This is a genomic window from Pseudobutyrivibrio sp., assembly GCF_017471675.1.
Taxonomy (GTDB): domain Bacteria; phylum Bacillota; class Clostridia; order Lachnospirales; family Lachnospiraceae; genus Pseudobutyrivibrio.
Genome location: NZ_JAFUSK010000021.1, coordinates 1 through 81,363, shown reverse-complemented (window position 1 = coordinate 81,363; position 81,363 = coordinate 1). Strand labels below are relative to the sequence as shown.

Genomic DNA, 81,363 nt, shown 5'->3' with positions numbered 1-81,363 from the left:
TAATTACAAGGGCCGCTTTCGCTTCTTTGCTTGAGTTCAAAGCGAAAGCGGCCGCACATCTGAAACACCTTGTCAACCCCTTTATCGCAAAATAAAAAGACCCCTATACCATTTCTGGTATAGAGATCCTTTGGCTGCCATATAAACTTAATGACATTGCGTATTGTGCTGGAACATACTGGAGCGGATACATTGCCAACTTCTCTTTTTGTATGTGCAACAGGTGGTATGGTTGTATTATGTGGGGCAACATCATCATATAAGGCCACTATTGATTTGAGATTTTTATGGTTGAATCAGAAAAGAATTCAAGGATGTCATGCTGGTACAAAGGAAGATTACAAGGGATATATAAAAGCTGTTGAGGAATCAAATATTCATCCGTTAATTGGGAAAATATATAACTGGAATGAATTACCACGAGCGCATCAGGATTTATATGAGGGAAACATTGGTGGAGGAAAAATAATTATAGATATTGCTGGAGGGAAAAATAATGAATAAATATGCGATTGTTGGATATTCATTACGATTTCCAAAAGCAAAAAACGAAAAAGAATTTTGGGATAATTTAGTAAATGCAAAGGATTGCATACAACATAACAATAATATACCGGACAGACAATTTGTTGGATCATATGGGAAATTAGATGATATATATGATTTTGATGCAGATTTTTTTGGAATCAGTAAACGTGATGCAGTTAATATGGATCCACAGCAGAGATATCTGATTACATTATGCCAAGAGGCTCTTGAGCATGCTAATCACAAGATAAGTGATGAAAAAAATGTAGGATTGTTTGCAGGTATTGGTGATTTTTTTTATGTATGGAAAAATCTGTTTGAGGAATACCGTGATTTAGATGAAGCAAAGTTACTAAATACCGCATATATGGATGGAACAGCAACACTTAGAGCTTCATACACATTATGACTAACAGGTCCAAGTATTCCAGTAAAAAATGCATGTGCATCTAGTTTGATGGCAGTTCATTTAGCAATGGAAAGTTTGAGCAAGGGTGAATGTAAACTGGCATTGGCTGGTGGAGTTAGCATTCAAGAAAAGCAGGACGGCTATAAAACGGCAGAAGGAACTTTATCAAAAAGCGGAACTGTTAGACCATTTGATCAGTATGGTGATGGATTCGTTCCAGGTAATGGTGGTGGATTGATTGCAATCAAAACACTTGAGGCAGCGATTGAAGACGGTGATTATATTCATGCTGTTATAACTGGTTCTGGTATATCAACGGATGGAAAAGAAAAGAGTGGTTATTCTGCACCTAGTGTTATTGGTGAAAGTACGGCAATCCAAAGAGCAGTAACTAATTCTGGGTTATCGTATGGAGATATTAGTTATGTTGAATTGCATGGAACAGCTACACAATTAGGTGATGTCATTGAGGCTGAGACATTAAAATCTACATACGGACAGGCATATAGAAACAGCGAAAAAGCATTATATGTAGGTTCGGTAAAGTCTAATGTGGGACACTTGAATTATGCTGCAGGTATAGCAGGTATTATAAAAACAGTTTTAATGATTAAAAATCGCATGTTGGTTCCGACAGTTTATTTCCAACAGGATAATAAAAAACTAGGTATTAGTAAATTCAATATTTGTGTTAATAGGTTTACACGAAAATGGAATCGACAACATTTAGCAGCTGCTGTAAGCAGTTTCGGAATCGGTGGTGTCAATTGTCATTTGATTATTGAGGAATATAAAAGTCGAGAAATACTAAATGAAACTGTTCCGAAAGAAGAATTAAAAGCTGCGATTATACCGGTATCTGGGCCTACGAAGGAGCATATAAAGGGATATTTTGAAAAATTAGGTGCGTATCTTGATGATAAAAAAGATGTGAATATTAAAGACATAGCAAGGACACTTTGGAAAGGCAGGGATGCGAAAGAATATAGAAGTGTATTGTTGACAACAGGAACAAAAGATTTGTCACGACAACTAAAAGAAGCACAGGTGGTTAGAAAAAGCAAGGCTCCAAAGGATATCAAAACATTATTTATGTTTGGTGGGAGCAATTATTACAGTTTAGATAAAATAGCTCAATTAATGAATTATGACTATAGACTTAATGATCATTTCAATATGATTTTTGAGTGTGTGTGTGACTTATTTGGGTTAAATATTAAGAAAAAAATAGAAACAAACTCACTATCCGATTTGGAGAATTATTTACTACATTTCTGTGTGCAATATGCATTGGGAGAATACATATCTGATTTAGGAATAGAACCAAATGCAGTTGTTGGATATAGTGCAGGTGAATATATGGCAGCCTATTTTGCGGGAGTCTTATCACTAGAAGACACTCTAAAAATATGCGTAAAGAGATACCATTTATTTGAACAGATTCAAGAAGGCTCTATGGTCAGTGTTATGGCTGATGAAAAAAAGATTAGCAAATATATGCAGGGAAATTTAGAAATAGCTGCATATAATGCACCTGGAAGAATAATGGTAGCTGGTCCCAAGAACGAAATAGATAAATTTTGTGAGCTGTTATCCGAAAATCAAATTTACAATATTAAACTGCCATTGGATAGAGCGGGTCATTGCAAAATGGTTAAGCAGATTCTTCCTGATCTTGAAGAGTTCCTCGATACAATAGAGTTTTACGAGAGCGAAAAAGATTACTTCAGTACTAGTTTGGGAAGAAAAATAGATTCAAAAATACTTGCAACAAAAGAGTATTGGAAAAATCAGACATTGAATTCTGTAAAGTTTCAGCAAGCGGTGGAGGCAACTCAGGACATCGAAAATTTAATTGCAATTGAAATTGGTATAGGAGAACAGCTGTGTTCATTTTTTAATAAGAGTAAAAAGAATAAAGAGCAGTTAGCAGTGCCTGTAATAACAGAAAAGATTGATAGATGGGAGTATGCTTTACGATTTGGAATGGGCACACTGTGGACTATTGGATATGAAATCCCAGACTGGAGTATAGATGTTGAAAATGGACAATTGTTGGATTTGCCGGCTAGTTCTTTTCAAATGAAACAATACATTAAAGTTAATAGTAATTCGAAAAACGAAATACAACATAGAAATAATCTCGGTTGCGAAATAGTTAATGGATTTATGTCGCATAAACTTGAATTATGCAGAAAAATGCTAGACATGTCGGATGTTCAAATATTAACCATCGCTCAATCTAATATTGATATAAAACAAAATCAAAACAAATGGAAGCAATTAGAAATTGATTTAGTGGAGCATTCTGGAATTATGTGTATGGCACAAATGCCAGAATTATATCATGTCTATGATGAAATATGTGCACGAGTGGCAATTAAATATTTTGATGAGTATGGTTTATTTAGAATACCTGGAGAAACAATTTCTTATGAGACCATTATTGAAAAGACATCATGCATATCAGATTACAAAATTCTTTTAAAGAGACTTTTAGGATTTATGGAAAAAAGCGGACTAATTAAAGAAGAAGGAGAACGCTGGTTATGTTTGAAGAACATTTCTGAGGTATCTCAGCTTAAGTATTATATTAGTCACGCAATAGAATCTTTCCCTGATTTTAAATATTTTTTTGAATTAATTGAAAAATGTAGTGATAGCTATAATGAAGTCCTTTCTGGGAAGGTAATGGGAAAGGAAATATTATATCCAAATGGTTCATACGATTATGTTAGAAATGTATTTGAAAAGACTCCTACATATGGCAAAGCCAGATTGTATGCGGAAATTTTCTCGAATATGTTAGTTGACATGGCGAAATGTGCAAATAGAAAGCTAAGAATATTGGAACTGGGGGCTGGTTCTGGAATTGTAACTTGGCCTGCGATTGACAAGCTTAGAGATTACGACATTGAGTATTATTTTACAGATATAGGTCATAGTTTCATATACGATGCCAAACAAAAAGCAGAAGAGTTAGGCGTAAAGGATAAGATGAAATTTGCAAGAATAGATGTAAATAAAAGCTTGGTATCACAGAATATTCCGGAGGATTATTTTGACTTGGTTGTATCATGTGGAATGATTCAATCAGTACCTGATATGGAATTGGCTCTGGATAATATGCGACGAGGATTAGTTGCTGATGGTGTTTTGTGTCTTTTGCAACCAATAAATGTTCATGGAATTAGAGAATTATTTGGAGGATTAACAACTGAGTGGTGGAATTATGCAAAGGATCCTTTGCGTGAGTCAAATTATAATATTTTGGTCAAGGATTGGGAAAGACTATTTTTAAAACATGGATTTGATTCTTTTATTGCCTTTGATGGTTATGAAAATAATGTGACTGATTCTGCCATTATAATGGGTCAACTATCTTATAAGGAATATAAGAAAAATAGAACAAACATTATTGATGAGTACGGTGAAAGAATCCATGAAATTATAATTAACGAACCGCGTCAACCAATAGTAACACAGAAGAAATCTTTAGTAGATAATAGTTTGAACCAGAATGATGTTCAAAGAAAATTAGTTGATATTTTGCGAAATATTACTGAAGAAGAGGAAATAGATTTGTCCCATTCCCTTTTTGAACTAGATATTGATTCATTAACAGGTTTAATGATAGTGTCTCAAATTAACGAATTTTATGAAATTCAGTTAACACCGAAGGAATTGATTCTTTGCGATAATTTGTTGAAAGTGGCTGAGAAAATACAAGAGCTGATTAATGAAAAGGAGAATATATAAAATGGCTAGAGAAATTATATTTAAGGATGTTGAAAAAATTATACGTGAAACTTTATGTCTTGAAAGTGATGTTGAAATCAATGAGAGTCAGGGCTTTAAAACAGAATTAGGATGTGACTCTTTAGACATTATGGCGATTATTTCAGAGATTGAGGATTTTTATGCGACAACAATTCCTGAAGAGGAGATGAGTCAGCTTCATACAGTTGGTGAGGTGGTTGATAAAATCGAGAGTATTGTAGCATAGGAAGGACATTGTCTTATGGATATGCAGTTTGAATATGATTACGACACGGAGGGAATGCGTTTAGTTAAATATACTGGTCAAGATAACAGGGTTGTTATTCCAAATGAATATAACGGGGAAAAGGTGACTTCAATAGGTCCATATGTTTTTGTGGATATGAAAGATGCGGATATTGATGGACAGAACGTCATGATTCCTAAGCAACCCAATTTTAATGTGCAAGAGGTGATTTTACCTGAAGGTATTATTGAAATTTGTTACTGCACTTTTATGGAATGTAGGGGACTTACTTCTATTAATCTTCCAGATAATATTCAGTATATAGGACCAAGTGCATTTTATCAGTGTCAAAGTATAAAAGAAATAACTATACCCAAATCACTAAGAATGATTTTAAGGGGCTGTTTTAGGAATTGCAGCGAATTAAAAAAAGTAAAAATGTCACATGTCAATGAGATAGAGTTTTCCGCCTTTGAAGGGTGTAAAAAGTTAGAAGAAATAGATTTTGGAAACGAACTATATTGGGTGGGAAAACGAGCCTTTGAAAACTGTGAGAAAATAGCAGATTTAATTCCTGATACAGTAATTAATTAATGACAAACAAAAGGAAAAAGAAAATGTTAAATAAATGGATTGTGTATGAGAATAAGACAGTGAAACCGCAATATAGAATTTTCTTATTTCATCATGCGGGAGGAGCAGCATCGTTTTATAGAGATTGGAAAAAATATTTTGGAGATGAAGTGCAAATATGTCCAGTGCAATTTCCAATGAGAGAAAATAGACTTGCTGAGCAATCGCCTAATAATATAGAGAATATTGTAGAAGAATTTATACATGATAATCGCGATTTATTTGATGTTCCTTATATTTTGTTTGGCCATAGTATGGGTGGAATTACTGCATATGAAGTCGCAAGTGGTATAGAAAAGAAAGGAATAAAGCCTCCTGTTGCAGTATATGTATCATCTGCTAATGAGCCTAACAGCGATATTGAGGAGTTCACAGATGATTTTAGTGACAGTAATTTAAAAAAATTATTGGCGGCATATGGTCTTATGGAAGATAGCATTATTTCAAACGAAGATTTTATGAGGCTATATTTACCAATAGCTAGAAATGATTTCATGCTTTGTAGTAGATACCATATGATGAAGGAAAAAAAACGTAGTATAAACTCTCCGATTTATGTGATATGGGGGAAATCAGATCGATTTGTAGAAGATACATCTGTTTTGAAGTGGAAAGATTATTCAAGAGGGATATTTCATGCTCAAACATTTTCTGGAGACCATTTTTATTTAAAAGATAATGTAGAAGAAATAAGTGGGATGATAAAAAAGAGCTTTGCAATGTATGAGAGTGGTTTGCTTGATTCAGGCAAATAATATTGGAAATTAAAATCAGTATTGTTGAGGATTGTTATGAAAGAGAATATAGAAAGAATTATAAGGGCAATATTAGGATTGGATGAAAACGTCACACTTGATAGAAGTTTTGTTGATTTAGGGGGACAATCAATTCTAGCTACACAGATTCAGATGAAAATCTATAAAGATACTAGAATTCGAGTAAAAGTTAGCGACTTCTATAAGTATGATAAAATGAGTGAATTTATTGATAGCATCGACGCAAAGGCTGCTAGTAAGCCAGCGCGAAAAAATAAAAAACAGGTAGAGATGGACAGTTTTAAACTAAAGGATATGCAACTTGCTTACCTTTTAGGAAGAAAAAAAGATATTGGTCTTGGTGGCGAGGCTACACATGCTTATTGCGAGATGGAAGTAAAAGATTATGATCATGAAAGATTTGAGAAAGCAGTCAATAAATTAATTCAAACTCATGAGGTGCTTAGATATCGTTTTTCTGAAGATGGAACACAAGAATTGGTAAAGGAGCCAGTTGAGGTAACTGTTCCATATACTGATATACAGAATATGTCTAAAGAACAAAAAGAAAAATATTTATCGTATAAGCGAACTGAAGTATTTAATCATACGTTCAAAATTGATACGCCACCTTTAGTATATTTTGAAGTAACTAAAGTAAGTGAAGACAATACTATTATTCATTTTTGCCATGATGGATTAGTGGTGGATGGTTGGAGTCATGAAAATATAGTAAAGGATTTGGATTATTATTATTCAAATCCGCATGCAGATATTAGAAATATTGATAGTAGTTATCGAAAATATTGCGAATATCTGGAGAATATGAAGAAGACTGATGTATATAACAGTAGCTATGAGTATTGGATGGATTGGGCAGATCGGATGCCTGACAATCCACAACTGCCTTTTATTAAGAATCCAGATGATGTTTTAGAAACTCATACTAGACAAGTCTTGAGAATCTTTAGTAAAAACGAATATCAGGATTTGGTAAAGTTAGCTAAGGAATGGGATGTTTCAGCATTTTCTATCTTATTAACTATTTATGGAAAATCTATTGCAAGATGTAGTCAGAATCAGCATTTTCTATTAAATGTACCAATAGCTTTACGCCCACCGATTTTCAATGATATATGGGATATGGTAGGCGAATGTTCAAACTTTATGCTGTTTGATTTTGATAACAGAAAAGATGAAAGTATTAAAGATTTAATAATTCGAAATAATAAACTTGTTTTGCAATTATTAGATCACAGTATGTACTCTGGTCTTGAATTGTTAAGTCAGCTTCAAAAGAAGAAAGGGCATAAGATAAATGCTCCAGTAGTATTTACGAGTACATTGGATGTGCCATATAGAAAATCGCAGGAGATTGTAAAAACATATACAAAGACACATACTAGCCAAGTTTGGATTGATGCGGTATTAATGCACAGACAGGATGACGTAATTTTCACAATGGATTGTGTTGAGGAAATTATTCCACAAGAAGTTGCAGAAGAAATTGCGGATATATTTATTTGTGGAATTCGTGACATTCTTAGAGATAGTAATAATTGGGCAGTAAAAACTGAATTAAGTTTGCCAGATAAATTGTTAAATACAATCGAAACTTGTATCGGAAATGATGAAATAAATAGTAAGAATACTGTAGGTGATTTATTAAGAAATAGTTTTCATAGTAATGGCGGAAGAATACATATCATTACAGAAAACGGTAGCTATAGCTATGAAGATACATTTAAGTTAATAAATCATATTAATGCAGATGCATTGGCAAATGGCATACAAGCAAGAGATACCATAGGAATTTATACAGCAAAGGGAATAGAGGGAATATTGGCTGAACTAGCATGTGCGTTAGCTAATATAGTATTCTTGCCATTTGATACTTTGCTTCCTAAAAAACAGCTTATTAATTCTATAAAGAATAATAATGTCAAAGCCATTTATACAGATCAAAGTCATTACGATGAAATAAAAGAGATATATGATGGTGTAATAGTTTTGATTCCTAGTAGTTTGGACAATGTACAGGGAACAAATGGAGAGATATATAATGCAGCAGATGGAAAAGACATTATATATACTATCAATACATCAGGAACCACAGGTTTACCTAAAAGTATAAGGATAAAAAATGATGGTTTTGCAGAATGTCTTTTATATACTAATGAAAAATTTAATGTGACTTCTGAGGATAGAGCTATTGCCATAACTAGTTTTTGCCATGATATGTCACTATATGATGTTTTTGGAATGACAATAGCGGGCGGCGGAATAGTTGTTCCTACAGATTCAAAGGCTAAGGATCCAAAGCATTGGAAGGAATTGATGGAAAAAAATTCTATAACAATATGGAATTCCGTGCCTGCTTTTATGGATATGTATGTGTCGTATGGTTTATCGGATACCTGTGGATTAGATAGTGTTAGATACATATTCTTAGGCGGAGATTGGGTAAAAACAGAACTGGTTAAGGAAATAAAAAAATATTTTGACAATGCTAAAGTGGTTAGTGTTGGCGGACCATCGGAGACCACTCTTTGGAATATCTTCCATGTAGTAACTGAAGAGGATATTCGTAAAGACGTTATTCCATATGGAATTCCAGTCCCTACAGCTTCGTATTATATTTTAAATGAGAATTATGAAATATGTCCGGTCCAAGTACCAGGAACAATGTATGTAAGTGGTATATGTGTAGCTGAGTGCTATGCAGGAAATCCCGAAGAAACAGAAAAAAAATTCCTTAGCTTGAATGGGAAAAGAATATACAACACAGGCGATAGAGGAATGTACAATGCTGATGGAGAAATTATTTTCCTTGGTAGAACAGATTCACAAGTTAAAATTAATGGAAAGAGAATTGAACTGTCGGCTATTGAAAATGAAATCGCAAGCATTGCAGGAATTCAAAAGTGCGTAGTTTTATACGATAGAGAAAAGCAGATTCTTAAGTCATTTTATACAACAGGTGATGAACTTGAGGAGCAGAAAGTACGCAAAGAGATAGAAAATTCTTTGCCTGCTTACATGATACCTGGAGTTATACAAAAAATAGATGAAATGCCATTAACTAATAATGGAAAAATAGATAAAAATGCATTGAATAACATGAGTATAGATGTTACTGATGAAGGTGAAGATAATAAATTCCAAAGTGACATCGAAGGATTCATGCAAGTATGTTATAAGGTTTTTGGTAGAAATGATATAGATGAAAAATCTAATTTTTACGCCATTGGAGGAAACTCCATTACTGCAATTAAATTGATAGCCGAGCTAAGAAAAGTATACGGAGTTGAACTATCAATTTATCATATAATGAATATTAATAATTTGGAGGAAATATTTAGCTGCATTAAAGAAGAAAAAAATAAATCTCAATGCGTTATTTCTGAAATTAAAGAGGAATCTACTTGTGATCTAACAAGGTTACAGGAAGACATATGGGTATATGATAATATAAACAACAATTCTAGATATGTAATTACAGCATATATGGATTTGTTAGATAAGAATAATGGCAAGATAGATTTTGAAAAACTTAGAACGGCAGTAGAGAAAGTTTATTTAAATAATCCTACTTTACAAAATGTATTTATACAAAATGAGGAGGGCTTGCCGTTACGAAGAAAATCAGCAAGTGCTTGTTGCATACAGTATGTAGAAATAGTTAATGAAGATAGTATAAGAGATTTTCAAAGGATTATTTCTGAAGAAAAAATGAATCTGTCAACGGGGCCTCTTTATCGTGTGACAATCATAAAACAATCAGATACTAAGGCAAGATTATTATTAACTATTCATCATATTTTGGCAGATGAACAATCATTTAGGCTTATATTTAATCAAATATTGAGGGAGTATTACAGTAAAGAAGTAGAGTATGAAACGCATAGTTTTGATGAGTATGTTTCATTGAAACAGCTCGAGGCAGAAACTGATAAGGATTTAAGTATTGATGAATTAAGAGCGTACAATAATTCTTTATGTGAATACGGAAATGGAAAACAAAATAAAGATGCTTCTGTATGCTGCAAGGCGCTGGCTAACGAAACTATTTCCAAAGCGAAAAAGAAGGCAAAACAGTGTAATACTTCACTTTTTACTACATTGTTATGGTCATATATGAAAGTTTTAGAAGAAAAGTACAAGACTAAAGTATATGTATCTGTACCAGCTTCGGATCGAGCAATCGGGGATTTTGAGAAAACAGTAGGTTTGTTTTTAGACAAAATATTCGTAACAAGCGCAAATGAGATAGATTTATTAAAAGAAAAAATGTTAAAAGCATATGAACAGATGCATGGTTCATATTATAAAAAGGTTAGAGATGAAAACTTATTTGAAAACTACAAGGCTATTCATAATGGATTCATTTTTAACATGATTGATAACACAATTGATAATGATTTTGTTGAAATGCACTATGTTATGAATGTGCAGGAAAATAGTAATTCTGATTTACAAATGCTTATAGAAAAAAGTGAGGAGGGGTATTATTGTAGATTATCTTCAGGTTGCGGAAGATATGATAATGCTGAGCTAGAAAAAATATTGAATGAATTTGTGGATGTTATAAATCGAGAGGATGAAGCCGTGGCTGAAAAGAATTCTAGCCCAAATACCTTAGTTGACATGTTTTTGGCTTCTTGTGCTAACAATCCGCAAGCAATTGCAGTAAAAGATAGTGAAGGTGAATTATCATATGCTGAGTTATACTATAATATTTTGAGATGCGCGGAAATACTTGTTAAGTCTGGAGTTCGTAAAGGCGATAATATTGCCATAAGATGTAATCAGAACAATGAGACAATAATATGGATATACGCAATTCTTTTTGCTGGAGGGGTATATGTACCGATAGATTGCTCACTTCCATATGGTAAGACAAAATTGATACTTACAAATTGTGGTGTGACATATTATATAACGGATGAATCGTGTGAATATGAGAATGTTACTATATTCCCTTTGCATACTTATGAGAAGTTTATTCCGTCTATTTCATTGTTAGATAATAAATGTACAGAGTCAACACAATTAGCGTATATTATGAATACTTCAGGGACCACAGGTAATCCAAAAGGGGTTCCAATTCAACAAGCGGGTATTGTTAATTTGATAAAATGGTATATCAAAGAAATGAACATTACGCAGGAATCAAAACTAATTTTGTTAAATAATTTTGGATTTGATGGATCTGTAAAGCATTTATTTGCGGCTCTAAGTTGTGGGGCAAGTTTGTGTCTAGTAAAAAATGAATTGTATGATATACCATATATTCTTAATGTTATATCTAAAGAACAAATAACTCATGCTGCCACAGTGCCTAGTTTGCTTAAGGAAATGGTAATAGAGGCATCGAAGAATAATTATTCTGATTTTGAATCTATAACGTATATGGTTTGTGGAGGTGAAAAGCTTTCGTGTGAAATGTTTCTTAGTTGGTTTAATTCGCCAAATTGTAATGCTAGATTTTATAATGTGTATGGCCCGGCAGAATGTAGTTGTGTAAGCTTATATCATGAAGTTACTAAAAAAGATATTGATTGCGGTAGGATTCCAATAGGAAAACCAATCCCAAACAAAATAGTATATCTCCTAAATAATGAAGGTAGAAAATGTCAAAGAGGGGAGAAAGGAGTTCTGCATATAGGTGGAATCGGAACCTTTGATGGATATGTTGGAAAGAGTGAAAAAGAGTCTAATATTATTGATACCACTGATATTTTTGGAGAGAAACTGTATAGAACTGGAGATGTGGCTATATTAAATGATAATAATGAGTATGAATTTTTAGGAAGAGAAGATTTTCAGATTAAGATTAACGGACAGAGAGTTGAAGTAGAGGAAATAGAGTCTGTTTTTCAAAAAATCAGTAAAGCATCGCAATGTGCTTTTAATATTGAAGAATGTGATGGTAAAAAGAAATATATCATGTATTATGTGTCACAATCTGACAATCCAAGTGATAGTAGTGGATTTTTTAGAACAAAGATGAGAGAGTTTCTTCCTGAGAGTTATTTGCCACATGAGTTTATTGCTTTAAAAGATATTCCGCTGAATTCAAACGGAAAAATTGACCGTAGTAAATTGGGACAATTAAAAGCAAAACGTACCATTTCATATGGAAGGCGCACAAAGCATGGTATTACGAATGATATTAATTCCAATAAAACTATATATAATCAGGTTGAAAGTGCCTGGGGAAAAATATTGGAAATGGATACAGTTCCTGGCAATAAAGGATTTCAAGAGTTAGGTGGTACATCTTTACAATATTTCAGGTTGCAGCGAGACTTTGAAATTTTCTCTGTAAATATGGAACTTCTATGATAATTTAGATTTGTGAGGGTGTAGCTAGATACTCTACATCCTTTTTTAGACTATACAGTTCTGTATACTGTAAGTCAATAAAAACTTGGATTTTTAATTTGTGGTGTAGTAATATCTTTAGCATAACAAATCGATAAATCGAGATTTGACGAGGTGACCAACTATGAATAATGGGAAAATCCCAGATCCAAATGTGATCCATCCGGTCGCAGGATATGACAAAGAGATATATGTGAAACCAACCATTACAAATCCGAATATCATCGTCGGGGATTTTACCTACATTGCAGACTCAGAATTTGAGAGTCATGTAACAAACTTTTATCCCTGGAGCAGGGATAAGCTTATCATCGGCAAGTTCTGTCAGATCGCAGCAGGTGTCGAGTTTGTGATGAATGATGCTAATCACCAGATGAACGCCGTCTCAACCTTCCCGTTTTATACGCTTGAAGGATGGGAAATGAACACTCCCGATCCGTCTGAAATGCCATTCAAAGGAAATACTGTGATTGGCAATGACGTGTGGATCGGGCAAAATGCGGTGGTTCTTCCTGGCGTTCATATCGGTGACGGAGCAATCATTGGAGCAAACAGCATTGTCGGAAGTGATGTCGATCCTTATACTATCGTTGTTGGAAATCCTGCAAAACCCTTGAGGAAACGCTTTGATGATGATCTTATCGGATTGCTGCTCAAATTCAAGTGGTGGGATAAAAGCATTGAAGAAATAAACAGTCTGATTCCAATCCTGACCTGCAGTGAATTGGAGAAGGTCAGGAATGAAATCGAGGCAAGACTATGATCATACTGATTACGGGTGCATCTCATACTGGAAAAACGCTTCTGGCTCAGAAGATGCTCGAAAAATACAAATATCCATATCTGTCGATTGATCACCTGAAAATGGGCCTGATCCGCAGTGGCAATACGGTATTGACACCGGAAGACGACGAGTCTCTGACAGGGTATCTGTGGCCAATTGTACGAGAGATCATGAAAACCGTGATTGAAAACCAGCAAAACCTTATCGTTGAGGGCTGTTATATACCTTTTGATTGGAGAGACAGTTTTGATGAGCAGTATCTTCAGTCGATAAGGTTCATCTGTCTTGCTATGTCAGATGAATATATAGACACGCATTTTGAAGAGATAAAGTCACATGGTTCAGATATTGAAACAAGACTAGATGATTCTTATTGCACAGTCGAACAGCTGAAGCAAGACAATCACCAGGTCATAGATGGTTACAAGTCTAATGGAGAAAAGATTACTCTGATCACCGAAAGCTATGAGGATTCTATAAAAGATGTTTTGGATTAACAACTTCCAGTTTACACAAATAACCACTATCCCATAATGAGATAGTGGTTTTGTTTATTAATCTGAAAGTCTGCCAGAATACATGATTGAAAGTTCTCCGCGAACTTTGCCCCAATTTCTGATTGGCATTGTCCATTTCTTGGTAGCCTCAAAGGTTGCCAAATATAAAGCTTTCATCAGAGCCTGTGAGCTTGGGAATACGCTTCTTTGCTTGTTTAATCTGCGGTAGCATGAATTTAAGCTCTCGATGGCATTAGTGGTATAAAATGCGGTTCTAACATCCATAGAGAACTTGAAAATTGGAGTAATTACATCCCAGTTATCACGCCAACGATTCATAGCATGAGGATAAAGTGGCTCCCATTTCTTGGTCACTTCGTCTAAACGCTTGAGAGCTGTCTTCTCATCTGGCGCAGTGTAGATTGTCTTAAGGTCTTTAGCAAAAGCCTTCATGTCTTTGTTAGCGACATACTTAAGGGTATTTCTAACCATGTGAACAATGCAGCGCTGATGTTCTGTGTTAGGGAAAGCCGCTTGGATGGCTTCTTTTAAGCCAGTAAGACCATCTGAGCAAAGGATTAAGATATCCTGAACTCCACGGTTTTTAAGGCTATTTAGAACACCTAGCCAATACTTACTACTTTCATTTTCACCAACTTCGATGGAAAGAACTTCCTTCATTCCATCCTCGTTGATTCCGAGAACAACATAAGCTGCAAGTTTGCTTACAATTCCATCATTACGTACTGAGAAATGAATAGCATCAATGAAAATGATTGGATATACTGCCGATAAAGGGCGATTTTGCCAATCTTCAATCTGTGGCATTAGCTTATCAGTGATATCAGAAACTAAGCCTTCGCTGATTTCAAATCCATAGATTGATTCAATCATTTCTGAAATCTGAGTCGTTGTCATTCCTTTGGCATACATAGCAATGACCTGTTCTTCGATACCAGAAATGTCTTTCTGTCTTTTCTTTACGATGGCTGGCTCAAATGTGCTATTTCGGTCTTGTGGTACATCAACTTCAAACTCACCATATTTACTCCTAACAGTCTTAGGCTTTGTTCCATTGCGGTAATTAGGCTCATCATCACGAGCATACTTCTCGTAGCCTAGATGCTCATTCATTTCAGATTCGAGCATGGATTGAATTGTCCCTGAAAGAAGATCCTTGAGAGCATCCTGAATGTCCTCAGCTGTCTGGATATCGTACTCATTGAGCAATCCTTGGATTACAGCCTTCTTTCCTTCTGTCATTGGTTTTGCCTTATAAACGTCGCGTCTCTTGTTTGCCATAAAAATGGGCCTCCTTGATAATTAAGAATTTTATCATAGAAGACCCAAGTCTTATATTAAATTTACAGAGATTTTTTCAAAGGCTCGTTGCAGCAGGAAATTAGTAAGCGTACAGGGAAAAATGTATCCATTAATATGATTCTTGCACATCCTACAATTGAGTCTATGACAAAGTATTTAGAAACAATTTAATTTATCTAATTAAAATCTCATACACTTTTTCTTTAAGTCGTGAATAGTGCCACAAAAATGACAACTAGCCGTTGCTAGTTGTCTACACTCTGAGCTCATTGCCTGTTGTGCAATGAGCTTATTTTTTGTATGATGATTGTATTGGGTGGGTGAATGTTATGCATAGCATTATTAGAAGATACAATGATCTTAAAATAGGCAAAAAGCTTATTATTATATTTTTACTAATATCTATAATACCTATTATTCTATTGCAGGTATTTCATTTTACTAGTGTCAGGGAAACTATGACTTCTCAGGTGGATGAAATCATCCAAAGTGATTTAATCCAGATTTCAGAGAGAACTAATCTCAGCTTAGAAAACTATACCAATTTAATGTATCAGATATATGTGGATGAGAATGTTATCGACCAGGTAATGATTCTGATGAACGGTACCCCTACAAGACGGGCGGCGGCTAAAAGCGATATTAGAGAGTTGCTTCATAGATACACCAGTGTGGTAGAAGGAGTGCGTTCTATCAGCCTGGTGTGTAAGAATGGGGAGTCGGTAACCTACGATTTTGCAACAGATTCATCTATGTATAATATCTGGAATCGATTTAAAGATATGAGAATAGCGCCACCATACCTGGATGCGGAAAGCAAATCAGGGATGGTTATTACTCCTAGTATGAAGTTCGATGAAAATGGAGTGAAAAAATACTATTTTCATATATCAAAGCGACTGTACAATTTTGACCAGTTGGAAAAAGGAAGTATAGCAACTGTCATAATGACTGTTGACGAAGAGGTCCTAAATACAATATGTAATTCATCTAAGGAGAGCAAAACAGGAATCAACTTCATCCTAGACGATGCTGGCAAGGTAATCTCATATCCTAGTGAAGCTTATGTAGCAATGAGCACTGGGGAAAACTTGGAAGCTTTCGTACGAGAAAGTGGATATTTACAAAGTAGCCATAATATAGGAATCAATAAATACAAGGATGAATCCACAGGGTGGACATTCGTAAATGCTTATGACACAGATGAGATGCTAAAGGATGTTAGAAGGATTCAAATAATAACAGTGTTAATAAGCTCTATCATTATTGTTGTAGTGGGATTGATTATTTTTTACACAACAAGGACCTTTAACAAATCCGTAAATACGATAGTGGAGGGAATGCAGACTGTTCAGGCAGGTGATTTGGACAAACGCATATCAGTAAAAAGTAAGGACGAATTCGGAACAATCGCAGCTAACTTCAACATAATGACAGCCAGGGTAAAGGAGCTGCTGCAGCAAATATCATCTGCCAAGGATAGGCAGCGCCATGCGGAACTAAAGGCATTAGAAGCCCAGATAAATCCACATTTTTTGTATAATACCCTGGATTCAATTAATTGGATGGCAATTGAGCATGGAGAAAATGAAATCAGTAAAGCACTTAGTAACCTGGGGTTGATATTAAGGCATTCAGTGAGCAAGGTGGAGGAAAAGACGCCTATAATTGCAGAATGCGATTTCCTTCAAAGATATTTGGAGTTACAGCAGATTAGATATGAGGGGGCATTCAGATATGAGATTAATATGCAGCCAGAAATAAAGAATTTTCATATTCACAAGCTGCTTATTCAGCCATTTGTAGAGAATGCTATATTACATGGATTTGAAGGAATAGAAGAAGGCGGGATGCTTTCTATAAATATGGACATATCAGAAGATAGCAGGTTCCTTCAAATAAGTATTGCAGATAATGGGAATGGAATTGAGGAAGAGCTTGTTAACAAAATGAATAATCGAGATGCTGTTATTAATGATGAGAGCATAGAAAAAGCGGGGTTAGGCCTGAAAAATGCATTTTCAAGGCTGGTAATGTATTACGGAGGAATGGCTCATTGGAATATTAATAGTGTGGAGAAAATCGGAACTGAGATTACATTATATATTCCAAAAAGTGAGTGTGAGTAGGTATGAATATAGTTATAGTTGAAGATGAAATCAAAATAAGAAATGGGTTATCCAGATTATTATCTAGCTATGGGGAACATGATGTAATTGCCAAGGCGAAGAATGGTAAAGAGGGGCTGGAAGCAATAATTACATTACATCCTGATTTGGTGTTTACAGATATTAAGATGCCGGAGATGGATGGATTACAGATGTTAGAAGAAATAAAAAATCGCCAGATAAAATGCCATAGCGTAATACTTACAGGCTATGCAGAATTCGATTATGCCAAGCGTGCTATCACCTGCGGAGCTGATGATTATTTGCTTAAGCCGATTACCGTGGATGCGGTAGACGGGGTGCTAAAATCCATCTCTGCCAAGATTAGTGCAGAAGCCACTAGAATAGACGCTGATCCTGCATCTTATATTAGAGCAATAGTTTCAGGAGCCCTTGAAAACAATGATGAAAACATAGGCAAGGCTGAGCGGATTTTTGAATTATCAAAAGGATATGAATTATGCTTTTTAAGAGGATATAGCACAAGAGGATGCTTTGACAAGACTACCGTTATGGAAAAGTTTAAGGAATATAAGGGCTTGTATGTATCTGAAGATAATAAGGATTTGTTCATGCTTTATGATAAGTCTACCGGCAAGTATTCATCTGATGAAGAGATAGTACACATGCTTGACCGCAGAATAGATGTTGTTGATTGCCTAAAGGATTCGGTATGGTATGTGGCAAGCTTGTCCAGCTTGAAGGAGCTAAAGGATATTGCTCTTCAATCTGATAAGAAATTTTTGTATGGGGAAATGTTAGATACCAGAATTGTAATAGAGGGTAACACAGATATCGTATATACGGATTATAAATATAGTAAAGATACTGAAAAAGAAATAGAAAAAATACTTGTGAATAATGATGAGGAAGGCTGGCAAAAATGGAGTGAAGGCTTTGCCAAAGGTTTCATAGGAAAAGCCTACGATCCATATTCTGTAAGAATTGCATATCAAACTCTTGCAGGTTTTATTTTGCAGCTGGCCATTAAAATATGGCCTGATAAAGGCAGGCAGCTTAGGGAATTAGATACAGTAGAAAAGATATCAAGGGCAAAGCTGTTATCTGAAATAAAGGGATGTTTAGACGAGGCAGCAGCAGTAGTGTTTGCTGGTGAAGCGACCCGTGATGATATTCACAACTATACTATATTAAAGGCTATTGCCTACATTAGAGAAAACTATGCTAACAAGATTTCCCAGGAAGAGGTAGCAAATTATTTGTCTATAACCCCAGAATATCTAAGCACACTTTTCCATAGAGAAATGAATAAGAATTTCTCTGCATTTGTAAATGAGTTTAGAGTAAGTCATGCTAAGCGCCTGCTTACAGGTAGCAATCTGAAAATATACGAGATTGCAGAACAGGTAGGTTTTACAGATACCAAATACTTTAATAGAGTATTTAAGGATATAGAGGGAGTATCGCCTAAGGAGTTTAGAGAAAGATGAAAAAAGGTCTGAAACTAATAACACTGGCTATGTGCATGGCAATTACAAATACAGCCTGTGGAAGAAGTACTTCTGATGTGGAAAACACACCTGATGAAAAAGAACAATTGTTGATATGGTCTTACTATGAAACAGAAGCACAGGCTAATGGGCTGGATAAGTTAACAGCCAGCTTTAACAAAAGCCAGGACAAATATCAGGTGTCATGGGAATATGTTCCAATGACAGAATTTGACAAGAAAATATCCAGGGCATATACAGAACAAGAGCTTCCAGATGTGGTAATTATTGATAATCCTGATATGAAAAAATTCATTCAGCTGGATATGTTTGAAGATATATCTGAGTATGCCAGTACCCTTAATCTAGATACAGATTATTATGAGGCATCTGTAGATACTATCAAATACAATGATAAATACTACGGAGTTCCGTTTAACAGCAACAATGTTTGTTTGATATATCGAAGTGATTTGTTAAAGGCGGCAGGTGTTACACCACCTAAAACCTGGGATGAGCTTAGTGAAACAGCAAAGCTATTATCAAAAGATGGTACCTATGGATTTTTGATGAGTGCCATGGATTCTGAGCAAGGCTCATTTCAGTTATTGTCATGGGTGATGGCTGCCTCTGATTCTGATACACAGCTTACCAGGGAAGCAATCAGTGAATCCTATGATTATTTAGCAGGACTTATAAAAGATGGCTGTATGCCGGCGGATTGTCTTAACTACAGCCAAACAGATATTGCAAGAAGATTTATAGAAGGGGATATAGCTATGATGGAAAACGGACCATGGGTTTTTCCTATGCTAGATGAAGCAGGAATTAGCTATGGCCTTTCACCTATGCCTATGAATAAAAGAAATGCAGTAATACTAGGTGGAGAAAATTTAGGAATAATCAAAGGTAAAAATGTAGAAGGCTCCATTGAGTTTATAAAATATTGCATGGAACAGGGCGGAACGGAAAGATTCTGCAGCGAAGCAAATCTGCTTCCATCCAGAATAAAATCTGCAAATAAGATAATAGTGGATAATCCTAAGCTGGAAATTATTAGTCAGCAAATGACTTATGCAATTCCTCGCACAGGAATAGAGGGATATTCCAGAATATCCAAGCAATTACCTAAGAACTTTGCAGATGTAGTGACTGGAGAGTTAACACCAGATGAAGCGGCAGGTAAAACCTTGAACTAAAATTAGGATGAATTTTTTCCACCTTTTTTAATTTATTAGAATTTTTTAAAATCAAAACCTCTCTTAGAATACTTATATAAACAAAGGAGATACAAAGTATCTCATGGTAAGTATTCGAAGGGAGGTTTTTTATGAGATTTAAGAAAGCCGTATCAATGGCATTAGCAGGTGCAATGGCAGCGTCACTTATGGTAGGCTGCGGCAGCTCAGGAAGTGGAACAGAAGCAACTGGTTCAGGGGAAGGAACACAGACAGCACAGGCAGGAGACAAGCAAGAGGTAGTTATTTGGGATTACTTTGAGACAGATGCTCAGAAAAAGATGATGGAATCACTTATTAATGGATTCAATTCATCACAGGATGAGTTCGTAGCAAGTCATACATATGTACCATTTGCTGATTATGAAAAACAGTTAACGCTTGGTATTGCATCTGGTGAGCTCCCAGACGTAGTTATTCTTGATGGATGCGACATGTCATCATTTATAGCAATGGATTTGTTTGGAGATATTTCAGATGCCAACATAGATTGGTCAGAATATCTTGAAGGTCCAATGAATTCTACAATGATGGACGGCAAACACTATGGCCTTCCATTTGCTACAAACTGTACAGCTCTTTTCTATAACAAGGATATTCTTGATGATGCAGGGGTTCCTTATCCAGATGAGAACACTACATGGGATGAATTCCATGAGATGGCTAAGAAGCTTACAGATTATGGCGTAACAGGCTTTGGTAATGCAGCAATCGGAACAGACGAGGGTACATTCCAGTGCCTACAGTGGTTATATACAGCTGGTGGTTCTTACACAGATATTGAAGGTGGCAAGGATGCATATCAGCTTATGCAGGATATGATTAACGACGGCTCTTGGTCTAAAGAGTGTGTAAACTGGGCTCAGACAGATGTATGTAATAACTGGAAAGCAGGAAACATTGCCATGATGCAGAATGGTCCATGGCAGATTCCTGGTATTGAAGCAGATGCTCCTGATATGAACTATGGGGTAACAGTTCTTCCTAAGAAGGATGCTTCAAGCGGCCAGGCTACATCTATCCTTGGTGGTGAAAACATGGGCGCTGTAAAGAAGGATAATATGGATGGTGCTAAGGCATTCCTTGAGTACTACAATCAGACAGATGTTATGGTAGATGCAATGAAGCAGTATGGTTCATTCCCACCTAAGACAGAGGCAGCTAAGGATAGCTATTGGACAGATGATCCTATTCAGGCACAGTTCATTACACAGCTTGAAACTTCTATTCCAAGAGGACCTTCACCAATTTGGCCTTCATACTCAAATGCAATTCAGACTGGTTTCCAGGAAGTACTTACACTTGCTAAGTCGCCAGATCAGGCTGCAAAGGATACACAGGCAGCAGTTGATGCCGTTAAGTAAGAATTAACATTTGGCGGGGAAGTAATTCCCCGCCATTTTTAGAAATAGTTATTTTGGAGGGATGTTATGATTTCTAGAAAAAAGAAGTTGAATGGACCAGGGAAAATGGGATTTTTGTTTTCTCTTCCAGCAGTAATCTATATGCTTATCTTTGTTGGATATCCCACAATTTCAAATATCATTCTTAGTTTAAAGAATGTTAATGTCTTTAATTTTTCAAGACCTGAGGCACAGGAATTTATAGGTCTTTCAAATTATGTAGAGTTATTTACAGACGCTAATTCTGTAATGAGCCGTGCTATTTTGAATACTTTAATATTTACTGTAGCTTCAATCTTTTTCCAGTTTATTATTGGATTTATACTTGCATTCTTATTTAGCAAAAAGTTCCCAGCATCAGCATTTTTCAGAGGTGCAACAATGATATCCTGGTTGCTTCCAGTTACTGTAGCAGGTCTTTTATTTAAGTTTATTTTTGCAAGCTCAGGAGGTATAGCAAACCAGCTATTAATGCAATTGCATATTATTAAAACACCTGTTGATTGGCTATTGAATGGCCCAACTGCTATGGTGGCTATTGTAGTTGCGAATATTTGGATTGGAATTCCTTTTAATATGATGTTACTGCTTACAGGTCTAACAACTGTACCGGCAGATATTTATGAAAGTGCAAAAATCGATGGGGCCAATAAGCTTCAGACTTTGTTTAAGATAACAATTCCAGTGATTAAGCCAGCTATTATGTCAGTGCTTACACTTGGATTCGTATATACGTTTAAGGTATTTGATTTGGTGTGGGTTATGACCAAGGGTGGACCAATCAATGCAACAGAATTGGCTTCAACATACGCTTACAAGCTGTCATTTGAACAGTTTGAATTTAGTAAGGGCGCAGCTTCTGCAAACATTCTATTTTTAATTCTATTTGTAGTAGGAATGTTCTACATCAAGCTAATAAACGCAGAAGAGGAGGTAATGTAGGATGAAAAGAGAAAGAAAAGAAAACACCATAAGCTTTATCATTGGAGTGGTGATATTCGTTATTCTTATGTTTCCTCTATATTGGATGATTGTTACAGCACTTAAAACTCAGGTGGAAATCTTCCAGGTTCCTACTCCACTGTGGCCTAAAAACCTTACACTAGAAGCTTTCCAAAGCCAGTTTTCTGAATCATCAGCAACAATGAAGGGCTTTAAGAATAGCTTTTTAATAGCGTTTTCTTCAATGATAATATCAACAGTATTATCTATACCAGCAGCATACGGACTAGCAAGATTTAGATTTAATTCAAAGAAGCTTCTCATACTGTTTTTCTTAATGATGCAGATGCTTCCATCAACACTTATATTAACACCACTTTATATTATGTTTTCAAAAGTGGGATTATTAAATAATTACTTAGCGCCAATCCTTGCAGATGCGACTTTGGGAATTCCCTTCTCAATCATCATTCTTCGTACTTATTTCCTTTCTATACCAAAGGAGCTAGACGAGGCAGCGGCAATAGATGGCTGCAATCCGGTAACATCATTTTTTAAAATAATGTTGCCGATTGCAAAGCCAGGTGTGATTGTAGCAGCGGTGTTCTCATTTGTGTATGCATGGGGCGATTTGATTTATGGAATCACATTCATGACAGATCCTAATATGAGACCTATCACATCAAACATATACAATTATGTGCAGCAGTATCAGACACTTTGGAACGCAACAATGGCATTTGGACTTGTAGCAATTTTCCCAATAGTATTGATATTCATATTCATGCAGAAGTATATTGTTAGTGGACTTACAAACGGAGCAGTAAAGGCATAGGGGGAACAAATGAAATTCAAAGCAAATTCTTCAATACCAATAAGTGATATCAAGATTACAGATGGTTTTTTCAACAAATATAGAGACTTAGTTGGTAATGTGATTATTCCATATCAGTGGGATGTGTTAAATGACAGGCTAGAGGATGTGGAAACCAGTCATTGTATCGAAAATTTCAAGATAGCAGCAGGTCTATCTAACGGCAAATTTGAAGGTGCAGTTTTTCAGGATACTGATTTAGCTAAATGGTTGGAGGCTGTAGGTTTTTATCTATCAGCATACGGCAGGGATGAGAAGCTAGAGGCTTTAGCAGACGAGGCTATAGATTTGATTGAAAAAGCGCAACAGCCGGACGGATATCTTGATACATATTTCATCATCAATGCACCTGATAAGAAATGGAAGAATCTTTGCGAGGGCCATGAATTATATACCGCAGGGCATTTTATGGAAGCCGCAGTTGCCTATTATGAAGCTACAGGCAAAAGAAAAATTATAGACGTAGTATGCCGCTTGGCAGATTTGTTGTGTAATGTCTTTGGTAAGGAAGAGGGCAATTGCCACGGATACCCTGGCCATCGAGAGGTAGTAGTAGGACTGATAAAGCTATACAGAACTACAGGTGTTAAAAAGTATCTTGATTTGGCAAAGCACTTTATTGATATAAGAGGTGTAGGAGATAACTATTTTCTTGAAGAAGAAAAGCAACCTGATTTTGAGAGAATCTTTTCTGAATTTGCTAATTACGACCCAAGCTATAGCCAGTCTCATCTTCCAGTTAGGGAGCAAAAGACTGCAGAAGGCCATGCTGTTAGAGCTGCATATTTGTACAGCGCAATGGCAGATGTAGCAGTAGAGACAAATGATAAGGAGCTCTTAGATGCATGCAAAACACTTTGGGATGATATGGTTCACAGAAGAATGTATGTAACAGGAAGCATTGGTTCATCAGGCTGGTTGGAAAGATTTACAACCGATTATGATCTGCCAAATGATTGTAATTATTCTGAGAGCTGCGCATCCATTGGACTGGCCATGTTTGGAAAAAGAATGGGTGAAATCACAGGGGAGGCAGCATATTTTGATGAGGTGGAAAGAGCTTTATACAACACAGTGTTGTCGGGCATTGCTATGGACGGCAAGGGATTTTTCTATGTAAATCCGCTGGAAGTATGGCCAGCTGCATGCATGGATCACACCTCGCGTCTTCATGTAAAAAGCGAGAGACAGAAATGGTTTGGCGTGGCCTGCTGCCCACCTAATATAGCTAGAACACTTGCATCTTTGGGACAGTATATAGCATATACATCTGATAATAAGATTTATTTGAATATGTATGTATCATCTCAGATAAAGGCAGAGGTTTCAGGCAAGGAAGTCAGACTGGATATAAAAAGTGAAATTCCTTGGAATGGTAAAGTATCAGTTCATGTAGAGTCAGATGAACAAATGGTAGGAATGCTTGCACTTAGAATTCCTTATTATGCAAAGAATCCAAAAATCAGCGTTAGTGGAGCAGGGCTTGATATGAAACAGGATAAAGGCTACATCAGTGTGTCCTTGTCTGGTACAAGTATGTATGTAAGCTTTGAGTTTGATATGCCTGCAAGATTTATACATTCCAACCCAAAGGTAAGAGCGGATGTGGGCAAGCTTGCAATCATGAAAGGACCATTAGTGTATGCCTTAGAACAGGTAGATAATGGGGAAAATCTAGCCAACATTTTTGTGTCCGGTAAAACAAAACTACAGGAAGAATTTGACAATAACATCTTAGGGGGAACAACTAGAATAACATTCAATGCTCAAAGGATAAAAGAAGAAGGATGGGATTCTGGTAAATTATATGGTGAAGTGGAAAGTGATTTTGAGGAGGTGAAATTAACAGCCATCCCTTATTGCTATTGGGGAAACAGAAAGAAGAACGAAGAAATGTTAGTTTGGATGAAGGAGAAGTTTTAATGTAGTAGAAAGGAGAATTAAGGGGGACAAATGTCAAACACGAGAATGAAGAAAAAGGTTCTGTCGCTTGCACTGGCTACGATTACAGCATTTACAACTTTGCCAGGGAGTATGGGGACAATCGATGTGCTGGCTAAGGAAGATAAGGCAACTAGTCAAACAAAGACCACAGAGGAAGCAGATGGAAGTTATACATTATCCAATGATTATTTCTCTGTAAACATAGGAAAATACGGCCAGATTAGAAAGCTGTATATAGTGGGAGATAAATATCCTACAAACTATGTGATGAACGAAGAAAATGCTCCTGCTCAGGGGGCTAGCAGCACCCACCAATGGATGGGTGAGCTGATGCTTGCAACTAAATTTGGTGATGGTGAATATAGGGAAGGATACACAAGCCAGTCCGACTCTGATAGAACCATCACTCTTAAGGATAACAAGGTAATAGTTACATACAGCGGGAATGCGACTGAAGCTAAAGGAATAAAAGACTATCAGGTAAAGGAAACCTATACTCTTGTTAATGACAGGATAAAGTGGGACATCGAAATAGAAAACAAGAACGATGAAGTTCTTACAGTAGGAGATTTAGGACTTCCTATTACATTTAACGAATACTGGTCTGGTGGAGATGAAATCTACGAAACAAGAGTAGTAGACCACAGCTTTGTGGGAAAGAATTCTTCATACATATATGCTACACGCCCTAGTGGACAGGGACAGTATGTATTATTTACTCCAGATGACGCAACGGATGCCAGCTTTGAGTATCAGGATCACTGGAGAGTTGAGGAAAGAGCAGCTAACGAAAAATCATGGTGTCAGGACCAGGATGGATGGGCAAGTGGTTTGAACGTCTTCTACATCCATTCAGATGTTATAAAGAAAACTAATCGTGGTTACCTTGATAACACATCATTAAAGCTAAAGAAGGGCGAGTCAAAGAAGTATTCTTTTGATTTTAGTCCAGTTGATAATGAAGAGGATATGAAGTCTACCCTTTATGAAGAGGGAATTGTAGATGCTGTGGCAGTTCCAGGCATGACCTTTGCTAAAAACATGCCAGCCAAAATGTATCTTCATACGAAATATGATGCCAAGGATTTGAAGGTAAGTATCAAATGTCCTCATGAGTTGAATCTATTTGATGATAATAAGAATAGTGTCAGCAACAATCTTCCATGTGAAAAAAGCGAAGCTGGCACTTATGCGAAGTACGAATCTACAAAGCTAATCGATGGAGAACAATATCATATATACGATATTGCCTTTGATGATTTAGGTCAGAATGATGTAGTGGTTTCCTATGACAATGGAACAAAGGAAACTGAGCTGCAGTTCTATATCATGGATGATGTAAGCAAGGCTTTGAACACTCACTCTCAGTTTATGGTAGATAAGACCCAGTGGGATGCTGAAGGCGAGCTATATGATAAGGTATTTGACGATTGGATGATGGACACCAAATCAAAGCGCGGTGTTTTCAATGGCTATTGGGGCTGGGGCGATGATTGGGGATTGACCCACGGTGAATATATCGCTGAAAAGAATGTTTACATCCCTGTAGCAAAGGAAATTACTGCTATTGATGAATACCTGGATACTGCTATATGGCATGGACTTATGCAGGAGCATCAGGAGGATTACCTTATCCACGATTTCCAAATGAAGGAGCCAAACGATACTCCTACATACCGTGGCTATGCATATCCTCACATCTACAACACCTACTATTCAATGTACAAGATTGCCAGCAAATATCCTGACATTGTAGAGTACATTGAAGATAAAGATACCTATCTACTTAGAGCATACAACATAATGAAGGCTCTGTATTCAGACGGCGTATATTACAACTGGTCAACAGGTGTAATGGGCGAGCTTACTACACCTGATATTATCGCCTCCTTAAAGGCAGAAGGATATACCGATGAGGCAGCCGAGATTGAAGATATTATGGCAAGAAAGTATAAGAATTTCTCTAGCACCAAATATCCTTATGGCTCAGAGTATTCTTATGACAATACTGGTGAGGAAGCTGTATATACTCTTGCTAAGCTAAATCTTGGAAGTGATGAAGCTAATGCCCTAAGCATGATGCAAAAGATTGATTTGAAAACAAGGGCATGTAGAGGACTTCAGCCAGTGTGGTATCACTACGCTAATCCTACCACTATCTGTGGCGAAAGCTGGTGGAACTTCCAGTATACAGCAGCTCTGGCAGGATACTGCATGGATGATTATTTGCGACTTGAAAATAATGGATTAAATTCAGTAGATTCTGCCGAGGCAGAAAGAGTTAATTATGCTGCAAAGCTTGCAAATCTTACATGCATCAATTCTGGTCAAATAGATGCAGATCCAGAGAATATAGGCACAGTTGCCTGGACTTATCAAAGCGAAATGGGAAATCTAGGCGGACAGGGAACTGGAGGTGGAAAGATTCACAACGGCTGGAGACAGATGGCTGGTGAAGCAGATTTGGGTCTCTTTGGAGCACTTCAGATTTTATCTGCAGATGTTGCTACAGACCCAGTATTTGGTTTATTTGGTTACGGCTGTAATGTGGTTGATAATGGAGACAGTTATTCTATAAAGCCTCTTGACGGATTGAACACCAGATTAAACCTGATAGATGATGGTTGCTATGTAGAGCTAGATAGAGACAGATACGTAAATGCGAAAATTGCTAAAGATTGCAGTGATGTAAAGCTTACTGTAACAAATCTTGAAAAAACAGCACATAATACAAGCATTGATTTAACAGGACTTGCAGATGGCAGCTACACAATCCTGGTTGATGGTAAAGCTCATGGAACATTTAAGGCAGCAAAGAATCAGACTGTGACAGTTTCTGTTCCTCTTGGAAAGAAAGATACATCAGAGGTTGAATTTAAGATTGGAGCAGCTGCAAAGAACACAGCTCCAATTGTAGATGCAGGTAATGATATTGAAACATATCTTCCAGAGGTAGATGGAATAGATGAGGCTACAATAGTCATTGACTTCAATCTTTCTGCAAATCAGGAGAATGGAACAAGACTTATCGAATTTGGTGATTTAGATGAAAACTACTTGTATGTAAGCTTCAAGGGAAACAATCAGCTTAGCCTTGCTGCTACAGATATGAAATCTAAAAAGCTAAATACTGTGGATACCGTATATGCGATATCTCCAGAATATGATAAGAAGCTTGTACTGACAAATGATAAGGGCGAGATTGTTGTTTATCTTGATGGAGACAAAATAGCTACATTGGATTCTGGATTCGTATTTTCGAAGATGGGAGATGCTCAGAGAAATTATCTGGGACGCTCTCACGAGGAATCTATTAGCTTTTTAAATGGAAAAATCAAAGGCTTTAGTATGTATTCAAAAGCATTTGATGAAGAAGAAGTTTCAAAGCTATTTGGTGATTTAGCAGATAGAGAAATAGTATCAATTAAGGATTCAGCAGTTGTTACTAAGATAAACGAAGCCCCTTCATTACCTAAAGAAGTTAGCGCCTTATATTCTGATGGTGTTTACAGAAATGTGGAAGTAAAATGGGATGAGGTTTCGGCAGAAGCTTATAGCTCCAAGGGCGTGTTTACTGTAGAAGGTTCAGTAGATAAATCTACTGTTAAGGCTATAGCTAATGTTGTTGTAGTTGACGGTAAAGAGGTGAATCTTGCAGCTTATGCTACTCCAACAGCTATTGTAGACACACCACAGGATTTAGGTGGTGTTGCAGGATTAAACGATGGATATGATCCATCGGCATCAAACGATACATCCCATGGTGTATGGCACAATTGGCTAGGGGGTGCACAGGGCGCACCAGCATGGGTAACATACACATGGGATGATGAGGTTATCATCACAGGTCAGGATGCATATTACTTCAAGGATAATGGTGGTAATTTCTCACCAGCAGCTGTTAAGCTAGAGTATCTTGAAGGCGGCCAATGGAAGGAATGCGAGATAGTGGAAGGTCTTGGAACAGAGCTTGATAAATACAACAGAACAACAATCAAGCCAATACAGACCACATCTCTTAGAATGACCATCAATCCTAAGACATTAGGCTGTGGCGTAATTGAGTGGAAAGTATACGGATTTAAGGAAGGCGCTGTTGATAAGTCTGGATTAAATAGTGCTATTTCAAGAGCTGAAAAGGTTGATTCCTTCTTTGTTAAATCAGGATATGCTGATATGAAGTCTATTTTGGCAGAGGCTAAGGAATTGGTTACAAAGATGGGTGTGTCTCAAAAAGAATTAGATGAGATGACCGACAGACTTAACGATGCCATTGCCGCGCTTGATATGGATATCAATTTGGCTTTAGATGCTTCAGTTTCAACAAGCTATGTTTCTAGCTGGGAAACATTAGGTGCAGTAAATGATGGCGTGTCATCCTCAGCATCCATGGAAAAGCCAACAACTGGTGCCTATGGTTCGTGGGGTAACACATCAGAATACGAGACCATTACATACACCTGGGATAAAAAAATAAGCATTAACAAATCGGCTATTTACTTCTGGAAGGATAATGATTCTGAGGAAGTAGTGGGAATTCAATTCCCTAAGAATTACACCATTAGTTACAAGGACGGTGATGATTGGAAAGAAGTAAAGGATGCATCGGGCTTTGGTCTGGAAGAGGATAAGTATAATGTAACATCATTCAAGCCAGTTATGACTGATGGATTAAGAATTCAGCTAAACAAAAAGGAAGCTAATAATTCTGGCGTAGGTGTAATTGAATGGGCAGTTCTAGGTGGTGAGCCAGTGGAAGAAGAGCTTGAAGAGCTAGAAAAGGAAGATGTGGAAGAATTGCTAGAAAAGGATGTGGAGTCAGAAGAAAAGAAAGAAGAGAAAGACTCTGATATCAAAGAAGCTAGTAAAGTACCTGATGAAGAAGCTACTGAAAAAGATGCTGAAACAACAGAGGAAAACACAGATGAAGTGGAATCAATTACAGCAGAGGATTCTAAGCTGAAAGTTACAACAGATGAAGTAGTGCTAGAGGAAAAGCTGACAGAATTAGAAGAAGCTAAAGGAACAAACTTACTTTTAGGTGCTATTGCAACTACAAGACTAAGAGCATCTGCTATTGATGATGGATATCCTAATTCTTCATTAGAATACAAGTGGACAGTAAAGAGCAAGCCAGATAATGCAGCAGTTGCTATCGATAAGGATAATCAGGCAATCACAGATGTAAGCTTTAACCAAGCTGGTAGCTACGTGCTTACACTCACAGTATCGGATGGAGAACTTTCATCATCTGATGATATCAAGATTAAGGTGGCAAACGCTGATAAGCTTCCAGAAAAGCTTTGCGAATATGATTTCACTGAAAAATCATTAGACAAGAAAGCTAGATTAGTAAAGGATATCAATGATACTGGTTACGATTCAAACTACAGCTACAATCCAAATCCTGTATTTGCAGCGGTGGATGGAATAAGCTTTGTTGACATGACAGGCGGCTTCTGCGGATATGTTAAGCTTACAGATGAGTTAACAAAGGGCAAGATAAAAGAGGCAAAAACAAAGGAGCCTATCATTAATCCTGTTAATCCTTTCAAGCCATCACAAGGCGGAAGCACAGGTACCACACCAGTTAATCATGAGGTAAACAAAGCTGCAAGCCCAGCAAAGGACATCACAGTAATTGATACTCCTAAGGTACCTGCTGCTGGAAACAATAAAGTTGCTAAAACAACTGATAAGGTAAAGGCAGCTAATAGCTCTAAGCAAAAGCCTGAAGCTGAAAGCAGTGTAGATGAGAAATTAGAAAATAGTGAAGATTCTACATTGGAAGATTCAGCTGAGAACACATTAGAAGAGAATAATGAGCTATCAGAAGAAATCATATCTGATGAAGAAACACCTACTACAGGCGAGAAAAAAGATAGTAATGCAATTCTGATATTAATACTCATTGCACTGGCACTAATTCTTGTAAGTGGCGGATATGTAGTTTTTACAAAAGCATTGAAAAAGGGCAATAAGTAATATAGAAAGACCTATTTGGGATAAATGCCAAATAGGTCTTTTCTTAGTAGTGTCATACTGATAGTATATTTAGATAATAAATCCTGTGGGTAGGATGGATATGCTAAATGTTAAGCGGGTTTTAGAAATCTCCCAAATCCACTTATCGCCTTCTGGAAAAAGTTAAGTGGATTTCTACAAAGTTCATAGAAAATGCACTTTTTCAGGTGGTTGTTAAGCAGATAAATGCCATTAAGTATACAACGATTGCAAACTTTTAGAATTGAATTTAGTATTCCAGAACAGTAATGGATTACGTGAAGCCTTTGGAAACGTGGAATAATTCACGATTCATACAAGAAAAAGACATACATTTGTGATTAAATATTAAAGTAGTATATCGGTAGCTTATATGTTTGAGGAGGTTGTTTTATGGAAGAAAAGAAATTTCAATTTTTTATGCCTGAAATGAATACTCAAGAGATTCAGGCGGCATGTGGTGGTAGTGCGGGTAGTTTTGGTGGCACTGCTTATATGAAAACTGAAGGAACTCCAGCGAAAGCTGGAGTTCCTTTAATGAGAGAGGAAAAAATAGCAGCATGAAAATATATGGGTTTGATGAAAAATTTTTGATGTTAAAAAACAATGAGGGTTTAAATATAATTTATAGCACATATTTGAATAAAATATTTGGTCTAGATAATAGGGGAGTTGATTTATTTTCAAAACTAATTACTAGATTAGAGGCGCATGATGGTGATGATTGCAATGTTGACTCGGACATGAAAGAATTACTTAGGGTATTGTTGCTTAACGAGATTTTATTTGATTCATTTGATAATTATAAAAAAGCTGATTTTAAAAACATATACCAGAATTATAGAAAGTTTATTCCACATAAAGCCTATATTCATTTGACCCAAAGATGTAATCTTAATTGTACATATTGTTATGATAAAGATAACATTGGAAAAACACGAGAGCTGACTACAAAACAATGGAAAGAAATAATAATATCGTTGAAGGAACATGGATTTGATTACTTGGTATTTACCGGTGGTGAAATAATGCTTCGAAATGATATAAGTGAGTTAGTTTTATTTGCAAATAAAAATGATTTTAAAGTTCATCTGATGACAAATTCTACAATTAAAATTGATAGTAAAATAGTAGAGGCTGCATATCATATTGACATTAGTTTGGATGCTATTGATGAAATCGAAAATGCTAAAACAAGAAAGAACTCGAAATCATTTAATATCTTGAATAATATTATGTCATATGAAGATAAATATAGAAAGAAGATTACTATTAAACCTGTTGTTAGCTGCGAGAATGAAAATTTATATGCAGATTTTAAAGAGTTTTTTATTTCTCAAGGCTTTCATTCGGTTGATCCTCTTCCGTTGCAACCTACAAAAAGGAATGAGAAATGTATGTACCCTACTAGTTATTTGCAAATGTCAAAACATTCATTTGATGCATATTTTAAAATTGCAAAATGTAACGCATGCTACGAAGTTATTGCAATTAACTCCGATGGTAATATTTTCCCTTGTCAAGCTATGATAAACGATGTGTACTGTTTGGGAAATATTTTTGATTCACAATGGTTTGAAAAAATTGAAAAAAATAAAATAACAAAATTGTTCATGGATAATGATGTAACAACTGATTCACATTGTGTATCATGTAGCTATAAATACATATGTGGTGGACCATGTAAAGCTGTTTGCTATAATAAAACTGGAGATATTTTGTCTATGGACGAGGATTATTGTAAATACGCTAAATTGGAATCTAAACATTATTTGGAAACAATAAATTTTGAAGAGAGATAAAAAATGAAAAAATATTCTATTGAACTTTTAAAGCAATATTATAAAGAATTATTTATCAATATAGTACTTTTGCTCGCTGTATGTGTTTTATCAATTGCTGGACCAGTAATATTAAAAAATGGATTAAATGATATTTATAATAGTACAAGCATTTTAAAGACATTATTTAAATATGCATGCGTATTATTTGGCTTATACTTATTTAAATTCATGCAAAATAGATTTAAATTTTGGTTTGGATTAAAATTTAAAAAAAATGAATTTCAAAAGCTATACAATGAATTCTTTCACATGAATTATGACGCGATTCAAGATAAGGAACCGACATATATAATGGAACGAATTGAAAATACTGTTCAAACTGTATTTAATTTTTTTTCTGCTTCTTTAACTGGTTTATTAGTTTCAGTGATAATAAGCATTACTGCACTATGCTTAATATTCACAATTAATAAAACATTATTTATTTTTTATTTAATTCAAATACCATTGCAATATATTGGGTTCAAAAAACTCTTGAACGGAGAAAAATCGAGGTTAACTCTGCTAAGCAAAGATTTGCAAACAAAGAGAGCTATTTGTAAGAAGAATCTAAAAGTAATAGTTTCAAGCCCAGAAAATATGAAACAATTAGCAGATAAGAAGGGAATCAAAGATTTAATAGTAAATAACTTTGATTGTGTATTAAATGCTGAAAAAAAAGGAAATCAATATGCAATGGATGTGTGTGTGATTTTGGATTTTATTGCATCTACCTTAAAAAATGCATCATACATTATTATTGTTATATATTTTGGAACAAAAATTATTTCTTTTGGTGATTTGGCATTTTTGATGTTGATTAATGATATGTACTATTCGTCACTTAGTGATATGCTTAATCTACAAATCGATATGCGAGAACTAGCTGGTGCACTAGATTTTGTAGATATAGATTTAAGATATAACTTAGAATCAAATGGTAATGTACGTATCGAGCATGTAAATGAAATAAAAATAGAATCTAAAAGTATTGGTTATGAAGATAATATTTTACTTGCCGATGTCTTTGCAAAATTTGATGTTGGGGATATCGTTTTTCTTACAGGCGAATCTGGGCGTGGGAAATCAACAATTGCAAAAATGATTGCGAAATTAAATCTAAATGATGGAGTAAAGATTAATAATTATGATATAAAAGATATAAACAATGAGGATGTAAGAAAAAAAATATTGTACATTTCACAAAAAACAGAATTACTACCAACCTCTATAATTAATAATATTACTTTAGGAGAGCACTACTCGGATGATGTTTTAGATAACTTATACGCAGAACCATTTATGGGTAAGATAATAGATTTAGGCTTAGATACTGAAATACAAGAAAACCGTGCTAACATTTCGGGGGGAGATGCTCAAAAAATAATTTTAGCTAGAACAATATTAATGGATCCTGATGTGTTGATTTTAGATGAATCTTTTAACTCTATTGATTTTGAAACTGGAAAAGATATAATGACCTATATAAGGGATAAATTCAATGGAAGAATTATTATCCTTATTTCACATTCACAAGAATACAGGTATTTATGCAATAAAGAATGTAAGATTATGGATAAGCATTTAATTATTAATGATATTTTATAGTTTACGGGGCCATATTCAGTGAATATACTAAGTTTCTTAGTATTTTTAAGTAAACTTATTGTGGGTGGTCAAAAAAACGCACTCGGGCAAATGCCTGAGTGCGTTTTTATGATAGATTAAAACTGTTTTAAATCATCAATTCGTATATCTTCGTGCAATCATTTTTATCAAGCTTTACAAATCCGTTGATATAGCCAGGACGTCCATTGCCATCGCATAAAGTATCAACAAGCTGTGGAATATCTTCTTTCTTTGCACCAAGCTCATCAAAATTCTTTGGCATGCCAATAGATATGTAGAAATTGCGCAGTGCCTCGATACCAGCTTTGGCAGTTGCCTCTGGGTTATCAAAATCCATCTGACATCCCCATACACGTGTGGCAACCTTGGCGAATCTCATTACATCATGCTTCATTACATAGGTAAAGATTGCTGGAAGGGTGACAGCTAAGCCAGCGCCATGGGCGCAATCATATTTGGCAGAAAGCTCATGCTCAATATCGTGGCTGTTCCAGTCTTGGCTGCGACCTACACCTACAGAGTTGTTGTGCGCCATCATACCAGCCCACATAATATTAGCTCGTGCTTCATAATTGTTAGGGTCTTCGATTACTCGTGGACCCTCATGAATCATCGTAAGAAGCAGTGCTTCGATAAGTCTATCAGTGACCTCTACTTCCTTTGTGTTGGTAAGATATCTTTCATACAAATGCGCCATAATATCAGTAATACCGCAGGCTGTCTGATATGGAGGCAGTGTCTGGGTAAGCTCAGGATTTAGAATACTAAATTTAGGTCTGATGGCATCTCCAGAAGCACCTCGCTTATACATGCCATCTTCATTTGTAATAACAGAATCAGGGCTACCCTCGCTACCAGCGGCAGCGATAGTTAGAATTGTTCCGATAGGTATAGCTTCTTCGATATATTTTCCTGAATAAAAGTCCCAAAAATCTCCATCATAGCAAGTGCCGGCTGCGATTGCTTTTGCAGAATCAATAACACTTCCACCGCCAACAGCTAGGACAAAATCTATATTTTCTTTTTTGCACAAATCAATACCCTTATATACCAGGCCGCTTCTAGGATTTGGTTGCACACCGCCTAGTTCAACAAAAGGCAGATTTTCTTCATCAAGAGATTTTTTTACTCTATCCAAAAGTCCTGAGCGCACCACGCTTCCACAACCGTAGTGGATAAGGATTTTTGTTGCCCCAAAGCGTTTTGCCAATTTACCTGCTTCATTTTCCATTCCCTTACCAAAGGAAAAGAATGTAGGTGAATAAAATGTAAAATTTTCCATTATAAGCCCTCCTCCTTATAAATAACTAAGGCAAGTATACACTAAAAATAAATTGCGCACAATCTATTTATAGCGAAAAACAAAAATCTAGGATTTATTGATTTTAGCATCAAACTAAAATAAACTATAAGACAGTGAAGATGTAATAAAGAGGTGCTGTATGCTGAAAATATTTTATGGAACAGTGGAAGAAAATCTTTATGGACCAGCTTGGTTTAATAATAACTATGAACAAGAATGGTTCGAAGATACATTTGTGCAGGATATGGTAAGAGATGTTGATAAAACATCCTATAAAGAAGGGGAAGTTTTTGAAAGCAGTGTTTTAGGGGCTATTCCGCCAGAAAAATTATCTGGTGGAGTTAAAACACTTATTTCAATATATAAGAATCCAACTCTTGTTTTCGATGCAACTAGTTGTGGAGATAATTGTGCAATATGGCTTCAAAAAATTGGTCAAAAAGAAGATATTACAGTTACCTTACGCTATGCTATGAGATTTGAAGAAATAAATGATTTTGAAATATGCCTTTTGAACACAAATAGCATATATAAAGATAAAAAAGAATTTACTCTTGCAGCATTAAATGTTATAGATGAGGTCTTATAATGATAGGAAGTCACCATATTATAGTAGAGACGAAAAAAATAAAATATGAGTTTGATATCAAAAGGAATATTACGGTTATTCGAGGTGATAGTGCAACAGGAAAGACCACATTGATTGATTTGCTTAGTCAATTTGCTAGATTCCAGGGGAGAACAGGTGTCAAAGTAGAGTCTGATGTTCCTTGTGTGGTATATGCTGATGGGTTAATTAGCTGGCAGGAAGCAATTAAATCTGTCTCAGACTCTATTATTTTCATTGATGAGGATTATGGTTTTATTAAAACGAAGGAGTTTGCCAGTGTAATAAAAAATACATCAAACTATTATGTGCTTATAACGCGTGATTATCTTAAATGTCTGCCATATAGTGTAAACGAAGTTTATGGTATAAGAAATTCTGGTAAGTACAATTTTCCGCAACGTGTATATAATGAATTTTATCCTTTGTATGATGATGTTGAAAATAAAAAAATATCGGCAAAGTGTTTAATAGTTGAAGATAGTAAATCAGGCTACCAGTTTTATTCAGTAGCTGTTCCCGACATTTCTTGCATAAGCGCAGATGGAAATGCGAACATTTATAAAAAAATATTGTCACTAGATACTAAAGATGGTTGTTATGTTATAGCAGATGGAGCTGCATTTGGAGCTTTTATAGATAAAATCCTTCAGCTTAGAGATATGGGATATAAAATAGGATTGATTTTACCAGAATCCTTTGAGTGGCTTATCTTGAAATCAAAAGTAGTAGATATTAATGATTTGCAAAAAATATTGGAAACACCAGAAGATTATATTGATTCTAGAATATATTTTAGTTGGGAGAGATTTTTTACAGAACTGTTGGAAAAAGGGACAAGCGGATCTATAGCGGAATACCATAAGGATGAGTTGTCTCAGTATTATTTAGAAGGAAAGAACAGGGAAGCAATCCTTAATACAGTAAAGCTTTTTTTGGAGGAATAAATTTATTTTATAGCAAAAAATAATATTTTCTATTGCATTAAAGGATAGCTAATCTTATACTGTAGGCGAGACAATTAATTAGACAAATGCAGAGTAGAATTTAAAGCGTTAAGTGCCGTTTGCACAGGGAGTTGGCAGATGGACGAAGGATGTTACCGCGGTTTTAAATTCGCATCCCGCTGCTACATAGTAAGGTAAGCTATATACACCTTCATTGTAGGAAAAGGAAACTGCAAAGGAGGTGTATTTTTTATGAAAAAATTAATGAACACAAAGACACTCACAGTTGCAGCTATGCTTACAGCAGTAGGCATCGTCCTAGGCTTCTTTAAGCTGCCTATCAATCAGTTGATTGAAATCAGATTCGGTTCTATTCCAATTGCCCTTGCTGGTATGATGTTTGGACCAGGTGTGGCAGGAGTGGTAGGTGCACTTACAGATATCGGAGGATATCTGGTTAAGCCTACAGGCCCATTTTTCCCAGGCTTTACTATCAGTGGAATCATGAGTGGTATCATCTTTGGCGTAATGCTTCATGGTAAGAAGTGTACACTACCTAGGATTTTTGCGGCTCAGGTAGTGCACACATTTATTGTAGGAACAATCATGAACAGCTACTGGCTAAGCCTTCTTTATCTAAAGAACGGTTATCTTGCAGCAATCGTCACACGCCTTCCAAAGGAGCTTATCATGATTCCTGTGTATACTGTGATTATGTATGCTGTGCTTAATTCACTTGAAAAGGTAGGAATAAAGAGATTAGCAGTATGATGAAATATAGCTATAAAGAGGCTGTGGATTTTTTCAAGAGTATGCCACATTTTACACCACCAGCTGATGGTGGTGTGAAGAAGGATTTCTTCTCATTAGATGCGGAGCTGGCACTTTTAGAAAAGCTTAACAGGCCTCAGGATAAACTTAAATATGTACATATAGCCGGAACTAATGGCAAGGGTTCCACCACTACATATTTGGCTAATATTTTAAATGAGGCATCCGTTGTTACGGGTGCCTTTACTTCACCTTTCTTGTATCGATATAACGAGATGTTTAGGGTGAACGGAAGGGATATTTCAGACGCAGATTTTGCAGAGGTGTTTTCTCAGGTAAAGCCAGCCTATGATGAGCTTGCTAATGAAGGGATTTTTGTCAGTGAGTATGAGTTTTTGACAGTGATGGCTTTTATTTATTTTATAAAAATGGGATGTGAACTGGTGCTGCTGGAGGTGAGTATGGGTGGCAGGATGGACACTACTAATGTGATCCCTGCACCACTTGTATCGGTTATCACTCCTATCAGTTACGACCACATGACTATTCTTGGAAACACACTTACTGAGATTGCTACAGAAAAAGCTGGGATAATAAAGTCAGGTACTACTGTAGTAAGTGCCAAGCAGGAGCCAGAGGTTGTACATGTGCTTGAAGAAGTATGCGCCAAACAATCAGTCAGCCTTGAAATTGTAAAAGCAAGCCAAATAATTAATAGAGATATACACGGACAGAGATTTATTACATCAGATGGCATGGATTATGAAACTACCATGCTTGGTACCTATCAGATAGATAATGCAGCTGTAGCTATTGCAGCAGCCCGTAAGCTTGGGGAAAAGGGCTATCCAATCACGGAAGAAGCCATTAGAAGAGGTATCGCAAATACGAAGTGGTTTGGAAGGTTTACCCTACTTTCAGACAACCCTCCTGTAATCATAGACGGAGGCCATAACAGACAAGGAGCCACAGTCCTTCGCCAGTCCTTAGAAGAATATTTCCCGGGCAAGAAGATTACATTCGTACTTGGCATCCTAGCCGACAAGGAAGTAGACATCATCCTAGACACACTGCTTCCTATTGCAGATAGATGCTACACGCTGGCAGTGCCAAACCCTCGAACCATGCCACCAGAAAAGCTAGCCGAGATGATTCGTACCAGAGGCATAGATGCAGCTGTGCTGTCAGATGATATAACACTTGATAACATCAAGGAAAAGGCAGAGGTTGTGTGCATAGCAGGGTCATTGTATTTGATATCCAATTGTTTTTAACATACATTGGTTGACATGCCTAACCTAAAAACTTAAAATTAAAGGAGTTTTAAGTTAGCAAAACAAGGAGATGAATATTATGTACAATGATGATTATAAGCGTTGGCTTGCAGCAGATTTGGATGATCCAGATTTAAAGCCTGAGCTTGCAAAGATTGAGGGTAACGATGACGAGATTAAGGACAGATTTGCAGTAGCACTTGCATTTGGTACTGCTGGTCTTCGTGGTGTCCTTGGTGCAGGTACTAACAGAATGAACGTATATGTTGTACGTCAGGCTACACAGGGACTTGCAAACTGGGTTAAGACACAGGGCGGCAACCAGACAGTTGCTATCAGCTATGATAGCCGTATCAAGAGCGATGTTTTTGCTAAGGCTGCAGCTGGTGTTCTCGCTGCTAATGGTATCAATGTTCGTATTTACGATGCACTTATGCCAGTTCCAGCACTTTCATTCGCTACTAGATACTATAAATGTAATGCAGGTATCATGGTTACAGCTTCACACAACCCTGCTAAATATAATGGATACAAGGCTTACGGTCCAGACGGATGCCAGATGACAGATGATGCAGCAGCTATCGTATATGCTGAGATTCAGAAGACAGATGTCCTCACAGGTGCAAAGGTTATGTCTTTCGCTGAGGGTGTTGAGAAGGGACTTATCAAGTTCGTTGGCGATGATTGCAAGAACGCATTCTACGCAGCAATCGAAGAGCGTCAGGTTCGTCCAGGTCTTTGCAAGACAGCTGGTCTTAAGCTTGTTTATAGCCCACTTAACGGTTCTGGTTTAGTTCCAGTTACACGTGTTCTTAACGATATTGGTATCACAGATATCACAATCGTTCCTGAGCAGGAATATCCAAACGGATACTTCACAACATGTAGCTATCCAAACCCAGAAATCTTCGAGGCACTTGAGCTTGGCCTTGAGCTTGCTAAGAAGGAGGGCGCAGATTTAATGCTTGCTACTGACCCAGATGCAGACCGTGTTGGTATCGCTATGAAGTGTCCAGACGGAAGCTATGAGCTTGTTTCTGGCAACGAGGTTGGTGTACTTCTTCTTGATTACATTGCAGCAGGACGTATCGAAAAGGGCACAATGCCAAAGAACCCTGTAGCAGTTAAGTCAATTGTTTCTACACCACTTGCAGATGCAGTTGCAGAGCACTACGGCGTAGAGCTTCGTTCAGTTCTTACAGGCTTCAAGTGGATTGGTGATCAGATTGCTGGTCTTGAGGCAGATGGAGAAGTAGATAGATTCATCTTCGGTTTCGAGGAGTCTTACGGATACCTTGCTGGTCCTTATGTACGTGATAAGGATGCAGTTATCGGTTCAATGCTTATCTGCGAGATGGCTGCTTACTATCGCAGCATCGGAAGCTCTATCAAGCAGCGTCTTGAGGAGATTTACGCTGAGTACGGCCGTTACCTTAACAAGGTAGATTCATTCGAATTCCCAGGCCTTTCAGGTATGGATACAATGGCAGGCATCATGAGCCAGCTTCGCGAGAACCCACCAAAGGATATCGCAGGCATCGCTGTAACAAAGGTTACAGATTACAAGAACACAGCTGAGACTGGTCTTCCATCAGCAAACGTACTTATATACGGTCTTGAGAATGGATGCACAGTTGTTGTTCGTCCTTCAGGTACAGAGCCAAAGATTAAGACTTACTTCACTACAAAGGGTAAGGATCTTGCTGAGGCACAGGCAATGAAAGACAAGCTTGCTGATGCTTTAAAGCCATTATTTAGCTAAGTAACACAACCACCCAGTCACGGCTACAAGCCTAATGATTTCTACGCTCAGCATAGAAAGCTTCGCTTAAGAAATATTAGAGCTTGTTGCCTACAGGGTGGTTTTTTAATAGCTTGTTAGCTACGCACTGGCTTATATATTATCAGCTACGAATTTACGGAGACAGTTATGAAAGAATTAGATGAGAGATACAGCACAGCGGAGGATGCCATCATAGGCGCCTTTTTCCTGCTGAGCAAGGAAAAGCAGTTTGAAAAAATTACAGTGTCTGATGTGGTGAAGAAATCAGGAATTGTTAGGAGTACATTTTATAATCACTATGAGAATGTGCCTGCACTGATAAGTGCTGCAGAGGACAAGACTATCAATGATATTTTTGAGTTGATGGAAAGCTTTCATCCCAAGGGAGACAGGCAACTGTGCCATTCCTATTTTCTTGCTATTTGCAATTACACCAAGGATAATCCGTTTTTGACCAGTATATTGCACAGTCCAAGAGGCGATAGCTTTCTTGAAAAAGCTATGCTTATGTTCCATCGCTATGTTGCTAAGGTAAGTGAGGTTGGTTCTGGAATAATCAAGGATAATCAGAGCTTTTCTTATTTTATAGCAGCTACCATAGGAATTAATCTTGGTGTGCTTCACAAATGGACAGCGGAGGATTGTAAAGCCCCCGCTGAAGAAATAGCTGATATTCTAACTACTGTATTTTTAAACGGCATCTTGCCCTTTATTGAGATTTAATGGATCATTTCTTTTGATTTTACCAGTAGTGCTTCTAATAAAAGGCTCAGTCCTGACTATAAGGCTTGTAATATGCCTGTAGCTTGGCTGGGCTTTGTTATATTCATCAACAAAACCCTGTAGCACATTGTTGATATCAAGAGGGTTAATGTTACGTGCCTTAGCATAATCCATATCAGGATAGATGTGGGCGGTAAGGCCTGTGTTGTTGCCTGATATAATCACTTCTGCAACCAGTGGGTTGAGAGAAATCTTGTTTTCTATCTCTTCCGGCGAAATGTTTTCCCCGTTAGACATAATGATTAGATTTTTGACACGTCCGTTGATGAATAAATAGCCATCTTCATCAATATAACCCTTGTCTCCAGTGTGAAGCCAACCATCTGTAAAGGCTGCCTCAGTTTCAGCAGGCATTTCAAAATAGCCTTTCATAACGCTTGTTCCACGGACTAGTATTTCATCATTTTCGATTTTTATTTCCACATTATCAAGAGGCTTTCCGATAGAGCCTGGCTTGTGATTATCAGGAGTGTTTGTAGTGATTACAGGGGAACACTCAGACATTCCATAGCCTTCTAAAATATCAACTCCATATTTGGCAAACTCTTCAATATAAAATGGGTCAAGGTGAGCGCCACCAGTGAAAATGATTCTAAGATTTCCACCAAATATTTTTTCTTTAATAACATCAACAGGCAAATCGGCATTAGCTGACAATCTTTTGTATATGGATTCAATCATCAGAGGCACCATCAGTATTACCTCTGGCTTAAAGATGCTCATGTTTTTCACCATGTGCATGAAGGAATCGTTGATGCATACTATAGACCCTAGTGAGAATCCCTTTAGCCAGTCCATAACAAGGCAGTAAGCGTGATGAATAGGAAGTACACTCATCATTACACAGCCTGGCGCCACCTCATATTGCACATTAGCCACATTGTCATATAGATTCTTTTGAGTAAGCATTACACCCTTGCTTTTGCCTGTGGTGCCAGATGTAAATATGATTGTGGCAAGGCTGGATGGCTTAGAAGCAATCACATCAATCTTATTATTACCAAGGTTCATTAGCTCTGGTAATGTACCAATTCTGGCGTTTTGGATGAACTGTTCGTAAGAATCGTTAAGCAGCCAAATCTGTTTCAGATTAGGGCATAGCTTAAGAGCCTGGTCTGCAAGGCTAATAAGCTTAGGACTCAAAAACAGTACCTTAGCATGAGAGCGATTTAATAAATCGATTAAATCCTCAGCGGGCAGTAGGGCATCAAGTGGTACAGCCACATTATCACCAGTTACTATGGCTAGATAGCTTGCTATCCACTGGACACTGGTTTCGCCGATGATAGCCACATGGGAAGCAGATATTCCAGTGCTGTATAGCCCACCGCGGATTAACCTAATCATTTTATCTAAACTATCGTAGGTAACCTCTTTTATTTCCTTTTTATGCAAATACCTGATGGCGGTAAGCTGTTTGTAGGAGCCGGCGGTTTTCTCCCAAAGAGTGCGCAGATTTTCCATTATGATGCCTCCTGTAAATCCTGAATCATTGAAAGTGCTTCCCCGATAGTGCGGATGTTTACTATGCGCTCCTGTTGAAGCTCAATATCGAATTCGTCCTCCAATTCTCCTAAAAAGGACATGAAATCAAGAGAACTAAAATCCAAATCCTCTCTGAATCGGCTATCACCCTTTAGCTCATCAGTTGAAGCCTGGCAGTACTGGGATACTAATTCCTTAAATTGTTTTTCAATTGACATAACTGTTCCTCCACTTCGTTTATACGATATTTATTATTTCACCTATTGATAGGTTTGGTTCCTCGATACCTCTAAATATGATTCGCATTAAATAATAGTTGAAAAGCTCTACCTGCTTTTCATTAAGCTCAGCCACCTGATAATGATATGAAAAATTCATGCCACCATCCTCAGTGTGAGATACAGTCAGATACATCTTTTTGGTGGCAGCGCCATTTGCAAACCACTTGCAGTATAGTGGAATATCCTTTAGGTATGGATTTTCCATCTTAACAGGAAGAGGCTGATAAGTCAGATAGCAGCTTTCGTAGGTAGTATTTTTAGGAGTGCCATACCTTCTTGCAATCTCTTCATAAATCAAATCTGGGTCGTAGTTGGAATGCATGTAGATTTGATTTTGCATATTTTGTATTTCATAGGCTGCATCTAAAAATTCTGTATCGGGGCTAATCACTGTCCTGCAAGGAAACATAATGGTTCTGCTTCCGCCAGAGGTCCATTCATCATGGGTGGACCTACGGGAAATGAAATTCTGGATTGAAATATCCTCCTGCCCATTGTTTTCCTTTGATAGATAGGTGCGTATTCCAAGGAGCAACAGGTTTGTCATGGAAAGCTGATGATTCTGGCAAAAATCAAATAGCTGCTTGGCTGCATCTGCCTCCAATTTGTAATCCTTCACTTCTACAAAAAGATTTTCAAGCTCAATATCTGCAGAATTTAGTTTAGGATTGTTATGTTTTTGGCGGGATGCTTCTAAGGTGGCAGGCCCTGCAATATCGCTGTAAACAGGCTCGCCCCATTTATCTAACATATCATCCCAGAATTTCTTATCCTTCAAGAATCGCTTCTCATTCGATGCCTTTTTCAAATCATTCTTAAGCACAGCTTCGTAGTCTGCCAAATCATCAGGAAGAGGGGCATCGAATCTGAAATGTGTGTACAGTGACATAATATCGTTAGTAAGAACGGTAACTCCACAGGAATCTATTAGCCTGTGATCCATGTGAAGAAAGAACCCATTGTAGCCGTCTGGAAGCTTCATAAGAAAGATTTCAAACATGGGAATATCATCTCCATCAATGGTGTTATATGCCCATGACTGCATTGTCTTATTAGCTTCACCCATGGTAAGCTTTGATAAATCCTTGAGGGGAATATCATATTCCTTATCCTCCACAATATACTGAAGGATTTCTCCATTCTTATCTGGCTTTGTAAACTGCACTCGCATACAGCCATAGCGCTTGATTTCAAGCTCTATACACTTCTTAAGAAGCTGAAAATCCAAATCAGCCTTAAGTGATGCCACGATGCTTAGGCCGGAAACCTGCTGTGTGCCATATCTGTTAATCCAATTGTTATGCATTCTTTGTGCTGCTGTAAGTTTGTATTTTTTCATAACAAAATCTCCACTTTTTTTTGTTACAATGAAAACTACCACATTAGAAAAATCAAAGCTAGAGTCTGAATCATTTAATGAACAAATGTTGAGAAAGTGTCCATAACATATCGGACAGTTTAAGAAGAAGTGTTTGATAGTAAAAGATTAAACCTATGTGACACTAGTGTGATAAACCCAGTGATATATTGAAAAAAAGAAAGAGGAAAGTGAAAAGGGGTTGAGAGCATGAAAAATCATATTAGGATTGCTAGTACATTACTTGCTATCACAATGGCAAGCCAGATTTTTACACCGATTGGTGCACGTGCAGTAGAACTAAATCAGGTGGGAAACAATAACAGCCAGGCTTCAGCTGTAGTTACTAACGAGGTGAGCTCTATCAATATAGTAGGTATTGATGAGCCTAAGCCTGGAGAAGTCCTTCCAATGAGCGCAAGAGCTATTGCAGACAATGGCGCTACATGGAAGATACCAGTAGTTTGGGTAGATGCAGACGGTAATATCTGCAAGATTGCTTCAAACAATATTAAAGCATACCCTGTATTTGCATTATATATTCCAAAGGAATACAAGCTTAAGGTAAATGTAAAGGGTGGAATAAAAGTAAATCTTCCTGAGTATATAAATAATCTGTTTGGTGGAGAAGAGCTTTTATTTATAGATGACCCAGCTACAGGAATTAATTTTATTACTGGAATAAATGGAGCTGGAAAAAATCTTACTGCTGAGCGTGTTGCAAATGTAGATTCTTTTATTAGACAGACAGCTCAGGCAGCAAGAAACGAAGAGCTTAATGCCCAGTCTGATGCACAGACTCAAGCACAGGTGCAGCCATCAGAATCTAAAAAAGATACGTCAGATAATAATCAGCCTAAAGAAGAACCAGGCGTTGACTTAGTGGCTATGCATTGTGATAAAAAGGCTGTTGAAACTATGGGCTACGACAAGCTTGCAGCTCTTACTGAGCTTGTAAGATATACGGTTCAGCCACAGGCGGTTAATCTGTTGGTTGAGAGCTTTCCAGCATTTACTCAGGCTGTGGCGGATAATGCCTTAGGAAAAGAGACAGGACTTTATATTTACTACAATGATGCTTTAATGCTAACTTATAACGAAAATACTCAGGCGTTTTCTGACATAAAATATGAAAATATGAAAAATGCGTTAGCTTATGTGAGTGCAGTTCATTATCCGGATAGTTATGAGACAGTGATTGATGAAAAAACTGGTAAAGAACAAGAAAGGGCCATTTATAAGGGCAATATAAAATATGTTGTGGCTGTAAATGCATCTTCGGTTGAGGACTCTTTTTATCAGGATGATGGTCTGTGGAAGCTAAAGACTGATAAGAGTATAGAATTAGGCAGCACAATTGTGCATGAGATGATGCATGGATTTATGTTTGATTATACTAGACCAGGAATGACTGGCTACGTATATTACGATAAAGAAAAGGAAGTAGATAGCTATTACGCAGATGAAGTGAGTTATCCAAATTGGTTTGAGGAAGGAATTGCAACTTGTGTAGAAAATGCATATCAGTATTGGGGTGCAAATTTTAAGGAATATTATGGATATTATGCAGGGGATGAAAATGGAAATACAAAAGGCTATTCTCTAGATGATCTGGTAGCAAACTACCAAAATAGTAAATATAAAATGCAACTTAAATATTGTAAAGATGAAAAAGATAACACTCTTAGTGCATATTGTTCAGGTTATCTTGCTTGTTTGTATCTTGCAGAGCTTGTTACCGAAAACCCAGAATATCGCGCTAAATATGGCATTGAGGGCCACGCAAGGTATGATGAGATTGGAGATGATGGAAAAAGCTACTATGTAATGAATAACGAAATATATAAAACCGGTCTTGATATTATTCTTAGAGAAATGCATGGATATTTAGATGAAGAGGATGAGACTCAATGGATTTGTAGTAATTTAAGCCAGATTATTACAAAGGTTTCTCCAAAAGATGAAAACGGGGAAAGCATATATAAATCCGCTGACGACTTTACAGACAAATTCATTACAGGGGATGAAGCTTCTGCAAAGTTCTGTGTTGCTACGTTAGATTATTTAGAGCATTTTTTTGATGAAAATGGTACTGTTAGTGGTTCAGTGTTACGCCCATTTGATTCAACAGACGGTGCTTTATTAAATGGTGAATCAGTAGATGGGAAAGCATACGTAATAAGAGATAATACATCAGGGGCACCAGTGGATTATGTTACCTCAACAGTAGACCCTTATATGGCATATCTACCTTATGGAAAAGATGCCCCTGTTAAGAAAGAGGATACTGAATCAGAGCAGGAACAGGAAGAATCTACTGGAGCGGGTCCGGAACAGGAAGAATCTACAGAACCAGAACAAGAGCAGGAAGAAACTATAACACAAACAGAAACACCAGAGGAAGAGGTGGAGGAAGACCCAGCCGCATAAAACAATTACCGCTACCATGGATGAATTGTCCAGGTAGCGGTTTTTTATGCAAAAAACTATAGATTCTTGAAAAACATCAGTTTTTCGGGAATCGTAAATACCATCAAAATAGATTTATCTATTTTGATGTCCTGCAAAGCAGGATTCTTGCTGATAATTTCCTTGTTCTGTCAGCAAGAAGTCATACTTTCTGAGCATGGTAAAATGCTGCTTTCAGGAAAAATGAGTATATTATAGAGCAAAAAATAAAAAGTCAAACTTTTATACTGATAGTAGCACCACAGATGTATGAAGGTGTGGCATAGAAAAGTATGACTTTGATAAAATTCACTCAGGAGATACTCAAACGGTGTATTAGGTTACCTCAGCGAGTATATTTTTGCAAAAATGCGCAAAAGTCATACTCAAAAAGAAAATATTGGTCTATGTCCGGTTCTTGTTTTTCTGATGAAAAACAAAAACCTATATTGATATTTGCGGGTAAAAAGATATACTTGTGTAAAGGTTTGTAACGGAGGATAAGAACATGAAAGCATATTTTGCAGGTGGATGTTTTTGGTGTGTGACACCAATTTACAAGATATACGGAGTGGACAAGGTGGTATGCGGCTACTCAGGTGGTGACGAGGTAAATCCTACTTATGAGCAAGTGAAAAGCCAGACCACAGGCCACAGGGAGACAATTGCGCTAGAGTACGATGAAAGCAATGTAACCTACGACAAGCTACTAGATATATATCTTGCAAATGTAGATCCATTTGATAAGGATGGTCAGTTTATTGATAAGGGATTCTCTTACACGCTTGCTATTTATTATCAGAATGAGAAAGAGCTTGCCCTGGCAAAAAGCAAGATTGAGGAACTGGAGAAAGCCTCAGGAAAGAAGGCATACATAGCCTTAGAGCCATTCAAATCCTTCTACGAAGCGGAAGAAGAGCATCAGGATTACTACCTGAAGAACCCGGAGACCTTCGAGAAGGAAATGGTGGAATCGGGGAGAAGAAAGTAATGGAATATAATGCATGTATAAATGGGTACGACATACAGGCTCATTACAGTGAGAAAAATATTGAAAAAATCTTTATCCCACTCTTGCATCGATTAACAAAAATGCAGGAGGAAAAAGGCCGCAGAATTTTAGTCATGTTAGCGGCGCCACCGGGAGCAGGTAAAAGTACATTGCTTGATTTCCTAGAGCATTTATCAAAGACTACAGATGGTATTAAAGCTATACAGACAATTGGCATGGATGGCTTTCATCATTATCAGGATTATCTGCTTAGCCATGACACAGTGAGAGATGGTAGGACTATTAAGCTGGTAGAAATAAAGGGTGCCCCAATCACATTTGATTTAGAGGCTTTGGAAGAAAGAATAAGGCTAGTGGCTAGTGGTGATAACTGTGGCTGGCCTACATACGATAGGAATCTGCATAATCCTGTGGAGAACGCTATTCAGGTAACATCAGACATTGTGCTGCTTGAGGGCAACTATTTGCTATTAGATGAGGATGGATGGCGCAGCTTATCAGATTATGCCGACTACACCATCTTTATATCAGCTAATGAAGACATGCTGCGCAGTAGGCTTGTGGAGAGAAAGGCAAAAAATACTCCTATAGAACAGGCAAAAGAGTTCGTAGAAAAATCAGATATGAGAAATGCAATAGAGGTTTTGCATAGTTCGAAGAAGGCCGATTTAAATCTACGGGTTAATAGTGATAGTGAATATGAAGTAATGAGCTAGGGATAGGGGTAAAAAAACACAAGTGAACAGTGTTGGAAATGCAACGTACAAATAGTATGTTGCATTTTTTTATCTAATTATGTTGACAGAAAACATAATTGGTGTTATGGTTAATTACACAAGTAATTAACCAATGAACTACGGGAGGTGAGTATGTGTTAGAGAATTTAGGGGAAGATAAATCTATCTACTTGCAGATTAGCGAAATGATAGAGGACGAAATATTAAGGGATATCTTAAGAGAGGAAGAGCAGGTGCCTAGCACCACGGAACTGTCAAAGTTTTATAAGATTAACCCAGCCACAGCGGCTAAGGGAATTAATCTACTGGTGGATAAGGACATATTATACAAGAAGAGAGGTATCGGTATGTTTGTGCAGGCAGGTGCAAAGGAAAAGATTATGGAAGCAAGAAAGAAGAGCTTCAAGGAGACTTATCTAAAAAAGCTTATTACCGAGGCTAAGCTTATCGGTATTACCAAGAATGATTTAAAGCGATTAATAGATGAGATAACAGATTAAACATCCCTATGGGAGATTAGGAGGATATATGAGTACATTATCTGGAAAAAATATTGTAAAGAAATATGGTAAAGATACAGTTCTAAAGAATGTAGACGTGGAAATTGAGGCTGGAAAGATTTACGGATTGATTGGAAGAAATGGTGCAGGCAAGACAACACTTCTTTCTATCCTGACAGCTCAAAACCCAGCTACAGAGGGAACTGTTACATTAGATGGCAAGCCAGTGTGGGAGAACGAGGAAGCACTGTCACACATTTGCTACTCAAGAGAGATTTCTCAGGTGACCATGTTTGGCCCTAACACACTTAAGGTAAAGGATTATCTTGGAACGGCTAAGGCCTTCTATGCAAACTGGGATGAGGAGTATGCTAAGGAGCTTATCAAGCTATTTAATATTAATCCTAAGAAGCGTATCAACAAGCTTTCAAAGGGTATGCTTTCAGCAGTGACAATCATCGTTGCCATGGCAAGCAAGGCAGACATCACCATATTAGATGAGCCAGTTGCAGGCCTTGATGTGGTTGCCAGAGAGCAGTTCTACAAGCTTGTTATTGATGAGTATGCAGCCACAGGCAGAACCTTCGTAATCAGTACACACATCATTGAAGAGGCAGCATCATTATTTGAAAAGGTTATAATCATTGATGACGGTCAGATTATGATTGAGGAAAACACTGAGGAGCTTCTTGCAAGAGCATATCGTGTCAGCGGAGAAGAGACAAATGTTGATGCAGCAGTTAGGAATTTCAAGACATATCATCCTGAATCCATTGGAAGAAACAAGGTGGTAACAGTACTTGCAGATGAGCCAGTAGATGGATTTGATGGGGATGTGCAGGTTGAGCCAGTGCCACTTCAGAATCTTTTCTATGCCATGTGTGTAGATGGCAGGAAGGAGGCTTAGTATGAGTAGTCTTGCAAAACGTTCAGCAAAGTATTATTTCAAGGAAGGGCTAAAAGTAGTAGGGTTAGTTCTGGGACTTGAGTGCTTGCTTGTAATTGAATGGTTTATCCTTGGGGCAGATGAGGAACACTTCGTGGATTATCTGTTTCGAATGATTATGAGTGTAGATTGCATTATCGTGGTTATGATTAATATGATGTATTCCTTCTATGGTCCTAATTGGTACGATAGTTTGGCTCTGTCGATGGGAGCCAGAAGAAAAGATATTTTCATAGGAGAATTAATAAAGCAGGCTACTTTAGTGGTAGGTAATTTAGCGGTATATATAATCCTAATAGCTATTTTTAATAAATATGAGTATTTATTATTAATGATACTCTCAAGTATAGTTAGCTTTGCCCTGGGTCCTGTGGGATTAGTTATTGGTCATAAGGTTCATAACCATGGAAAGGTGATTGTATTTATCATTGCGATGATTGCTGGTTGCGGTGGTGGATTTATTGGATTCTTTTCAGCCACGGGCGTATCAATTGGGATTGAATCAATTGGTGCTTATGTGATTATTGCTGTACTTATAATTGCAGTCATAATCTTTGCTCTCTTCGAGTTTTGGGCATATAAGCTAAACCAAAAGAGCATGGTTAGATAGGGGGATGTCATGGGTAGAAATAATATAAAAGCTATTTGGCAGCTTAAAAAGAATGGAGAAATCTGGAATCTATTCATAATAGTCCTTGCGATTGTAATAGGAATAACACTTCAATTGATTTTTAAAAAAGTAGGCATTGAGGATGAGGCGAGCTTTGGGGATATACTGGTTGCGGGGATAGCATACGGCTATATGATAATTAATTTGTTTATAAAAGTTTTCGTGTTGGCAGATGAAGTTCCTAGAGGTCTGAGCTTTGGAATGACACGAAAAGTATTGTTTTTGTATAGCAGGTTAGCGGATCTTGCGGAGATATTATTTATTGCAGTAATCGCAATGCTAATACCGACGTCGCTTACTCCAAATACAATTTTAAAAATTGCAATTGCAGTATATTGCCTATTCAATTGGATTGAAGCTACAGCAGGCAATGGAATGCTTAAGTTCGGTAAAGTAGTGTACTGGATTTATTATATCGTATTTTTAGTAATAATGATTGGCGGACCAAACTTCATCGAATCGGTATCTGGTGCAGCAGATGGCAGAGCATTAATAATCGATATGTTTATCAATCCATTCTACAATCAACTGTATGTATGGCTTGGCATACTTGCCTTTACACTGGCAGGCCTATTTGTAAACTGGCTTACATTTAGAAAGATACCAGTTAATTTTAGTCTTTAATTTTACAGGAACCAGGGAGATTTATCCCTGGTTTCTTTTATTCTAGGAATTGGTTATAATAAACGTATCTATATAATTTAGGAGGATACTATGGCAAACATTTTATGGCATGATAGAAAAAGATATTTTGGTCTTCCAATCAGCTTTACTAAATATAGCATGAGCGAGGATAGACTTTTTGTTGAGACAGGCTTGCTTAATCTTTCACAGGATGAGGTTAGGCTTTATAGAATCTTAGATTTGCAGCTTAAAAGAAGCCTTGGTCAGAGAATTTTTGGAGTGGGCTCAATTATTGTAAGTTCATCTGACAAGAGCCTTGGAACATTTGAGATTAAGAATATTAAGAATTCCGCTAATGTTAAGGAAATGCTTTCTGTTCAGGTTGAGCAGCAGCGTGAGGCTAAGAGAGTATACACAAGAGAAAACATGGTGGATGACGTAGATGATGTCCATGAAGGAGAATTTTAATTCATGAGTAAACAGGCAAAAAACGGACGGGTGGAGTTTTTACGTTTTATTTTTGCATTGGGGATTTTGTTCTTTCATATTCATAAGCGCTTTGCAGTAGATGGTAATATTAGCATCGGAATTAAAGGAATATATTTCTTTAATCACGGGTATATCGGTGTAGAGTTTTTCTTTTTGGTATCAGGCTATTTGCTTGCAGCAAGTGCTTATGCTAAGAGCAATATGCCTTGCCAGTATATCGGCACCGAGACAGCTAAGATGATGTGGAAAAAGATAAAGAATGTTTTCCCTTATCATCTGTTTGCAATTATCCTTACAGTCATTGTTAACGGGTATTTCTTGCACAACACAGCTAAGGGCAGGATTGCCTATGCTATTGATTCCTGGGCATCCCTTTTCTTTGTTCAGATTTTTGGATTTGATAGCTCCTGGGTAAATAAGCTTACATGGTATTTGGATGTATGGCTTGTAGTTACATTTATCTTCTGGTATTTCTTAAGAAAGCATTATGATGTTTTTGTAAAGATAGTATGTCCACTTATAGCACTTTTTGTTCTAGGATATATGTCCCATGAATATCATAGCCTAGCTGGAATCGATGGCTGGACAGGTCATTTCTACAAATGCTTCCTCAGAGGACTTGGAGAGATGGCACTGGGCTGTAGCGCATACAGCTTTACAAGACAGCTGAATAAGATTAATTTCACTATGGCAGGCAAGAGAATTTTGGCTGTGCTGGAGTTGGCTTGTTATTTGCTGGTTCTTAGATATGCAGTAACAGGAGTTGATCCAAAGTACAGCTTTGTAACATTGTTTATCATGTGCGTTGGATTGATTCTTACATTTTCAGATGTCAATCCTTGTCATAGGATTTTCGATAAGCCTGTATTTGGCTGGTGCGGCAAGATGAGTCTGCTCATTTACCTGAATCAGTTCTACAGTATCAGATTAATACAATCGCTACTGCCGGCTGCAAGCTTCCCTGTAAAGGTGGTGCTTTGCACACTCACTACATTTGTAGGAGCTTTAGTATGCGACAAGGTAGTTGCATTTTTCATTAAAACAAAACCTTTCACTAAGCTGATGATTGAAGGAGAGGGAGAATAATTTGGTTTTCAGCTCATTATTATTTTGCACAATTTTCCTGCCTATTTGCCTGCTTGCCTATTATGGCATTCCTAGGCTAATAGGCGGTGGGATTGACAGAAGAATACTAATATCTAATTACATATTGCTTGGATTTTCCTTATTGTTTTATGCATTTGGAGGGGCTAAGTATCTAATCCTGATTTCTCTGGTGATTTTTATTAACTGGGGGGCAGGATTTTTGTGCTCTAAGAAGAGGCATGATGATGAAGTTAGGCGTGTGGGGCTTATCTTTGCTATCGTGGCAGACTTAGGGCTACTTTTCTTTTTCAAGTATTTCAACCTATTTATAGCTACAATTGAAAATCTGTTTTTTGCACATGGTTTGAAGCTTGCTGAAAGAATGAATGGAATTTTCACAGGAAATGGTACAGGAGCCCTTGGCATTGGAAATATTGTACTGCCTGTTGGAATTTCATTTTTTACATTTCAGGCACTTTCCTACGTTATAGATGTTTACAAGGATGAGGTAGATATTCAGCCTAATGTATTGTATTTTGCTCTTTATATATCCTGCTTTCCACAGCTTATAGCAGGACCGATTGTCCATTACAAGGATATTTCCACTCAGCTTACAGACAGGGCAGCAGGTAGCTACCAGTTTGCGGAAGGAATTAAGCGCTTTTGCTTTGGCCTTGGTAAAAAGGTAATTATCGCAAATACGTTAGCACAGGTGGCAGATAACGTTTGGGATGGGAATATAGCAAGAATAGATGCGACAGTGGCATGGCTTGGAAGCATTTGCTATACATTCCAGATTTACTACGATTTCAGCGGATACTCAGACATGGCAATAGGCCTGGGAAAGATGTTCGGGTTCGATTTTAAGGAAAACTTCAATCATCCATACAGGGCAGAATCTATACAGGATTTTTGGCGAAGATGGCATATATCACTATCCACCTGGTTTAGGGATTATGTGTACATCCCACTTGGTGGAAGCAGATGCAGTCTTAAAAAGACCTGTATCAATATCTTTATAGTATTTATTCTTACAGGAATATGGCACGGGGCCAACTGGACTTTCCTAGTGTGGGGGCTTGTGTATGGCATTTTTATGATAGTTGAAAGAGTGTGGCTTGGTGCAATATTAAAGAAATGTCCTATTAAGTTTTTCAACCGCCTGCTTACATTTATTGTGGTGAATTTTCTTTGGGTAGTGTTTAGAGCAGACAATATAATGGATGCCGGGATTTTCATATCAAGGATGTTTGCAGGGGGAATCAGGATACTAAACCTGCTTACTTATCTGTCAGGAATGAGTGTATTAGCACTTATCTTTGCAGTAATCTTTGGTGGGTTTGTACAAGCTCATTTAAGTGTTAAGGCAGTGAAGGGAAATATGGCAGTAGCCTTGGGAATCCTGCTTGTCAGTCTTTTGTTTTTAGTGAATGGAACTTATAATCCATTTATTTATTATCAGTTTTAAACAGGGTATGTGATATGAATTTTACAAGATTTAAAAACAGAATTTTCATATTGATATTCATGGCAATCCTGGTGTTTCCCTGGATAGCTGGCGGCACAGTGCGCATTTTTAGTAAGAACACTTACGAAAAGCTTTCGGTGGTGGAAACTGAAAAGCGCAAGCTAGCCAAGATAGAATGGACCAATCTGCTTAACACAGGTGAGAGCATATCTAACTATGTGGATGACAGAATCCCATTTAGATATACTTTTATATCCTGGTACAATAAGCTGGATGGTGCCATCGAAGCTAAATATCAGCTGGTTGAATCAGCAATAGGTGCAAAGCTGTATAAGCCAGAAGAAAAACCTGCTACGCCTAAAAAGGAGGTGGCAGAAGTAAAAGAGGAAGTGGTGGAAGAGCCAGTAGAAGAGGTTTCACCTTACGAGCAATTCTTTCCTCTAAATGTTAATAATGATGTAATTATTGCTAGGGATGGCTGGCTGTTTTTGTATGGTGAAAACGAGATAGAATGTTACCAGGGCTCCAATGTTTTATCCCAGGAGGAAATGCAGGCCTGGGTAGATAAAATAAATAATCTGCAATCAATATGTGATGCAAAGGGTAAGGAGCTGTACATATACATTGCGCCAAACAAATCCTCGGTATATTACAAGTACATGCCTACGGTGGATATTGTCAACTCATGGCGCAGGATTCAGCAACTATATGAATACGTAAATACGAATTGCGCCACACCTTTCATTTATCCACTGGAAGAAGAGCTGGTTGCTACAGGTCGATATCAGGTGTACTACAAATACGACAGCCATTGGAATCACACAGGTGCACTGTTTGGTGTTAATGCATTGTATGAAAAAATGGGGGTACCATACCAGGATCCAAGTGTGTACATAGTAGGCCCTACCATGGCAGAGCGCTACGATTTGTATAGCTATATGGGAGTGCCGGATTCTGCCATCACTTATGATGATGCGGAAATGCTTATTGATTATAAACCGGATATTGTGGTGGATGGTCTTAACATACAGGCTAAAATCAACAGGACTACATCTAATGGTCAAATTGATAAAAAGCTGTGCTTCTTAGGAGATAGCTACAGGGAAGCTATGATGCCTTATATAGCGAAAGATTTTACACATTGCAGCTTTATCCATAGGGATTATATGAATAGTGCGAAGGATGATATTAAGAATGCGGATATCATAGTGATAGAGGCAGTGGAAAGATTTGATTACGAGGCACTTTCTAGTGTACAAAAAGTAATCAACACACTTTCAGAATAGATGAAGTTATTATTAAAAGATAGATTGGAGAAAAACATTGAAAAAGAAAATAGTAATTGGTCTTTGGATTTCATTAGTGGCGCTAATAATTGCATTTGGATTTATTGTGGTAGAGCAGAACAAAAAAGAAGCAGCAAGGCTGGCAGAAGAGGCAAAGATAGAGGCCAGGCAAGAGCATCTACGTGTGGAACAGGAAGAGGAAGAAGAAGCTAAGGAAAAAGAACTGGCTGAGGAAGGTAAAGCTGAGGAGTATACATTTACCGAAATGGAAACAACATTCTATGCTGTTTCAAAAGCTATAGTCAGGGAAAATCCTTACGATGCAGCTGAGGTAATCGGAACACTTTCCACTGATCAGATAGTATCAGTGGTGGCACAGTGTAATGAAACAGATTATTACAAGATGAAGATAAACGGTGACTATGGATACATTTCTCCGGATGATGTTTCTGAGGAATATATAGATATACCAATGCCTGGCATTTCTGGAGTACCATCTGCTACAAAGGACATATTGTTTATAGGAAATTCCATTACATTATATCCAGCTACAGCCGATTGGTGGGGCTCAGGCTGGGGCTGTGGAGCAACAGCACCAGAGAATGACTATGTGCATCAGACAGTAGCTGCCAAGGGATATTCATCTTACGATTATATGTCTCTTCGCTCTTGGGAATTCTCTAATACAAGAAATTATGAATTGGACGATCTGGACAAATACATCAGCAAGTATCAATATGGAACTATTGTTATCGAGCTGGGAGAAAATGTTAAAGGACATGAGAATCATTTCAAGGAAGATTTGACAGATATGATTAAGTACATAAGGGGATATAACCCAAATGCACGTATCGTAATGCTTGATAATTTTTGGAAATATGATAGCATAATCAAAACAAAAAAAGCTGTAGCATCAGAAATGGGATGCACCTATGTTAGTCTTGCAGATATTCAGGGAGTGTCTGATTATATGCTTAATGAAGGAGACCAGTATACGGCTCCTGACGGTACCGTATATACGATAGGCTCATTCCTGGCAGGACATCCTAATGATGCAGGCTTTGCGGCAATTGCACAGCGCTTAATAGCAGCGCTATAGTATATTAACAACGTCGATGGAGAGAAAGAAGGAATAAAAATGAGAGAGTTTAATGTAGAAAAACAGACAAAGCAGTTAATCGAATACACTAGGGAATGGTTCAATAAATTTGGAACAGATACAAGGGCAGTAATTGGAATATCAGGTGGCAAGGATTCATCTGTTACAGCAGCAGTGCTTAAGGAAGCTATCGGAGCAGAACGTATCAGAGCCATCATCATGCCAAATGGTGAAATGAGCGATTTGGATGACGCTAAGCTTTTGGTAGAGCACCTTGGTCTTACATCAGAGATTATCCCTATCACAGATTATTACAATGCAGCTATTGCTACTTTTGAAAAGGCAAACACATTTGAGGTTACTCCGGATTTACGAATCAATCTTGCACCACGCCTTCGCATGTCTACACTTTATGCGGTAGCTCAGGGACAGGGAGTAACATCCTTTGTAGTAAATACCTGCAATGCTTCCGAGGATTATGTAGGTTACTCTACCAAGTACGGCGATGCAGCAGGCGATGTATCGCTGCTTCAGGATTTCACTGTAACAGAAGTGCTTCAGATTGGCGAATACCTAGGCCTTCCAGAAAAGCTTGTTCACAAGACTCCATCTGACGGTCTATCTGGAATGTCTGACGAGGATAAGCTAGGCTTCACATACGCACAGCTTGACGAATACATCTCCGGCAACAAGGAAGGCATCCCAGCTGACATCATCGCATCTATCGAACGCAAACACGTGGCTAACCTCCACAAGCTTCAGCTTATGCCAGCCTACAAGCGCAGCTAGGATAGTGTGAAATTAATCCGCCGACAAATACACTTACTCCCGTCTGAAAAAGTTAAGTGCATATAGCGCTATTTAAAAGAAATAGATTCAAAGGAGAACACTATGGGATATAATGTAGAAAAATTGTTTGAAGATGCTAGAAATCTTAGTAAGGTCAACAATAAAAAGGCATACCAGAGTAACATGGAGATGTTTAACAGCAATCGCTATGCCTATTTAAAGGATTTGGTAGATGCAGGGGATGATAATCTACAGACTCAGGCACAAAGCTTTTGTGAGGAAGTTACTTCTGCATTCAAAAAGTTTGGTAAGGTTCGCGGTGGGGATTTGATGAACCTTAACTATTATATGATTTTTTATGTATTTCCAGCTATTCAACAGAATGAAGAAAATGAAAAGGCAATTCGTATATGCGATACATTGCGGGATGCCTGGAATCAGCATTTTAAAAGCAATATCAGCTATGCTGATTATGAAACATTATTAGACGGCTTCCAGACAAAGATCTTTGGAGTGCCAGTAGGAAAGAACTAAGATGAAGAATATTTTAATGATTGCAACAGGCGGAACAATCGCCTCAAAACAAACAGAATCAGGGCTAACACCAGGCCTTACAGCGGAGGATATTTTATCCTACATTCCTGCTGTAGAAAAGGTGTGTAATGTGCACGCTATCCAGCTTATGAATATCGATAGCACAAACATGACACCGGAGCTTTGGGTGAAAATCGTAAAAGCGATACAGGAAAACTATGATAAATATGATGGATTTGTAGTGTGTCATGGTACAGATACCTTAGCTTACACAGCGGCAGCCCTCAGCTATATGATACAGGATTCCAAGAAGCCTATAGTTGTGACAGGCTCGCAAAAGCCAATTAGCAGGGATGTTACTGACGCAAAGACTAATCTGTTGGATTCATTCATATACGCGGCAGATGATAATTCTCAGAATGTCAGCATCGTTTTTGATGGCAAGGTAATATGTGGAACCCGTGCCAAGAAGGAGAGAGCCAAGAGCTACAATGCTTTTTCCAGCATCAACTTCCCTTATCTTGCAGTGATTCAAGACGGGGTGTTGCTTAGATATATTCCTGAAACACCAGTGCAGTCAGAGGTAAAATTCTATTTTGATATGTCAGAAAAGGTAACACTTCTCAAGCTTTATCCAGGTATGAATCCATGCATCCTAAGCTTCCTTTTTGAGCATTATGATATTATCGTAATAGAAAGCTTCGGCGTAGGTGGAATGCCAGAGACATTGATGGAAGCCTTTTACAAGGAGATGGATAAATGGGCAGGCCAGGATAAGCTGGCTGTTATGACTACTCAGGTGGCAAACGAGGGTAGCAATATGACTGTGTACGAAGTAGGTCGTCAGATTAAACATGATTTCCACATGATAGAATCCTACGATATGACACTTGAGGCTACCATCACAAAGCTTATGTGGATAGAGGGCATGGGCTATTCGGGAGAAAAGCTTAGAGAGACCTTCTACACAGAAATCAACAGGGATATGCTGTATAGAAAAAGCAAATAATATAGATTGGATGATATATGAAAACAGAAGCATTGTATGACAAGGACGCCTTTGCCAGGGATTTTGTGGGCAAGGTTATTTCCTGCGAAGAAGTAAAACTGGAAGATAAAACAGCCTATAAAGTGGTGCTTGATAAGACTGTATTTTTCCCTGAGCAAGGAGGACAGACCAGTGATATTGGCACATTAGACGAAGTACAGGTTATCGATGTGCAGATAGAGGATGATGTGATATATCACTATTGCCTGAGTGGATTTCTTATTGGGGAAGAGGTTCATGGAGTGATTGATTGGGAGCATCGTTTTAATAACATGCAGCAGCACACAGGGGAGCATATATTTACAGGAATTGCTCATAATACTTATGGTGCTGACAATGTGGGATTTCATCTTAGCGATAACACAGTTACATTGGATTTGAATATAGAGCTTAGCGATGAGCAGGTGGATTATATAGAAAAGAGAGCTAACGAAATCATTGCCTCAGATGTGGCGGTGAAGGCTTATTATCCTAACCAGCAGTTGCTTGGTGCCATCAACTATCGCAGTAAAAAGGAGATAAATGGAGCTGTTAGATTGGTGGAGATAGAGGGCGTTGACCTTTGTGCCTGCTGTGCGCCTCACGTAAAAACTACAGGCCAGGTTGGCGTGCTAAAGGTGATATCCTTTGGCAAATACAAGGGCGGCACTAGGGTATACATCCTGTGTGGTCTGAGGGCTCTAGCTGATTACAACAGACGTATGAAGTTGTTGGAACAATCTTATCAATTGCTTAATTGTAAGGATGATGAGGTGCCAGAAAAGGTAGCTGGATTAATGGAAGATAAGCGCCAGCTAGAGTATCGTATATGCGATATTAAGGCAGGCATGCTTACAAATCAGATAGAAACAATCTCACCAGATTTGACAGATGTAACAATCTTCATGGAGGATTTGGACGCAAAGACCATGCGTGATGGTGTGAACACACTGGTAGAAAAGCATGATGGCTTGTGCGCTATTTTCTCAGGTAATGATGAAGATGGCTACAATTTTGTTATTGGCAGCAAAACAAGAGACTGCGCTGCCATAGCAACAGGTCTGAGGGAGCTACTTGGTGCCAAAGGTGGTGGTAGCAAGCAGATGGCTCAGGGCAATGTGGCAGCTACCAGAAATCAGATAGAAAATACTTTGTAAAAAAAACGTAACATTTATAAACTTTATGTTATACTCTAATAGGTTAATAAAAATATATGAAAAGGGATGAATAATGGGAGAATTTTTAGATTTAATTGATGATGTGCATTATGGAATGCAAAAGTTTTTTAAAAACAAAAAAGGATTTAAGGGAATCAAGCTTACTGGAAATACAAAAAGATGGGCGATAGAGCTTGGTGTGGCGCTTGTTGTTGGCATACTTACAGGATGTATTACTTATGGTCTATTAAACAAAGAGGACAAGAGCCTTAAGGTAAGTGAAGAGAAGGCTGTTGCCATTGAGGACCAGGAAACACCAGCTGCAACAGAGCCAGAAGCTACTGCTGATGAGCCTGAGGAGGATTTTTCAGATGTGGTAATCACAGTAGTTGATCCAAGTGGATATGCACCATCCATAGCTGATTGGTCTGCTGATCAGATTAATGCAGCGGTAAGTGAGAGAAGTAGCTATCTAGACAATAATAAATATTGGCCAGCTGTTGCAGATTATTGGAATACAAAGGGTGTTGCTGATGTGGCACGCTATTGCCAGTATTTGTTTGATACAGACAAGACAGTTTATTCTGCATCTGATTTCAGCGGACTTTCACCAGAGGTGATTCATATTGCTAAGAATGAAATCTATGCAAGACATGGTTATTCTTTTAAGGACGCAGAAATCTACAATTATTTTATGGGACAGGTTTGGTATACACCAAGCATCCTTCCAAAGGACTTTACAGAGGATATCTTTACAGAAACAGAAGTAAAGAATCTGGATTTGTTAAACTCTATCGACAATATGTAAGTCTAAAAGGGTAGATAAAATATGCTGTTGCCATTATAATAAACCAAATGGTTACAGATGTTTTTGAAGAGGAAAAAAGGAGTCAAAATGGAACAATATAGTTTTACACCAAAGGGAGTTTGCGCTAGAAAGATAGATTTTGAAATGGAAGATGGCAAGCTTCACAATGTTAAATTCACTGGCGGTTGCGATGGCAACACAAAGGCAATCAGCAAGCTTTTAGAGGGTGCTGATGCAGCACACACTGTAGAAATTCTGAAGGGAAATATCTGCGGATTTAAGGGCACCAGCTGTGCAGATCAGCTTGCTATAGGAATAGAACAAGCGTTAAGTAAATAGTATGAAAAAGGGCTCCAATCGGAGCCCTTAGTTAATGTCTATATTATTTACTTTTTATGAATAGCCACTTGCATTTTACAACAAACATTAACAGCAGCATATATATATAGTAAGCAACTAATCCAAATGCGAATATCATAACAGCCCAAGTGAGCAGCTTAACAGCAAATCCTGAAAAGTCATTGTACAGAAGTGTTATCCAATCATTAGTCTCCCAAATACTGTAGGAAAAGCCATTGTCGTGAAGCAAGTAAATCATAAATGTAGGAGCTGCAATCCAGTTAATAAGCTTTACAGAAGGCATAGGGATTCTTCTGAAGAGCTCGAATATGCAGATGCCAAGGATAATAACAACAATGCTATAGTTTTCATACTTAGGAATATACTGGATATATTCTGCAGGCTCTATAGTTGTATCTGTAATACTGTAAAAATATGCCTGAATCTTTCCGTTTGTGGTGTTGTAATAGGAAAGTCCAATTAAAACATTTGTAAGGATTATGATTAAAAATAATACATATACTCTAACCCTTTCAAATGGATTGAATCTCTTAATATATCCACCTAGTGCAAACAGGAATATACCAACAACAACCGTACGAAGCCCACCTGCCAAATCATCTAAAAGGGAGCCAGACCATCCTAGCTGAGACAGGGTTAGGATTGCCAGCATAAATCCCAGATATTTTTTACTGTCCAAAGATGCTAAAAATTTGTTAAGGCCTAAGTAAGCAACGAAAATGATAATGAAATAGTACCCAACAAACCAGGACATCTTATTAAAATATTGAATTCGTATATAACTGAAAAGTGTATTTGTGTGCAATAAATATCTTCCACTACTAATGAAGTGGGTTGATGCTATTACAAGAACAATTGCAGCGAATAATAATTGTGTCAATAATTTCTTTGAAGTCTTAAAAATATCTATTTCCTTTTCCGCAAGAAAATACCCAGAAATCATTATGAATAGTGAATTACCAATAAGTCCAAATGGCATCATCAGAGCTACGCCTAAAAGCTGTCTGAAAAACATAGGCTGATTGAACCAGCCGTTTTGCCATCTTTCGATTGAGTCGGCATTTACCAACTGCACATTAACACAGTGAATAATAATATGATAAGCAATAATCATGAGCATAGCCACAATTCTAAGTAGCTCAAAGTTAGATGCTCGTGAAGCGTTTTTATTCATCCAAAATACCTCTTATTTACGTTATAGTTTTAACAACCTTCTTATTATACAATTTTATATTCTAAAGTCAAAAGCTAGTGGCATAAAATATTAGGTGATTTCACTGTTTTAACAACTGTCTTGTCACCTGACGTAACATGTGGTATACTTGCTGACAATCGCATTGTTATATCAGGTGTGAGCCTGAAGAGTAGAAGGAGAATGTTATGACACTGGTAGAAGAAATAGAACAGTTGAAAAAGGAAAAGAATGCAGTAGTATTAGCCCATTATTATGTTAATGATGAGGTTCAGGCTATTGCTGATTACGTAGGTGACAGCTACTATCTGGCAAAGGTAGCAGTTGATTTGAAGGAGAGCACTATTGTGTTTGCCGGGGTTCAGTTTATGGGAGAGTCAGCTAAGATATTGAATCCTGAGAAGACAGTGTTACTGCCAGAACCTAAGGCTGACTGTCCAATGGCTCACATGGCAGAGGTAGAGCGCATTGAAGAAGTAAGAAGAGAATATGATGATGTGGCTGTGGTATGTTACATCAATTCTACAGCTGAGCTTAAGATGCATTCTGATGTTTGTGTTACATCGGCAAATGCTATGAAGATTGTAAAGGCACTTCCTAATAAGAATATCTTTTTCATTCCAGATGAGAATCTTGGTAGGTATATTGCAAGCAAGGTTCCAGAAAAGAATTTCATATTTAACGATGGCTACTGCCATGTGCACAAGGCAGTTACTGCAGATATGATAAAGCGTGCTAAGGAGTCACATCCTGAGGCAGAGGTTCTGATTCATCCTGAGTGTACGCTATCAGTTCTTGAGCTTGCAGATTACATTGGCAGCACATCAGGTATTATCGATTATGCTACCAAGTCTGATAAGAAGGAATTTATCATTTCTACAGAGCTAGGGGTTCTTTACCAGCTTAAGAAGAATAATCCTGATAAGGTGTTTTATGCAGCAGGCTCTGTGCAGATTTGTCCTAATATGAAAAAGGTTACACTGGAAAAGGTAAGAGATTGCCTCAGAGATAATACTGGAGTTGTAGAGGTTAGTGAAGAGAAGAGAGAAAAGTCACTGGTGCCACTTAAGAGGATGTTGGAGCTGGCAAGCCTATAAGGAGAGAAAATGGAACATTATGATATAGTTATCGTAGGTACTGGCGCAGCAGGTCTATTCTGCGCCCTTAGCCTACCACAGGATAAAAAGATTCTTTGCATTTCAAAGGATGCCCTAGATGGAAGCGACAGCTTCTTAGCTCAGGGCGGTATCTGCATGCTTAGGGATGATAATGATTATGAATCTTATTTTGAAGATACCATGCGGGCAGGTCATTATGAGAACCGCAAGGAATCCGTAGAGATAATGATTAGAAGCTCACAGGATATAATAAAAGACCTTGAGGGCTACGGTGTAGAGTTTGAAAAAAAGGATGGTCAATTCGTATTTACGAAGGAAGGTGCTCATTCTAACAATCGTATCCTGTTTCACGCCGATGTGACAGGAAGAGAGATTACAAGCAAGCTTCTAGCCAGAGCTATGGAGCGGGAAAACATTACCCTTAAGGCTCACACCACAATGGTGGACTGGGTGTGCCAGGACAATGTATGCTACGGAATAGTAGTGGCTGATATGGATGGAAAGACATCCACAATAGAAGCGGATGTAACTGTCCTTGCCTGTGGAGGCTTAGGTGGAGTTTACCCACACTCAACCAACTACAGACATATTTCAGGTGATGCTTTAGCACTTGCCATGTATCACAACGTGCGCCTGGAAAACTGCGACTATGTGCAGATACATCCAACCACACTTTTTACAAGACAAAACGGCAGAAGCTTTCTAATATCTGAATCAGTCCGTGGTGAGGGAGCGGTGCTTCGCGATAAGAATGGTGAGCGCTTTACAGACGAATTACAGCCAAGAGATGTGGTAAGCAATGCAATCCTTGCCAAGATGAAGGAGCAGAAAACAGAGCATGTATGGCTGGATTTCTCCCCAATTCCAGAGGAAGAAATTCTTAACCACTTCCCTAACATATACAAGCACTGTGTGGAGGCAGGCTTTGATCCTCTTAAGACATGGGTGCCTGTTGTGCCAGCCCAGCACTATTTTATGGGTGGCATCTATGTAGACAAAGACAGCAAAACCACAATGGAACAGTTATACGCCGTTGGTGAAACCAGCTGCAACGGAGTCCATGGTCGCAACAGGCTTGCAAGCAATTCTTTGTTGGAGAGCCTGGTATTTGCCAAACGTGCAGCAGCTGATATTGCAGCAAAGGAAAGCTTTAAAAAGGCTGCTGATTTTGATAACCTTGTAAACATGGATGGTTACGAGGATTTACCAAGTATCATGGAATACTATCACGCAATGGTAGTTGGTGAGATTAAAAAAGAAGCAAATCTTAGAGCCGAGAAGGAGGCAATATAAATGAACGATATTACTATGAGACTAAACGCAGACGAGCTAATTAAGATGGCTCTTAGAGAAGATATTTCAAGCGAAGACGTTAGCACTAATGCAGTTATGCCAGAGGCCAAGGCTGGCGAGGTAGAGCTTATTGCAAAGCAGGACGGAATCATCTGCGGCATGGATGTATATGAGCGTGTATTTAAGCTTTTAGATGAAAATACAGTTGTAGAAAAGTATGTTAAGGATGGCGATGCTGTCACAAAGGGAATGCTTATGGCAAAGGTCAAGGGTGACATTCGTGTACTTCTTTCAGGTGAGCGTGTAGCCCTCAATTATCTTCAGAGAATGAGTGGTATTGCTACATACACTCACGACGTAGCACAATTATTAGAGGGCAGCAAAACAGTTCTTCTTGATACCAGAAAGACTACACCTAACATGCGCATCTTTGAAAAGTATGCAGTAAAATGTGGTGGTGGTCAGAATCACAGATACAATCTTTCTGACGGAGTGCTTCTTAAGGACAACCACATTGGTGCAGCAGGCTCTATCACAAAGGCAATACAGATGGCAAAGGCCTACGCCCCATTTGTTAGAAAGATAGAAATCGAAACAGAGACCCTTGAACAGGTTAAGGAAGCAGCAGATGCAGGTGCAGATATCATCATGCTAGACAATATGGATGTTGCAACTATGCAGGAAGCTGTTAAAATAATTAATGGTCGAGCAAAAACAGAATGCTCAGGCAACGTAACAAAAGAAAACATTAAAAACATTATTGATAGCGGTGTAGATTACGTATCAAGTGGCGCCCTTACTCATTCAGCACCAATCCTTGATATTTCAATGAAGAATCTACATGCTATATAATTGGAGGAAGCATGGACGGAGAATCTAGGCGAAAGCAAATAATAGATATAATTCGTAAATGCGATACACCAGTGTCTGGCACAGCTCTTGCCAAGCGCTTAGACGTAAGCCGCCAGGTAATCGTCACAGACATTGCCCTTATCCGTGCCAACGGAGTGGACATTACATCCACCAACAGGGGCTACGTCATCAATTCCGAGAGCAAATGCAAGCGCATTATCAAAAGCCATCACACTGATGATGAAATACTTGATGAGCTATTTACGATAGTAGACAATGGTGGATGTGCAGAAAACATCATCATTAATCATAGATTTTACAACAGACTAGAGGCACCACTTAACGTGAGCAGCAGGCGTGCTGCCAAGGAATTTATGGAAGCCATCAAATCAGGCAAGTCCAAATCCCTAAGCTCTGCCACCAGCGGCTATCACTATCACGTGATTAGCGCCGACAGCGAGGACACCCTTGACCTCATCGAAGATGAGCTAAAAGAAAAGGGCTACTGGCTGCCTTTAGATGATTGGATATTACAATAGGAGAATTAAATGTCAGCAATTTCAAATGATTGGCTAGAGCCACTTACACCAGAATTTAAAAAGCCATATTACAAATCACTTTACGAAAATGTTAAAAAGGAATACCACGAAAACATCGTCTACCCACCGGCAGACGATATTTTCAACGCCTTTGATTTCACCCCACTTAAAGACGTGAAGGTTGTTATCATAGGACAGGATCCTTACCATGAGCCAGGCCAGGCCCACGGCTTATGCTTTTCCGTAAAGCCTGGTGTTAAGACTCCACCATCACTTGTAAACATCTACAAGGAATTACAGGACGATTTAGGTTGCTACATTCCAAACAACGGCTACCTGGAAAAATGGGCACGTCAGGGCGTTCTTATGCTCAACAACGTACTCACCGTCAGAGCACACCAGGCTGCCAGCCATGCAGGCCTTGGCTGGGAACAGTTCACTGATGCCGTAATCGACATCCTAAACAAGCAGGATCGCCCAATCGTATTCCTACTATGGGGCTCCCCAGCAGCCAAAAAGTGCGCCAAGCTAAACAACCCTAACCACCTAATCCTTCGCGCACCACACCCATCCCCTCTCTCAGCATACAGGGGCTTCTTCGGCTGCAAACACTTTAGCCAAACCAACCAGTTCCTAACCAACCACGGCCTCGCCCCAATCGACTGGCAAATCGAAAACATCTAGCCTACGCCCTGCCCACCTACAAAGGGTGGGGGCTACGGCCTATGCTTCACCCCCCGTAATATTTCTAGGCAACGCAGGCTGTAGCATGGTGATTTCCCTATACTTTCTGACATCATTTGAGCAGAATCTAATATTTTCTTAATGCTGCAAATCCCGCTTCAAGTTAGTGTCTTTTTACTGATTTTGCACTTTCAGCCACCTGTATTCCTGGCACAGACACTCTTGATGTTTTCAAAAGCTTCCACATTATAATTTATAAATAATTGCATTCATATTACACTCGCTAAGTAAAAGCTAAAAGCGGGTTTTGAATGTTTTCGTACCGGCTTCAAGCTCAGTCCATTTCGCTATCAGCCTTGGGCTGCCGTCCGTGGCAGCCCATACTAAAACATGCAAAACCCGCTTTTTCTTTTACTAAGCTCGTTCCAAAATCATGCAATTATTTATAAATTATAATGTGGAAGCTAAATAAAGTGTATGAGTGTCTGCGCCAGGAATACAGGTGGCTGAAAGTGCAAAGAATTAAAAAGACACTAACAATCAAAGAAGCGGCATTTGTAGCATTTAGAAAATAAAGATTCTGCGATTGTGGCAGAAAGTATAGGGAAATCACCATGCTACAGTGGCGTTGCGCCCCAAGATGGTATGGGTGAGGCATAGGCGTAGGCCAGATAGAGGGGCAGGTGGGCAGGGCTGGGCGAGGACACAAAATCTTCACGTTTTTGGGGGCGCAAAGTCTTGTAGGATTGGGAATATTTTATTATATTTATCTTAGGTATGTGCGCAAATTGATGCGTGAAAGTGCGTAAGTTAGTAGTAGATTTGGAGTGACGGAAATTGAAGAAGCTCAAAGCAATACATAAGAGATTTTTTAGTCAGGATTTACCAACGGATTTGGTGTTGTTTAATATTATTACGATTATTGGGTTCGTAGGTGGTGTTGTAACAATTCCATTGAATATAATTGGTGGTATGTCAGGGTTGCTGACAGCTGTTATCTTGGTATCTATAATTATAGATGGCGTGTGTATCTACATGGCCAATTTCCGTAATTGCTTGAAGAATAGCACTATTGCGGTTTGCTTCGCGGTGGCTATTGGTTTGTTCCCTGTTATGTTTTTTGTAACAGGTGGAATCAATAGTGGTATGGTGTGCTGGTTCTCCATGGGCATTATTTTTATGTTTATGCTGTTGGATGGCATGGACTTTTTGTTTTTGCTTCTTACTGATGTGGCTATTATAGTGGGATGCTATGTTATTTCCTATTATCATCCTGAGTATGTAATAAGCTTGGAGCCTAGAGCAAATGTATTTTTGGATGTTATTCAATCTCTTATGATAACAGCTTTTACAATAGGTGGTATTATCAAGTTTCAGAGAGGCCTCTATGATAGATTGTATAAGCAGGCGGCTATAAATAACGATGATTTGTTAGAGAAAACCCTGCAGGCGAAGAAGGCTGAGAAGCAGGCTCAGACAGCTACGGAGGCCAAGAGTAATTTCCTGGCAAATATGTCTCACGAGATAAGAACTCCTATCAATACTATTATGGGTATGGATGAGATGATTCTTAGGGAGACCTCAGAAAAGGTAGTGGAGGAGTATGCGCTGGATATTAAGACTGCTTCACAGAATCTGTTGTCGCTGATTAATGATATACTGGATATTACAAAGATTGAGTCTGGTAAGATGGGAATTGTTAAGGGTGAGTATGCATTTATGAGTTTGATGCATGATGTCCTTAATAATGTTACACTTCGTGCTAAGGAAAAGAACCTGGAGCTAAAGCTTAGTATTGATAGCACTATTCCTTGTGATATGCTTGGTGATGATATTAGAATTAAACAGATTCTTACTAATATTATTACTAATGCAGTTAAGTATACCCAGGAAGGCTATATTGAAATCAGTGTTGACTGTGAAAAGAGCTTTGGCAATTATGTGGATTTGACCTTTAAGGTAAAGGATACTGGTATCGGTATTAAGCCAGAGGATATCAAGAGAATGTTTGAATCCTTTGAGAGATTAGAGGTTAATAGAAATAGAAATATCGAGGGCGCAGGCCTTGGAATGACTATTACCCAGAATCTGCTTAAGATGATGGGAAGCAACTTAGAGGTGGAGAGTGTATATGGTTCAGGCTCCACATTCTATTTTACACTGTCCCAAGAGGTGGTAAATAAGGAGCCTATCGGTGATTTTGAGCAAAAGCTAAAGCAGCTTACATCTAATTATGAGTATAGTACGAGCTTTGAGGCGCCTAAGGCAAACTTCCTTATAGTAGATGATAATGCCATGAATAGAAAGGTTTTTGTGGCATTGCTTAAGGATTCCAAGGTTAAAATCCAGGAGGCTTCCAGTGGTGCAGAGTGCTTGCAGCTTATTAAGCAACAGCATTTTGATATGATTTTCCTTGACCACATGATGCCAGGTATGGATGGTGTGGAGACCTTCAAGGCTATGGGAACGCTGGATGGTAATAGATGTTTGGGAACTCCTGTAATTGCTCTTACTGCAAATGCTATTGCAGGGGCAAAGGATAGATATTTGACTATGGGCTTCCATGGATTTTTGTCTAAGCCTGTTGTGCCGGCACAGCTGGAAAAGATGATTCGTGATTTCCTACCAGAGAATCTGTTGGAATATCATGAGCCAGATGCTAAGGATGAAGCGAGAAAACATCGTTCTAAGAAGGTAGAATTGCCAGATATAGAAGGAATCGATTGGGATTATGCACTGTTGCATTTTCCTGATACTAATATGGTATATCAGACCGCAATTGATTTTTATGATTCAATCGGGTTTGAAAGAGACGAGATTCTCAGGTATTATAATAGTATAGACGAATCTGTATTGGAAGATTACAGAATCAAGGTGCATGGGGTTAAGAGCATGTCTAATACCATAGGCGCTACATCACTGGGCGGACTTGCTAAGCTCTGTGAGTATGCAGCCAGGGATAAGGATATTGATAGAATCAAGATGCTGACACCAATTCTTTTGGAAGAGATGGATTCAATGAAATCCAGATTAGCAGTACTTTCATCTGATGTTGAAAAGCCAAAGATGGAGGATATGGACGATTTGTTTGCTCTTCTTGAGATGCTTAAGATGGCAATAATGACTCATGATTCCGAGGCTGCTGATAATAATATGAAACAAATAATGTCATTTGCTTATGAGGGGGACGTTCAAGAAAGGTTGGAGCATTTGAATATACATGTTATGAATCTTGAGGACGATGAGGCACTGGCAGATATAGAAAAGCTACAAAATTAAGGAGAATATTATGCGAAAACTACTAATTGTTGGGGACTTTAGTTCCGATTCACCATCGGACGTTAATTCTTTTCTTTCACAGCACTTTCATACTCAGCTGTGCACCAGTAGTGGAAAGATTGTTAAGAGTATGCTAAAACTGTTTGGTCCAGATATGGTAATCATGGACATAGATGGTTTTGATATATCCCATGAGGAGATATTCGAAGCTATTTCTGAATATAATCCACAGCTTCCAGTACTTACTTATGGAAAAGAGCTTAAGAAGCAGATGTTCATTTCTTATTATTACTCTGGTCAATTTAAGAACATCGAGCAGGCATCCAGAGAGCTTATCATCAGAGGCATTTGCGAGGAATTTGGCATGAATGCTGACGCTATACTGAATGCAGTTGTGGAGACAGATAAGCGCCATATTATTGTGGTAGATGATAATCCAGTATTGCTTAGAAATATGCGCAACATGCTACAGGATAAATACAGGGTAACACTTGCAACATCTGCAGCGCAATGCATGAAGGCTATGGGGCAGGATAGACCAGATTTAATCATTCTTGATTATGAGATGCCTGTTGTAGATGGCAGAAAGACATTGGAGATGATTCGCTCTGAGGAGGATTATAAGGATGTTCCAGTTATATTCCTTACAGGAATTGCTGATAAGGAGCATGTAGATGCTGTTTTAGATCTTAAGCCTGCAGGCTATTTTGTAAAGCCACCTATGCAGACCAAGATTATAAATGCAATTGAGAACATCTTCCTAAAACAGGCCGAGCAATAGATTTAATTGATAACCACCTGGCAAATTCTATAGCCAGGTGGTTTTTTACGCAAAAAATTCATAGTATGGATGAGGAATTTTCAACATTTTTACACATTTATGCAATAAAATTTTTTTATCTAAGGGGACTGTATTACGCATTGGAGGGCAATATATGAATTTTAAGAAAATTGGAACCAAAATGTTAGTAATGATTTTGCCGGTTTTGGTATTGGCTCAGATCGTTCTAACAATTATATCCGCAACATCCAGTGAGGCTCTTGTAGATAGAAAGACTCAGGAATCTATGCAGGCCGAGCTTCGAGCAAACAGCGCAGAGGTGGCAGGCTACCTTCAGGATGTAGAAACATTGGCTAATTCTATAGCAATCAGTGTTGCTTCATCTTATACCTACACTGAGTGGGCAGCTTATGAGAAGATGCTACAGGATATGATTGCTACCAATGATATTGTGCTAGGCTCAGGTCTTTGGTTTGAACCATACGCCTATGATCCTGAACAGCAGTATTATGGCCCTTACGTATACAAGGATGGTGGTAATGCAGTAACTACTTGGGAGTACAGCAATGCCGAGTACGATTATTTCGCTCAGGAATACTATACCAATGCAATGGGTAGTGATAAGCCAATGATTACAGACCCTTATTATGACCCTACTTCCGGAACAATCATGTCCTCTTGTTCAACTCCAATTGTTGTTGGTGGAAAGAAGATTGGATGTGTCACAGTTGATATTGAACTCTCAGCCATCACAAGCATCATAGGAAATATCAAGGTGGGCGAGACTGGCGTAGGTATTCTTACTGGTGCTGATGGTCTTTTAATAGCAGGCTACGATGATACTAAGGTTCAGGAAGGTGCAAATCTTACAGCTGATGACAATGCTTCAGTGGTAAAGATGATGAACACAGTTATTGCTGATACCAATGGTGTAACCGGCTATTCAGATGGCGAGAACGATTATAAAGTATATTTTGATACAATCGGTTTAACAGGCTGGAAGCTAATGGTAGCCATCCAGGCATACGAGCTTATGCAGCCTATCTACCAGCTGATTAACAGACTTATTGCAGTATGTATTGTTGCAATCATCGTTGCAATCATAATAATTGTAATTGGTATCGGTGGTGTAGTCAAAACAATCCGCAAGGTTCAAGGCTTTGCAACACGCCTTGCAGAGGGTGATTTCACCATTGATTCATTATCAATCAAGGGCAGAGATGAGCTTGCAGTTATGTCTTCTTCTCTTAACGATATGTACGGAAACAACAAGGGGGTTATCCAAAGCATTGCGGATTACTCTGTAGAAATCAATGAAGCCAGCAGTACACTAAAGACTTCTGCTGAACAGCTCAAGATAGAGTTTGATAAGATTGTAGATGTAATGGGTGACGTAAACTCAGACATGATGAATTCATCAGCAGCCACAGAGGAGTTATCAGCATCAGTTGACCAGGTTGCTCAGTCTACAGACAATCTTAACGATGAAACAAAAGGCAGCTTAGAGCTTGCTATCGATATCCAAAAGCGTGCAGCTGAAATTGGAAAGAGCAGCCAGGAAGCCTTTGATAAATCTCAAACATTACAGACAAGCTTCCAGACAAAGCTTGAAGACAGCATAGCTCAATCAAAGGTTGTTGAGAGCATCGGAGAAATGGCAAGCGTAATTGCAGACATTGCAGACCAAATCACATTACTTTCTCTGAATGCTTCCATTGAGGCAGCCAGAGCTGGTGAGCAGGGCAAGGGCTTCGCAGTAGTTGCTACAGAAATCGGTAAGCTGGCAGGCCAGACATCAGATTCTGTAGGCAAGATTCAGGAAACAATCTCCGGTATCCAGGAAGCCTTCGAAGGACTTGCTACCAATGCAAAATCCCTTCTCGATTACGTATCAGACACAGTTACACCTGACTACAAGAACTTCGTAGACGTAGCTGAAAGATACGGACAGGATGCTGAATCAATCAAGGCAACATCCGAAAAACTTTCTCAGATGACTGATTCAATTCAGGAAATTATGAGCGAGGTACGTGATGCCATCCAGAACATCGCCGAGGCTACCCAAAACACAGCAGCCAACAGCGGCAACGTAATGGATTCCGTTGAGAACCTATCCGAAACAGTCATCGAAATCAACGGAATGTCCGACAAGCAAAACGATATCTCCGAAAGCCTTACAAAGGTAGTTAGCCAATTTAGACTAAAGTCTGAATAATAAATTTCCAAAAGGTGGGGTCACTTATGTATGCCATAGGTGGCCTCATTTTTACGTCCACCCGCCTGCCCCACCGCCAATTTAGGACTTCTTTTGCCATGCCACGGGCGCTTATTTCTATAGCTTCCCGCCACAATCCCAGAATCTACATTTTCTAAATACTACAAATGCCCCTTCTTTGATTGTTAGAGTCTTTTTAATTCTTTGCACTTTCAGCCTACTGTCTCCCTGACACAGACACTCATATACCCTAACTAGCTTCCATATTAAAATATATAAATAATTGCATGATTTTGAAATGAGCTTAGTAGAATCTTAAAGCAGTTTTTGAATGTTTGCGTATGGGCTGCCACGGACGGCAGCCCAAGGCTGATAGCGAAATGGACTGAGCTTGAAGCCGGTACGAAAACATACAAAAACAGCTTTTAGATTCTACTTAGCGAATGTAATATGAATGCAATTATTTATATATTTTAATGTGGAAGCTTTTTAGAACATCAAGAGTGTCTGTGTCAGGGATACAGTAGGCTGAAAGTGCAAAATCAGTAAAAAGACACTAACTTGAAGGGGCATTTGCAGCATTAAGAAAATGTACGATTCTGCTCAAATGATGGCGGGAAGCTATAGAAATAAGCGCCCGTGGCATGGCATCCGAAATTTATTAAGCGGTGGGGTAGGCGGGGCAGGGGCAACGGAGGGTTAAGGGAAGGCAGGAGGTAGGCTAAGATTGGGGGCAAGATGGGGCAGTAGATAGTTACAAGGTGTAACAAATATGGTAGAATATACGTAGTTTTTTCGGGGGTAATGGCATGAAGATTATTCACTGTGCGGACCTGCACTTAGATTCCAAGATGGAAAGTAATTTAGATAAAGAGCAAGCGGCACTTCGTCGTATTGAGCTGGTGGAAACCTACGAGCGTATGGTAGAGTTTGCTAAGCAAAACGGCGTTAGGGCTATTTTGATTGCTGGCGATTTGTTCGACAAGACGCATATCCGCAAGGATGTTAAGAAGCGTGTTGTGGAGCAGATTGTAGATGCGCCTGAGATTGATTTCTATTATCTTAAGGGCAATCATGATAGATGCGATTTTATGGAAGAGGGTATAGATGAGATACCTTCTAATTTTCATATGTTTAATGCAGATGGTTGGACCAGCTATAGTTGCGAGGATGTAGTGATTACAGGCATGGAGCTAAATGACAGCAATGTGTCTACTATGGCTCAGCGTCTGGTGCTTGATTCGGCGGCTACTAATATCGTTATGTTGCATGGACAGCAGGCTGATTATGATGGTAAGGATGGTGCGGAGATTATCAATACACAGGCATTGAAGGGCAAGTTTATTGATTATCTGGCACTGGGACATGTCCACAAGTTTATGTTTGAGCCACTGGATGATAGAGGTGTGTATTGCTATCCGGGATGCTTAGAGGGCCGCGGCTTCGACGAGACAGGTGATAAGGGCTTTGTGCTGATGGAGGTAGAGAATGGTGTGATAACATCGGAGTTTATTCCATTTGCCCTTAGGCGCTTGCATGAGATTAATGTAGAGGTTACTGCGGATATGGATTTACAGGCGGTAGCAGCTAAGGCCAGGGAGCAGTTGCTTGATGTGGATGACCAGGATTTGGTTAAGTTCGTGCTGACAGGAGAGAGAGAGCTGGATGATGAGCTTGATATTATCCGCTTTGTCCGCTTGTTTGAGAATAAATATTTCTTTGTAAAATGTTATGACAGAACTAAGACTCTAGTAGATTACGATAGCTTCAAATATGATAAGAGCCTTAAGGGCGAGTTCGTCAGGCTGGTGCAGTCTCAGGATATGGATGAGGATGAAAAGGCTAAGATTATCGAAATTGGCATTAGAGCCATAATGGGGGAGGAAATATAAATGAAACTTATCTCTTGTTATATTGCCCATTTTGGCAAGATTACAGAATTTAAATATGATTTTAATCAGGGCTTTAACTCAATCCTGCAGGAGAATGGATGGGGCAAGACCACCTTTTCCGTGTTTATCAAGGCTATGTTTTACGGGCTTGAGTATTCGCCTAATACTAAGAAAAAGCTGTTAGAGCGTAACCATTATCTGCCTTGGGATGGAAGCCTGTGTGGCGGTAATATCGTCTTTAGCGTTAAGGATAGACAGTACCGTATTGAGCGTACATTTGGCAAGACTGATAGGGATGATACCTTTGCACTATATGATAATGTGACAGGACTGGAGAGTACTGATTTCACCGAGGATATCGGTGAGGAGCTTTTTAAGGTAGATAGGGATTCCTTTGAGAAGAGTGTGTATATTCCTCAGCTTTCTCTTGGTACAGCCATGACTGATTCACTGAATGCCAAGATGGGAAATCTTACATCTGCCAGGGATGATATCAGTAACTTCGATATGGCTCTTAAGAGTGTGAAGGAAGCCAGGGTGGAATATACCCGCAATAGTAAGATTAATCCTGGTAAGCTCTTTGGAACTAAGCTGGAGATTAATAAATGCCGCGAGGAATACGAAAAGCTCCCAGCCATAGAAGAGAGCGTTGAGGCTATGAGCTGCCTTATTGAGGAGAAGCAGGACAATCTTGATAAGCTTAACGATGAGAAGGCGAAGCTTGCAGAGCAGATTCAGCTTCAGAGTAAGAAGGAGCAGGAGCTTGGTGCATATCGAATCCATAAGGAAAATCTTTTGTCTGAGGAGCAAAAGATTTCAGACCTTGATAATTTCTTTGCAGTAGGTGTGCCATCTGATGATGAGCTTGTAATGCTAGAGCAGACTGAGCGTGACTTGGCTGTTCATGAGAGAGCATATAATGCATTGCTTGAGGATGTTGAAAAGGAAGAGCCAGCCTTTGAAAAGCCATTCTTAGATAAGATTCCTGATGATAGCGAATTTGCTATGTGGAATAAGATGGCAGCTAATCTGTCTGAGCTTAGAGCAAAGGCTGAGCATTCCAAGCTTTCCGAGGAATCAGCTAAGCAGCTGACAGAGCTTAAGTTTTTCTTTGATAAGCTGGTGCCTACTGACGAACAGCTTGCCCATGTGGAGCGCCAGACTACTCAGATTACTGGCTTGCAGGCACGTATCAGCCAAAGCAATGAGAGATTAATTACTCTTAAGGCTGAGCAGGAGGCCAATGAAAAGATTAATAAGAGAAATACCGTGACTGTTTGGCATATACTTGGCACTATTCTTTTGATTATTTTTATTCTTACAGGTGCAGTGTTTACAGGCTATATGGCAAACGAAATTGGCCGTATAGTGGAAATCGTAAGCATCGTAGCTATAGTTTTGGATGTGCTTGCCCTCATTATCAGTGGTAGGCGTACTCATAAGCGCAAGCTTAGGGAATCTTCTGACTATGAGGACAGAATAGAGCAGGAAGAAGACGAGCTTGAAATGAGCAAGCTAGAGCTTAGGGAGCTAGAGGAAGAGTGTGAGGATTTCTTATCTCATTTCCTTCTTACCAGAGCATCCACCATGCAGGAGAATGTTTACGAAATCAGACGTAAGCTGGATCAATACAGACATTTGCTTGAAGAGGAAAATGCTCGTCATCAGGAGGCTGAGGGTACACTTGATGAGCTGGCTGATTTGCAGTTGGAGCTTTACACTAAGATACAGCCTTTTGCCAGCTGCTATGGAATCAATCTGTACGATATGGGCGGGGAATACGAATTCTTGGCGCAGCTTAAGAAGGATGCAGATAGATACGCCAAGTATCTGGAGTCACAGGAAGAGCTTGCAGCCCATGAGAATTCCATCAAGACAATGACATCTGATATTGAAAATATACTTAGACGCTTCCCTGTAGATGAATCTTTAAGACGAGCTGAGGCAATACAAAGCATAGGTCTTAAGAAGCATGCGTACGAGGCAATCAAGGAACGTATTGATGAGCTAAAGGAAGAAATAGCCAAGTTTGAGGCAGCCTTTGATGTAAATGAGGATGTTCAATCTGTAGATGATTTGCAGCAGAGGCAGTCAGAGCTTGATGAGCAGATTATGGAGCTTAACAAGCAGCTGATTCAGGAGAAGGAAAACCTATCCCAGGCTCTAGAAGAAGTAGAGCGATTAAGCGATATTTCAGACCAGATAGAGCGTCTTGAAGTAAAGGAAAAGGAATACAGAAAGGAAGCCGACATCCTGGGCAAGACAGAGGATTTCCTTAATCGTGCCAGAGAAAGCTTCCAGGCCAAATACATGCAGCCACTTCAAAATGGCTTGCACAAATACTTAAGCCTAATCGACGGCCCAGATGGCACCAAATCCGGCTACGCCATCGATGACTTCGAGCTTGATATGGACCTTAACATCAAGCTTACTTATTCAGGCAGCACCAAGGGCGCCGAGTACCTATCCCAGGGATACCAGGATTTAGTAGCTCTCTGCTCTCGCCTAGCCCTAGTGGATGTGCTCTACCCAGAGGAAAAGCCAATCCTCATTTTGGATGATCCATTTACCAATCTTGACGACAAAAAAATAAAGGAGTCCTTAAAACTCCTTCATACCATAGCCGACGAACGTCAGACAGTGTACTTCACCTGTCATGATAGTAGACTATAATGATACAAGCAGCCATAGTGGCTGCTTGTTTGAAAGTAAGGTAGATAGATGTACGAAAAAGATTTAATACATTTCCATACATTGATGGAATCAGTAAGAGAATATAGGAATGTAAATATTGAAGTGTTGGCAAAAGGCCTATATTCTCTGGGGAATATGCATTATATCCAGACTGGTGATAGATTGCCAGATTATCTGATGAGAAATAGAATAATGGGGCGTCTTGGCGTTTCGTCAGAGGGGTATGAAGACTATGTCCAGTTTGACGAATATGAAAGATGGGAGAATAGAGAAAAGCTATTACTCTTAATTGAGGATTCAAAATGGGAAGAAGCAAGGGACCTATACAATTCTATTTCAAAATCTTGGAAAAGGGTAAATAAGGTTGAAAAACAATTCCTATTAGATGTGGAAGCTAGAATACTTGCTTATGAAGGGGCTAGTGACGAGACAGTGTATAGGCTTTACGAAAAAACTGTATATCAAACAATGAGTAAGAATGTTTCTTTCACAATTGATGATAGAATAGTGTTATCACCTGTGGAGATTTACTATGTAATTAATTGGTTACTATATATGCCAGCAAATGAGAAAACTCCTGATAAGATAGCTGAACTTTTTGAGAATTTGATTAAATATATTGAAAATTCTTTCTTGGAGGATATAGCAAAGGCAAAGATACTTCCTTTTGCTGTGTGGGCGTATTTTAATACATTAAAAAAGTATGGTTTAGAGGCTGATTATCATAAAGCGTGGAGACATTCAAATAAAGCTATAGAATTATTAAAAAAGACAGAGCGTTTTTATTATCTAAAAGAAATAGTTAAGGCTAGAAGTGAATTAGCGAGTCATTTGGAATTCCATATTGATGAACTTTTATTAGAAAAAGATGTTGTGGATATTTTGGATAATCTTGCTTCTAGATATGATATTACAATACCTATGGCGCAAAGTGGATATATCTATAGAGATTCAATTGTAAACTGCATTGCTACTGTTATTCATGATAGACGGAGAATGCTTGGTATTACAAGAGAAAAACTTGCAGAGGGAATATGCTCTAAGAGAACAATAGAAAGGATAGAAGCTAAAAAAAGTAAGCCACAACAGTTTGTAATGAAGAGCCTATTTGAAAAAATGGGATTGTTGGCAGAATATAGAAGAGCTCAAATAGTTACAGATGATATAAATGTAATCAATATTTTTAATGATTATAGAGTAGCAATCAATCAAAGGGACTTTGCTACAGCTTATGCTAAGATGGATTGTTTATTAGAGTGGTTGGATAGGAGATATATACCGAATAAGCAGGCAATAATACGAATGCTTAACATAAGGCAGAAGATGGAGATAGGGCTAGATAAAGAATCTTATATTAAGAATTTACAGACTGCATTATCCTTCTCTATTAAAAGCAATATTATCAATCGAGATTATTATTATCTCACTGCAGGTGAAATTGTATTATTATATAATATTGCAACACAGCTAGATGGAGACAACTGGCAGAAGAAGGTATTGGATTTTTGTAGTGAATTTACAGGACCTATGCGTATTTCACATTTTCCTAGCTATGAACTTATTAAAGATTGGGAAGCCAGTATGTTGGGCAATAGTGGAAAATATATTGAATCCAATAAGATTTCAGAAGTGATAATAAAAACTACTTTTAGATTAAACAGATTTCATGGATTATATATGGCCTCATACAATGTTTGTTGGAATAACTACGAAGCAGAAAAAACGGAAGCCACAAAAATTGAGTTCAACAAAGATGTGTTAGGTTGCGCAAAAATTTGTGACTTCTGTAATAATAAAAAACTAAGTTTTTATATGTCTGAATTAAAATAAATCTTCGACATCTATATCACCATTATTGCAAGGCAAAAATTGTCTCAGTGAAGTTGTAGTAGTTGTTACTGTAAGTATAAGTGTTGTGATGATGATAAGTTTTTTTAGTTGTTTCATGTTTTAAATAGCTCCTTAAAAAATATTTTTATTTGCATCGAGAATCATATAATAGAGCGTTTTATTACAACAGCCGACAAAGTTGTGAAAAAATATTTCACAACTTTGTCGGCTGTTTATTACGTTAGTAAGATAATATTATAAGAACGGGAAGAAGGTGAAAGAACATGAAACCAGATTTTAAAATCATTAAAGTGGAAGGATGTATGAATTCTTGGGGAAAGACTCCATTTTAAGAGATTTGGTTACCATACTTATGTATGGTAACCATTATTGAATAAAATAAAGGAGCACAATATAAAGATGAACAGTCAAGTCCATATTTGTGTGTAAATTCATCTTTCAGTTAATATTGTATTCCTCAGGCCACTCTCATTTTTATGAGCTCCTTTTGTATTTTATTGAGGTTATCGTAGTACTCCTGCATGTCAAAAAGCCTCTGAGCTACG

At 38.1% G+C, this 81,363-nt stretch carries 60 protein-coding genes, 1 pseudogene and 1 riboswitch; of the genes and pseudogenes, 55 read left to right on the top strand and 6 right to left on the bottom strand.

The window, feature by feature from the left end; translation table 11 throughout:
* The first annotated feature begins 150 nt into the window (after positions 1-150).
* The 9 genes and pseudogenes from IJ535_RS03305 (at position 151) to IJ535_RS03265 (ending at position 13,999) form a co-directional block, all read left to right on the top strand.
* A complete protein-coding gene (locus IJ535_RS03305) occupies positions 151-504 on the top strand; it encodes a zinc-binding dehydrogenase (protein WP_294298803.1) in 354 nt (117 codons plus the stop codon).
* Positions 497-1,570 (top strand): annotated as a pseudogene (locus IJ535_RS03300) (polyketide synthase); the annotation flags it as partial. The gene IJ535_RS03305 and the pseudogene IJ535_RS03300, both read left to right, overlap by 8 nt.
* On the top strand, positions 1,544-4,696 hold the full coding sequence (locus IJ535_RS03295) for an acyltransferase domain-containing protein (protein ID WP_330619490.1): 3,153 nt from the start codon (positions 1,544-1,546) through the stop codon (positions 4,694-4,696). The pseudogene IJ535_RS03300 and the gene IJ535_RS03295, both read left to right, overlap by 27 nt.
* A 1-nt stretch (position 4,697) precedes the next feature.
* Complete coding sequence (locus IJ535_RS03290) at positions 4,698-4,943, top strand: acyl carrier protein (RefSeq protein ID WP_294298801.1); 246 nt, start codon at positions 4,698-4,700, stop codon at positions 4,941-4,943.
* A gap of 15 nt (positions 4,944-4,958) precedes the next feature.
* Positions 4,959-5,537, top strand: coding sequence for a leucine-rich repeat domain-containing protein (locus IJ535_RS03285; protein WP_294298797.1), 579 nt, complete (start codon positions 4,959-4,961; stop codon positions 5,535-5,537).
* 23 nt (positions 5,538-5,560) lie between these two features.
* Entirely contained in the window at positions 5,561-6,331 is a 771-nt protein-coding gene (locus IJ535_RS03280; RefSeq protein ID WP_294298795.1) for a thioesterase II family protein, read from the top strand.
* 36 nt (positions 6,332-6,367) lie between these two features.
* The gene (locus IJ535_RS03275) at positions 6,368-12,679 is read left to right on the top strand and encodes an AMP-binding protein (RefSeq protein WP_294298792.1); all 6,312 of its coding nucleotides are present in this window, start codon (positions 6,368-6,370) and stop codon (positions 12,677-12,679) included.
* A gap of 163 nt (positions 12,680-12,842) precedes the next feature.
* Positions 12,843-13,481, top strand: a complete 639-nt coding sequence (locus tag IJ535_RS03270) for a CatB-related O-acetyltransferase (RefSeq protein ID WP_294298790.1) — start codon at positions 12,843-12,845, stop codon at positions 13,479-13,481.
* Positions 13,478-13,999 carry an adenylate kinase gene (locus tag IJ535_RS03265; protein ID WP_294298788.1) on the top strand — a complete coding sequence of 174 codons (522 nt, stop codon included), beginning with the start codon at positions 13,478-13,480 and terminating at the stop codon, positions 13,997-13,999. The genes IJ535_RS03270 and IJ535_RS03265 overlap by 4 nt, the downstream gene beginning before the upstream one ends.
* A 57-nt stretch (positions 14,000-14,056) precedes the next feature.
* Here IJ535_RS03265 and IJ535_RS03260 read toward each other — a convergent pair whose 3' ends face one another.
* The gene (locus tag IJ535_RS03260) at positions 14,057-15,262 is read right to left on the bottom strand and encodes an IS256 family transposase (RefSeq protein WP_294298808.1); all 1,206 of its coding nucleotides are present in this window, start codon (positions 15,260-15,262) and stop codon (positions 14,057-14,059) included.
* A gap of 389 nt (positions 15,263-15,651) precedes the next feature.
* Between IJ535_RS03260 and IJ535_RS03255 the strand changes: the two genes are divergently transcribed.
* The 11 genes from IJ535_RS03255 (at position 15,652) to IJ535_RS03205 (ending at position 34,776) form a co-directional block, all read left to right on the top strand.
* Positions 15,652-17,451 carry a sensor histidine kinase gene (locus IJ535_RS03255; protein ID WP_294298786.1) on the top strand — a complete coding sequence of 600 codons (1,800 nt, stop codon included), beginning with the start codon at positions 15,652-15,654 and terminating at the stop codon, positions 17,449-17,451.
* 2 nt (positions 17,452-17,453) lie between these two features.
* On the top strand, positions 17,454-18,941 hold the full coding sequence (locus IJ535_RS03250) for a response regulator transcription factor (protein ID WP_294298784.1): 1,488 nt from the start codon (positions 17,454-17,456) through the stop codon (positions 18,939-18,941).
* Positions 18,938-20,140: a sugar ABC transporter substrate-binding protein gene (locus IJ535_RS03245; RefSeq protein ID WP_294298783.1), complete on the top strand. Its 1,203-nt coding sequence runs from the start codon at positions 18,938-18,940 to the stop codon at positions 20,138-20,140. The genes IJ535_RS03250 and IJ535_RS03245 overlap by 4 nt, the downstream gene beginning before the upstream one ends.
* Before the next feature lie 131 nt (positions 20,141-20,271).
* Entirely contained in the window at positions 20,272-21,543 is a 1,272-nt protein-coding gene (locus tag IJ535_RS03240) for an extracellular solute-binding protein (protein ID WP_294298780.1), read from the top strand.
* A 66-nt stretch (positions 21,544-21,609) separates the two neighbouring features.
* Positions 21,610-22,524, top strand: coding sequence for a sugar ABC transporter permease (locus IJ535_RS03235; protein ID WP_330619489.1), 915 nt, complete (start codon positions 21,610-21,612; stop codon positions 22,522-22,524).
* A gap of 1 nt (position 22,525) precedes the next feature.
* The gene (locus IJ535_RS03230) at positions 22,526-23,359 is read left to right on the top strand and encodes a carbohydrate ABC transporter permease (protein WP_294298777.1); all 834 of its coding nucleotides are present in this window, start codon (positions 22,526-22,528) and stop codon (positions 23,357-23,359) included.
* A 9-nt stretch (positions 23,360-23,368) separates the two neighbouring features.
* Positions 23,369-25,321 carry a glycoside hydrolase family 127 protein gene (locus tag IJ535_RS03225; RefSeq protein WP_294298773.1) on the top strand — a complete coding sequence of 651 codons (1,953 nt, stop codon included), beginning with the start codon at positions 23,369-23,371 and terminating at the stop codon, positions 25,319-25,321.
* Between the two features lie 30 nt (positions 25,322-25,351).
* Complete coding sequence (locus tag IJ535_RS03220; protein WP_294298770.1) at positions 25,352-31,327, top strand: DUF5695 domain-containing protein; 5,976 nt, start codon at positions 25,352-25,354, stop codon at positions 31,325-31,327.
* A gap of 411 nt (positions 31,328-31,738) precedes the next feature.
* Positions 31,739-31,909 (top strand): hypothetical protein, encoded by a 171-nt coding sequence (locus IJ535_RS03215; protein WP_294298767.1) that lies wholly within the window; start codon positions 31,739-31,741, stop codon positions 31,907-31,909.
* A complete protein-coding gene (locus IJ535_RS03210; RefSeq protein ID WP_294298765.1) occupies positions 31,906-33,147 on the top strand; it encodes a radical SAM/SPASM domain-containing protein in 1,242 nt (413 codons plus the stop codon). The genes IJ535_RS03215 and IJ535_RS03210 overlap by 4 nt, the downstream gene beginning before the upstream one ends.
* A gap of 3 nt (positions 33,148-33,150) precedes the next feature.
* Positions 33,151-34,776 (top strand): ATP-binding cassette domain-containing protein, encoded by a 1,626-nt coding sequence (locus IJ535_RS03205; RefSeq protein ID WP_294298763.1) that lies wholly within the window; start codon positions 33,151-33,153, stop codon positions 34,774-34,776.
* 127 nt (positions 34,777-34,903) lie between these two features.
* Here IJ535_RS03205 and IJ535_RS03200 read toward each other — a convergent pair whose 3' ends face one another.
* Positions 34,904-36,079 (bottom strand): iron-containing alcohol dehydrogenase, encoded by a 1,176-nt coding sequence (locus tag IJ535_RS03200; protein ID WP_294298761.1) that lies wholly within the window; start codon positions 36,077-36,079, stop codon positions 34,904-34,906.
* Positions 36,080-36,239: 160 nt separating this feature from the next.
* Here IJ535_RS03200 and IJ535_RS03195 point away from each other — a divergent pair, with 160 nt between their 5' ends.
* From IJ535_RS03195 to IJ535_RS03170, 6 genes are all read left to right on the top strand, one after another.
* Complete coding sequence (locus IJ535_RS03195) at positions 36,240-36,689, top strand: DUF4869 domain-containing protein (RefSeq protein ID WP_294298759.1); 450 nt, start codon at positions 36,240-36,242, stop codon at positions 36,687-36,689.
* Positions 36,689-37,654, top strand: a complete 966-nt coding sequence (locus tag IJ535_RS03190; protein WP_294298756.1) for a translation initiation factor 2 — start codon at positions 36,689-36,691, stop codon at positions 37,652-37,654. Before IJ535_RS03195 ends, IJ535_RS03190 begins: the two co-directional genes overlap by 1 nt.
* Before the next feature lie 87 nt (positions 37,655-37,741).
* A riboswitch (THF riboswitch) is annotated at positions 37,742-37,838 on the top strand.
* A gap of 68 nt (positions 37,839-37,906) precedes the next feature.
* Complete coding sequence (locus IJ535_RS03185) at positions 37,907-38,425, top strand: folate family ECF transporter S component (RefSeq protein WP_294298754.1); 519 nt, start codon at positions 37,907-37,909, stop codon at positions 38,423-38,425.
* Positions 38,422-39,699, top strand: a complete 1,278-nt coding sequence (locus IJ535_RS03180) for a bifunctional folylpolyglutamate synthase/dihydrofolate synthase (RefSeq protein ID WP_294298753.1) — start codon at positions 38,422-38,424, stop codon at positions 39,697-39,699. Before IJ535_RS03185 ends, IJ535_RS03180 begins: the two co-directional genes overlap by 4 nt.
* Before the next feature lie 79 nt (positions 39,700-39,778).
* Positions 39,779-41,461: a phospho-sugar mutase gene (locus IJ535_RS03175; protein WP_294298752.1), complete on the top strand. Its 1,683-nt coding sequence runs from the start codon at positions 39,779-39,781 to the stop codon at positions 41,459-41,461.
* 168 nt (positions 41,462-41,629) lie between these two features.
* The gene (locus IJ535_RS03170) at positions 41,630-42,205 is read left to right on the top strand and encodes a TetR/AcrR family transcriptional regulator (RefSeq protein ID WP_294298749.1); all 576 of its coding nucleotides are present in this window, start codon (positions 41,630-41,632) and stop codon (positions 42,203-42,205) included.
* Here IJ535_RS03170 and IJ535_RS03165 read toward each other — a convergent pair.
* The 3 genes from IJ535_RS03165 to IJ535_RS03155 are packed head-to-tail and all read right to left on the bottom strand — an operon-like array spanning position 42,173 to position 45,370.
* Positions 42,173-43,729 carry an AMP-dependent synthetase/ligase gene (locus tag IJ535_RS03165; protein WP_294298747.1) on the bottom strand — a complete coding sequence of 519 codons (1,557 nt, stop codon included), beginning with the start codon at positions 43,727-43,729 and terminating at the stop codon, positions 42,173-42,175. The two genes, IJ535_RS03170 and IJ535_RS03165, sit on opposite strands and share 33 nt — an antisense overlap.
* Positions 43,729-43,968: an acyl carrier protein gene (locus IJ535_RS03160; RefSeq protein ID WP_294298745.1), complete on the bottom strand. Its 240-nt coding sequence runs from the start codon at positions 43,966-43,968 to the stop codon at positions 43,729-43,731. The genes IJ535_RS03165 and IJ535_RS03160 overlap by 1 nt, the downstream gene beginning before the upstream one ends.
* Positions 43,969-43,987: 19 nt before the next feature.
* Positions 43,988-45,370, bottom strand: a complete 1,383-nt coding sequence (locus IJ535_RS03155; protein WP_294298743.1) for a condensation domain-containing protein — start codon at positions 45,368-45,370, stop codon at positions 43,988-43,990.
* A 228-nt stretch (positions 45,371-45,598) separates the two neighbouring features.
* On the opposite strand from IJ535_RS03155, the gene IJ535_RS03150 reads away from it, so the two are divergent.
* From IJ535_RS03150 to IJ535_RS03065, 18 genes are all read left to right on the top strand, one after another.
* Positions 45,599-47,818 carry a hypothetical protein gene (locus tag IJ535_RS03150; protein ID WP_294298740.1) on the top strand — a complete coding sequence of 740 codons (2,220 nt, stop codon included), beginning with the start codon at positions 45,599-45,601 and terminating at the stop codon, positions 47,816-47,818.
* A gap of 526 nt (positions 47,819-48,344) precedes the next feature.
* Positions 48,345-48,827: a peptide-methionine (S)-S-oxide reductase MsrA gene (gene msrA, locus IJ535_RS03145; protein ID WP_294298738.1), complete on the top strand. Its 483-nt coding sequence runs from the start codon at positions 48,345-48,347 to the stop codon at positions 48,825-48,827.
* Positions 48,827-49,564, top strand: a complete 738-nt coding sequence (locus tag IJ535_RS03140; RefSeq protein WP_294298736.1) for a nucleoside/nucleotide kinase family protein — start codon at positions 48,827-48,829, stop codon at positions 49,562-49,564. Before msrA ends, IJ535_RS03140 begins: the two co-directional genes overlap by 1 nt.
* 155 nt (positions 49,565-49,719) lie before the next feature.
* A complete protein-coding gene (locus IJ535_RS03135; protein ID WP_294289336.1) occupies positions 49,720-50,085 on the top strand; it encodes a GntR family transcriptional regulator in 366 nt (121 codons plus the stop codon).
* A 28-nt stretch (positions 50,086-50,113) separates the two neighbouring features.
* Positions 50,114-50,992: an ABC transporter ATP-binding protein gene (locus IJ535_RS03130; protein ID WP_294298733.1), complete on the top strand. Its 879-nt coding sequence runs from the start codon at positions 50,114-50,116 to the stop codon at positions 50,990-50,992.
* A 1-nt stretch (position 50,993) separates the two neighbouring features.
* A complete protein-coding gene (locus IJ535_RS03125) occupies positions 50,994-51,641 on the top strand; it encodes a hypothetical protein (protein WP_294298731.1) in 648 nt (215 codons plus the stop codon).
* Between the two features lie 9 nt (positions 51,642-51,650).
* Positions 51,651-52,325: a hypothetical protein gene (locus IJ535_RS03120; RefSeq protein WP_294298728.1), complete on the top strand. Its 675-nt coding sequence runs from the start codon at positions 51,651-51,653 to the stop codon at positions 52,323-52,325.
* Between the two features lie 90 nt (positions 52,326-52,415).
* Entirely contained in the window at positions 52,416-52,793 is a 378-nt protein-coding gene (locus IJ535_RS03115; RefSeq protein WP_294289344.1) for a PH domain-containing protein, read from the top strand.
* A 3-nt stretch (positions 52,794-52,796) separates the two neighbouring features.
* Entirely contained in the window at positions 52,797-53,900 is a 1,104-nt protein-coding gene (locus tag IJ535_RS03110; RefSeq protein ID WP_294298725.1) for an acyltransferase family protein, read from the top strand.
* A 220-nt stretch (positions 53,901-54,120) separates the two neighbouring features.
* Positions 54,121-55,368 (top strand): MBOAT family O-acyltransferase, encoded by a 1,248-nt coding sequence (locus IJ535_RS03105; protein ID WP_294298723.1) that lies wholly within the window; start codon positions 54,121-54,123, stop codon positions 55,366-55,368.
* Between the two features lie 14 nt (positions 55,369-55,382).
* A complete protein-coding gene (locus tag IJ535_RS03100; RefSeq protein ID WP_294298720.1) occupies positions 55,383-56,654 on the top strand; it encodes an alginate O-acetyltransferase AlgX-related protein in 1,272 nt (423 codons plus the stop codon).
* Positions 56,655-56,691: 37 nt separating this feature from the next.
* Positions 56,692-57,753, top strand: a complete 1,062-nt coding sequence (locus tag IJ535_RS03095) for an SGNH/GDSL hydrolase family protein (RefSeq protein ID WP_294298718.1) — start codon at positions 56,692-56,694, stop codon at positions 57,751-57,753.
* A gap of 39 nt (positions 57,754-57,792) precedes the next feature.
* A complete protein-coding gene (gene nadE, locus IJ535_RS03090; protein ID WP_294298715.1) occupies positions 57,793-58,542 on the top strand; it encodes an NAD(+) synthase in 750 nt (249 codons plus the stop codon).
* 102 nt (positions 58,543-58,644) lie between these two features.
* Positions 58,645-59,076 carry a hypothetical protein gene (locus IJ535_RS03085; RefSeq protein ID WP_294298712.1) on the top strand — a complete coding sequence of 144 codons (432 nt, stop codon included), beginning with the start codon at positions 58,645-58,647 and terminating at the stop codon, positions 59,074-59,076.
* Position 59,077: 1 nt separating this feature from the next.
* A complete protein-coding gene (locus IJ535_RS03080) occupies positions 59,078-60,085 on the top strand; it encodes an asparaginase (protein WP_294289372.1) in 1,008 nt (335 codons plus the stop codon).
* A 17-nt stretch (positions 60,086-60,102) separates the two neighbouring features.
* Complete coding sequence (locus IJ535_RS03075) at positions 60,103-61,260, top strand: alanyl-tRNA editing protein (RefSeq protein WP_294298709.1); 1,158 nt, start codon at positions 60,103-60,105, stop codon at positions 61,258-61,260.
* Between the two features lie 73 nt (positions 61,261-61,333).
* Positions 61,334-62,068: a YARHG domain-containing protein gene (locus tag IJ535_RS03070; protein WP_294298706.1), complete on the top strand. Its 735-nt coding sequence runs from the start codon at positions 61,334-61,336 to the stop codon at positions 62,066-62,068.
* Positions 62,069-62,155: 87 nt separating this feature from the next.
* On the top strand, positions 62,156-62,407 hold the full coding sequence (locus IJ535_RS03065) for a TIGR03905 family TSCPD domain-containing protein (protein WP_294298703.1): 252 nt from the start codon (positions 62,156-62,158) through the stop codon (positions 62,405-62,407).
* Positions 62,408-62,450: 43 nt separating this feature from the next.
* Here the strand turns inward: IJ535_RS03065 and IJ535_RS03060 are convergent, their stop codons facing one another.
* Positions 62,451-63,602, bottom strand: a complete 1,152-nt coding sequence (locus tag IJ535_RS03060) for an acyltransferase family protein (RefSeq protein WP_294298701.1) — start codon at positions 63,600-63,602, stop codon at positions 62,451-62,453.
* Positions 63,603-63,808: 206 nt separating this feature from the next.
* Here IJ535_RS03060 and nadA point away from each other — a divergent pair, with 206 nt between their 5' ends.
* The 11 genes from nadA (at position 63,809) to IJ535_RS03005 (ending at position 80,797) form a co-directional block, all read left to right on the top strand.
* The gene (nadA, locus tag IJ535_RS03055; protein WP_294298699.1) at positions 63,809-64,717 is read left to right on the top strand and encodes a quinolinate synthase NadA; all 909 of its coding nucleotides are present in this window, start codon (positions 63,809-63,811) and stop codon (positions 64,715-64,717) included.
* 9 nt (positions 64,718-64,726) lie between these two features.
* On the top strand, positions 64,727-66,031 hold the full coding sequence (locus tag IJ535_RS03050; protein WP_294298697.1) for an L-aspartate oxidase: 1,305 nt from the start codon (positions 64,727-64,729) through the stop codon (positions 66,029-66,031).
* On the top strand, positions 66,032-66,883 hold the full coding sequence (nadC, locus tag IJ535_RS03045) for a carboxylating nicotinate-nucleotide diphosphorylase (RefSeq protein ID WP_294298695.1): 852 nt from the start codon (positions 66,032-66,034) through the stop codon (positions 66,881-66,883).
* A gap of 11 nt (positions 66,884-66,894) precedes the next feature.
* Entirely contained in the window at positions 66,895-67,422 is a 528-nt protein-coding gene (locus IJ535_RS03040) for a transcription repressor NadR (protein WP_294291382.1), read from the top strand.
* 9 nt (positions 67,423-67,431) lie between these two features.
* Positions 67,432-68,106: a uracil-DNA glycosylase gene (ung, locus tag IJ535_RS03035; RefSeq protein ID WP_294298693.1), complete on the top strand. Its 675-nt coding sequence runs from the start codon at positions 67,432-67,434 to the stop codon at positions 68,104-68,106.
* A gap of 837 nt (positions 68,107-68,943) precedes the next feature.
* Positions 68,944-71,385 (top strand): ATP-binding protein, encoded by a 2,442-nt coding sequence (locus IJ535_RS03030; protein ID WP_294298691.1) that lies wholly within the window; start codon positions 68,944-68,946, stop codon positions 71,383-71,385.
* 10 nt (positions 71,386-71,395) lie between these two features.
* Positions 71,396-72,166 carry a response regulator gene (locus tag IJ535_RS03025; protein WP_294298688.1) on the top strand — a complete coding sequence of 257 codons (771 nt, stop codon included), beginning with the start codon at positions 71,396-71,398 and terminating at the stop codon, positions 72,164-72,166.
* Between the two features lie 154 nt (positions 72,167-72,320).
* Positions 72,321-74,381 (top strand): methyl-accepting chemotaxis protein, encoded by a 2,061-nt coding sequence (locus IJ535_RS03020; protein ID WP_294298685.1) that lies wholly within the window; start codon positions 72,321-72,323, stop codon positions 74,379-74,381.
* An 809-nt stretch (positions 74,382-75,190) separates the two neighbouring features.
* Positions 75,191-76,273: a metallophosphoesterase family protein gene (locus IJ535_RS03015; RefSeq protein WP_294298684.1), complete on the top strand. Its 1,083-nt coding sequence runs from the start codon at positions 75,191-75,193 to the stop codon at positions 76,271-76,273.
* Positions 76,274-78,946, top strand: coding sequence for an AAA family ATPase (locus tag IJ535_RS03010; RefSeq protein ID WP_294298682.1), 2,673 nt, complete (start codon positions 76,274-76,276; stop codon positions 78,944-78,946).
* 48 nt (positions 78,947-78,994) lie between these two features.
* Complete coding sequence (locus IJ535_RS03005) at positions 78,995-80,797, top strand: helix-turn-helix domain-containing protein (RefSeq protein WP_294298679.1); 1,803 nt, start codon at positions 78,995-78,997, stop codon at positions 80,795-80,797.
* The last annotated feature ends 566 nt before the right edge of the window (positions 80,798-81,363 follow it).

Bases quoted from the DNA above. Each gene is read 5' to 3' on its own strand.
- IJ535_RS03305 (WP_294298803.1), top strand. From the start codon at position 151: ATGACATTGCGTATTGTGCTGGAACATACTGGAGCGGATACATTGCCA.
- IJ535_RS03295 (WP_330619490.1), top strand. From the start codon at position 1,544: ATGATTAAAAATCGCATGTTGGTTCCGACAGTTTATTTCCAACAGGAT.
- IJ535_RS03290 (WP_294298801.1), top strand. From the start codon at position 4,698: ATGGCTAGAGAAATTATATTTAAGGATGTTGAAAAAATTATACGTGAA.
- IJ535_RS03285 (WP_294298797.1), top strand. From the start codon at position 4,959: ATGGATATGCAGTTTGAATATGATTACGACACGGAGGGAATGCGTTTA.
- IJ535_RS03280 (WP_294298795.1), top strand. From the start codon at position 5,561: ATGTTAAATAAATGGATTGTGTATGAGAATAAGACAGTGAAACCGCAA.
- IJ535_RS03275 (WP_294298792.1), top strand. From the start codon at position 6,368: ATGAAAGAGAATATAGAAAGAATTATAAGGGCAATATTAGGATTGGAT.
- IJ535_RS03270 (WP_294298790.1), top strand. From the start codon at position 12,843: ATGAATAATGGGAAAATCCCAGATCCAAATGTGATCCATCCGGTCGCA.
- IJ535_RS03265 (WP_294298788.1), top strand. From the start codon at position 13,478: ATGATCATACTGATTACGGGTGCATCTCATACTGGAAAAACGCTTCTG.
- IJ535_RS03260 (WP_294298808.1), bottom strand. From the start codon at position 15,262: ATGACAGAAGGAAAGAAGGCTGTAATCCAAGGATTGCTCAATGAGTAC.
- IJ535_RS03255 (WP_294298786.1), top strand. From the start codon at position 15,652: ATGCATAGCATTATTAGAAGATACAATGATCTTAAAATAGGCAAAAAG.
- IJ535_RS03250 (WP_294298784.1), top strand. From the start codon at position 17,454: ATGAATATAGTTATAGTTGAAGATGAAATCAAAATAAGAAATGGGTTA.
- IJ535_RS03245 (WP_294298783.1), top strand. From the start codon at position 18,938: ATGAAAAAAGGTCTGAAACTAATAACACTGGCTATGTGCATGGCAATT.
- IJ535_RS03240 (WP_294298780.1), top strand. From the start codon at position 20,272: ATGAGATTTAAGAAAGCCGTATCAATGGCATTAGCAGGTGCAATGGCA.
- IJ535_RS03235 (WP_330619489.1), top strand. From the start codon at position 21,610: ATGATTTCTAGAAAAAAGAAGTTGAATGGACCAGGGAAAATGGGATTT.
- IJ535_RS03230 (WP_294298777.1), top strand. From the start codon at position 22,526: ATGAAAAGAGAAAGAAAAGAAAACACCATAAGCTTTATCATTGGAGTG.
- IJ535_RS03225 (WP_294298773.1), top strand. From the start codon at position 23,369: ATGAAATTCAAAGCAAATTCTTCAATACCAATAAGTGATATCAAGATT.
- IJ535_RS03220 (WP_294298770.1), top strand. From the start codon at position 25,352: ATGTCAAACACGAGAATGAAGAAAAAGGTTCTGTCGCTTGCACTGGCT.
- IJ535_RS03215 (WP_294298767.1), top strand. From the start codon at position 31,739: ATGGAAGAAAAGAAATTTCAATTTTTTATGCCTGAAATGAATACTCAA.
- IJ535_RS03210 (WP_294298765.1), top strand. From the start codon at position 31,906: ATGAAAATATATGGGTTTGATGAAAAATTTTTGATGTTAAAAAACAAT.
- IJ535_RS03205 (WP_294298763.1), top strand. From the start codon at position 33,151: ATGAAAAAATATTCTATTGAACTTTTAAAGCAATATTATAAAGAATTA.
- IJ535_RS03200 (WP_294298761.1), bottom strand. From the start codon at position 36,079: ATGGAAAATTTTACATTTTATTCACCTACATTCTTTTCCTTTGGTAAG.
- IJ535_RS03195 (WP_294298759.1), top strand. From the start codon at position 36,240: ATGCTGAAAATATTTTATGGAACAGTGGAAGAAAATCTTTATGGACCA.
- IJ535_RS03190 (WP_294298756.1), top strand. From the start codon at position 36,689: ATGATAGGAAGTCACCATATTATAGTAGAGACGAAAAAAATAAAATAT.
- IJ535_RS03185 (WP_294298754.1), top strand. From the start codon at position 37,907: ATGAAAAAATTAATGAACACAAAGACACTCACAGTTGCAGCTATGCTT.
- IJ535_RS03180 (WP_294298753.1), top strand. From the start codon at position 38,422: ATGATGAAATATAGCTATAAAGAGGCTGTGGATTTTTTCAAGAGTATG.
- IJ535_RS03175 (WP_294298752.1), top strand. From the start codon at position 39,779: ATGTACAATGATGATTATAAGCGTTGGCTTGCAGCAGATTTGGATGAT.
- IJ535_RS03170 (WP_294298749.1), top strand. From the start codon at position 41,630: ATGAAAGAATTAGATGAGAGATACAGCACAGCGGAGGATGCCATCATA.
- IJ535_RS03165 (WP_294298747.1), bottom strand. From the start codon at position 43,729: ATGGAAAATCTGCGCACTCTTTGGGAGAAAACCGCCGGCTCCTACAAA.
- IJ535_RS03160 (WP_294298745.1), bottom strand. From the start codon at position 43,968: ATGTCAATTGAAAAACAATTTAAGGAATTAGTATCCCAGTACTGCCAG.
- IJ535_RS03155 (WP_294298743.1), bottom strand. From the start codon at position 45,370: ATGAAAAAATACAAACTTACAGCAGCACAAAGAATGCATAACAATTGG.
- IJ535_RS03150 (WP_294298740.1), top strand. From the start codon at position 45,599: ATGAAAAATCATATTAGGATTGCTAGTACATTACTTGCTATCACAATG.
- msrA (WP_294298738.1), top strand. From the start codon at position 48,345: ATGAAAGCATATTTTGCAGGTGGATGTTTTTGGTGTGTGACACCAATT.
- IJ535_RS03140 (WP_294298736.1), top strand. From the start codon at position 48,827: ATGGAATATAATGCATGTATAAATGGGTACGACATACAGGCTCATTAC.
- IJ535_RS03130 (WP_294298733.1), top strand. From the start codon at position 50,114: ATGAGTACATTATCTGGAAAAAATATTGTAAAGAAATATGGTAAAGAT.
- IJ535_RS03125 (WP_294298731.1), top strand. From the start codon at position 50,994: ATGAGTAGTCTTGCAAAACGTTCAGCAAAGTATTATTTCAAGGAAGGG.
- IJ535_RS03120 (WP_294298728.1), top strand. From the start codon at position 51,651: ATGGGTAGAAATAATATAAAAGCTATTTGGCAGCTTAAAAAGAATGGA.
- IJ535_RS03115 (WP_294289344.1), top strand. From the start codon at position 52,416: ATGGCAAACATTTTATGGCATGATAGAAAAAGATATTTTGGTCTTCCA.
- IJ535_RS03110 (WP_294298725.1), top strand. From the start codon at position 52,797: ATGAGTAAACAGGCAAAAAACGGACGGGTGGAGTTTTTACGTTTTATT.
- IJ535_RS03100 (WP_294298720.1), top strand. From the start codon at position 55,383: ATGAATTTTACAAGATTTAAAAACAGAATTTTCATATTGATATTCATG.
- nadE (WP_294298715.1), top strand. From the start codon at position 57,793: ATGAGAGAGTTTAATGTAGAAAAACAGACAAAGCAGTTAATCGAATAC.
- IJ535_RS03085 (WP_294298712.1), top strand. From the start codon at position 58,645: ATGGGATATAATGTAGAAAAATTGTTTGAAGATGCTAGAAATCTTAGT.
- IJ535_RS03080 (WP_294289372.1), top strand. From the start codon at position 59,078: ATGAAGAATATTTTAATGATTGCAACAGGCGGAACAATCGCCTCAAAA.
- IJ535_RS03075 (WP_294298709.1), top strand. From the start codon at position 60,103: ATGAAAACAGAAGCATTGTATGACAAGGACGCCTTTGCCAGGGATTTT.
- IJ535_RS03070 (WP_294298706.1), top strand. From the start codon at position 61,334: ATGGGAGAATTTTTAGATTTAATTGATGATGTGCATTATGGAATGCAA.
- IJ535_RS03065 (WP_294298703.1), top strand. From the start codon at position 62,156: ATGGAACAATATAGTTTTACACCAAAGGGAGTTTGCGCTAGAAAGATA.
- IJ535_RS03060 (WP_294298701.1), bottom strand. From the start codon at position 63,602: ATGAATAAAAACGCTTCACGAGCATCTAACTTTGAGCTACTTAGAATT.
- nadA (WP_294298699.1), top strand. From the start codon at position 63,809: ATGACACTGGTAGAAGAAATAGAACAGTTGAAAAAGGAAAAGAATGCA.
- IJ535_RS03050 (WP_294298697.1), top strand. From the start codon at position 64,727: ATGGAACATTATGATATAGTTATCGTAGGTACTGGCGCAGCAGGTCTA.
- nadC (WP_294298695.1), top strand. From the start codon at position 66,032: ATGAACGATATTACTATGAGACTAAACGCAGACGAGCTAATTAAGATG.
- IJ535_RS03040 (WP_294291382.1), top strand. From the start codon at position 66,895: ATGGACGGAGAATCTAGGCGAAAGCAAATAATAGATATAATTCGTAAA.
- ung (WP_294298693.1), top strand. From the start codon at position 67,432: ATGTCAGCAATTTCAAATGATTGGCTAGAGCCACTTACACCAGAATTT.
- IJ535_RS03025 (WP_294298688.1), top strand. From the start codon at position 71,396: ATGCGAAAACTACTAATTGTTGGGGACTTTAGTTCCGATTCACCATCG.
- IJ535_RS03020 (WP_294298685.1), top strand. From the start codon at position 72,321: ATGAATTTTAAGAAAATTGGAACCAAAATGTTAGTAATGATTTTGCCG.
- IJ535_RS03015 (WP_294298684.1), top strand. From the start codon at position 75,191: ATGAAGATTATTCACTGTGCGGACCTGCACTTAGATTCCAAGATGGAA.
- IJ535_RS03010 (WP_294298682.1), top strand. From the start codon at position 76,274: ATGAAACTTATCTCTTGTTATATTGCCCATTTTGGCAAGATTACAGAA.
- IJ535_RS03005 (WP_294298679.1), top strand. From the start codon at position 78,995: ATGTACGAAAAAGATTTAATACATTTCCATACATTGATGGAATCAGTA.